Source organism: Streptomyces sp. NPDC037401, assembly GCF_055602345.1.
The window spans coordinates 1-97,689 of the sequence record NZ_JBVJWO010000031.1 but is presented as its reverse complement, the minus strand read 5'-3'; the positions used below and the strand labels follow the sequence as shown (position 1 = coordinate 97,689).

The window sequence follows — 97,689 nt, the reverse complement described above, 5'->3', positions numbered from 1 at the left end:
CCCCCCCCCCCCCCCCCCCCCCCCCCCCCCCCCCCCCCCCCCCCCCCCCCCCCCCCCCCCCCCCCCCCCCCCCCCCCCCCCCCCCCCCCCCACCCTCTCTAGGCAGCGTTCCGGGCGCGCGTCACGACGCGTCGCGGACCGTACCGGTCAGCGACGGACCGGGCTGGAGCTGCCAGTTCCTGTCGTACATGCTCAGGCGGCCCGTGAGGGACTCCACGGGCTCGCGCAGCCGGTCGGTGGCGGTGGGTACGGTCAGGTCGGCGCTCAGCTTGCCGGGCGGGATGCTGACGTACAGGTTCGGCTCGTCCGTCACCTGGGAGATGGGCCGGGCCGGGGTGTGGCGGGGGCCGAAGTGCTCGTCCAGCCAGCGGGCGTCGACGTCCAGGGTGGACAGCTCCGCGCCCTGGGTGACCGGACGGAAGACGAACTCGCCCATGATCTCCGCGTCGGCGGCCTCGGACAGACCGATCCGCCAGGTGAGCGTCTTGCCCTCGACGACGTCGGCCGCGACCGGCGTCACCGTGATCTTGGGCATCGGGTCGTCGTCCTTCACGGTCACACCGCCCTGGGCCGAGCCCACTGCCGCGCCGCGCACGGCCTTCACGTAGATCACCCTGGCCGAGTCGTATCCGTAGCGGGTGTTGCCCTGGACGGGCACCGTCACGTCGATGTCACTGCTGCCGGCCCGCACGGTCACCACACGGGACGCGACCTGCTCGCCGCCGGGCTCCGGGACGAACAGCCGGACCTGTCCGCTGCCCTGGCCGGAGACGTTGACCGGCACGCGGTACGTCCGGGTGCCCGAGTCGCCTTCCTTGACGGTCAGCTGGCCGACGTCGACGCGGGGCAGTGCCGCAGGGCGGACGGCCGGGGTGCCGGGGCGCCAGCCCCAGGCGTCCATCAGCCACGCCCGTCCGGAGAGGCTGCGCGGGGTCAGTTCGAGGGCCTTGATCTTCTTGAGGTCGAGCCCGGCGCGGACCGCGGCGGTCAGCGGAACGCGGACCTCGCGCGCCCAGTAGGAGGCGGTGCGGTCGGACCCGGGCAGACCCTCGGGTCGTACCAGGCCGAGCTTCGCACGGCGCCCCGCGGCGTCGGTGACCGAGACGTCGAGCCGGGTGCCGGTGGTGTTGGGCGGGACGATCAGGCGCAGGGCGAGGGCGTCGGAGCCGGCGAGGGAGAACGGCTGCGCGGGGCTCAGCACGATGGGGTGGCCGGGCCGGTTCCACCTGAGCGCGACGGCGTCGCGGCCGGGCTCCGGGGAGGCCGCCCAGTAGGCGAAGTGCGGCGAGGATCCGCGCCCGTCGCCCGGCAGGCAGGCGACGGCCGGGTCGGGGTGGACCTGGGGGCACACCCGGCCGCCGGACACGGCGAGCCCGGCTCCCGGCAGGACGGCCGGGGTACGGTTCCCGCCGACGGCGTGGGTGAGCACCTGCGCGGGGCCCGCGGAGGGCGCGCGGCGGCCGGTGCCGTCGAGCAGCGGGCGCACCTTGTCGTCACCGGCGACGAACAGGCGGGCCGCCGCGGCGATGTAGGTGGCGCCGGCGGCCTGCTGCTGGGTGGCGGTCAGGCGGGTCTTCTTGCCCGGGTGGCACACCGGGTCCGGCTGCTCACCCGAGTAGAAGTCGTCGTCGGCCGGCGCCTTCGCCTGCCCCGGAGTCCACTCGCTGTTGAAGAAGTTGTGGTTCGCGCCGACCATGTACACCGCGCTCTGGAGCGCGGCGCCGCGGCCGATGCCCCGGGTGCCGTCGACGTAGATCTCGCCCTGGAGGTCGGACACGTCGCCGTCGCAGCCCGGCAGGATCGTCATGGAGGGAACGTCGGGGGCCGGGTTCTGGCCGAAGATGGTGGGGCCGATGAGCACGTTGCCGCGGATCTTCCAGCGCACCGGGCCGCGGTGGCCGTCCTGGGCGGCCGGCGGCGGGAGGAGGCTGTCGAGGGCGGCGCGGTTGACGCCCTCGCCGCCGCGGGAGTGGCCGACGAGCATCACGCGGGAGAGGTCGGCGGCTGCGGTGGCCCGCACGGCCGCGGGAGCGGCGGGGCGGTTCGCGGCCCAGTCGGCCCAGCGGGACAGGTGCAGCCGCACCAGGGAGGAGCGGGCCTGGGCGCCTCCGTCGTCCGCCTGCCAGTCCTGGCCGTTGATGCCGTTGGCGGAGATGGACAGGGTGACGTAGCCCTGGGAGGCCAGGAGCTTCTGCGTGCGCAGGTAGCCCTGGTGGCTGGGGATCGGCTTCATGCCGGCCTTGCAGGGCCAGTCGCCGGTCGCCTCGCCGCGGGTGTTGTAGCAGGTTCCGTGCCGGCCGTGCAGGAACAGGGCCACCGGGCGCTTGCCCGGGGCGCCGGCCGGGCCGACGACGGTGGCGCGCATCTCCACGGGCTCGGGGAAGCCGGGAAGCCGCACCGCCTTGAGGTCGTACTCGCCGGTGACGGCGCGGTAGCGGCCCGGCTTCCCGGGATCGACCTCGTTCACGGGCAGCGGGGCCTCGGGCTGCGCGGGGCGCTGCAGGAGCCCGCCGTTCGGGGCGGCGGCGGGTGCGGCCGCGTCCAGGCGGCGGCCCCCGGCCACCGCCCGGAGCTCGGTCGCGGAACCGATCCGCACGCCGTCGAGCTTCAGCCGGAAGGCACGTCCGTCCCGGTCGGCGACCGGCACGCCGAGCAGCCGGTCCCCGGCGTGGAACTCGACCCGCGCGTCGCCCATGGGCAGCGGGCGCGGCGCGGTCCAGACGAGCTGCCGGCCGGCCCCCGTGCCGGTGAACCGCCAGCCGTCCGGGAGTCCTTCGGAGCTGCCCGCCGGCCCGTTCGTCACGGGGCCGGCGGCAGGCTGGGCGTACGCGGGTACCGGCGACACCGCTGCCAGCGCGAGCACCGCCATGGCGGCGGTCACCACGCGTGTGACACGTATCAAGGTGGTCATCCTCATCGTCGATCATCGGTCTTGTTGCACCCCGGGGATTCCCGGGGTCTTCCCCGACCGGGAGGACGACAGCCGGTGCGGACGGGTTGCCTCCCCGACCGGACGGATTGCGGATCACGCACGCGGCCATTGCCGGAAAGATCCTGAGGGACGATCAGGCCGTACGGGCCCTGGGGGCCTGCGGGGCGGTCGGTGGGGCGGCCTGCGCCTCGCCGAGGATGCCCGCGAGCTCGCCGGGCCGCCCGGCGAGGCGGACGACCAGGTCGTGGAGGATGTCCGGGGTGTGGTTGCTGACGATCCGCCCGCTCCAGGTGTCGCAGAGGGCGGGCACGGTCAGCGCGGCGGCGTAGTGGAGGCCGGTGGCCTCGTAAGCGCTGCGCAGCGCGGCGAATCCGGCGGGGGTCGCCTCCGGCGCACCGAGGACGGTGACGGCGACGGTGTCCTCGAGTCCCAGCAGGGCATGGGCTTCGAGGAGTTGCTGCGAGCGCGGACAGCCGGTCGAGAGGTAGAGGCGGTAGCGGTGGGCCACCGGGTAGAAGCCGGTGCCTATGCGGCCCCGCAGGGGGGCCGGCGGGACGGCTGCGGGCACAAGGGTCTGCGGCATGACTCTCCTGGGCGTGGCGTGGCGGAGCCCTCGGGCGTCGCTGGGGACGCGAGCCCGGATGGGGGTGCGAGGGCGGGGAGACCGAGCCTGGGGTCAGCGGGCGCTGCCGAACGCACTGCACACGCGCAGGAGGTCGATGTGCAGGCGCCGGGTCAGCCACCAGCGGCGGCACGGGGTCGGCGACGCCGCACTCCCACCTGCCGCCCTGGCCAACGCCATCGCCATCGCCATCGGTCCCGTCCCGTCACTTCACGACCGTCCCAGGCAGTCTCGTGGCGGTGCGGACGGCCGTCAAGAAGGCGGCGGCGGGCGTCCGTTGGGTGAGACGACGCTGCTCACGGCCGCCGCGGCGCCCGCCGGACCCGGCCGGATTCCGCGCTCGGAATCCCTTGCGATCCCTCGGAATCCCTCGGAATCCCTCGGAACCTCTCGGAACCTCTCGGAATCCTTTCCCCCGCATGTGTTTTGTGTACGCCGGATGAAATCTCCGCAGCACTGCACGCGCACCGATATCCGGCCCGTTGACAGCCCTTCCGGCCGGTGTCCGACCTGCGCCGCAGAAAACGACGTCGGCGGCCCCTTCCGTCTCGTTCGGCGCCTGCTTTCCGCCTCCCCGGATCACCGAAGCCGCCGGAGTGTCCTTGTCCGGACCGCTCGTCGCCACCCCGCCGTCGCCACCGCCCGGTGCCCCCGGCCCGGCTGCCGCAGGCCGTCCGCGACCGCGGGGACCGCGAAGGGCCGGCTGGTCGCGATGGCCGGGGAGCGGCTGCGCCCGCCCGGCTGGACCGAGATCAGCGCCGTGTGCACCCGTCCGGGCCACCGGGGCCGGGGGCTGGCCACCCGGCTGGTACGGGCCGTCGCCGCGGGCATCCGGGAGCGCGGCGACGTGCTTTTCCTGCACACCGCCGCCTGGAACACCGGCGCGATCCGGCTCTACGAGTCCTTCGGGTTCAGCGTGCGCCGGCGGCCGTCCTTCACGGCGGCCGGGCGCCGGGAACACCGGGCAATATTACTGCCAAATTCCCTTAATGCTGCGGTCATTGTACGGCTCCGGAACCCGGCGTAGCGTTCCGGGGAAGGGCGCGAATTCGCGGGGTCCGGGCGGGCCCGGATTCTCTCCCCCCTTTTCCGTACGGCCGATCAGGAAGGCGTATTCCGACGTGTCCGCTTCCTCTCCTTCCCCACGGCTGCACCTCGCCGTCGCACTCGACGGCGCGGGCCGGCACCCGGCCGCCTGGCGCGAACCCGGCGCCCGGCCGGCGGAGCTGTTCACCGCGCGGTACTGGGCCGACGCCGTCGCGGAGGCGGAGGCCGGCCTGCTCGACTTCGTCACCCTCGAGGACGGCCTGGTCCTCCAGTCGTCCGCGGCCGAGGGGCCCGACGGGCGTACGGACCGGGTGCGCGGGCGGCTGGACGCGGTGCTCACCGCCGCCCGCGTCGCCCCGCTCACCCGGCACATCGGGCTGGTCCCGGCCGTGACCGCCACCCACACCGAGCCGTTCCACATCTCCAAGGCCGTCGCCACGCTCGACTACGTCAGCCGCGGCCGCGCCGGACTGCGGATCCAGGTGTCCGGACGGCCGGACGAGGCACGGAACTTCGGCCGTCGCACCGCGCCCTTCGAGGACGGGGAGTTGTACGAGGAGGCCGCCGACCACGTCGAGGTGATCCGGCGGCTGTGGGACAGCTGGGAGGACGATGCGGAGATCCGCGATGTGACCACCGGCCGGTTCGTCGACCGCGACAAGCTGCACCACATCGACTTCGCGGGCCGCCACTTCCGGGTCCGGGGCCCGTCGATCACGCCGCGCCCGCCCCAGGGGCAGCCGGTCGTCAGCGCCGCCGTCGGGGCGCAGGGCCCCGCGCACGGGCTGATCACCCGGTCCGCCGACGTCGGGTACCTCGCCCCGCGCGACGCGGAGGGCGCCCGTGCCCTCGCCGCCGCGGTGCGCGCCGCGCGAGCGGAGCGGGCGTCCGGCGGGCACGCGCCGGACGCCCTGCACCTCTTCGGGGACCTCGTGGTGTTCCTGGACGACGACGCCCCGGCCGCCGCCGCGCGCCGCGACCGCCTCGACTCACTCGATGCGACCGACGCACTCGATGCGACCGACGGGCGGCACGCGGAGGTCTTCGCCGGGACACCCGTGCAACTGGCCGACCTGCTCCAGGAGTGGCAGGCGGCCGGCCTGTCCGGCTTCCGGCTGCATCCGGGCGTACTGGCCCGGGACCTGCCCGCCGTCACGCGGAAGCTGGTGCCGGAGCTCCAGCGACGGGGCGTCTTCCGCCGGGCGTACGAGGCCGGCACCCTGCGCGGGCTGCTCGGCCTGTCACGTCCCGCGAGCCGGTACGGCTCACGGACCGCCGCCTGACCGGGCCTGAACCCCGCCCGGACGCCACCGCGGCCCGCGCACGGCCCGCGCACGGCCCGCCACGGCTCTCCCGCCCGCCGCCCGTCCCCGCCCCCGTCCCGGATCCGGAAGGACCACGATGAGCACCGAGCCGCTCAAGCAGATCCATCTCGCGGCCCACTTCCCCGGCGTCAACAACACCACGGTGTGGAGCGACCCGGCCGCCGGCAGCCACATCGACTTCGATTCGTTCGTCCACTTCGCGCGGACCGCGGAGCGCGCCAAGTTCGACTTCCTCTTCCTCGCCGAGGGACTGCGCCTGCGCGAACAGGGCGGACAGATCTACGACTTGGACGTGGTGGGCCGCCCCGACACCTTCACCGTGCTGGCCGCCCTGGCCGCCGTCACCGACCGGCTGGGCCTGACCGGCACCATCAACTCGACGTTCAACGAACCGTACGAAGTGGCCCGCCAGTTCGCGAGCCTGGACCACCTGTCCGACGGACGCGCCGCCTGGAACGTCGTCACTTCCTGGGACGCCTTCACCGGCGAGAACTTCCGCCGGGGCGGGTTCCTGCCGCGCGAGGAACGTTACTCGCGCGCACGGGAGTTCCTGGACACCGCCACCGGGCTCTTCGACTCCTGGGACGGCACGGAGATCGCCGCGGACGCCGCCTCGGGCGTCTTCCTGCACGACCCCGCGGCGGGCGCCTTCGCCCACCGGGGCAGGCACTTCGACATCGAGGGCCGCTTCAACGTGCCGCGCAGTCCGCAGGGCCGCCCGGTGATCTTCCAGGCGGGCGACTCCGAGGAGGGCCGGGAGTTCGCCGCCGCCTCGGCCGACGCGATCTTCAGCCGGTACGGCACCCTGGAGGCGGGCCGGGAGTTCTACGCCGACGTCAAGGGCCGGCTGGCCCGCCACGGCCGCCGCAGGGACCAGCTGCTGATCCTGCCCGCGGCGACGTTCGTGCTGGGCGACACCGACGCCGAGGCGCGCGAACTTGCCCACGAGGTCCGCCGCAGCCAGGTCAGCGGGCAGACCGCGATCAAGTACCTCGAGCACGTCTGGAACCGGGACCTGTCGGGCTACGACCCGGACGGCCCGCTGCCCGACGTCGACCCCGCGCCGGGTGAGAACACCGTCGCCCTGGGACGGGCGAGCGTACGGCAGTTCCGCGACCCGCTCGCCACCGCCCGGCAATGGCGCGAGCTGGCCCGGGCCAAGAACCTGTCGATCCGCGAGCTCGTCGTCGAGACCACCGGCGAGCCGACGTTCACCGGCTCCGCCGCCACGGTCGCCGCGTCCATCGACGGCCTGGTGCAGGCCGACGCCGCGGACGGCTTCATCCTCGTCCCGCACATCACTCCGGGCGGCCTCGACGTCTTCGCCGACACCGTCGTCCCCCTGCTGCAGGAGCGGGGCGTCTTCCGCAGCGAGTACGCCGGCACCACCCTGCGCGACCACCTCGGGCTCGACGTACCCGCGGCGGCACCGGCCCGGCGGGCCGCCGCCTCGTAAGGGGAGATCGCCGCCCCCGCCCGCCCGCTCCCCGATCTCCAAGGAGACCTGGCCATGTCCGGCATCCCGCTCGGGGTCCTCGACCTCGTCCCGATCTCGTCCGGCTCCACCGCCGCCGACGCACTCCACCACAGCATCGACCTCGCGCGGGAGACGGAACGGCTCGGCTACGCCCGCTACTGGTTCGCCGAGCACCACCTGAACCCCGGGGTCGCCGGGACCTCCCCGGCGGTCGTCCTGGCCCTGACGGCCTCGGCGACCAGCACGATCCGCATCGGCTCCGGCGCCGTCCAGCTCGGGCACCGCACCGCGCTGTCCACGGTGGAGGAGTTCGGCCTGATCGACGCGCTGCATCCGGGACGGCTGGACCTCGGGCTCGGGCGGTCGGCGGGCCGACCGCTGCAGCCGGGCGCGGACGCGCCGCCGCCCTTCGAGGGGTACGCGCCCAACGGGCTCCGCATCCCGCGGCGCTTCTCCTTCGAGCACCTGCTCGGCCACCCGCGGGTCGCGCTCCAGCAGCGGCTGCTGAACCTGCCGGGTGCCCGGCCGCCGGACTACGGCGAGCAGGTCGACGACGTCCTCGCGCTGCTGCGGGGCGAGTACCGCTCCCCGGAGGGCGTCGAGGCGCACGCGGTCCCCGGCGAGGGGGCCGACGTACAGGTGTGGATCCTCGGCAGCAGCGGCGGACGGAGCGCCGAGACGGCCGGGCGCAACGGGCTGCGGTTCGCGGCGAACTACCACGTCAGCCCGGCGTCCGTGCTGGAGGCCGCCGAGGGCTACCGGGCCGCTTTCAAGCCGTCCGCCGAGCTGGACCGGCCGTACCTGACCGTCTCCGCCGACGTGGTGGTGGCCGAGGACGACGCGAGCGCCCGCGAACTGGCCGCCGGGTACGGGCCGTGGGTGCGCAGCATCCGCAGCGGCGAGGGGGCCGTGCCGTTCCCCAGCCCTGCCGAGGCGCGTGCGCTGCCGTGGACCGACGCGGACCGGGAGCTGGTCGCCGACCGCGTGGAATCCCAGTTCGCCGGCTCCGCGCGGACGGTGGCGGACCACCTGGAGCGGCTCCGGGAGGCCACCGGGGCCGACGAGCTGCTGATCACCACCATCACGCACGACCACGCGGACCGGGTCCGCTCGTACCGGCTGCTGGCCGAGGAGTGGGCGCGCCGCTGAGACGGCCGGGAGACCGGGGCCCCTGGGGTCCGGGGGGACGACGGGGCGCCGGGACAGCGGGGCGCGGGGACGGCAGGGCCAGAAGGGTCGGCAGGGTCAGCGGGCTCCGGCGGAGGGGGACGGGCGGCGGCGGAGGCTGCCGCGGACGAAGGCCGCCTGGCCGACGTGCTGGAGGTCGTCGGCCAGGATGCTGACCAGGCGGACCCCCAGGGTGACCGGCGGGTCCCAGGCCGGGTCGACCACCCGTTCCAGGTCGGCCGCGGTCAGGCTGCGCAGGAAGGCCGTGGTCTGTTCGTGGACGGCGTCCAGGTACTCCAGCAGCAGGTCCCCGGAGGTGACCCGGACCCGGCCGGCCTCCCGGGCGGTGTGGCCGTAGCCGGTCGATCCCGCGGGGAGCGGCAGGGCGAAGCGGTCGTCCCAGCCCTGGGCGTGCCAGACCTGTTCGCGGCCCGCCGGGCCGGCGACCTGGGCGTCCTGGACCCGGGCCAGGTGCCAGACCAGCCAGGCGACCGAATTGGCCTCCGGGTCGGTGCGGGCGTTGAGCTCGTCCGCCGACAGTCCCCGCACCGCCTCGTGCGCCTCCTCCCGGACGCGCCCGAACCCGTCGGCCAGTACCTCCACAGCCTTCATCCGCGATCCTCCGCTCGGTCCGACACCGCGGTTCCCCATCCAAGCCCGGCTGCGGCCCGGTGCCCGGCGCCGACACGCGGGGCCGGGGCGGGCGTGACCGGCCGGGGCGGGCGTGACCGGCCAGGGCGGGCGTGACCGGCCGGGGCGGGTCCGGCGGTTCAGAGCAGGCCGTGGTCGCGTGCGTAGATCGCGGCCTGCGTCCGGTCGCGCAGGCCGAGCCTGCCGAGGATCCGCGAGATGTGGTTCTTCACCGTGCCCTCGCTCAGGAAGAGGCGCGCGGCGATCTCGCGGTTCGTGGCGCCGCGCGCGACCAGCTTCAGCACCTCCGCCTCCCGGGCGCTCAGCGTGCCGCCGCTCTGGCCTGCGGGACGGTCGAGTGCGGCGACCAGCCGGGCCGCGGCGGCCGGGTCGAGCTGGGTGACCCCGGCGTGGGACAGCCTTACGGCGTCGGCCAGTTCGGCGGAGGGCAGGTCCTTGAGCAGGTACCCGCTCGCGCCCGCGCGCAGTGCCCGGACGACGTACTCCTCGTCGTCGAAGGTCGTGAGCATCACGACGCGGCAGTCGGGGGACCGCCTGCGCACCTCGGCGACGGCCTCGACGCCGTCCATGCCGGGCATCCGTACGTCCATCAGGACGACGTCCGGCGCGAGGGCGAGGGTCTGGGCCACGGCGTCGCGGCCGTCGGCCGCGGTGCCCACGACCTCGATGCCGGCCTGGATGCCCAGGAGGGAGGCGATGCCCTCGCGGATGAGCTGCTGGTCGTCGACGACCAGGACCCGTACGGGCGGCGGGCCGCCGGTCACGTGCCGCTCCGCGGTCCGGGAAGGGTGACGGTCAGGCGGGTGCCCGCGCCGCGCCCGGTGTCGACGTCCACCAGGCCGCCGGCGGACTCGACCCGCTCCCGCATGCCGCGCAGCCCGAAGCCCTCGCCGCCGGGGGTGAACCCGCGCCCGTCGTCGGCCACGGTGAGCCGGGCCCGGGCCGGGTCCAGCTCGACGGCGACTTCGATACGGGTGGCCCCGGCGTGCCGGCGGGCATTGGTGATGCCCTCCTGCGCGGCGCGGTACAGCGCGGTCAGGACGGCCTCGCCGTGACCGCTCTCCTCCCCCGTAACGTGCAATGTCACATCACCGTGTCCCGTCACGAGCCCGTCGAGGGCGGGTCGCAGCCGGAACGGCTCGTCCCGCAGCGCCCGTACGGACGTCCTGACGTCGGCCAGCGCCTGCCGGGCCGAGCGCCTGGCGTCCTCCACCGCGCGCCGCGCCGCTTCCGGGTCCCGCTCCCGGAAGGCCTCGGCCTTCTCCAACTGCACCACGATCGCGGTGAGATGGTGGCCGAGGCCGTCGTGGATGTCCCGGGCCACGCGGTTGCGCTCGGCGGCCGCCGACAGCCGCGCCACCTGCCCGTGCGACTCCTCCAGCCGTACCCGCACCCGCCGTTCCCCGACGGCCACGGCCGCCACCGACAGCGTCAGCACCAGCCCGACCGCGAACATGAGCAGGTCGGAGAGCCGCTCGAGATCGGCGTACCAGCGCGGGGTGGTGAGCGCGGCGAGCCCCGCGCAGCAGACGGCGAGGACGAGGGCGGCCGTCCGCCCGAAGGCGAAGTAAGCCGTGAACGGCACGAGGACGAACAGCACCCGCGACAGGCCGGATCCGTCGGTGGCGGCAACGGCCGCGAACAGCGCGAGGCGCAGGCACATCAGTGCGGCCGCGGGCCGCAGCGGGGTCCGCCCGGGAAAGCGGCGGTACTCGGCCGCGTCGAGCGCGAAGAGCAGGGCGATGGCGAGGACGAAGAGCGGCAGGTGCCCCTCCCCGAGCCCCGAGGCGGCGGCGTACCAGCCGGCGACCAGCACCGCTCCGTAGAGGAGCGGTGCTGTCCAGGGGGCCGGGCGGGAGGAGTACACCCGCATCACGGTAGTGGGCATGTCACCGGGCGGACCCGTGCTTCGGCCAGACCGCCAGCGAGAGCCGGACCAGGGAGGCGGCGGCGAGGACGTGGACGGCGCCGGTCCACGGGCTGTCGGGCAGCGGGGCCGCCACCGCGAGCGCGGTCAGGCAGATCCCGTACCCCCAGGCGGGCAGCCGGGGGAAGACTCCGGCGCGCACCATGGACGCGCTGAACAGGACGGTGCCGAGGACGAAGACGCACGCGCTGCCCAGCACGGCGGCCCGGCTCGGCGCGGGCAGGACCGGGTCGTCGAGGAAGAAGACGACGAGGTTCAGGGCGAAGCCGACGCCGGTGAACAGGCCGAGGCCGAGGAGGTTCACCGCATAGGCGACGGCGCCGAGCCGTCCGGCGGCGGCGCTGTGGTGGAAGTACAGGGCCGTGACGGCAGGTGCGCCGAAGGCCGCGCCGAGCCCGAGCACGAAGCTGGTGGCCGCCGTCTCCCCGGTGAACGCCTCGACGACCCCGGGCACGCCGAGGGAGAGCGCCAGGACGACGCCGCAGACCGCGCCGAAGCGCAGCAGCCAGGCCGGGGGCGGCGGGGTGGCGGACGGGGTCCCGGCGCGGGACCGGGCAGAGGTGGTGGACATGGGTGCGACTCCTGGTCGGCCGGGTGAGGGGGACGACCAGACCGTACGAACGGCGGGGCCCGGCCCATCAGTGCCGGGCGGCCACACCGCGGCCGGAGGTCATGTGCCGCGTCCGGCCGGAGGTCATGTGCCCGCCCGGCCTGCCGGTCCCGCCGCACCCACGGCAACCGGTCCGCGCAGGCGCGGGGCCGCCGTCAGGCCGGGCTGCCGGGTCCCGCGGAGCCCTGGGAGGCGAGTACGCCCCGCAGCCGCTGCATCCCGCGGCGCGCGTGGCTCTTGACGGTGCCGAGGGGCAGACCGGTCCGTTCGGCGATCTGGACCTGTGTGAGGTCGCCGTAGAAGGCCATGGCCAGCACCTCGCGCTGCACCGGGGGCAGCTTCGCCAGTTCGCCGGAGACGACCAGCCGGTTCAGTACGGCGTCGGTGTGCCCGCCCACTCCCTCCGCCGCCCCCGGGGGCGGCAGGGCGGCACCTGCCGCCGCGACCAGGGCCAGGCGCCGGGTACGGGCCGAGAGGGCGTCGGCGGTCTTGCGCCGGGTGATGCCGACCAGCCAGCCCGCGAGGGGGCCCCGCTCGGGCCGGTAGCCCTCGCGCCCCCGCCAGGCAGCCAGGAACACCTGCTGGGTGACGTCCTCCGCCTCGCGCGGATCGCCGAGGGTGCGGGCGGCGAGGGTGTGCACGAGCCGGCCCCAGCGCAGGTAGGCCGCGGCCAGGCACTGCTCTTCGCCGCGTACGAGCCCGGCCGCGAGCTCGTCGTCCGCGAGCTCCGCGGGAACGAGGGCGTCCGGGGCGGGGGCTCCCGTGACCGTGGCGTCTGCGACGGGGGGGTCCGTGACGGGCGCGGTCATGGCGACTGCTCCTTCCGCCGTACCGGACCGGCCGGTAGCGGCTCCCCCAGCGTCCGGCGCACCCCACGCGGCGCTCAACTCGCATCGGTTGTGCGTCGTATCGTGGAGGCATGAGCGAACCGCAGCCCGGCCTCACGACCGGGGCGGTCGCGCGCCGGCTGGGCGTCTCTCCCACGACCCTGCGCTCCTGGGACCGGCGTTACGGCATCGGCCCGGCCGCCCGGGAGGACGGCAGGCACCGGCGCTGGGCCCCCGGGGACATCGCCGTGCTGGAGGAGATGTGCCGGCTGACCGCCACCGGCGTCCCGCCCGGGGAGGCGGCCCGGGCCGCGGGCGGCCGTACCGCGCCGGCCGGCCGCCCCGCCACCGCCGCCCGCCACAGCGGCGCGGGCGGCGGCCTGCCCCTCGGCACCGTGCGGGAGGAGTGCCGGGGCCTGGCCCGCGCGGCCGTACGGCTCGACGCACCGGCTCTGGACGCCATGCTCGGCTCCCTGGTCGCGGACCACGGCCTGGTGACCGCCTGGGAGGAGGTGATGGCTCCGACGCTGCGGGCCGTGGGACGCAAGTGGGAGTCGTCGGGCGACCGGTACGTCGAGGTGGAGCACCTGCTGTCCTGGCACGTGTCGACGGCGCTGCGCGGCGTCCCGCGCGCGGCCGGGACGCCGGGAGCGGCCGCTGCGGCTCCCGCCCCCGCCGGTACGCCCGCGGTGCTGCTCGCCTGTGTGCCCGGCGAGCAGCACACCCTCCCGCTTGAGGCACTCGCCGCCGGGCTCGGCGAACGGGCCCTGCCCACCCGGATGTTCGGCGCCGCCGTACCGGCCGGGGCGCTGGAACAGGCCGTGCGGCGGACCGGTCCCGCGGCGGTCGTGCTGTGGTCCCAGGCCCGCGCGACCGCCGACCATCCGCTGGCCCGCCGGATCGCCGCCGGCGCCTGGGGCGTCAGGGGCGCGCGGAGCCGCCCGGTGCTGCTGCTCGCCGGTCCCGGCTGGGCGGGCCCGGCCCCGCGGCCCGGGATGCTGCGCCCGGGAGGCCTCCGGGAGGCGCTGACGACCCTCGGCGGGCTGTACGGGCCGGCCTCCGGCAGCCTCAGTCCCGGCCCCGGGCGTGCTTGAAGCGGGCGAGGCCGTCGGACAGTTCGACCACCGGGTGCGGGTAGGCGTACCGCTCCCGCTCCGCGCCCTTCAGCTTCCACGGCTCGTGGACGGCCGACACCGGGATGTCGGCGAGTTCCGGGACCCAGCGCCGTACGTACGCGCCGTACGGGTCGAAGCGCCTGCCCTGGAGCACCGGGTTGAGGACTCGGTTCGGGCGGGTGTCGGTGCCGGTGCCCGCCACCCACTGCCAGTTGAGCTGGTTCTCGGCGACGTCTCCGTCGACGAGGAGGTCGAGGAAGTGCCGGGCGCCGGCGCGCCAGTCGATGTACAGCGTCTTGGTGAGGAACGACGCGGTGAGCAGGCGGCCCCGGTTGTGCATCCAGCCCTCGTGGGCGAGCTGGCGCATGGCGGCGTCCACCACGGGGTAGCCGGTGCGGCCTTCCTTCCACGCCCACAGGTCGTGCTCGGCGGCGGGCCCGGTGCGCCAGCGGTCCTGCCGGGGCCGGTAGTCCTCGGTGGCGGCCCCGGGCCGGGCGGCGAGCACCTGCTGGTGGAAGTCCCGCCAGCACAGCTGCCGTACGAACGCCTCGGCTCCCGCCCCGCCCCGGTACCGCGCCCGGTGGACGGCCTCGGTGGCGGACACCGCTCCGAAGTGCAGGTACGGCGACAGCCGCGAGGTGACGTCGCCCGGCAGGTCGTCGTGGCGGTCCTCGTACCCGTCGGCCTGCCGGGCGAGCCAGCCGCCGAGCCGCTTGCGGCCCTCGCTCTCGCCGCCCTGCGCCAGCCCCTCGGAGACGGACGGGACCTCGGCGCGGGAGGGGATCTCCGCGGAGCCGATGCCGCGGGGCACGCGGACCGTGCGCGGCGCGGCGAGCGGGGTCCGCAGCGCCTGCTGCGACCAGCGCCGGAAGTACGGGGTGAACACGGCGAAGTGGTCGGAGCCCTGCGGGGTGACGGCGCCCGGCGGCAGGGCGGTGGCCACCCCTTCGTGGACGTAGAGGCGGCGGCCCCCGGCTTCGAGCGCGTGGCGCAGCCTCTCCTCCCGGGCGCGGGCGAAGGCGGTGTACCCAGCCGCCATGTGCACCTCGTCGGCGTCGGCCTCCCGGACCACGGCGCACACCTCGGCGACGGGGTCCCCGGCGCGCACCACGAGGCGGCCGCCGCGCTCGCGCAGGCCGGAGTCGAGGTCGCGCAGGCAGTCCGCGAGGAAGGCGAGCCGGTTGGGCGCGGCGAAGCCGGCCTTCTCCACAGCCGGGTCGCGGACGAAGAGCGGGACGGCCTCGCCCCGCCGGCCGAGTGCGGCGCGCAGCGGCGGGTGGTCGTGGAGCCGGAGATCCGAGGTGAACAGGACGACCGGGACGGTCATGGCACAACTCCTGGCGGTCGGCACCGGGGCGGTGGGAACGGGTGCGGGTCGGGCGTGTGCCCGCTGTTTCGCCCCGGGGGCCTCCGGCGGATGCGGATGCGGCGCAGGCGCCTCGGGGACACGGGCCCCGCGCGGACGTCCCCCGCAGGTGCAGGCCCCGCGCAGGCGCGCCGGGCGGCTGCGGGAGCCGCCGGGGCGCGCCCGCGGACGGCGTGCAGGCGGGCACCGGCCGGACCCCGCCGGGACGCGACCGGACAGGACCGCCGGCTCCGGGGCGGGCGGGCTCCCCGGCGCCGCGGGACCTCCCGCTCACGGCGCAGGGCCCTCGCCCTGCGCGGCCGCCCCTCCGCCGGGGGCCGCGGCCTCCCCGGCGGCGGTCTCCGCCGCACGGGCGATGTTGCGGGCCATGCCGCCGAACACCGCGGCGTGGAACGGCGAGACGCTCCACCAGTACGCGTGCCCCAGCAGCCCCCGCGGGTGGAACAGCGCCCGTTGCCGGTACCGCGAGCGCCCGCCCCCGACGGGCTCGGCGCGCATCTCCAGCCACGCGAGGCCGGGCAGCCGCATCTCGGCGCGCAGCCGCAGCAGCCGCCCGCGCTCGATCTCCTCGACGCGCCAGAAGTCCAGCGACTCCCCCACGCGCAGCCGGTGCACGTCGCGCCGGCCGCGGCGCAGGCCCACGCCGCCGACGAGCCGGTCCAGCCAGCCGCGTACCGCCCAGGCGAACGGCATCGAGTACCAGCCGTTCTCGCCGCCGATGCCCTCGATCACCCGCCACAGCGCCTCGGGACCGGCGTCCACCTCGCGCTCCCGCAGGTCGGTGTAGAGGCTGCCGCCGGACCAGTCGGGGTCGGTGGGCAGCGGGTCGCTCGGCGCGCCGGGCACGGAGGCGGCGGACCAGCGGGTGGTGACCTGGGCGTCCCGGACCCGCTGGAGGGCCAGGGCCAGGGCCCGGTCGAAGGAGACCGGGGTCCCGGGCGGGTCCGGGACGTGGGCCGCGATGTCGTGCTCGGCGCAGACGACCTCGTGCCGCAGGGACTCGGCGAGCGGCCGGGCGATGGCCGGGGGCACCGGCGTGACCAGCCCGATCCAGAGGCTGGAGAGCCGCGGGGTGAGGACGGGCACGGGGATGATGACGCGCCGGGGCAGCCCGGCGACGGCCGCGTACCGGTGCATCATGTCGCGGTACGTCAGCACGTCGGGGCCGCCGATGTCGAAGGTCCGGCTGACCCCGGCCGGCATCCGGGCGCTGCCGACGAGGTAGCGCAGCACGTCCCGGACGGCGACGGGCTGGATGCGGGTGCGCACCCAGCTCGGGGTGACCATGACCGGCAGCCGCTCGGTGAGGTAGCGCAGCATCTCGAACGACGCGGAGCCGGAGCCGATGATGACGGCGGCGCGCAGCACGGTGGTGGGCACTCCGGAGTCGAGCAGGATCCGGCCGACCTCGGTGCGCGAGCGCAGGTGCGGGGAGAGTTCCCGTTCGGGTACGCCCCGCGGGGTGAGGCCGCCGAGGTAGACGATGCGGCGCACTCCCGCCGCCCTGGCCGCGTCGGCGAAGGTGCGGGCGGCCTCGCGGTCGGTGCGCTCGAAGTCCGCTCCGGCGCCCAGCGCGTGGACGAGGTAGTAGGCGACGTCGACGTCCTCCAGGGCCGCGCCGGCCGAGGCGGCGTCGGTGACGTCGCCGCGTACGACCTCGGCCTGGCCGGCCCAGGGGTGGTCGCGGAGCCGGTCCGGGGAGCGGGCCAGGCAGCGGACCCGGTGTCCGGCGGCCAGCAGCTCGGGGACCAGGCGGCCGCCGATGTAGCCGGTGGCCCCGGTGACCAGGCACCGCAGGCCGGGGAGGTCGTCGTCTCGTGCGTCCGTCATGGGCCGATCCCTTCCCGCGCCGCGTGGTGCACACCTCTCTTCCGCACGGGTGGCGGCGCCGGTGCACGCGCCGTCGGTGCAGGTCAGGGGTGCGGCGGGAGACGGGTGGGGGCCGTGTGCCCCCACCCGTCCGGCGGAACGCCGCGGTCAGCCGGCGTCGCGGACGGCCACGATGCCGTTGAAGACGCCGACGTACGCGGTGCCGTCGGGGCCGAGGGTGACCGGGGCCCAGTTGTTGTCGTACGCGGGGCCGGTACCGGTGAGCTTGCGCCAGCGGCGCTCACCGGTACGGAAGTCGACGGCCGTCAGGTACCAGGCGTCGATGCCCCAGAAGTTGGGCTCCTTCTCGTAGAAGTACAGGAGACCGTTGGCGGTGGAGAGCTTGGGGACGGTCGAGGGCGAGCGGACCGCGCTCTCCCAGACGGTGTCGCAGCCACTGCCGTCGGCGCGTACGTCGATCCGGCTGACGCCGCCGACGACGCTCTTGCCGAGCAGCAGGGTGGTGGGGTTCTCGTAGCCGTAGTTGTTCTCGACGACGAGGCTGTTGCCCCAGCTGATCAGGGAGTTGTCGGTGGTCGAGGCCCCGGAGCCGAAGACGGGGACCTTGCAGACCAGGCGCTCGCCGGCCGGCACACCGGGCGCGCGGCGGTAGACGAGGACGTTCATCCGGTCGTCGGCGTTGTCGGTGATGGCGACGTAGTCTTCGCCGAAGAGGTCGGGGGTGGTGCCCGAACCCTGGTTCACCGAGCCCGGCTTGGTGCCCGTGCCGCGGTCGTACGTCTCGCGCCACTGGATCTGCGGGGTGCCGTCGGCGGCGGCGCGGAAGCCGTAGAGGGCGTGGTCGGAGACGATCGACACCCCGTCCTCGGCCACCGAGAAGGAGTTCTGGATCTCCTCGCCCGCCAGCCGGACCGAGCGGATCCGGCCCGTGTCCGGGTCGACCGTGCCGACCCTGCCCTGGCGGGTGATCCACCAGATCCGGCCGTCCCAGTCGGGCATCACCGAGGTGACGGGGTCACAGGTGCCGCTGGGCCACAGGTTGGTCCAGCTGACGCAGTCGTGGGGCACCTGCGGGGTGAGGTCCCAGTCGTCCTCGACCGTGAACTTCCAGCTGCCGTCCGGGTTCTGGGAGTGCGCCAGGCGCAGGATGTGCTGCCGCGAGTCGGCGAGCACGGCCCGGTCCTGGTGGTCGAGGTAGAAGTACGCGCCTCCGGAGGTGTCCTTGAAGATCTTCGAGAAGTCGGTAGATCAAGGGCCAGGATTCGCCTGACCTGCAAGGGGCGTGGCCTCGCGCCCCTGAGTGGGAAAAGACTGGGAAACCGAAGCTGGGGCTCCCTGCAGCAACTCCCAACGCTCCTGCAGTGTCTTAATGATGGCCCTCTCCATGGCCACTGTCACGCTGCTGTAGACGCCCTCAACGCCTGGCACTTCGTGCCCCATCCGCGACTCGACCGCGAACTTGCTGTGCCCGTCTTCGTCCAGCCAGGCCTTGTGGCCATGCCGCATGAGGTATAGCCGCCTGCCCTTGAACGAAGGCACCGCCTTCATCGCCGGCCTCGCGAAACGCCCGAGTCGTTCAGGCGTCCCATCGGCGATCAGCCGCCAGTAGGCGTAGTCGAAGTTCACGGCGGCCAGCGATCCTCCCTCGATGGCGGGGAACACCCAATGCCTGTCGTGGCTGGCGAGGAGCTCCTCAAGCATGTCGCCGAGGAACGGAGGGATGACCAGCGTGCGGGAGCTGGCGTACTTCGGAGGGAAGAACTGGAGCTTGCTGTCAGCGTACTGAACTTGGCGTTCAACACGAATGGCCTGCATGACGTCCTGACCCTTGCCGTAGCGCTCCATGTCTTCTGCGTACCGCTCCGCCTCCTCAGCATCGGGTCGCGGATCAGAGGCCGGCCAGTTGGGGTAGCAGTAGTCGCGCGTGAGACCAAACAGTTCGGCGGGGCGCATGCCGGTCATGGCCATCGTCCAGATGAACACGTACCCGGAGTAGCCGAATAGCGTCTTCGCGTTGCGGGCCAGCTGCTCGACCGCCTCAGGCAGCATGTCCTTCTTGCGCTCCTTCGGCTTCTTGACGAACTTGCCGCGCCGCTTGGTGCGCTCAACTGGTGAGGTTTTGATGAGCCGCGGCACTGCGTCGTCCAAGATCATGCCCAGAACCATCATGACCTGCCGGGCGGACCTCTCGCCGAGGACGCCGTGGAGGTGCTTGCGGAACGCCCGGTAGGCAAGGACGTCGATGTCCGCTACAGACTTGCGCTTGAAGTAGGGACGGATGTGCGTCTCCACCGCGGAGCGGTAGCCCTTCTCCGTCAGATGCGCGTGGTTCATGGCGGCCAGCCAGCTGTCCAGCCAGTCGGTCATCAGCGTCGAGCCGTCACGGTTGCTGACCTGTACGCCGTGGCGGATGTCGTGCGTCTGGTCCAAGCCGTGGCGGTAGGCGGCCTCTTCGTCGGTGAACCCGCCTTTGGACTCGAAGCGCTTGCGCCCATTCTCGTGATAGGCGCCCGTCCACCACTTCACGCGGCAGGTTCCGCCGCGCCACTCCGTGTACACGTCGAGGGCCCTTTTGGCCATGTTGTGTCCCCTTGATGTGCCGGCCGCCGCGGTGCCTGGCAGCCCCACACTGCCGAGGCTCCACGGCGTGCTCCATGCGGCAGGGCCTAGGCGCCGAGAGGGCAGCCGCGGCAGCTGTCGCAGTTACCGCCAAGCCGGTGAACCAACTCCCGCATCACGGACTTTGCCGCAGGGCGGGCCTGTTCCTGGCCTGGTACTACGCAGACGATCCCAGTGTCGGAGAGAACAGCCTCACCGCGGAAGGTGGGGCCGTAGTCGACTATGAGCGCGCCAGTGTGAAGCATGGCTCCCCCTAGTGTCAGGGACGGTGCGGGAGCCTCGGAGGACGTGATCCGACTCTGCCACGTGTGGTGGAAATGCGAACCACTTCAGCAGAAAGTGAACGATGTTTTTCTGCGTGTAGCCGTGACCCCAGGGATGGTTGTACGACCATCGGCTGAGTTTAAAGATCAGATGAGCCCTGCAGCGCGAAGATCCTGCACCGCGCGCTCGCTCAACGCCCGAATCTCCTCCGACGTGAGTCCGTCCGTCGTGGCGATTGCGGCGAGCTTGATCACATCGCGGACTTCGGCGTCATGCACCTCGGGCGGTAGCTCGGAGATGGCAGTGCCCGGCTCCGCCTGCGAGGGATCCACAGACACCGGCTCGCCACCCGCGAGGATGGCTAGACAGCTCCCAGGAGCCCAGTGGAGCAGCCCGTCGATCTTGACGTAGTTCGTCTCGCGGATCGCCAAGGCATTCTCAACTCGCTGCCAGGTCTTCTTGGACGTGCCGCCGGCTTTGGCGTTCGCGTCGTTCAAGGCAACGCCGAGGTTCTTGCGGCGACTGCGTGCCGCAGCGGCGAGACGTTCAAGGTCACTGGGTGCCATGGCCCCATCTTGGCAGGACTGGCCGGGACCAGCCAGGACTGGCCCCCATTTTGGCTTCAAGTCGACCCTAAATTTCCGCAGGTCAGGGGTATGCCGGGGTGCCTTGATGTCCTCTCATGCGCACTCAAGGGGTATCTATGGGTAGACAGCAGGGGTGTCAGTGGGTAGCTTTTAGGCATGCACCAAGCCCCAACCACCTTCGAGGTGGCGGCAGTGGCCATGCGCAGGAAGCGCATGCAAAGAGGGATCTCCATAGCGCACCTCGCTGAACAGGTCGGCTGCAGTGCCAGCTACCTGCGAAAGCTCGAAGGCGGATCTCGCCGTCGTGTGGGCCCGGAGATCTACATCCCTCTCCGCACCGCGCTTGACGCAACAGACGACGACCTGCTCGCAAATCGCGAGAGGTAACAGAAAGGAGGACCGGTGGCTAGCAATCGGTCGCCGAACGCCAAGGTTCCGACGAAGCCGCAGGATCTCGACGCGCCGTTCTTCAACGCCGCTGAAGTGGCCTGGCTGCTGGATGTCAGCGTCAAGACGGTCTACCGCCGTGTTGCCCAGGGCTATCCCTGCAGCCGCAGGGGGACGGGGCCCATCAACGTCAGCCGGGCGGACCTGCAGCGCTGGTACGAGCTCGACCGCGTGCAGCCGATTCGGCCGCCGCGGCGCACCAGCCGTAAGTCGCTCGCCCCCGTCGCCGCTTAGCGGCTATGCGGCCCCGACCGCCGGCTTCTGGCAGGTCGCCGAACAGTCGAGGCCTACCGCGATCCACCCCTCACCTGCAGCTACCGCAGAGAGAAGAGGACCCCGATGGAACCCATCATGCCCGACCCCGACCACATCGTCCCCGACGCTTTCGACCGCATCACGTGCGGCCTCCCCGTCCTGACGCCCTTCGCAACGCTGTTCGCCGAGGCGGAGGAACTGCTGCTGGCGACCCGCCCGGAGGGCTTCGAGGTCGAGGAGATCGGTCTCCTGGCTTTCGAGGAGCTGCCGGTTGCGGAGCGGGATGCGGCGATGCGTGAGCTGGTCTACACGTACTGGTCGGCGCGTCAGTCTGACCGTGAGGCCCTTGCCCGCTACGAGGCGACCGGGGGCCAGCGATGAACGCCTCCGACCGCGAGCTGCTGTCCGCGCTGCTGGAGTACGACCGGGCGCCGCGCCTCCACGAACTGCACCTCGATGACTGCGAGGACGACAAGTGCCGCCGCTGCGAGCCGCGGGCCATCGCCGAGCACGAGGCGTACATCGCTCACCTGATCAACCCGACGGCCGAGGACTGGCAGCGCCTGGACGCGAACCGCGTGAAGGCGGGCGCGGGCGACACCGCCGAGCTGCGACACACGGTCCTCGACCTCGACGTCGACAGCCGCTGCCCGTTCACCGGCGCCTACCGCTACCCGTGCCCGCCCACTGGAGGCAAGTCGTGAAGTGCGGCGAACCGAATCCCGAGTCCACCTACCAGGAGTGCCAGCTCGAGCTGCGCCACTCTGGTGATCACGAGTACTTCAGCACTCGCTGGCCGCGCCCCGTACCCGCCGCCCCGGACTGGGACATCGAGGACATGACACTGGCCGGCGCCCGCAGCCTGGATCGCAGCCGCGAGTGGGACCTGAACGAACGCGAGTTCTTCATCGCCTTCGAGGTGACCAACACCTACGTCATCGCGGTGAGCGCCGAGACCGAGGATGCCGCGCTCCGCCGGTACGAGGACTACTGCGACCTTCCGGACTTCAGTCGTGAGCAGGCGATCGACGGGGGCATCGAAGTGCGGCGGCCGACCGTGCACGAGCGCGCGGAGACGATCAGCGAGCCGATCGGCCCGAAGATCGCGTGCCCGGATTGCGGTCGCCTGTCGCTCCACCCGCGGTGGATGCACAACCCGTACCGCAGGTGCCACGGCCCGATTCAGTGGCGCGAGGGGTACCGCGGGCGGCTCTACCGCGAGTTCGTCGAGACGCCGGTCTACAGCGCGCTGACGGCGGTGGCGTCGTGAACGCGGCGGACGCGCAGGCTGCGCGCAACGAGGCCGTGCAGGCGGCGCTGAACGCCGAGGACCTCTGGTACCAGGAGGCGTTCGGCCCGATCGACACCTGGTCCGAGGCGGTGCAGTCGAGCTACCGCGTCGACCTGTACCTGGCTCGCCGGCGAGCGACCGGCTGGGCGCCTGATCCGAACTTCGCGGACAGCCTGCGGGCCGGTTACGTCGAGTCGTTCGAGGCGTTCGGCACCCGCACCGACTTGAAGGCGGTGGCCCAGTGACCGCCCGTCTGAAGTCGCCCGCTGCCCGTGTCGCGCTGGTCCGCCACAAGTCCCGCGCCCACCGCGGCGCCGCGGTGCTGGCGGCCTCGGCGACGGTGCGTGCCGAGCTGGAGCAGGGCCAGGCCCGGCTGCTCGCCCTGCGTGCCGAGATCGCCGCCGTGTTGGCGGGTGTCCGGTGACCGGCCGCCGTATCGCCGCCTGGGACGCCGCCCTGTTCGTCGGATCTCTCGCCCTCCTGCGGTGGGCGCACATCACCTGGAGGAAGCCGTGAGCTACACCACCTATCGCTTCGAGCGCGTCCCGCTGACCGCGACGAAGTCCGTGCCGTGCGAGGCGTGTGGAAAGAAGGTCCGCCGTCAGCGCACGTTCGAGCAGACGCGCAACCCGTTCAACAAGAACGCGGACGGCACCGTCAAGGACTACGCCGACATCTACCGCGAGCTTGAGGCGGAGGCCGCGACCTGGAGGGCCGAGTCCGAGATCCACAGCAAGTGCGCCGAGGCGGGTGACTCCGATGGTCGCTGACAACCGCCTCGACGACCCTCTCGCCGAGATCAAGCTGATGCGCAGCGCGATGCACGCCGAACATGAGCTGGGTTCCCATTTGCACCAGGTCTTCGGCGGCTGGGCAGAGTGCGCGCCGTGCGAGAAGGCCAACGACGAGTGCGACAGCGTCTTCGCCTGCGACCAGTACAAGGCGTGGCAGCGGGAAGCCGAGGCCGGGCAGCGCTCCCGGGCCGAGCTGGCCGTCGGTCAGCTGCTGGCCGAGGTCGCCGAGCTCCGCACGCAGCTGGCCACGGCCGAACGGCAGGCGAAGGAGCTCGAGGACCGGTACGTCGGCAAGGAGCCCACCGTCGCCGAGGAGATGTCGTTCCTCAGCCGCTGCGTGGATGCCGTGCTCGACCTGTGCGATGCGGAAGAGAAGGGCGCTGCCCGGTGGGAGCAGCCGCTGCCCGTGCCGGAGTGGGTGGCCAAGATCCGTGCGGCCGCGGAGGGGAACCTCGCGGTCGGGGATCCGGACGACGTGCCGGGGGTCCCGGCATGAGCGGCCTGATCATCGGCGCGGTCCTCGGTATCGCCGCCCTCGCCCTCATCCTCGCCGACACCCGGAAGCACCGGTGACCGCCACCCGCGGGGAAGGCAGCCGCCCGGCCAACGCCACCCCGCCGGCCCGCCCGATACGCGTCATGCCGCTGGGGCAGGCGCCCCTCCGCGGCCGCAAGGCCGCCTGATACCGGCCCGCCGCCGCGGATGACACGAGACCGATGCGGCGGGTCCCCAATCCACCCGACCGGCCGTCGAGCAGCCGCTCCGGCCAGGACCCAGCCCCACCTCCCCTACGCCAGGGGCTGGGTCCCCCCATCCCTGAACCAGGAGCAGCCATGATCAGCCCCGCGACCGCGCAGCACGTTCTGTACCACTACAGCCGGTCCGGCGGCATGGAGCCCGGCACGTTCACCCGGCATCTCATCGCCGCCATCGCGCACGCCGACTACCAGGAGTTCAGCCGGCTCGCCACGCTCTACCCCGAGTTCGCCACCGCCATCGAGATCGCCAAGCACGACCTGCACGGCATCACCAAGCTGCAGATGGTCGCGGCTGGCCGGGAGGCGGCGTGAACTGCGCCCGATGCGGCGACGAGAACGGCCCGTTCGTCCCGACCCGTAAGGGCCCGCTCTGCGAGGACTGCTTCGAGGAGCTGTCCGAGTGACCGCCGACGCCATCGAGCCCGGCCTGTACGACATCCCGGCCGAGCTGTATCACCGGGATCCCATCCCCGGCGGCAGCCTCTCCGCCTCCGGTGCGAAGGTCCTCGCGGACTGCCCGGCCCGGTTCAAGTGGCAGCTCGACAACCCGCAACCCCATAAGCCCGCCTTCGAGTTCGGAACCGCGGCCCACACGGTGATCCTCGGCGACGGGCCCGAGCTGGTCGTCGTCGAAGCGGAGATCTGGAACACGAAGGACATCAAGGCCGAGGTCGCAGCGATCCGGGAGGCCGGCGGGATACCGCTCAAGCCCGCCGACTACCTGCGGATCTGCGACATGGCCGAAGCACTCGTCGCCCATCCCGAGGCGTCGGAGATCTTCACCCCGGGCAGCGGTGTCGCCGAGCAGTCGGTCTTCTGGCCCGACGGCCCGATGTGGTGGCGCAGCCGCTACGACTGGCTCCGGCCCGACCTGCTCGCCGACTACAAGACGACCCGGTCCGTGCACCCGGACTACCTCAGCAAGGCCATCCACGAGCTCGGCTACCACATCCAAGAGCACATCTACCGGCGCGGCGCCATCGAACTCGGACTCCTGCCCGAAGGGGCTGGCCTCAAGTTCGTCTGCCAGGAGAAACAGCCGCCCTACCTGGTGACCGTCGCCGAGCTCGACCCGATGGCCCGCTACGTCGGTGCCCAGCTGACCAACCTCGCCGCGAGCCGCTACCTGTACGGCCGCGAGACCGGCCACTGGCCCGCCTATGACGAGCACTCCACCGTCATCTCCCTGCCGCCCTACATCGAGCGCCAGTACGCCTAGGAGCGTCCATGTCCCAGCTCCCCCCGCCCGTCCGCACCGCCCGTCCGCAGCCGCAGTCCGCCGAACCCGGCTTCGCCTTCCGCCCTGCGAGCAAGGCTGGCCGCAAGGCCCGCCTCTCCATCCAAGGCATGTCGGGATCAGGCAAGACCTGGACTGGCCTCGGCATCGCCCACGGCCTCTCCGAGGGCAAGCGCTTCGCCGTCATCGACACCGAGAAGGGCGCCGCCAGCCTGTACGCCGGCATCGGCGGCATCCAGTTCGACACCCTCGCCATGGACCGCTACGACCCCCGCGACCTGGAGAAGGCCATCGCCGCCGCAGGCCAGGCCGGATACCCGACGATCTTCATCGACAGCCTCAGCCATTTCTGGACCGGCACCGACGGCACCCTCGACCAGGTCGAGAAGGCCAAGGGCAAGTACGGCGGCAACGCCTTCGCCGGCTGGAAGGACGGCACGCCGATCCAGAACGACATGGTCGCCGCACTCCTGTCGTACCCCGGTCACGTCGTCGCCTCGATGCGCTCCTACACCGAGTGGGTTCTGGAGGAGAACGAGCGCGGCAAGCGGGAGCCCAAGCGGGTCGGCACGCGGCCCGAGCAGCGTAAGGGCATCGAGTACGAGTTCGACATTGCCGTGGCGATGGACATCGATAACCGGCTCGAGGTGCTGAAGTCCCGCTGCCCCGCGCTCAACCGGAAGGTCATCGAGCGCCCCAATGGAGCACGCGACATCGCCGGCCCGCTCCTGGCCTGGCTGAACGCCGAGCCCGAGCCCGCCCAGCAGTAGCCCCACCGGGCGGGCCGCAGGCAAGGCGGCCCGCCCACCCCAGACATACCCCGCAAGCGAGAGGACCACCGCCATGACCCGTCGTCTCTCTGTCGCCGAACGCCACGCCTCCGCCGAGAAAGACCTCCTCCTCGAGGAGATAGCCCAGCAGTCCCACTGGAGCCAGTTCCTCGTCGAGCAGGCCGTCTTCGCCGTCCTCCGCGCCCGGGGAGCCGCATCCGCGAACGACGTCCGCGACCTGCTGCCTGAGCTCGGGCACGGCTTCCTCGGTGCCGCCATCAACGCAATGCGGCGGGGCGGTCTGATCCAGCACACCGGCCAGGTCGTCCCGTCGACGCTCGAGTCCACCCACGGGCACCGGATCGCCGTCTGGGAGCTCACGCCGAAGGGCAAGGCCGTCGCCGCCAAGCGGGCCGCGGCGCTGAGGGGGCGGGCCGCATGAGCGCCTTCGTCTGCCTGTGGATCAGCCTCGCCGCCTGGCTCGCCCTCGGCCTCATCCTCGCCGCCTGGTGGGCCTGGCACCGCGACCGCGAAAAGCGGGCCGCGGCCACCGCCCAGCTCGACGACCTCGACCTCGAGGCAGGCCAGCAGGCCAGGGCCTCACGCGACCCGGACGCCGCCAAGGCCGCCCGCGAACAGCTCCTCGCCGAGGCCGCCGCCCACTCTCCCCGCCAGCGCAGTCAGGAGGACCACCGATGAGCACCGCCATCCGCCAGGCACGCCAGCCGGGCACGCGCCACGATCACGGCGACGTCCGCCGCTACCGCCAGGGATGCAGCTGTCGTCCATGCACCGATGCGGCAACCGCCGAGGCAAAGAAGTGGGAATACCTGCGCAGCATCGGCCGGTCCTCCCTCGTCCCCTCCGGCAGGGTCATCGCCCGCATCTGGGCCCTCCGCGCCGCCGGCATGACCGACAAGCAGATCAACGAGCAGGCCGGACTCGGCCCCAGCCACGTCTACCAAATCATCCGCACCAAGTCGCCGATCAGGCACTACACAGCCGCCGCCATCCTCGCAATCCCCCTCCCCGAGCCGACGAGCCAGCCAACCCGTAACGGTGCCCGCGTATCCAGCCTCGGAACCCTGCGCCGCCTCGAAGCCCTCACCGCCGACGGCTGGACCGCTAGGCCTCTCGAGCAGCACATGGGCACGGGCGACGGCTACATCGCCTACCTGCTCCGCGAACGCCCCGAAACCGTCCGTCTCTTCACCGCAGCCTCGGTACGGAAACTCTGTGACGAGCTTGCAGGTCAGGAGCCCTGGGGCAACGCCAGCGCCATCACCAGTGCGCGACGCCGCGGTGTACGGAACGGCTGGGTAGGCACCGCCTACTGGGACGGCGACGACTACGACGACCCCGACTTCGAGCCTGCCGTTGCAAACGGCCCCCGATACATGGCACACGGCGAGAACTGCGTCGAGCTCGAGCGGCAGGGCTACACCCGCGTGCAGATCGCCGAACGCCTCGGCATCACCCGCGACGGACTGCAGCGCGCCCTCGACCTGTACCGGCAGAAGACGAGGGCGGCGGCATGAGCGACGAGCCCCGCCGGGCGATCACCCCGCCGCCGTACCCGCGGACCACGCCCGGGTTCTGCGAGACCGGCAACCCCTGGTGTCAGAAGCCCGCCCGGCTCTACGCCGCCGGCTGGCGCTGCGACCAGCACCGACCCAGCAGCCGCCGGTTCGACGACGAGCTGGCCCCGCCAGCCGCCGCCTAGACCACCACCCGCACCAGCCAGAGAGAAGACGTCGGATGCCCTGGTTCAAGATCGACGACTCGGCGCACTCCCACCCGAAGTTCATTCGGGCCGGGAACGCTGCCCTCGGTCTGTGGCTGAGGTGCGGCGCGTACTCGGCACAGCACCTCCTCGAGGGGCGCGTCCCGAAGTCCATCGTGAAGGCATTCGGGACGCCCGCTCAGGTCAAGAAGCTGATCGAGGCAGGCCTCTGGCACGGCCCCGACCACGACTGCCCCCGCTGCCCTCAGCCGGCCTCCGGCGACTACCTGATGCACGACTTTTTCGAGGGCGGCAGGAACTCCACCAAGGCTCAGGTCGAGGCCGCCCGGAAGGGCGCCGCGGACCGCCAGGCGAAGTCCCGAGCGAGGGGTGCCGATGCGAAACGCATCGCAAACGGCGCGCGGAATGAAACGTTCCGCGACTCAAACGGCGCGCAATCTGAACCCCACTTTCAGGGTTCCGCCGCAGGTCAGGCGGGTCTGTCACAGCGTGACGCTATGGAGGGTGTCACGCCTAGCCATGCCATGCCTTTTAAAAGCCTGCAGGCAGGACGGCCCGAAGGTGTCCCGCAGCAGGGCGTACAGACGCCGGACTGGGCTCAGCCGCTGATCGACAAACTCGCCAGCAAGGGCATCCGCGTCAGCTGGGCGCGACTCAGCAACTTCCAGTTGCTCGCCATCCAGCAGCTGATCAACAAGCGCGGAGTCGACAGCCTCGTAGACACCGCAGTCAGCCGCTGGAATCCGCGCGATCCGATCAAGTTCGCCAGCCTGCTCCTCACGATCTGGTTGGAGTACCCCGACCCCTCCCCCGGCAGCCAGCAGCGCTCCGGCCCGCCGGTTGACCTGCCGGCCTGGTGCAAGGACCCCGACTGCGACGAGATCAGCCGCACCCGCGAGACCGAAGACGACCACGGACTCCGGCGCCTCACCCCCTGCCCCGCATGCCACCCCTCCCGACAAGGACACGCAGCATGACCGAAGCCGCCTGGGACGACGTCCTCGAAGTGCCGCCCCCGCACAACGCCGAAGCCGAGCAGGCCGTCCTCGGCGCCATGCTCCTCGACCGCACCACCATCGAGCCGATCGCCGACACCCTCGCCGGACCGCAGGACTTCTGGGCACCGCGGCACGAGACGATCTACCGCACGATCCTCGACCTGTACGGCGCCACCCGCGACCCGAAGATCGACCCGATCACCGTCGCTGCCGCGCTTCTCGCCAGTGGTGAGCTCGCCAAGGTCGGCGGCGCGCCGTACCTCCACAGCCTGGTCCACGCCGTACCGTCCGCGGCCAACGGCGAGTACTACGCCGGCCTCGTCCGCGAACAGGCCCAGCTGCGCACCGTCCTGACAGCCACCCGCCGCGCTACCCAGCGCGTCCTTGCCGCCGCCAGCACCGCCGCCAACATCGTCGACGAGGCCATGGCCGAACTGCAGGCCGCCGCGACGGGGAAAGCGCCCGCCGACGTCCGGCTCGCCGTGTCCGAACGGTGGATGGGATTCCTCGACGAGCTCGAAGCCGGCGCCGACCCCAACGCCCTCGACACCCCGTGGCCCGACCTGAATGACGTCGTCGAACTCAAGCCCGGCCAGCTCGTCACCGTCGGCGCCGCGACCGGCGGAGGCAAGTCGCTGTTCGGCATGAACCTGGCCGCGCACGTCGCCCTCACCCGCGGCAGGCCCGTCCTCGTCGCCAGCATGGAGATGGGCGGCAGCGAGCTGATGGCCCGCCTCACCTCCGCCGAAGCCGGCGTCCCGCTGGACAGGCTGATCCGCCGCAAGCTCGACGACAACGACTGGGCGAAGATTTTCAAAGCGGCGCCCGCCATGCAGAACGCGGCGAACTTCATCCTCGACGACTCCGCGAACCTCACCCTCGGAAAGATCCGGGCCCGCATGCGGTGGATGGCCTCACGTGGCACCCCGCCCGCCATGGTCGTCGCCGACTACCTCCAGCTCATGACGCCGGAGAACTCGAAGTCGAACGCCACCCGCGCCAACGAGGTAGCCGAACTGTCCCGCGGCTTGAAGCTCCTCGCGATGGAGTTCGAGATCCCCGTCGTCGCCCTCGCCCAGTTCAACCGCAACGCCGCCGGCCGCCAGCCCGTCGTCACCGACTTCAAGGACTCGTCGGCGATCGAGCAGGACTCCAACGTGATCGTCCTGCTGCACCGCCCCCTCGCCGAAGACGGCTCCGACACCGGACCCCGCGCCGGCGAGATCGACCTCATCGTCGCCAAGAACCGCAACGGCGCCGCCGGCCGAACCGTCGCCCTCACCTTCCAAGGGCACTACGCCCGCCTGCGCTCCATGGGACGGATGTGATCAGCATGGCCATCACCGCGATCGAGACCTACTACTCCGGACACCTGTTCCGCTCCCGCCTCGAAGCCCGCTGGGCAACCGTCTTCAACGACCTCGGCATCCGTTGGGAGTACGAACCCCAGGGCTTCCTCGTCGGCGACCAGCAGCGCCCCTACCTCCCCGACTTCCACCTCCCCGACCTCGGATGGTGGGTCGAGGTAAAGGGAACCGGCGAACGCCTGGACATGACCCTCCTCGCCGATGCCGTGCACCCCACTAAGGGCATCGGCGCACACGGCGGGACAACCGGCCTGCTGATCCTCGGTCCGATTCCCGACACATGCGGCGCCACCCCGCTCCACTTCAGCGTCACCCGGTCCTCCAACTGCGGGCAGCTGCACCGCTGCGATGACGACTGCGACTACCCGCCGCCGCTTTACGGCTTGGACTACTTCCTCGCCATCGACGACCTGGCCAGCCTCGGCACCGACCTGACGACGATCCGGCCGAGCGACCTGGAGGCGTGGCGCAAGTGGGGCGCCTACCCCATCCCGTACTGCAGGCCGAGCCGCACAGTCCCCAGCGGCGACCTCACTCGGGCGCTCCTTGACCCTCGGGTCCCGGCAGGGCCGCACCTCGAAGCGGCCTACACCCTTGGCCGCACTGCCCGATTCGAGCACGGAGCGCGAGCCGCGTGACCGCCGCGCACGCCGTCGCCACCGACGTCTGCCCCACCTGCCAGACCGCACCCGGCACCCCCTGCCACAACGACGGCAGGCCCGTCGACACCCACCCCGCCCGCATCGCACTCACCCAGGAGGAGATCGCATGACCGAGACCACGCCCAAGCCGCTCGAGGTCGCCCAGCTCGAGCAGGCGGGATGCCGCACCTGGCACCTCACCGCCCGAAACATCAGCCGCGTCGACCACGACATCGACAGCTACGGCGTGTTCGCCAAGGGCTACTACGCCGCCGGCGACGACGGCCGCCTCGAATGCATCGGCCTCCGCATCGGCAACCGCCCCGGCCACGTCATCGCGTTCTACGGCGACTGGATCATCCGGCACCCCGACGGCCGGTTCACCGTCCACGCGGTCGACGAGGAGACGGCGGCATGACCCGAGGAGCAGGCCGAAGCCGCGGCTACCGACCCCAGGACTCCGAACTCCGCCCCGGCAAAACCGTCGTCCCCTTCGGCGAGCGCACGACGATCTGCATTCCGTGCCAGCGCCACGAGCACCAAGCGTGCTGGGCGTACACCGCAGCCCTCGGAATCGGCGGTGAGAGCGGATGCCCCTGCGGCTGCCACGTCCCCCTCGACGAGCCGGAGATGACCGACGAGGCCATCGACGACATGGCCACCCACGGAACGCTCGCCGACTACGTCAAGTTCCGGAAGGCCTGGGCGCTCGGCTCCGGCCCCATCCACTTCGAGGAACCGTGCCGCCGCTGCACCGCCCTCAACGCGGCCCGCACCGGGATCCAGACCGAGCTGCCGATCGGACCGGGCAGGTGACCGCCCTCGACCGGCTCCTCGCCGAGCAGTGGCCCGACGGCACCTTCGGCGGCAGCCGACCCCAGCCCGAACCCCGGCCACTGCCCGAATCGCCCCACACCCGGGCCGACGAACAAGCCCGACACCGCGCCGAACTCCTCACCGACCTCCGCACTCGAAAGGCACGCCGATGACCACCGCCGCCCTGCCCGCCACCATCGCCGACTACTGGGACCTCTACCGTCCCCGCTACACCCGCCCCGACCGGCCGGCGTTCACCTGGACCGGCATCCCCGGCCACGGCCCCGGCCTCGAGCTCCTCGACTGGCCCACCACCGCACTCGACCTCGGGCCCGGCGAAGGCGAGAACGCCGCCGCCCTCGCCGAGACCGGCACCGAGGTCACCGCCGTCGACCTGTCACCCACCCAAACCCGCCGAGCCGCCCGCCTCTGGGCCGACATCACCAACGCCCGGTTCATCACCGCCGACGCCTGCACCTACCTCGCCGAGACCGACCAGCACTGGGACGCGATCTACTCCACGTGGGGCGCCGCCTGGTACACCGACCCGGCCGAACTCCTGCCCCTCGTCCGGCGGCATGTTCGCCCCGGCGGCGTGTTCGCCTTCTCCCACCGCGAGCCGGCAGCCGGCGAGTGGGGTGCCCAGCGGATGGCCGGCCGGTGGCTCGAGGGCCGCGACGACCTGACCGTCCGCCGCTGGCAGCACACCGCCGGCCAGTGGGCCGACCTCCTCGAGCGGGTCGGGTTCAGCCGGGTCCAGGTGCAGCACATCCCGTACCCGGACCCCGAAACGCTCCGGTGCCTGCTCGTCATCGCGACCGCCTGACAGCACGACGCCCACTCCGGGCGGACACCGGAGCGGGCACCCCCAGCATCCCAGACGAAGGAGAACCGTGATGGCCGTCCGCATTCAGCGCCGCCGCACCAAGGGCTGGCGCAAGCCCGACAACACCGTGATCGTCAGCCGACCCAGTCGATACGGCAACCCCTTCACCATCCAGGACGCCATCGACGCCGGGCTCGGTGACCCCCGCCGCGCCGCGGTCGTCAACTTCGCCGAGTGGCTGCGCGTCGGAACGGCGGGCAGCTGGTACAGCCCGACGTACCGGATCGGCCGCCAGATCTTCGACCGCAGCCGAATCCTGGCCGGGCTGCCGGACCTTCGCGGCCGGGACCTCGCCTGCACCTGCCCCCTGCCCGAGGACGGCCGGCCGGACGTCTGCCACGCGGCGGTGCTGATCGCCCTCGCCAACTCCGACGCCGACCCCGATGACATCCTTCGCGAGTACACGGCCAGGCTGTACGGCGGCGAGTCGTGACCGCGCCCGCCCGGCCGCAGCTGACCGAGCTTGAGTCCCAGGTCCTCGGCCGCATCGCCAACGGCGAATCCCACGCCCAGATCGGCGAACAGCTCGGCTACTCGCCGACGGGCATCGAGACCATCGCCGTCCGCGTCTTCCGGAAGCTTGGCGCCCGCAAGGCGCCGCAAGCCGTCCTTCTCGCCTGCCGGGCCGGTCTCCTCGACGGCAAGCCTCGCCGCCATGGCGATCACGCCGGGTACGCGGCGCACGTCTACCGCGGCGAGGACCCGAAGGACTGCCCGCACGGCTGCTGGGAGGGCGAGTTGGCGTACCAGGCGGAGCGGCGAGCGGCACGGAAGCTACCCGCGAGTTAACTCCCTGGGCCTCCCGACCCCCCTCCTAAGGCAATCACCTTCACCCACGCCATCCGGGCCGCACAGCACGGCCCCACCCGACGGGAAACCCCAAAGATGACCCACACCCAAGACCCCCGCCCCGCCACCGCCATAGTCCACGCCGCATGCGGCAGCTGGTGGACCGGCCCCACCCGCAGCCACTGCGCTGGCTGCTGCCGCACCTTCAGCGGCGAGACCGCCGCCGACCGCCACCGCATCGGCACCTTCGGCCGCGACCGCCGCTGCACCGACCCCGCCACCGTCGGACTCGTCCCCGTCGACAAGCCCTACGGCCAGCTCTGGCAGAACCCCGCCCCCGACGGGCCCGCCTGGTTCACCACCGGCAGCTAGCCCCGTACAGCCACCCGCCGCCACACCGACACCCGAAAGGCCCGACATGACCTACCCCCAGCTCCTCACCCCGACAGAAAAGCTCGCCGAGGGCAAGCATCAGCTCAACATCCCGAAGATCGTCTGCCTCTGCGGCAGCACCCGGTTCATGACCGAGATGGACGAAGCCGACCTCAACCTCACCGCCGACGGCCACATCGTCGTCATGCCCGGCTGCGACATGAAGTCCCCGCACCCGCGCTGGGCTGACCCCGCCGAAGCCGAGGAGCTCAAGGTCCGCCTCGACGACCTGCACCGCGCCAAGATCCGGCTCGCTGACGAAGTCCTCGTCGTCGGCGACTACATCGGCACCAGCACCCGGGCGGAGATCGCCTACGCCCGCAGCCTCGGCAAGCCGGTCCGTTTCACCCACCCCGAGGTCGACCCGTCCGCCTGACCCCCGCCCCGGCCGGCCCGTCGCCCCGCGGGCCGGCCACCCCAACACCACACCGGAGGAACCCCGATGACCCTGCCCGAGCCCACCGTCCGCGTCACCCACTACGAGGTTTCGATCCTCCCCGAGACCGACATCAACCACGGCGTCTTCGCGATCACCGTCGAGTGCCGCGGCGAAGACAGGTGGGCAGTCACCCGCCTCGGGTCCTGCCTCAGCGACGACGGCATCTGGGCCCAAGGAGTCAAGCCCTACGACCGCGGCGACGACTGGCTGAACGCCCACCGCTTCGACCTCGACACCGCCCTCAAGCTGGCCCGCGAGGCTGCCCCGCACGTCACCGTCAACGGGCACAGCGTGGCCGACGCATGGCGCCGCACCCAGAGCGCGGGGGCCGGACAGTGACCGCCGCCGACGAACTGCGCGGCTGCGACGCCCGTCCGATCCACGGGACCGCGCGCTGCGATCTCCCCGAGGGCCACGAGGGCCGCCACTCCGCTCCCTTGGCCATCGGTGGCCGCCTCGCCTTCGCTGAGGATCACCGGCACCCGTGGGAGCGGCCGTGACCACCCCGTACCGGATCTTGGTCACCGGGTCGCGGACCTGGCTCGACCACGACGTGATCTACAACGCCCTCGACGCGATCCTCTTTGCCCGACCCGACGGCCGCGACGTGCAGCTCGTCGTCGGTGACTGCCGCGGTGCCGACCGGATCGCCTACCAGTGGGCCGTCACCGCCATGGTCCCGACCGAAGTCCACCGCGCCGACTGGGACGCCCACGGCAAGGCCGCCGGCCCGATCCGCAACGCCGCCATGGTCGCCGCCGGGGCCGACATCTGCCTCGCGTTCAGCCGCAACGACTCCCGAGGCACCGCCCACACCGTCCGCCTCGCCCGCCGGGCAGGCATCCCCGTCACCGAGAGGACCCTGCCGTGAGAAAGCCGGACGGGAGCGGCTACTACACGACCACAGACATCCACCAGGCCAGCCGCTTCTCCTGGCGGTGGACAGTGGAGCTCAGACAGCCCTGGCCGAGCCTGACTCTGGAGCTCGACTGGGATCGCGGCTACTGCTTCACCGAGCGGCGCGCCCGGAAGCGGGCTGCCCGAGTCGAGCGGCGAATGCGCCGCGCGGCGGCGAGTTGGATCTCCATCGAGACCCGAGCCGACGGCAGCACGACGTGACCGCGACGCAGCTGCCCCTGTGGACGCCGGAGCCCTGCCACGGCGGGGCCCCGGCGCCCGGCCCGGCAGCCCCAGCCCCAGACGTCCGCAACCTCGCCCGCCTCGCCGACGACGACCTCGCCACCCTCTACCACCAACTCACCGGCACCCTCACCAACGCCCCCTGGCCCGACACCAGCCACACCCGCGCCAACACCGCCACCGACCTCGGCTACGTCGAACGCGAGCTGCAACGCCGCGGCATGTGGTGGACGCACCAGCCGTCCAGCCCGCCCCCGGCCCGAGAACCCGCCGTCGACCGGGACTGGACCGACGACGAGCTCGCCGAATGGCTCCACGACCACCGGACCCGCATTGCATCCGACGCCGGACGACCCGCCAGCAGACCCACCTGGCGCGGCCTCCGACCCGTCACCGACCTGATCGCACCCGAGGAGTACCTGTGACCGAGACACCCGCCACCCCAGTCCGCCCCGCCTGCGCCGACACCCCGCCCTGCCCGTGCGGCGCCCCCGCAGACTGCGGCCCCGCCTGCACCCAGCAGCACACCTACGGCCCCGACTGCGCCGCCCTGTGCGCCGCCTGGGACCCGCGCACCGGAATGCGGGAACGGTACGCGGCAGCGTTCTACGAGAAGTGCAACCCCGGCATGCGCTGGCAGGACGCCCACCCCAACGACCGCCTCTGCTACGGATCCGACGCCGACGCCGCCCTCAACGTCCGCGACCACGAACTCACCAACGCACGCCGCATCTGGCGCCAACAGCACACCGAACTGGTCGAGCAGTACCGGGCCGAAAAGGAACGCGCCGAACGGATCGAACGCTCCGCCGGCCGCCTGCAGCGCCGCATGGACGACGCCCGCCACTGGGCCCGCCAGCACCTGCCCGCAGACCAGCTGACCGAACTACTCCGCGCCCTCCGCGGCGACCTGCCCGCCTAACCCGCCCCGCCCCGTACCGCCCGCACGAGGAGCCCGACCGTGACCGACGCCATCGCCAGCTGCGAAATCTGCCGCGCGCCCGCAACCGTCCGCGTACACCCCGGCTGCCAAGAACGACTCGCCGGCAACCTGGCCTCCCTGCCCGACCTCTACCGGCAGCTCGAAGTGCACCTCACCCCAAGCCGGCGAGGCGACAGCGGCCGGTCCGGCAGCCGCACCGCACCCCTCCCCGTCAACGAGCGCGTCCTCGATCTCCGGGCCCGCGGCGGCATCGAAGGCGTCGTCACCACCTGGGAGCGAGACGTCCGCGAAACCCTCGGCTGGGAGCCGCCCCCGTTCCGCGGCGACGTCCAGCAGACCGTCGACGGCGCGACCGTGTTCCTGCAGGCCCAGCTGTTGTGGATCTGCGACGCCCACCCTGCCGTGTACGAACTTGCGCAGGACGTCCGCCGGCTCGCCGCCGAATGCTCCGCGATCATCGGCGGCGGACCCGCCCCCCGTCGCATAGCGGTCGCCTGCCCCTGCGGAGGCACCATGCGCGTCACCATCGACACCCCCGGCGCCCGCTGCCCCGGCTGCAGCCAGCAGTACGGGCACGCTGAAGTGCTGCAACTGCCGCTCGCGCAACGAGCCGCAGCATGAACGAAGGCCCCGCCCACCGTTGTGGTGGGCGGGGCCTTCCGGCATGTGCACTGCTCTGATCTGGGCTTAACTGTAGGAGCTACTCTGCTACAGATAAGTCTTCGGGAGGAGAGCAGTGCCGCGAGCACCCAAGGGGCAGCCGCCCCGCTACAAGCAGATCGCCGACGACCTGCGCAACAAGATCGAACGCAAGGTCTACACCCCGGGCGAGAAGCTCCCTTCCGAGGCCGAGCTTATGGCGGAGTACGACGCAGCCCGCCTCACCATCCGCCACGCGATCTCGATTCTCGCTACCGAAGGGCTCACCGAAGCGCGCCAAGGCAAGGGCGTCTACGTCCTCGCCGGCCAGTGGCAACCCATCGTGCGCAACGCCCTCAAGCGCTTGTCCTCTGAGCAGTGGGGCCAGGGCAAGTCGATGTGGGACGTCGACATCGACGACCGCGATCTCGAAGCCACCGACGTCAGGATGGAGCAGGTCGAGGCCAGCCCGGATGCGGCACGAGCGCTTGGCCTCAAGCCCGGCGCCCTCGTCTTCACGCGCGCCCGGCGCTATCTCGTCGATCACGTTCCTGTCATGCGCGCTACATCGATGATCCCAGAGGATCTGGCCCGCGGTACTGCGATCACCCGCATCGATACTGGGCCCGGCGGCATCTATGCCCGCCTTGCCGAGGGTGGCCATGGTCCCGTTCGCTTCCGAGAGGAAGTCCGATGCCGGATGCCACGCGCTGACGAGATGGCTGACCTGTCTATCGCAGCCACCGCTCCTGTGGTCGAGTTGACGCGGTACGCCTACGACACGCGCGACCGTGTCGTAGAGGTGAACCGGATGGTTCTGGACGCGTCTAGGTTCCTGCTCGTCTACGACTTCCCGGCCTGACCTGCGTTGGCAGCGCCCCCGCCGACCTAGGCGGGGGCTTTTTGGTGGCCTATTTCCAGCCACGCCTGTACAGATGACTATGCAGGTACAGATAAGTCTGCTTCTATAGACCACATGAACCCCCAGCCCTCTGGAGGTCCCCAGGACCCCACACCCTCCCGCGACTTCCTGACCAGCCAGCAGGTTGCCGACCGCTTGAACGTCAGTCGCAGCACCGTCCTCCGCCTCGCCACCGCAGGCCACTTCCCGGGAGCCATCTGGACCGGCGTCGGACAGATCCGCCGCCGCGGACTCCGCATCCCCGAAGCCGCCGTCGCCGCACACATCGCCGCCAGCCTGATCCCGTCGAACGAGGAGACCCGATGACCACGGCCACCCCCACCCAGCCCACCCCGGCCCGGCGCCTGATCGCCGCCCTCCGGGAGTCCATCGCCCGCCGGGCCCTGATCCGGCACCACGCCTCCCCGGATGTCCGCATCCTCCGGGTCGTCCTGTCCGGCGGCACCCTGACCGTCGCCTCGGACGACGACCGGTACGGCGTCGGTGTCGACGTGTACCGGCTGCCGTCCGCCCACGACACCGACCTCGACCAGGACGACCCGGTCACCCTGTGCGCCTGGCAGTCGGTCGCCGAGTTCGGCGGGTCCGGGCTGGACGACGCGGACGCCCTGATGGCGCGTGGGCTGGCGGTCGCCGCCGAATACCGCCGGTCCGCCGCACCGCCGGCCGCCTGATGGCCGCCTCCCGCGGTGTCGCCGACGAACCGGCAACCCCCGCCGCCTGCGCCCGTGACTACCAGCAGGCCCAGCAGCAGCGCGCCGAAGCCCAGACCGACGCCGGCGTCCAGCTCGCCCAGGCCTGCATGGCCCAGCCCCACACCCAGCGCTGACCCCACCCTCCCGCCTGACCAACGAGGAGCACCGTCATGCCCAAGATTCGAATCCGCTGGGAGCAGCCTGGCGACCGTGCCGCGATGGCGCGCCAGATCCGTCGGGCCCGGGCGCAGGCCCTTCGCCTGACCGACGACGGCGGAGGGCTGTCGACCCCCGAAGCCCTCGTGGCCGAGGAGACGGCAGATCAGATGGTCCACGAGTTCCGCAGGATCTTCGGCGTCGACCACTGGAACGCCTGATCCCCCCATCCCGCCCGCCACTGAACATCGAGGAGCACCTTCATGTCTGTCACCGTCCATGACGCCGTCGCCCGAATCCACGCTGGCACGATCGCCGATTACCTGCTGGCCGCCCTTGATGGCGACCGCGCCACCATGCGCGACATCCGTGACCGGGCCTCCCGCCTCGACGCCCTGCACGGCGGAGACCTCGCCGACCAGCTCGACGCACTCCGCACCAGCCAGGCTGCGTGATGGGCAGCCCGTGGCGGGACGCCCGCACCATCACCGACGTCGGTCAGGTCATGGCCCGCTGGCTCACCGGCGAAGTCCGCGGCTGGTCCGGCCACGACGATGGCGTCGATGACGAGACCCGCCCTCTGCTTCCGACCCTGGTCGCCCTGAACCGGGCCGGGTTCGTGACCACGAATAGCCAGCCCGGGTACGCGGGGGCCGGCTACGACGGGGCCCACTGGCGGCAGAAGGCTTGGGTCGAGGGCGTCATCGACGACCGCAGCCCCCTCCTCGACCGCGTCGTGCGGACCGCGCAGGCTGCCGGGCTGACCGTGCTCCGCGGCAACCGGCACTCGGGAGTCACGCCGCTCACCGATCGGAACGGCGAGCTGACCGCGGCCATCTCCGGGAAGCTCCCGCGGAACTACCTCGCCCGCCAGTGGTCCTGCCTCGGCCGTCATGCCGTCCGGGAACTCCGCGACCACGGCGCCGCCATCAACATCATCGACCCGACCTGGGGCCGCGACGACCGGCTCTGGCCCGCACTCGCCCACGCAATCCGCTGAACCGACCCGAGGAGACACCCATGTCCCGCGAGAACAACGACTGGCACTGGACCTGCGGCAGCTGCCACAGCGACAACCGCGAGGCCGACCACCCCCACCGCTGCCCGTGCGGCTCCCCCCGCCGAGACGGCGGCAGCAGCTGGAAGGACCTTTCATCGAAGCGCTGACTGCAAGAAGGCCGCCGCCAAGCTCGACTCCGCCGCAGCCGCACTGCATGACGCAGGCAAGAAAGTCGCCGGGGAGAAGGGTGGCCGCGTCGGGGATGCCATCGCCGCCGCAGCCCTTGGCGGGCTGCGCGCCCGATGCAACACCGCCTGCACCCGCACCGACTGCAACCACGCCTGACCGGTAGCCCTTGCCGCAGGTCCCGCACCTGCGGCCTGGAGATCCGGCCAGCCCCATCACCCCACCCACTCCACACGAAGGGCAGCTTTGCCATGCCGTGGATCTTCACCGTCACCAGCCGCACCGGCGCCCCCATCAATCCGATCACCGGCGCCCCGACCGACAGCATCAACGTCTGGACGGCGGATGACCTGCAGCGCCGGATCGCCGTCGCCAAGGCAGACCCCCGCGACATCGACTACACGGTCACGCCGTTCACGCTCGGAATTGGAGGCTGATCATGGGCTACTCAATCTCGCACGGCGGCAGCCCGAACGGCCAGTACTCCACCCTGATGATCGAGAACATCGGCGCCCAGCTCCAACTCGCTCTCAGCCGCTACGACTGGATGCGGGTCAAGCCGATCTTCGGCACCCACCTGCGGGACTACCCGCAGCTCCGGCCGGGGCTGGCCGCCCGAGTCGGCGACATCCTCCTCAAGGCCGCCGCCAGCCCCCGCACATCACCGGACTGGCGCCCCCACATCAAGGTCATCGGTCAGTCTGCCCTCCGCGCCGCCCAGGCGGGCGACAAGTGGGTGTGGTCGTGAACGCCGGCTGGCTGGCCGGGGCCCACCGCCTCCGCCTTCTGCTGATCTTCGCCGGTCTGGCGTGGCTCTTCGGGATCGTCCCGCCGCCCGGCACCCGGGTCCTGCTTGCCGCGCTCGCCATCGGCGCGTTCCTCCTCGACGCCCTGCTCGACGACCAGCAGCTCCGCCGCATCACCGGCAAGATCCCCACCGCCCGCTTCAGCAAAGCCGCGTAACCCCTACAGCACGAAAGGACAGGACCGTGAGCAGCGAATACCGCTCGTGGGAAGAGCGCGAGGCGTCGGCCGCCAAGATGCGCGCCGAAGCCGCCCGGATCGAAGCCGAGGCCACCGCCCTGGCGAACAGCGCGCCGATCGCCGCGGCCAGGGCTGCCACCGAAGAGCTCAATGAGACGGTCAAGCAGGCCCGCGCCCACAAGCAGCTCGCCGCGATCCAGGCAGAAGCCAAGGACGTGAAGTCGGAGCGGGCCGAGAAGCGCCGCGAAGCTCGCCTCGACAAGGGCGTCGCCTTCAAGCGCCTCGTCACCGCGCTCGTGGTCGCCGGGCTCCTGGCATCCCTGCCCTCGCTGATCGCCTACTTCCTCGGCCTCCGCGCCGAGGGCAAGCCGGACACCGGGCCCGCCCTTTATCTGCTGCCCGTGCCGTTCTTCCTGGAGCTCCTTGCTTGGACCAGCGTCAAGGGCACGCAGTGGGCGGTACGCCGGGGCTTCGCCCGCTGGCCGTTCTGGATCCTCACGCTCGGCCTCGCCGGGTTCGCCGGATTCATCAACGGCACCAAGGGCGCCGAGATGTTCGGCCCGGTCGCCGGCTGGGCACTCGCGTCCACGTCGATCTTCGGGCCGGTGCTGTGGGAAGTGCGCGAGTTCATCGAGGCGCGCACCGCGGGCGACAGTCGTTCAGCTGCTGAACGGGCGGCGGCCAAGGCTGCAGCGAAGGCGGAAGCAAAGGCCGCGGCCGCCGCAGCCAAGGAGATCACTGCGCAGGACGCCGAACGCGAGGACTGGTTCCCCGAGGAGTACGCCGAGTACCGCCGCATCATGATCGCCTTCCCGCTCGGCGAGATGAAGCGTGACGAGGCGTGGGCCCGCGCGTGGGCGAACCTGCACGCCCTCCCGCTCGCGGTCACCGCTGGCACCCTCGCCGGGCAGGCCGACGCCCGCGACGCCATCCGGGAGGTCATGAGTCGGGCCGACCTCACGGCTGAGTCAGCTGCGGTCGACCGTCTCCTCGAAGACCTCTTTCCCCACGCCCCGAGGGGAGACGACGACCCCGGCGCCACCCCTGCGAAGCGCGGCCCGAAGCGTCCACCTGAGAGCCCTACAGCCCTTGGGGGGCTTGGCAAGCAGCCTTCCGGCCGCGCGCCCCGCAGGGACGCCACGGAGCCCCTCACGCAGGCCGACCTCGACAAGGCGCGGGGCCTCTTGAACCTCGTCGGCAAGGACAGGTTCTCCGCGCCTGAGATCGCCAAGCTCCTGGGTCGTAGTCACGTGTACGCCCGCCGGATCCGCGACGCCGTCACCGAGCAGCAGGAAGGAGAGACCCGATGACGACCGCCGCCGAACGCCACCCGCGCCTGTCCGTCGTACCCCCCATGCCGGCCTCCCCGCCCGCTCCGATCGAGGGCGTCATCATCCCTGCGGAGAAGGCGCCGGCCGCGCTCCGGTCCGACAGCGTCCTGGCCCGTGCCGCCGACCACGTCACGCACCACCGCGGCTACCTGCCGATCGCCTGGCGCGGGTACCAGCGCGTCGGCGCGGCGATGGCCGACCGGTACCACGACGACTGGCCCCTGATGATCGACACACTCCGCGCCGAGCTCGCCACCGCCGGCGTCGAGCGACAGGCCGAGCTCAACGAGATCAAGAAGCGGCACCGTCGCGCCTACCTCCGTCACCGCCTCACCTACGCCGCCCAGACCGGTGGCTGGGTGGTCGCGGGCGGAACCGGCATCGGCGTCGGCACCACATTTGGCGGGACCCTAGTCCCCATCGTGACCGCCCTCGGCGCCTACCTGTGGGGCATCCGGCACGGCGTCCGCGACGACCAGACGCCCACCGCAGCCGAGTCGCCTACGACGACCGAGCTGCCCACCCGCGCGGCATCCGGCGAAACCCTCGGCAGCGCCGACCTCATCACCGCCCTCCTCAAGGCTGGCATCATCACCGAAGCCCAGCGCGCCGAGACCAGGATCCTCGGCGGGATCCGACCCGATGGGCCCGGCTGGGCCGCCACCATCGAGCTGCCCGAGGGCATGCCCGCCATCAACGCCACCTCCAAGGTCGCCAACCTCGCCGGCGCCCTGCGGAAGAAGGCGCTGCAGCTCGAGTTCAAGCCCGACCCGTCCGAGACCGCGCACGAGGGCATGGCCCGTCTGTGGGTCGCCAACGCCGCCAACCCGCTCGCCGGCCCGAAGGTGCCCAGCAAGCTGATCGACGCGGACCGTTGGCACTTCTGGCGCGACGGGATCCCCCTCGGCGGCGACGCCCGCCAGGCCCGCCAGGCCCTCAACCTGATCTGGTCGTCCATCCTCATCGGCGGCCTTCAGGACTACGGCAAGACCTATCTCGCCCGCCTCATCGCCGCCGCCGCCGCGCTCGACCCGACCGTCCGCATCATCGTGATCACCGGCAAGAAGGGCCCCGACTGGGCGCCCCTCAAGGCGATTGCCCACCGCTACATCGACGGCTCTGACCCCGACACGATCCGCCAGATCTTCGCGCTCATGACCTCGACGATCGAGGAGATGCAGCAGCGCGGCACCGAGATCGAGCGGCTCTTCGAGCAGGAGCCGCACCGCGTCCCCGAAGGGAAGATCACGCCCGAGCTGGCCGCGGACGGCATGGGCCCCGTGCTTCTCATTGTCGAGGAGCTGCAGGAACTCCTCGACGGCGCCGCCGTCACCAAGATGGCCCTGCCCGACGACGACTCCGACAACCCCCGCATGGTGTCCGCCAAGGGACCCCTCGTCGACATCTTCGCCCGCTTCAACCGGTTCACCCGCTACGTCCTCGGCATGGGCATGTACATCACCCAGCGCCCCGACGCCGAGAGCGTCCCGACCGAACTCCGCGAGGTCTGCGTCAAGCGAGCCTGCTTCCGCACCAAGAGCCCCGAGAGCTCCAAGATGATCCTCGGCGAACTGGCCGTGAAGGCCGGCGCCTCCCCGCACGCGCTCCTCGAAAGCTCCAAAGGTGTGTTCGTCCTCGACGAAGGCGCCGAGGATGGCTACCGCACCCTCCGCGGGGACGTGATCGACCTGCCTGACTTCCAGAAGATCTGCGAGCGCGGACGCCAGCTGCGGATCGAGGCCAGCACCCTGACCGGCGACGCCGCCCGACGAGAGGAGCGGGCCCAGCTGGCAGCCAAGTACCGGGCGTTGATCGTCCTGTGCCTGCAGGTCATGGACGACCTCGGCCGCGACGCTGCCCAGCTCGACGAGCTAGCCGCCGCGGCAGGCATGGAGTCGGAACCCCTGGCCGACGGCCTGCGCGCCGCCGGAGTCATCCGTCCCGACAAGGTCGCCATCGCCGGGAAGCGTGTCCGCGGCTACGACCGAGCCTGCCTCGAAGCCGCCCTGAAGGGCCTCAAGTAGCCCGGACACCCCCCGGACACGACCCAGTTCATCCTGATATGCACCCCGGGCAGGGGGTGGGCAGCACCCGGACACCCGCTCCCTCCGCCCGGTCGGCACCCATCGCCCGTCCGGGGGACAAACCACCGCAAACCATAGCTTCACCCACCCCGCAAACCATTACAAACCAACCACTGAAGGAGAACGCCATGGGCAAGAAGTGGGCCTCCACCAACGTCGGCGCCAAGGCCTTCCGACGGGAACTGAAGCTCGGCCGCCCCTACTACGTCCTCAAGGAGTGCGCGCAGCCCTGGGGCAACGAATTCGTCTGGGACACCTACGTCTTCACCGAGAAGCACTGGATCACCGGCGACCCGATGAGCGGCACCATGTCGCACGTCGCCCTCCTGTCGACCTACGGCACCGTCTACGAAGACAAGCCCGCTGGCTACCGCGGCCTCAACGAGAAGCCGGCCGAGCTCCACTACCCCGACCCGCAGGTCGCCGCCGACGCCGAGAAGGGCAGCCGCCTCGCACGCCTGATCCGCCGATGACCACCGCCACCCGCACCGCGGCACCGGCGACCGCGGTCCGCCTCACCCTCGACGAGCGGCTCACCCTCACCAGCCTCGCCATGGACGACCAGCTCGCGTCCGCCTCGGCCGACATGCTCGTCCGTACCGCACCGATCGACATCCCCGACGTGCCCGCCGGCCCGCCGATCCTCCCCGCCCCGAACCCGGTCGCCGCCCTCCTGCACCGCGCCATCACCCGCCTGCAGACCGCCGGCTGGTCCCGCACCACCGCGATCAGCGGCACCGGGACTGTCTGCCCGCTGTGGGCCATCCACCTCGAGGCCGACAGCGAGACGGAGGAGGGGCAGGCGCGGACCCTGCTGCTCGAGGCCATCCGCCAGGAGTGCCCGCACGTCGTCAGCGTCCCGCACTGGAATGCTGCACAGGCCAGCCCCGCCCAGCCGATCCGCATGCTCACCCTCGCCGCCAAAACCGCCGCCACCCACGGCATCTGACCGGAGCCCGCCATGCCCGACCCCGCCTGCACCTGCCGCTCAGACCCCCACCACCGGACCATCAAGTGCGACACCTGCAAGACCAAGCAGCAGCAACAGCCCCGCTAGCCCTCGCGGCCCTGGCCCTCACCGGCCGGGGCCGCCGGCGTTCGCACCGCACGCGCCACCCAGCCACGACCCGGCGTCGCCGACGGGCGCATCGTCTGCACCGCCCCCAGCACCGCACACAGCCGGTCCAGCTCACGCTGACACTCCTCGAACGTCGACCCGCGCACCATGTACGAAACGCCCATGACGGAAGTCTGGCGCACTGGTCATCCCTTGACCCGCCGATCACGCATATGTCATCTTGAGTTCGGCGGTACACGTATGCCCGCCGCCGCACAAGCCCCCTGTCACCCCGGGGGCTTTTCGCATGTCTGGGGGCAACGTGATCGAGCTGCCGTCCCTGTACTCCGACGATCTCGTCTACGCACACGAAGCCACCGCCGCGACCGGCGTTCCTATCGCCGTGATCAGGCAGTGGGCCACACGCGGCAAGATCCGCCGCTTCAAGGGCGGCGGGCGTTTCTCCGGGCAGGGCCACCTGGCCAAGACGATGTATGCGCTTCCCGAGGTCGAAGAGCTCGCAGCCACGTACAAGCCGGCACCACAGCGGCGACCCAAAGCCGCCTGACCAGAGGAGGCCGCCGCCGTGGCCAACATCGTCTTCAACGTGGCCCTCTCGAGGGTCGCCTACTACGCATCCCTCCCCGCCGCGAACGACGCACTGGTCATGGTGCCTCTCGAATCCTCCGGCCTCGCCGCGGACGCCACCATGCGGGACTACGACACCCTCGCCGACCTCCTCGCCGGCGCCAGCAACGAGCAGACGACCGTGGGCCGCAAGACGCTCGCAAGCGTGACGGTGACGGTCAACGACACTGCGGACAGGGTCGAGGTCGACTGTGCGGACGTCACCTGGACCGCGCCCACAGGGAACGCGGTCGGGGCCGTCGTCGTCTGCTACGACCCAGACGCCACTGGCGGCACCGACGCCGACCTCGTGCCCCTCACCAAGCACGACTTGACTTGGAGTCCGGACGGCAACAACTTCACCTTGACCGTGAGCGACCTCTATCGGGCCAGCTCGACCGCGTAGCGGGAGGTCGTCGTGGCGAGCTTCACCGACGACTTCAACCGGGCCAACTCGACGGACCTGGGCGCCGGCTGGGTCGAGGTGTCCGGCGACTGGTCGATCGTCTCCAACCAGCTCAGCCCCGGCGCGGCAGGCGGCACGATCATCCTGCGCGCCGCTGGGGCGATGGCGGGCAACGACCACTACGCGCAGGTCACGATCGCCGCCACCACGGCGGCCAGCCAGGGCGTGTGGTGCCGAGGCAACAGCAACATCAGCAACGGCTACCTGTGGCGCAACGACGGCACCAGCTGGACGCTGTTCAGCGTCGTAGGCGGCTCGTTCACCTCGATCGGGTCCTACGCAGCCGCGGCAGCGCCGGGAGACGTCGCCAAGGTCCAGGCCGTCGGCAGCACGATCAAGGCGTTCGTGAACGGGACCGAACGCGTCTCCGTCACCGACACCGGCGTGACCACCGGCACCTCCGTTGGCATCCGATCCGAGTCCACGGGCTCGCTCCGGTACGACGACTTCGCCGCCGCCGACATCACCGCCGGAGCAGCCCTCGGCACCGCAGGCGAGTCCGACGACGCGCAGGGCCTCACCGGCAGCAAGGCGGCCACGCTCGCCACGGCGACGGCCTCCGAGACGACCCAGGCCCTGGTCGGCGCCAAGACGGCCACCCTCGGCCCCGCCCTGGAGACGGGCACCGCACAGGCCCCGGCCGGAGCCAAGGCCACGCAGCTGGCAACGGCAGCGGAGACCGACACCGCGCAGCCCCTCGGGGTCGCAACGAGCCAGGCGCTCGGCACGGCCGGAGCTGGCGAGGAAGCCCGGCCGCTGACGGGGGGCAAGAGCGGCACCCTCGGCACGGCCGTAGAGATCAGCACCGCGAGGCCGCTCACAGGGACGGGAGAGACAATGCCCTTCCCCGTCGGAGCCGAGACGATCACGATCACCGGCAGCTTCACCATCCCGGCCGGCGGCGGAGGGCGCTCCGGCAAGATCGCCTTCCGGCCCACAGCCGTCCTCGTCGATGCCACCCACCACACCATCTACACCGGCGCCGGAGCGGCCAGCCTCTCCGCCGGCGACTTCAGCATCGAGCTCCTCAAGAACGGCACCAGCGACGTCCTTCCGACCGGCTGGCTGTGGCAGGTCGACGAGCAGCCCACCAGCGGCGAGCGGCGCATCTACTACATCGACCTGTCCGAGGTCACCGGCCCCACCGTGGACCTGTCAACCCTCGCACCCGTCTCCGCGCCCGACGGCACCGGCCAGAGCCTGCCCCCAACCGGGCCCGCCGGCGGAGCGCTCACCGGGTCGTACCCCAACCCGCAGTTGTCCACGGCCGTGATCGAAAGCTTCGACCCGGCCGGCGCGGCAGCAGCAGCGCAGGCAGCGGCAGCAGCCGACGCCACCACCAAGGTTGCGGCACACGAGGCGGACACCACCAGCGTCCACGGCATCGCCAACACGGCCTTGCTGGAGACCGCCACAGGTGCACAGGCCAAAGCGGACGCCGCCCAGTCGGCTGCCGCTAGCGCCCTCGCAGCCCACGCGGGCGACACCACAGACGTACACGGGATCACCGACACTGCGGCACTGGAAACGCAGGCCGGCGCCCAGTCCAAGGCCACCACCGCACAGGCCGCGGCCACGTCGGCCGCTGCCGCAGACGCCACCAGCAAGGTCAGCGCCCACTCGGTGGCCACGGACCCGCACGGCGACCGCGCCTGGGCCGACGCCAAGTTCGCCACCCAGACCACCGTCAACACCATCGACGGATTCCTCAACAACTGCCTCACCCGCGTCACTGCCATCGAGCAGGGCAGCGCATTCCTCGCCGGCCTGAACAGCACCGGCACGACCCGGGTCATCAACACCGAACTCCGCGTCGAGGGCAGCGGCGGGAGCATCCGGCACCGCCTCGACGGAGCTGGCAATGCGGTCGGATTCCACGGGGCCACGCCGGTCACTCAGCAGACTGTCACCGGCTCCCGCGCCGACGGCACCGCGCTGACGAGCCTGTTGTCCGCGCTCGGAGCCACCGGGCTCATCGCGAACAGCTCCACCGTCGGACAGTACGGGCCGCTCCCCAGCGACCAGGGCCTGATCGCCTGGACGGGCGATCCCAACGACGCCGGCCACGTCACTGCGCAGAGCAGCGGCGGCGTCGCCGGTCGGATCACCCTGGTTCGCATCGCGATCCGGGAGCAGATCACCTGGTCGAACATCTGGCTAGGCCTGAGCGGCATCGACGCCGGCGCCAGCCTCTCGAACTGCTACCTCGGCGTGTACAACGCGTCCGGCACCCTCATGGGCGCCACGGCCGACATCTCCTCGTCGCTCATGACCGGGGCGACGGCGAAAGCGCTGCCGCTGGTCACGCCCTTCACCGCGCCTGCCGGCTTCTACTTCATTGCCATGCTGCTCAACGGCACGTGGACGACGAACTCGCTGCACTTCAAAGCGACGGGCGCGGGCATCTCGGTCAACGCCAACCTGACCGCGCCGAACCTGCGCTACTCGAACATGCTCAGCGCCCAGACATCGCTGCCCAGCTCGCTCACGCTGACCTCGCAGACCACCACGATCATCAACACCGGCTGGGCGTCGCAGTGGTACGGAGTCTCGTGAACAAGGAGGTGCCCGTGGACGACCTCCTCATGATCGTGCCCACGCGCGGCCGGCCCGACAGCGTCCCCGCCATCCTCGACTGCTGGAGACAGACCGGCGCCACCGCCGACCTGCTCTTCGCCATCGACGACGACGACCCCATGCTGCCCGGCTACCGCGAGCACATGGAGAACATCAACGACCCGCACATCCGCTGGCGGATCGGGCCTCGCCTGCGGATGTGCGGCACCCTCAACGCCGCCGCCGTCGAAGAGGCCCCCCGCTACCGGTTCCTGGCGTTCATGGGCGACGATCACCGGCCCCGGACGCCCGGCTGGGACGAACGGTTCCGGATCTGCATGTCCAGCGGCCCCGGCATCGTCTACGGCAACGATCTTCTCCAGGGCGAGATCATGGCCACTGCGGTCGCCATGACCAGCGACATTGTGCAGACCCTCGGCTACATGGCGCCGCCCGCGCTCATCCACCTGTGCCTCGACCTCGTCTGGATGGACTGGGGCCGCGGCATGGAACGGATCACCTACCTCGGCGACGTGATCATCGAGCACATGCACCCCGCGAACGGCAAGGCCGACGTCGATGCCGGCTACATCGAGTGCAACAGCAGCGAGGTGTCCACGGCCGACGCGACCACCTACTACGGCTACCGCGACAACGGCGGCCTCCAGGCCGACCTGGAGAAGCTGCGGGCCCTGGTTGAGGAGGCGGCATGAGCATCGACACCGTCATTGAGGCGTGGAACGAAGCCGACCCGGCCGCGATCCACCCGACCCGAAGCCTCAGCGAGGACGCCTACCGCGAGTCCGGTCAGGTACAGGCCGAACTGCTGGCCTCCGTCCTTCCGCAGGACTGTCGGGTCGTGGACTTCGGCTGCGGCGACGGCCGCGTCGCGATTCCCCTGGCCTCCCTCGGGTACGACGTCACCGGCGCCGACGGATCCCAGGCCATGCTCGACCGGCTTGCGGACCGGGCGCCCGACATAGCGACCATCCTGACCGACGGCACCGACCTGGCTGGCAAGCTCGCCAAGAAGGCCGACGCCGTCGTGTCCCTCGCGGTGCTCATTCATCACAGCTACGAGTCCGCCGAGCGCATCATCACCGGCCTCCGGGCCGCGGTCCGCGTCAACGGCCTGCTGATCCTCGACTGGCCCGTCTCTGACGACCCCCACGAGGGCGGCGGCTGGATCAACGTCACGACGTGGTCGCGCGAGCAGCAGGACGCCCTGTGCGCCCGCATCGGGCTTAAGCGCCTCGACAGCGACCTGCCCTGGCCTGTCTTCCGTGCGGTGAAGGCGGCCAGCTGATGCGCGTCCTCCTCACCGGCGCCGCCGGCTTCGTCGGCCGCCACCTGCACCAGGCCCTGTCCGAGCGCGGCTACCAGGTCTCCGCGATCGATCTGCGGCCGACGCCCGCCGTCCTGAAGCGCGACGCCCTCGACCACTTCCGCACCAGCGACGCCCGCTTCGACCTCGCCATCCACTGTGCCGCCATCGTTGGCGGCCGCGCCAGCATCGACGGCAGCCCTCTCGGCGTCGCCACGAACCTCGCGCTGGACGCCTGGTACATGCGATGGCTGGTCCGCTCCAAGACCCCGCGGGCCGTGTACTTCTCCAGCTCCGCCGCCTATCCGGTCGCGCTGCAGCAGCCCGGCAAGATCCGGCGCCTCGTTGAGACCGACATCGACTACGAGCAGCCCGGACGGCCCGACGCCACCTACGGCCTCGCCAAGCTCGCCGGCGAGCAGCTCTGCCAGTACGCGGCCACTGAAGGCGTGCGCATGACCGTCCTGCGGCCGTTCTCCGGATACGGCGAAGACCAGGACGAGACCTACCCGTTCCCCGCGTTCATCCAGCGGGCGAAGCAGCGGCAGGACCCGTTCGAGATCTGGGGCGACGGCAGCTCCACCCGCGACTGGATCCACATCGACGACCTCGTCGGCGCCACCCTCGCGGCCATCGAGCAGGAAGTCGCGGGCCCCGTGAACCTCGGTACCGGCAAGGCGACCTCGTTCGACGAATTGGCAGGACAGGTCACTGCGGCGGTCGGCTACCAGCCTGAGTTGAAGCACCTGCCGACCGCACCGCACGGCGTCCACAACCGCGTCTGCGACCCGTCCCGGATGCTCGACTTCTACACGCCCACCGTCACCCTCGAAGAGGGCATCAGGCGGGCATTCGCCGACTGACAGAGGAGGCCAGCGCCATGGCCATCGTCGAACTCCACGTTCACGATCCGCTACTGCCCGAGCTGGATTCTCTCTGGGATCTGATAGACGGCGTCGAGGTGGGCCGAAGGCGGAGCCAGTTTGTCGATGACGTAACCATCATCGACGTAGCCATGAAGACCGCGCCGTCGCACGCCACGCTCATGGAGGTCGTTCTTCAACGAGTCGATGGCGACGTGCGGATTCTCAGTCTCGTGTACTTCGACGAAGGCGGCCACGCCATCGAGACGGTTGCGAGTCAGGGACAGCCGTGAGCGGCGGATGGAAGGGGTCGGATCGCAAGGCCCGACTGCCGTCCGGCTGGTCAAAGATCCGGGCCCAGATCCTGGCTAGGGATCCGATCTGCAAGATCTGTGATGTGCGGCCTTCCCGGTTCTGCGACCACATCAAAGCGAAGGCCGATCTCAACGGGCCCGCCGATCTTCAAGGTGTCTGCGGCCCCTGCCACGATCAGAAGTCCAGCGCCGAGGGGAACGCCGCCCAGCGCGCGAACCCTCAGCCCGGACGAACCCGCCCTGATGAACCCCACCCTGGACGGAGGTGACCATGACCCTGGCCATCTGGCCTGGCTGGCGCCTCGCTATCCGCATAGAACGCAGCAAGCCGAAGCGCTGTCGCTTCACCCTGCAGACTGCGGGCGGCCCCATGCGATGCATCTTCGATGCTGGTCACCCAGCTCACGGGCACAACCTCAGCAGCAAATTGGCGGCCGCCCCCGTCGCTTCCCCTGGCCTCCTCGCAAGCAGGCGTAGGTGAACCCGTGCCCCGCTACCTGATCACCCACCCCAAGGGCCAGGCCGGCGACGACATCCTCGTCTCCGACCCACACCTCACACTCACCCTGCAGGACGGATGGGCAGTGCTCGCCGACCAACACGGACCATGCGTCGCAGTGCCGGCCCACGCGGGAGCCGCCATCACACGGGTCGACGGCGACCCCGACGGCGAGGGGTGATGGACGTCGCCCATGTACGGCAGCGCGTGCAGGCCATCGCCGACGCGGCACCGGACTTCGAACGTCAGCACGGACTCGAAGACGATCTCCTCGTTGACGTGCTCACCATGATCAGCCAGCAGTCAGCCGACGTCGGCTCCCGGGCCTTGGCCAACGCCGCACTCGCCGCCCGGAAGATCGACTTCAAGCGGGTCAAGTCCTGACCACCTGGGGGGCTACCCCCGCCGACCCGTTCTCCCGGATCGGGGCCGTATAGCACCTGGAATCCTGTACGGGTTTCCTAGGCCCCTGACCTGCGTAAACATGCTGAGCGATCAAGGGATGCCCTGGTGGTGGACCGCGCCGCTCACCCTCTAACCGCCCTTCCTGTGCGCCCCGGTGGCGTGCGTCAGACCCTGGAGGTCGCCGTGGGCACTCGTGGTCCCGTCCCCAAGCGTTCCGAGGAACGCCGCCGCCGCAACGCCGACGACGGCCCCGGCCTGGTCCAGGCTCCCGGCGGTCCGCCGGCGGACCTGCCCGACCTGCCCGACCCCGATCCGCTGTGGCATCCGATCGCCACCGAGTGGTACCTCTCGCTCCGTGACTCTGGTCAGGCCGCCTTCTACCAGCCGTCCGACTGGGCGATGGCCCGGTATGCGGCGGAGCTCATGTCCCGCGGCCTGATGTCAGACCGACCGCCGAACGGCCAGTACGTCGCCGCCCTCAACTCGGTGATGGCCTCGCTGCTGACGACCGAAGGGGACCGGCGCCGGGCCCGCATCGAGCTGGAGCGGAAGCCGACGGTGCAGGCCGTGCCCGCTTCGGTCACCGCGATGGCCGACTATCGCACGTCGCTCGGTGGCTGACGACGAGGTCCCCGAGGTCGTCACCCCATTCACGATCGGCCCGAGCTGGCAGCGGGGGCCGGACGGCAAGTTCGTCCTCCCGGAGTACACGCTGGGCTGGCATGCTCTCGCCTGGACGGCCACCTATCTCCAGCACTACGTCGGCAAGCCCTGGCGGTACACGCCGGAGCAGGCGCGGCTGACGCTGTGGTGGTACGCCATGGACCCGGCCACGAATCGGTTCCTCTGGCGTGACGGCGTGATCCAGCGCCTGAAGGGCTGGGGCAAGGACCCGCTGATCGCCACCTGGTCGGCGTTCGAGTTCGTCGGCCCGTGCCGCTTCGGTCAGATTGCGGAAGAGGGCAATGACTGGGGCGTCCCTCCGGGGCAGCCACTCGGCCAGCAGCATCCTGCGGCCTGGGTGCAGATCGCCGCGGTGTCGCAGGACCAGACGCGGAACACCATGACGCTGTTCCCGTCGATCCTGACGAAGCGGGCGATCGAGGAGTACCGGATCGACCTCGGCAAAGAGATCATCTACGCCGACAAGGGCCGGGCCCGTATCGAAGCGGTCACCAGCTCGCCCCGCGCACTCGAAGGGGGCCGGCCGACGGCCGTGAATCTCGGAGAGACGCACCACTGGCTGGAGTCGAACCAGGGCCACGAGATGGCGGCCGTGATCGAGCGCAACGCCACCAAATCCGCAGATGGGCAATCCCGCACGCTGGCGAACACCAACGCCTATGAGCCCGGTGAGGACAGTGTCGCCGAGCGCACGCGTGAAGCCTTTGAGTCCGCAGAAGCCGGCCGGGCCGTCGACGTCGGGCTGTTCTACGACAGCCTGGAGGCTCCTGCTGAGGCGAAGTTGTCCGAGGAGTGGATCGAGCCGACGCTCCGCGCGGTGCGAGGAGACTCGGTCTGGCTGGACATCGAGCGCCTGAAAGCGTCGATCCTCGACGTCCGCAACCCGCCCAGCCGGTCGCGCCGGTTCTGGTTCAACCAGATCACCGCCTCCGAGGACGCCTACCTGGCGCCCTACGAGTGGAACGCCTGCCCCCACGACGGGATCGAGCTGCACGCCGGCGACGAGATCGTCATGTTCTTCGACGGCTCGAAGTCCGATGACGCCACTGGCCTTGTGGCCTGCCGCCTGTCCGACGGGCACCTGCACACGCTTGGCGTGTGGCAGCGGCCGCCGAACTGGCCGGACGGGACGCCCTGGCGGGTGCCGCGCGAGGAGGTCGACGGCGTCGTGGACCTGACCTTCGCCACGTACAAGCCCCTCGCGTTCTTCGCTGACGCCGGCTCGGGCTTCGACGAGGCGGACGGCGAGCGGTACTGGGACGGCTACATCGACGCCTGGGCCCAGAGGTACGGCAAGCGGCTCAAGCTGAAGGCGGTCGCCTCCGGGCACGGGCAGCACGCGGTCATGTGGGACATGCGCGATGCGCGCCGGCAGCAGGTGTTCACCGAGGCTGTCGATCGCTTCTACCGGGACGTCCTGGAGCGGCAGCTCACCCACGACGGCCACAAGGTTCTGCGGCAGCACGTCGCCAACGCCCGCCGGCGCACGAACCGGTGGGGCTACACGATCGGCAAGGAGCATCGCGAGTCGTCCCGCAAGGTCGACCTCGCGGTGTGCGCGATCGGCGCACGGATGCTGCGCCGGATGGTCATGAACTCGACGGCTTGGACGAAGCGGTCCACCGCACGCGGCAAGGGAAGGGTGGTGGTCCTGCGGTGACGACTCCCACGCTGCCCCTGCTGTCGCTGTCGGACGACGAGCAGCAGCTGTTCACGATGCTGCGGTCCGACCTGCTGTCCCAGCGCATCAAGCTGCAGCTGCTCGACGCCTACTTCAACGGCGAGCAGCTGGTCCGCGACCTGGGCATCTCGATTCCGCCGCAACTCAAGGGCCTGCACACGATCATCGGGTGGCCACGCATTGGGGTCGAGGCACTCGAGCAGCGCCTCGACCTCGAAGCGTTCCGCTGGGGGGACGGGGCAGACGCCTCCGATCTGATGGCGATAGCCGAGGCCAACGACTGGTTCGACGAGGCGACTCTCGGCCACCTGGACGCCCTCACCTACGGCCGGGAGTACATCGCGGCCGGCACCCGGGACGGCAACGATGAGCTGCCATTGGTGACGTTCGAGTCGCCACTGGACATGACGCTCGCCTGGGATGCGCGCCTTCGCGCCGGAAAGGCGGCGTTGCGTGAGTGCCAGGGGGACCGGTTCGACTTCGGACTCGCACCGGACGAGCGACTGGCGACCCTGTACCTCCCCAACGAGACGATCTACGCGGTCGAGGCGGACCGCGGCTGGCAGGTAATTGACCGCGACGAACACAAGCTGGGCGAGCTGCCCGTGCTGCGCATGGCGAACAGGCAGCGCACGGCGGACCGGGTCGGCCGGTCGGAAATCACGCCCGAGGTCATGTCCATCACGGATGCCGCTTGCCGGCGCTTGGTGGGCATTGAGGTGCAGGCGGAGTTCTTCGGGGCTCCGGCCCGTTACATCCTCGGTGCCTCCGAGTCTGCCTTTCAGGACGCGGAGGGTAACGCCAAGTCGGCCTGGGAGACGTACATCGGACGCGTTCTGGCTCTGGAGCGCGACGAGGACGGGAACGTCCCCGAGGTCGGCCAGTTCATGGCTCACGACCCGTCCGGCCAGACGAAGATCATCGACCTGTACGCCCGAATCATGGCGACGCAGCTCGGTTTGCCGCCGCACATGCTCGGCTACACCAGCGACAACCCTGCCTCGGCGGACGCAATTCGGTCCGCCGAGGCGATGCTGGTGAAGAAGGCTGAGCGCCGCATCCGCAGGTTCGGCGCAGCTCACCGCGGAGCGATGCGCCTCGCCCTGTGGCTGCGCGACGGTAAGCCGCCGGCCCCGGAGCGGCGCATCGAGACCGTGTGGCGCAACCCGGCCACGCCGACGATCGCCGCCCAGACTGACGCTGCGGTCAAGATGGTCCAGGCGGGCATCCTGCCGGCCGACGGCGACGTCGTGCTGGAGATGGCGGGGCTCACTGAGGACCAGCGGCAGCGCGTCGCGGCGGAACGCCGGCGCGCGCAGGGTCGCCAGGCTCTCGAAAGGCTGACCCAGCTCGCCACCGACGAGGCTGGCCAGGAGTCGGAGGTTGACGATGGCGACCCCAGTCTCTGACGGGGGCCGGCCCGCGGCCGCCCAGCGCCGTGCCCAGCGAGGTCTGTCCCGGCTGTTCGTGCGGGACATGCGCGGATTGCGGCGGATCATCATTCCGTCGCGCCTTGAAGCCACTGTGCCGGACTGGATCGTCGCCGTCCGGGCGCTCATCGAGCAGTATGGCGACGCTTCCGCCTCCCTGGCTGCCGACTACTACGAAGCCGAGCGCGTTGCGGCCGCCGTGACGGGCCGCTTCACCGTTCCCCTGGCGCCGCCGCCGTCAGCCGAGCAGGTGGAGAACAGTCTGCGCTGGGCGACCAAGGACATCTGGGATCGCGACCCGGACGACCCTGCGACGACGGAGGCGCAGCGCGAGCCGCTGGAAGTCCGGCTTGAGCAGGCAGAGAAGAAGGCCGAAGGGGTCGCCCAGAAGTTGGTGACCGATCAGGGTCGCGGCACCGTTCAGGAGGCGGTGCGGCAGGATCGGCAGGCCACCGCCTGGGCCAGGGCAGCGGCGCTCGGCGCGTGCGCGTTCTGCAAGCTCGCGGCAACGCGCGGCGCCGTGTACAAGCAGGACACCGCAGATTTCCGGGCTCACGACGGCTGCCATTGCGGCGTGGTCCCGGTGTTCAAGGGGCAGCGGTTCGAGCTGTCCGACCATGCACGCGAGTGGGAGCGGCTGTACCGCGAGTTCGCGGCGCCCCACTCGGGCGATCAGCTTCGCCGGTTCCGGCGGGCTCTCGCCGATCACGGGCATCTGCCCGCCCTGTAATCCCTGGCCGCCCTGGAGGTGGCTTCATCTCAGCCCCTGGAGGGCCGTTTCACCATGCCTGAGAACGAGGAGACCGAGCAGGTCGTCGAGGAGCCGCAGGAGCCCGAGGCCGCCCCGGAGGCGGAGGGCACCGATGAGGAACCCTTCGACCGGGCGCGAGCGGAAGCTAAGATCCGCAAGGCCAACAGCGAGGCGAAGAGCCTTCGGGAGCGCCTGAAGCTTCTCGAGCCCCTCGCCGCCAAGGCGCGGGAGCTTGAAGACGCACAGAAGTCCGAAGCGGAGCGGCTCACCGAGCAGCTGACCGCCGAGCGGGAGCGGGCCGCGAAGGCCACTCGCACGGCCGTCGCCTCGAAGGTCGAGGCACTGGCCCGTGACTTCGCCGACCCGGAGGACGCGGTCGGCTCGCTGGACCTCACCGCATTCGTCGACGACGACGGCGTCATCGACACCGACGCCATCAAGGATGCGCTCGCCGATCTCCTCAAGCGCAAGCCGCACTGGGCCCGCCCCGACGAGGGCGGCCCCCGCCGCCCCGCACCGGACCGGACCCAGGGTTCCTCGGGCAACGGCAACAGATCCCCCTCCGATCCGGCGGAAGTGTTCGCCGGACTCATGGAACAGGCCCTGAAGGGCCGCTGAGAGAGGTAGCCCTCCATGGTTGCAACGAACCCGATCAAGCTGAGTGACGTCAACGCGACGTTCCTCCCGCCCACGCTGACCGGCCCCATCTTCGAGAAGTCGGTCGAGCAGAGCGCGGTCATGAGCCTCGCCCGCCGTGTCCCGCTGTCGATGTCCGCGAACACGGCCGTGCCGGTGCCGCTGGACGTTCCGACCGCGGACTGGGTCGAGCAGGCCGGCCGCAAGCCGCTCGGTACGGGCGGCGTCGACATCAAGACGATGACCGGCAAGAAGATCGCCGTCCTCATCCCGGTCGCGATGGAGGTCGTGCAGTCCAACGCCGCCGGCCTGTGGACGCAGCTCCAGTCCGATCTGCCGACCGCGTTCTCCCGAGCGTTCGACCGTGCGGCGATCCACGGCAAGACGATGAAGGGCGCCACCGGCCCCTTCGCCGACTACCTCGCCGAGACGACCAAGTCCGTCACGATCGGCACCGCGTCGCAGGCCACCGGCGGCATCTACAAGGACATCGTCAACGGCATGCGGGAGGTCGTCACCGACGACTGGGACTACACCGGCACCGTCGCCGACCACCGCCTCCAGCTGGACCTGCTCGGCGCGACTGACACCACCGGCCGCCCCATCTTCGTCGAGACCCGGGAGCCGGGGATGGGCATGGCGGTCGCCGGCTCGCTGGTCGGAAACCCTCTGGCGTACTCCCGCGCGGTGTCCGGCAAGCTCCGTCGCCAGTCCGGCACCGTCGACACCGGCCTGCGCGCCATCGGCGGCGACTGGTCGCAGACCGCCTACGGCGTCGGCATGGACATCACCGTCAAGATCAGCCGCGAGGCGACGTACATCGACGAGGACGGCGGCGTGCACTCTGCGTTCCAGGAGAACCTCGTTCTCCTGCTCGCGGAGGCCTACTACGGCTTCGTCCTCGGTGACGTCGAGGCCTTCGTGAAGTACCTGGCGGCAGGCGGCTCCTCCTGATGCCGGGCGTGGGGGGTGGCCGGGCGCCGATGCGGGTCGTCGCCCGGCTGCACGGCTACCCGCCGCGCCACAATGCTGGAGCCGAGTGGATGGTCCACTCTCAGCTCCGGGCGCTCGTCGAGCGCGGGCACGACGTGTCGGTCTGGCTGTCCCGCTACACCGACGACAAGGCCGACTACGAACTTGACGGCGTCCAGGTCGTGCCCCTGCAGTCCCGGCTCGACGCCGCCTCGGCGATCCGACGGGCGGACGTCGTCATCTCCCACTTGGAGAACGTCCCGTCGGCCGGCGCGCTGGCCCGCGGCTACGGCAAGCCGTTGGCAGTGGTCTGCCACAACACCCACCGGCAGAGCTTCCGGGAGATGGCCGGGGGCTGCGACCTCGCGGTCTACAACTCCCAGTGGATGAAGCGCGAGGCCGAGCTGTTCTTCGCCGAGTACCCCAAGGGCGTCCGACCGGGGTCCGAGGTGATCGTCAGGCCGCCCGTCTTCGCCGACGAGTACCGAACCAAACCCGGACGCAAAGTGACGCTGATCAACCTCAACGCCGAGAAGGGTGGCGCGCTGTTCGGGAAGCTCGCCAGGCGCATGTCGGACATCGAGTTCCTCGCAGTCCGCGGCGCCTACGGGGAGCAGATCATCCCCGAGCTCCCGAACGTCGAGCTGGTCGAGCACCTGTGCGGCCACGAGATGCGGGACGCCGTGTACGCGAAGACGAAGATCCTTCTGATGCCGTCGTCCTACGAGTCGTGGGGCCGCGCCGGCGTCGAAGCCTTGGCCTCCGGCATCCCGGTCATCGCACACCCCACCCCTGGCCTGTGCGAATCGCTCGGCGAGGCCGGGGTGTTCATCGACCTGCACGACACCGACGGCTACGAGATGGCGATCCGCAAGCTACTCACCTCTCGCACCGAATACGGGCTCGTCGCGAAGCGGGCCAAGGCCAGGTCCGCAGAGCTGGACCCGGCGCCCGACCTGGCCGCCTGGTGCGAGGCCGTGGAAGCCCTCACCTAGGAGGCAGAGATGGCATTCACTGCCCCCACGGCCGAGCAACTGGGCCTGTATCTAGGGTTGCCGGAGATCGACGGGGACAGGGCAGACCTGCTCATCGAGCAGGCGGTCGCCCTGTGTCAGTCGGTGGTCAAGCCGCTCCCGGATGAAGCAACCGCAGTCGTCCTGTCGGTTGCTGGCCGGGCTTACGTCAATCCGCAGCAGGTGTCCTACGAGACGATCGGCCCCATGTCCGTGCAGCGCCCGCAGGGAAGTGGCGGCCTGTATCTGACGAAGGCCGACAAGGCGGCTCTGAAGTCGCTGGCCGGCCGGGGCGGTGCGTTCACCGTTGACCCGACGCCCACGACGGCCGACCCGTCACCGACGTGGCCGGTAGTCAGCGAGTACGGGCCGGGCCTGGTGTACGAACCTGGCTGGGGGTGGGTGTAGTGCCTGCCCCCTATGCCTATGGCGAGACGGTGGTGCGACTGCGTCGCGGCGTGTCTCCCGGTAGGGACCCGCGAGGGCAGCCGCTCCCTGGAGTACTGACTGAGACACTGATCGCGGGGTGCGTTGTCGTCCCGCGGCAGGAGTCCCCGCAGGTGGGTGGTGACGAGCAGCAGGCCAGGGACACCGTCATCGTGGGCTGGACGGTGTACGCACCGCCTGGCAGTGATTTCGTCACCACCGACCAGGTCCGCATCCGCGGTGAGATCTGCGAGATCACCGGCCAGCCCGGCGACTGGGGTCGCAATCCGTTCACCGGACTGGCCGGCCCAATCCAGTTCGCCGCCGACCGGGTCACCGGCTAGCGGTACGCGCCTGCTCAACGGCCGCGATCAGTTTCGCTGCCGCGTCGCTGGATGACCTGGGTAGCGACAGGCTGTGCGGGTCGTCATGCGGAGGCCGGCCACCTCCGAACAGACCCTTCGACTCCTCAGCCGGGGCGCTCCCCGGTAGGACGAACTGCAGGTAGCCGTGGAATGCCCACGTGCCGGGCTTGAACCGGGTGCCGGTGACGTCCGCTGCCCGGATCCGGTACTGGCGAGGCTGTTCGCCGAGCCTTTGCTTGGTGATCGTGACCCACTCTCCATCGAAGTTGATGCTGCCCTGCACGCCCTTGACGTCCATGCGACCCCCTGTAGGTGAGGAGGCGAGGGTATGGCCGCGAAGTTCCGCATGTCCCGGAAAGGCGTGGGGCAGCTCCTCCGGTCGCCGATGGTGCGGGCGGAGATGATACGGCGCGCCGAGGTCGTCAAGGGGGTCGCCGAAGCCATCGCCCCCGTCGGCGGGCTAAACGACCCGCACGCAGGCCGCTACAAGTCGTCGTTCTACGTGACCAGTACGGACCGCGGCGGCCGCCGCAGAGACCGAGCCGTGGCTGTGGTCGGCAATAGGGCGTACTACGCGCGCTGGGTCGAGTACGGCACCGAGAAGGTCCCGGCGCACCACGTGCTGTTGCGTGCCGCCGTGGCAGGGGGTCGCTGATGGCCGCCGTTGGCTCGGTCGACGTCGAACTCCTCGTCATCCAATGGCTGCAGGCGCAGCTGGGGTCCGGGACGGTGGTCCGCGATGAGGTCGACAACAACCTCCTGGGCGAGCTGCCGACCGTACAGGTGCAGCGGCTGCCTGCTGGTGACGATGACGGGTTCCGCGTGGATCGGGCGCTCGTCGATGTCGACGTCTATGCGGCGACCCGCGGTGCCGCCGTGGCTCTGGCCAGCCAAATCCGCGGACTGCTCCTCGCCGTCCTTCCCGGGTCGTCGACCGGCGGCGCTGTGGTGGGCCGCGTGTCCACGCTCTCCGCCCCAGGAGCTCGCCCCTACGAGAACACAGCGCTCCGCCGTGTCGGAGCGACCTACGAGATCTACAGTCACCCGGTCTCCTGACCGGTTTCGGGACCGCGCCGGACCCAACCCGACCCCGTCCGCTGGCGGGGTCTTCGCATGTAGGAGACCCACACCATGGTCAACATCACCCGAGCCGCGGACCTCACTCAGATCGGCGCCAACGGCGGCGGCTGGGTCGCGGACGTCGGCACCGCCGCTCCCGCCGGCCCCCTCACCCAGCCCGCTGCGGCATGGAAGCCGCTCGGCTGTATCAGCGACGACGGCCTCGTCCAGGGGTTCGACGAGGAAAGCCAGGAGTTCACCCCCTGGGGCCTGACATCGCCTATCCGCACCCAGATCACCAAGAGCCTGCGCACGTTCAAGCTCACCGCCTGGGAGACATCGCGCGTCACGGTGCAGTCGCTGCAGTACCGCGTCCCTGTCGACGACCTCACCCCTGCCAGCGGCCTCACCAGCTTCGCCGAGACCGCCTCCCCGACGCCGGACCGCAGGGCGTTTTGGTTCGTCGTCTTCGATGGCGCCAACACCAGCCGCGGGTTCTACGTCCCCGAGGGCGAGATCTCCGACCGGGCCGACGTCACTCACAAGCAGGACTCGATGGCGGGCTTCGAGTGGACGATCACCGCCTACCCGGACGCCGCCGGCAACACGGTCTACCACGCGGACATCGTGCCGGTGACCCCCGCCTACACGGGCTCCTGACCCCTCGATCGGGCGGGCGGGCCGTCACCTGGCGCGGTCCCGGCCCGCCCGCCTCCACCCCCTTCTGTGACCGCGCCCTGATGAAAGGACCGCGCCGTGACCACTAAGGAAGTCCCGCCCGCAGAGGCGCAGGAGATCGAGGCCGCCGACGACGGCTACCTCACCATCCCTATGGCCGGGTACGACGGCGTCAGCAAGGACGTCCGCGTACTGCCCGCCACGCGCTGGCGCTCGTCCGCCCTGCGGGCTCTGAACCGGGGCGACATGGACGCCTTCATGGAGCTCGTGCTCCACGAGGACGACTACGACATCTACGAGGAGCTGGACCCCGACACGGAGAAGATCGGGGCGTTCGCACAGAAGGTCGGCGAGGAGTCCGGGGAGGCCCTGGGGAAATCCAGTGGACCGCGGGGATCCTCGAGGACCACGCGGAGGCGGTAGAAGCCGACCTACTGGACCGCGGCTTCGACGTCCTCGACGTGCACCGCGGCACCATGTCCTGGCGCCGCCTCCGCGTCATCATCCAGCACCTGCCGCCCGAGTCGCACACCATGACCGCACTGCGCAACGAGACGGCGGAAGAGGAACTCGCCGAACAGGCTGACCAAGGTGAACCCGAGCGTGGCCGCTGGTCGCAGCTCGAGCAGCTGGTCGCGTCCACTGCGGATGCCGTCAGGCGCGTCGAGTACGTCCTGACGTGCGCGAACGTCGAAAAGCGAGACCGCCCGCCAGCGCCGGAGCCCATCGCCCGACCTGGCGCAAAGGCCCGCCGGAGCAGGGCGGAAATTACCGACGAGGGCGCCGAGGTCCTCTTCAAGCTGATCAACGGGGGCGCGGCCTGACGCGCGCAGGGAGGAGATTCCTGTGGCGATCTCAGTCGGGTCTGTCGAAGTCGACATCGTCCCCAACACGCGGAACATCTACCCGCGACTGCGGACCGCCCTGGAGCCGGCAGCCACCCGCGCGGGCGAGGATGCCGGTCGGGCCGCAGGGCGTTCCTTCGGGCCCGCCATGCAGGCCCAGGTCGGCGCCATCGGCACGTCCATCGGCGAACAGATCGGCCGGCAGATCTCGTCCCGGATCACTGCCACCGTGCGGGACTCCCTGCGCGAAGGCGTGGTCCAGGGCGGCCGGACGGCGCGCGCGGCCGCCGCGCGGCAGGGCGACGAGGCCGGCGGAGCATTCAGCCGCAGCCTCAAGACCCGCCTCGAGGCCGCATTCCGCAGCCTCCCCAAGATTGAGATCGACGCGAGCACCTCCGAGGCCGACGCCGACCTGCAGGCCCTGCGCGTGCGCATGGAGACCCTCGCGTCGCAGCGCATCGGCATCGACATCGACGCCGAAGCCGCGAAAGCCGAGATCCGGCTGATCGAGGCCGAGCTCCAGCGCCTGGGCTCCAGCCACCCGAACGTGCAGGTCCGCGCAGACACGGCCGCGGCACGCACGCAACTGGCCGCGGTGCGGGCCGAGATTGATGCGGTCGACGGCAAACGCGCCCGCATCGACGTCGACACCTCCGGCGCCGTCTCGGCGGTCCTGCAGCTGGCCGTCGCGCTGGGCGGCCTGGCAGCCATCCCCGCCATCCCCGTCATCGCCGCTGGCGTCGGGGCGATCGGGTCGGCCGCCATCGCTGCGGCGGCTGGTGTGGGTGCCCTGGCGGCCGCCGCGGTCCCCGCGATCCTCGGAATCGGCAGCGCCCTGCAAGCCCAGAAGGCCGCCCAGGACGCGACCGCCACATCCACGCTTCGGGGTGCACAGACGGCCGACCAGGGCGCGTCCCGAGCACTGCAGCTCGCTGGCGCCCAGCAGGCTCTGGCGGCTGCCCACCGCAATGCCGCGCGGCAGATCAGCGGCGCCGAGCAGGCTGTGGCTGACGCTGTACGCTCCTCGGCCGACGCGAACCGGCAGGCCGCCGAGCAGGTGAAGGCCGCGCGCCAGTCTCTCGCGGACACGGTGCAGCAGGCCGCGGACCGACAGGAGGCCGCCGCCGATGCAGTCGTCCGGGCGGAGGAGTCTCTCGCGGACGCCCAGCGGCAGGCCCGGCAGGCTCAGCAGGATCTGACGCAGGCACGCAAGGACGCCGCTCTGGAACTGGCCGAGCTGGGGGACCGGCTTACCAACTCCCAGCTCTCCGAGCGCGATGCAGTCCTGTCGGTCGAGGAGGCCAGGGCCCGACTCGCGGCCGTCCAGGCCAAGGGCGGCAGGGCGTCGCTGGTCGAGCAGCAGCGGGCACAGCTGGCCTACGACCAGGCCGTTCAGCGACTGAAGGAGCAGAGGGAAGAGACGGCTCGGCTGGCTGCCGAGAAGAAGGCCGCGGACAAGGCCGGCGTCGATGGCTCCGACACGGTGAAGGACGCCCAGGAGCGGATCGCGGAGGCCGAGCGGAAGGTCGCCGAGGAGCAGAAGAACCTGGGTAAGGCCGGCAAGGAGGCAGCGGACCAGCAGATCGCTAACCAGCGGGCCATCGCTGAGGCGCAGCAGAAGGTTGCCGAGGCCTCTCGGAACGTAGCCCGCACTCAGGAGGACGGGGCGCGCTCGGTGCAGCGCGCCCAGGAATCCTTGGTGGCCGCGCAGCAGTCGGCTGCGGATTCCATCGCCTCCGCGCAGCGTCAGATCGCCTCCGCGTCGCAGTCTGCGGCCGGGGGCGTCGATCAGGCTGCCCTGGCGCAGGCGAAGTACCAGGCTGCGCTGGACAAGCTGACCCCGTCGGCGCGCGGTACGTTCAACGCCTTCACCTCCCTGAAGACGGCGTTCATCGCCTGGTCGGAGTCGTTGCAGCCGACGATCATGCCCATCTTCACGAGGGCGCTGGAGGGCATGAAGAACAGCCTGCCCGGCCTGACTCCCTTCGTGCTGGCAGCGGCGTCAGCAATCAAGACGCTGCAGGATCGGGTCTCCAAGGGCTTCGACTCGCCGTGGTGGAACCAGTTCCGCGACGAACTCTCAGGCGCGGTCGAGCCGGCCATCGTCGGCCTCGGTGTGTCCTTCGGCCGGATCTTCAAAGGCATGGCCGGCATCATCGACGCCTTCCTGCCCCATATGGACTCGATCTCCGCGCGCATGCAGACCATCACCGGGAGGTTCGCCACCTGGGGCACCAGCCTCAAGGGCACCGCGAAGTTCGAAGGCTTCCTGGCCTACTCGTCCCAGCAGGGCCCGATCCTGGCTGAGGCGATCGGCGCCATCACCAACGGCTTCTACCAGCTCGCCAAGGCCTCCGCGCCGCTCTCAGGACCGGTCCTCACGGCGCTCGGTGCGGTCGCCGCAGCCATCGCTTCTGTGGCGGAGACCCTGCCGTGGCTCATCCAGCTGTTCTATGCAGCGTGGATCGCGACGAAACTGTGGACGCTGTCGCTGATCATCTTCAACGCGGTGATGGCCGCGAACCCGATCACGCTCATCATCACGGGCATCGTCGCCCTCGTCGCGGCGGTGATCTACGCCTACAAGCACTGGGGATGGTTCCGCGAAGCCGTGCAGGCCGCCTGGGCGGGAATCCAGACGGGCGCCCGTTACGTCTGGGCGATTCTGCAACCGATCCTCGCCGGCATCTGGACCGCCTTGAAGGCGGTCGGCGCGGCAGCTATGTGGTTGTGGACCAACGCCATTGGGCCTGCCTTCAGGTTCATATGGACAGCCGCCAAGCTTCTCTTCACGATCGCCGCAGTCCTGGTGATCGGCCCGCTCGTGCTGCTGTTCAAGGCGCTCGGGGCGACGGCGATGTGGTTGTGGAAGGAGGCCATCCGACCTGCGTTCTCCTTCATCGGCGACTTCGCGATCTGGCTCTGGCAGACCGCAATCCGCCCGCAGTTCCTGCTGTTCAAGGCCGGGCTGGAGCTGATCGGCAAGGTCGCGAAGTGGCTGTGGGAAAACGCGATTCGCCCTGCGTTTCGCGCGATCGGCGAGGTCGTCAAATGGCTGTGGATGTTCATCAAGCCGATCTTCGACATGATCGCCGCAGGCGCGAAGTGGTTGTGGGAGAAGGGCATCAAACCCGCCTTCGACGCCATCAAGAAGGGTGTCGGGCTCGTCAAGGACGCCTTCGCGGCGGCCCGGGACGGCATCGGCACGGTCTGGGAGAAGATCAAGGACCTGACGCGGGCCCCCATCAAGTGGGTCATCGACATTGTGTACAACAAGGGAATCCGAGGCCTCTGGAAGGCCGCATCCACCGTGCTTCCGATCAAGGAGCTGCCGGCGTTCAAGTTCGCCCAAGGCGGCTCCGTCTTCGGTCCCGGCACTGCGACCTCCGACTCCATCCCCGCACTGCTCTCGAACGGCGAGCACGTCTGGACCGCGCGCGAGGTCCAAGGTGTCGGCGGCCACGCAGCGATGGAGACCATGCGCCGACAGGCCGCCCGCAACGCCTTTGCAAAGGGCGGCCCCGTCGGCGCCCACGGAGGCCCTGGCGACTGGTTCGGCGGCGCCCTCGACAAGCTCGGCAGCGCCATCGGATCGGCGAAGGACTGGATCCTCGGAGGGGTGTACAAGGCGGCGAAACTCGCCTCGGCGCCCATCCGCGCCCTCATCAAGAACATCCCGGGCACCGACAACGGATTCGGATCACTGGTGCGGGCGGTGCCGACATCGCTCCTCAACGCTGGCCTGAACGCCATCAAGGGCGACGAGGACAAGGCGCTGTCCACGGGCGGGAGCTGGCTCTCACCGGTCTCGGCGCCCTACGGCACGCGCTTCGGCGTCGCCGGCGGCATGTGGTCCTCTGGCCGGCACACCGGCCTCGACTTCCCGGCCGCAGTCGGCAAAGCCGTCACCGCTGTGGCCACCGGTCAGGTTGCCGCAGCCAAATCGGGCGGACCCTACGGCAATCACATCCTGCTCAATCACGGCGGCGGGCTGCAGTCCCTGTACGCCCACCTCTCAAAGATGGTCGCCACCAGCGGCGCTGTCACCGCGGGCCAGCTGATCGGACGAGTCGGAGCCACCGGCAATGTCACCGGCCCGCACCTGCACCTCGAAGCGCGCCTCAACGGCGTCCCCGTCGACCCGATGGCGTACCTCGAAAGCGGCGGGCCTCCCGCCGTCGGCGGGGCAGGCGTGGCGCGGTGGACGCCCACCGTGCTGCGGGCGCTCAGCATGCTGGGCCAGCCGGCCTCCCACCTCGGCGTCACGCTGCGGCGCATGCAGCAGGAATCCGGCGGAGACCCGAACATCGTCAACCGCTGGGACAGCAACTGGCAGGCCGGACACCCCTCCGTCGGCCTGATGCAGGTAATCGGGCCGACGTTCCGGCAGTACGCGGGCCAGTTCCGTAACACCGGACCCTTCTCCTACGGGGTCTCAACGTCGCCCCTGCCGAACGTGTTCGCCTCGATGCGGTACGCCCTCGCCCGCTACGGCAGCCTGCCCGCCGCCTACGGGCGCCCGGGAGGCTACGACTCGGGCGGCTACCTGCAGCCCGGTCTGAACTTGGCCTACAACGGCACAGGTCGGCCCGAGCCCGTGTTCACAACGCAGCAGGCGAACGCCCTGATGCGACTGGCCACCGCCCCAGCTGGGGGCGGATTCACCCCAGGGCAGGAGGTGACGCTCGTGGTCCAGGACGGCCCGACCCTGCGGGCCTACGTCGACAGCAGGGCCGACAGCCGGGTCAACGCCAGCAAGCAGCAAGCGCTCGCCGTCATGCGCGCCGGACGAAGGGGGTGACCGCATGGCCATCCCCGGGAACAAGCTCGCCAGCGCAACAGAGTCGATGGACCCATCCATCTCCGGCTGGACCGCCGAGCTCAACTGCGCCATCAGCCAGGGGACGGGGGGCCGTAATGGCGACAAGACCCTGCGTCTTACTTCGACGGCTTCAGGAGAGATGCGGGCCAGGACCGCGTCCATGTACAGCGTTGTCGCAGGTCAGGAGTATCAGGCGTTTGCCGACGCATCGGGCGCGACGGTGCCCGAGCGGATCGGGATTCGCTGGTTTCAGGGGGGTTTCCCGGTCGAGATCTCGGTCACGTGGTCGCTGACCACCGCCACTGCGTCATCGTCGTGGCACCGGATCTCCGTCTCTGGTGTCGCTCCTGCCGGGGCCGGCTTCGCCCAGGTGGTGTTTTCCTCCACCCCGGCCGCGGGAAGCGTGATCAGCGCATTCGAGAATGCGTACCTCGGAAGCCCTTTCCGTACTATGGGCAATCTGCTGTCCGCGGATGCCGAGAACACTGAGCACGCCACCCTGAAGTGGGCGGCCGAGTCGAACTGCTCGCTTGCCCGGCAGGCGCCGATGGTGCAGTGGCCGGTCGACGACTACTACTCCGGCGGCCACGTCCTGGCCATGACCGTCACGGCCAACGGCAACGCAGCCATCAAGACCACCGAAAAGCCGTCCGCAACCGCGGGCACCGAGTACATCGGCTACGCCTACCTCAACCCGCCCACCGCTGGCTCCACCACCTGGGTCGAGCTGCGCTTCTACAACGCCGCGGACTCCCAGCTGTCCGCGACCCGGGCGAATCTCGCGGCGCCCGGCACTGGCTACTATCAGCAGCGCGTCTCCGCTGTCGCCCCCGCCAGCACGTCCTACGCCGTGCTCGCCGCCGGGATCACCTCCGGCACCGCCGCGCAGGTCGTCCGTGTCGACCGGGCCGTCATCGCCGCAGCACCCGTCATCCGCGAGGGCTCCGTCCTGCCCTACGCCGACGCGAGCTTCGAGAGGGACCAGGGCTCCTGGACGGTCATCAGCGGCGTGGCGACCCTGGCCCGGTCCACGCCGTGGGGGACGTACTCCACCGACGGCGGCTACGCCCTCACCGTGTCCTCGGCGACCGCCACCACCTCTGTCATCCGGTCCGCGAAGTACGCGATGGGCGCCGCTGGCGGGCAATCCCACCAGCTGCAGTTCACTGCGAACGTCACCGCGGGTGGCTGGACGATGAACCGGTCGGTGCGCTGGTACGACGCCTCCAACAACGACCTCGGGCTCACCTCGTCCGGATCGGCAGCAGCGCCGACACCGAACTGGTGGACGCTCAGCAATTTCGTCACCGCACCGGCCAACGCGACGCAGGCCGCGGTGGAGCTCTCCCTCACCGCCACCGCCGGGTCCTCCGCGCTGCGGCTGGACCAGGTCGCCCTGCTGCTCGCGTACCCGACCATCGACGCTGTCGGCGACGACGGCAGCGCATCCATCACCCTGACTCTGCGGGAGCTGACCCTCGGCTACGGCCTGAGCGTCTGGCGCGTGCTGTCCGACGGGTCCCGCACCCTCGTCCGTGGGCCGACCGGCCTGATCTCCGGGGACACCATCACCGCTGACGTCGCCGTCATCGAGGACTACGAAGCCCCTCTCGGCGTACCCGTTTCCTACTACGTCGAGATCCTCGAGCCCGGCGAGACGGTGCCAGAGTCCCGCACCAGCGTCTCTGTGACCCTCGATCCCGGCGACTCGAACTGGGGCTGGCTGAAGGACCCGGGGAGGCCTCAGCGCAACGCGAGGGTGCTGATCGCGCGGGCACCGGCGTGGCAGCGGCCGGTCCAGCAGGCCGAATACCGGGTCCGTGGGCGCCGGAACTCGGTCGTCCTCTCCGACGTCCGCGGCGGTCTTGAGGGGGATCTGTCCGTTTTCACGGAGACCGACGAAGAGCGTGAAGCTCTTCATCTGCTCCTCGATCCCGGGTCCGTCCTGCTGTGGCAGGCGGCGCCTGGCCTCGGGGTGAGCGACATGTACGTCACCGTCGCCGCCGTCGCAGAGGAGCGTGGGGGCGGGATCGCCAGCGACTCCTGGCGCACCTGGTCCCTGCCGCTCAAGCAGGTGGACATGCCTGTCACCGTCGGCGTCGCCGGATCCGCCGGCCGTACCTGGCAGGACGTCCTGTCCGAGAACGCCACCTGGGCCGACGTCCTCGCGCGCTACGCCACCTGGGAGGACGTGTTCCTCAACCGTCCGATCGGAGGCTGAGCTTGTACGCGGTTTCCGATCGATTCCTGGCGGCCATCACCGAGCCCCACATCGTCGTCACCGAGATCATCCTGTTCCGGCCTGACGGCACGGTCGAGACGCTGGAGCACACAGGCGGCAGCGTCAGCGTGGACCGTAAGTCCGCCAGCCGGCGGACTTGCAGCGTCACCCTGCCCACCCCGTCCCTGATCCCCAGAACGCCCGTCGACCAGCTGGCCACCTACGGGGCACGGCTGCGGATCTCCAGAGGGATCCAGTACGGCGACAGCGACACAGAACTCGTCCCCCTCGGTGTCTTTCGCCTGGACGAGGTCGGAGGCGACGCCGACGAGGGGCCGGTCACCCTGTCCGGCAAAAGCCTCGAGTGTGTCATCGCCGATGACCGGTTCACCGCCCCCTACCGGGCGACCGGCACCGCAGTCGGCGCCATCACCGCCCTGATCACGCGCTCCCTCCCAGACGCCGAAATCGTCTCCACCGCCGCCGACGCGGCGATCGGCCCCCGCACGTGGGACATCGAAGGCGACCCGTGGGCGGCAATCCTCGAGCTGGGGACGGCGATCGGGGCAGAGGTGTACTGCGACGCCGACGGCGCTTTCCGTATCGCCGAGCTACCTGACCTGCTGGCCGTCGACCCCGTCTGGACGATCGCCGCCGGAGAGGGGGGCGCCTACGTCAGCGCCGACCGCGGCATGAGTCTCGACGGCGTCTACAACGGCGTCCTGGCTCGCGGCGAGAACACGGAGTCCGGGGTCGCGCCAGTGTCGGCGCTGGTCACAGACACGGACCCGACCAGCCCCACCTACTGGGACGGCCCCTTCGGGCACCGCCCCGCCTTCTACAGCTCGGCGACCCTGATCAACAGCGGGCAGTGCACGTCCGCAGCCACGCTACGCCTGCGGTCGGCGAAGGCCCCGAACGCCTCGGCGGACATCAGCGCCCTGCCCAATCCGGCGGTCGAGCCCGGCGACGTCGTCCGCGTGCACTACCCCGACGGCACCAAGGAACTCCACCAGGTCGCCTCCGTCTCCGTCCCGCTCGAGCCGGGCGGGGACTTCGTGGTGCACACCATCGCCGCGAAGGAGGACGCGTGAATATCGACGCTGCACTTGCTGACGCCTTCCTGGCGCAGGCGGCGAAGGAGGGCGCGGCCACCCCCGCCGTCCGCGGCGCCGACTGGCGACTCGCCACCGTGGCCACCGTGGGATCCAGTGGCACGGTCACGACGACCGACGACATCGTCGCCCGCCGTACCGAGCACTATCTCGACCCGGCGGCCAGCGACTTGATCGTCATCAGTCAGTCCAGCTCGGGGAACTGGCTGGCACTCGGGCGACTCGGCGCTGGCACTGGATCCGCGTGGACCACCTGGACGCCGACCTGGTCAGCCACCGGCACCGCCCCCGCGCTCGGGAACGGCGCCCTAGACGGTCAGGTGACGCTACGCGGCGACGAGTGCCATGTCGTCGTCAACCTCGTCATGGGCAGCACGACGACCTACGGCACGGGCCAATACCGCTTCCTGATGCCGTACACGGCAGCCAGCCTGCCGCACGCCTCAATGCACTGGACGGGCTCCGCGATCGGCACAGACCCGGGCGGCGGTTACTACGCGGGCTCATGCCGCCTCTTCGGAGGCAGCGACTACCTCATGGTCATCAGCCCGACGACCGCCACCGGCTCCACGCCCTCGGAATGGAACCCGACAAGACCGTTCACCTGGGCTAACGGCGACAGCCTCGGCCTCGACATCACCTACCGCATCGCCTAGGAGGCCGCATGCCCACCACGGATGCCTATGGGCAGAGCGTCTCCATCGCCGCCCTCACCGACGCCCCGAACGCCGAGACGCTGGCCTACAACATCGTCAACAGCCTCACCGCCCGGTCGGTGATGCGATTCTCCACCGCATCCGCTCGCAACGCGGCTCTGCCCTCACCGACCGCCGGCATGGTCGCCTTCCTCACGACCGAGAAGCTCTTCACCGGCTACGACGGCACGGCTTGGGTCGTCCTCGCAGCTGGAACGTCGGCTTGGACCACGCCGACCCTGGCCGGCGGCTACTCCGGTGACGGCAACTCGAACGGCACACCGCAGTACCGGATCGTGAACCTGTTCGGCGAGCAGTACGCAATGTGGCGGGGCGGCGTCAACATCCCCTACACCGGCAGCACGATCGGCAACACCGGCCTGATCCTCAACGCGGCACTTCCTGCGGCGGCGCGCCCGACGAGCCTGCGCACGGTCACCGCCGCCTGCTCCGCAGCGACGTCGTCCAGCCTCAGCCTCAAGGTCGACTTCCAAACGGACGGCCACGTCAAGATCGTCGGCACTGGGTCGGGCGTCACGCCCCCCTGGATCAGCCTCAACGGCATCACCTACTCCCTGTAAGAGGAGCCCCAATGGCCATGTTCCCCACCCTCGAGCAGGGCGGACCCGCCTACCGCATCCAGCTCTGGAGCCCCAACGTCGGCGGCCTCGCGTTCGTCATCGGCTGCCCAGAATCGCCCGACGTCACCGGGCCCGCCTTCGACGCCCGCCTGTGGGACTTCGCCGCCGACTTCGACGTCAGCATCACCGGCCTCACGAAGTACGCCACCAACGGCGCCGAGCTCGAAATGCCGAACCCCTGATGGCCGCGCCGCTCACCGCCGACGCCTTCCTCGCCGCCCTGAGGGCCGAAGGCGTCCGCGTTCAGGAACACCCTGGCTGGCGCACCCACAACCGCACAGCACCCCCCGGCCGCCCTTGGGGACCAGTACACGGCGTCATGGTCCACCACACCGTGTCTGCCGGGTCCGCGAGCACGGTACGGATCTGCCGCGATGGGTACGCCGGCCTGCCGGGCCCGCTCTGCCAGGGCGTCATCACCAAGGACGGGGTGTTCCACCTCATCGGCTACGGCCGCTGCAACCACGCCGGCGGCGGCGACCCGGACGTACTGGCCGCCGTGCAGGACGAGAACTACGACGTGCGCCCACCTGTCCCGAACGTCGGGAACGTCGACGGCATCGACGGCAACGCCCGCTTCTACGGGTGGGAATGCGAGAACCTCGGCGACGGCAAGGACCCCTGGCCTGACGCCCAGCTCGACACCATCGAGCGCGCCTCGGCCGCGGTATGCCGCGCCCACGGCTGGTCCGCCAAGTCCGTCATCGGGCACAAGGAATGGTCTGACGACAAGTCCGACCCCGCCGGCTTCACCATGCCCTGGATGCGCGGCCGTATAGCAGCGCGCCTCGCCGGCAGCACCACACCCCCGGAGGAAGACATGGCCACACCCGCCGAGATCGCCGCAGCCGTCTGGAACCACACCGAGCCGAACCCCGTGGCCGGCGGCGCTCCGGTCCGCATGGGCGCCGTCCAGCGGTACATGGACTACGTCCATGGCAAGCAGACCGCCGCCATCGAGGCCGTCCCCGCCGCCGTACTCACGCCTGAGCAGATCGCCAGCGTCGCCACTCAGGCCGCCACCCAGGTCGCCGGCTCCGCGGCCCTGGTCGAGGCCATCGCCGAGAAGGTCGCCGCCAAGCTGGCCGCCCGCCTCGCCCAGTAGCCCCACCTCACAGAACGGGACCCACCCATGGAACTCCTCCCCACCGGCGAGACCGTCATCAAGACGGCCTTGACCTACGCCCGCGACCTCGTCGAGCGCGTCATCACCACCTTCCTGCAGGCGTTCATCGGCGCACTGGTCGTCACCCAGCCCCTCGACCTGAGCATGTGGCGCACGGCCGCCCTCGCTGGCGTGGCCGCCGCGGTCGCTCTCCTCAAGGGCCTCGTCGCGCGGATCGTAAGCGTCACCAACAGCGCCTCCCTCGCCAAGGGGGTGTAATGCTCCGCCGTGCGGCCAGCCGACTCGCTCGACGTCTCGGCCGCCGCGGCGCGATCCTCTCCTCCTACGGAATCGTCTGGTGCCTCTATGGCTTCGGACAGCTGGTGACACCCCAGCCGGACCAGCGAGGCCTCAAGCTCGCGCTGTCCGCCTTCCCCCTCGACGCCTGGGGGTGGCTGTGGATCGCCGCCGGCATCATCGCAATCGTGTGCGCGTGGGCTCCGCCGGGCCGCGACGCTGCAGGATTCGTCGCCCTGGTACTCATCGTCGTGCCGTGGATGACGACCTACCTGGCCGCCTGGATCGCAGGGAACGCTCCCCGCGGCTGGGTGGCGGCAGCGATCTGGATGCTCATCTGCATCCCGGTCTTGGTCGTGGCGGGATGGCCCGAGGCTCCCCGCCGTAAGAGAGCGGAAGCCCCGTATGAACGCTGACTCATGGATCCAGGTCGGCGCGGCCACGGCCGCAACCGTGGCCGCCGCCTTCGCTGGCCGCTCCGCGCGCCGCTCCAAGCGGCAGGAGAACCGCGACGACTTCACGGCGATCAGCGAGCAGCAGGGCAAGGCCATCGAGCGCCTGGAGAAGAGGATTGCTCTCCGTGAGGCGGAGGCGGAGGCCCAGCGGGAGCGGCTCGCCGAGAACGATGAGGCCGTTGCATGGCTTGTGGTGCGGATCCGCGACCTGGTGGGCGCCATCAGGAAGACCGGAGGGGAGCCCCCCACACCCAGGCCGATGTCCGCCAGGGCGGCCCGAGTCCTTCACCGCAGCGACGTGTAGGGGAGGTCCGGTGACACGCACCGACCCGCGGCCTGTGCGCCGTCGCCCGCCCGGCGCGGACATGCAGACGCTCGTCGACCTGGGCCTTGCCGACGAGCAGCGCAGGCCCCCGCCCGACCCGCCGCCGGGACCGACGCCGGAGGAGACGAAGGCCGCGGAGCTCGACGCCGCGCTCGTCGAGGCTGGCATCGTGAAGGGCTCCAGGGACGGCGAGGCCGTGGCGGCACTCTCCAAGCTGTCAGCCGAGACCGTGCAGACCGTACTGAAGTGGGTCAAGCACGAGAAGCCGACCAAACCGACGCCATCGGAGAAGTGACGACGCCCCCACCGCCGAAGCGGTGGGGGCGTTTTCGTGTGTCCTGGCCCGCGATAACCCCCATACAACTGGGCCCTGTTGGGTAGACGTACCCCAGATAAGATGCCATATCGGCGCCCAGAATTGGTACACTTGAGTATGTCTCAGAGTCTTCGTAGCGATCAGTCTGAGTACGACCCGATTGAGTCGGGCGAGTTCGCCTGGTGCTTCTCCCACGGACGCCTGCACCGCTTCGGTGGACCTGAAGGACCGTGGTGCACCGCGCACTGGACACCACTGTCCGGGCGGACAGAAGCAGAGGCGCTCCTCGACAAGACCGCCCGCTTTGGCGAGGCGCAGTTCATCGACAGCTTGACGGGCGAACAGCAACTCGCTCTCATCGACAACCACCGTGAGCGCCGGGCGGATGCCCAGTGACCGATCTCGTCGTACACCAGGGCGCCACCCCCGCCGTCTACGACCCGGCGACCCTCGCCGTCCTCGCCGCCATGGAACAAGCCGCCGAGGAACACCTCGACGCCATCCGCCCCGAGAACACAAAGCGCGGCTACGCCAACGACTGGCGGCTGTGGGAGGAGTTCCACGCCTGGCTCGCCGAACGCACCGGCCACCAACTTCCCCTCACCGCCGTCACCAAGGGCACCCTCGTCGGCTTCGTTGTCTGGCTCGACACCGTCAAGCTCGCGGCGCCGAACTCCATCGACCGCAGGATCACCGGAGTCACCGTCACCGCCCGCAAGGAACACGGCGTCGAAGTCCCCAAGGCCGCCACCGTCGCAGCACGGGAAGCCCTCAAGCCGCTCAAGGCCGACCCCGACCGCATGGCCCGCGGCCGAGGCAAAGCACCCGCCGCCACCCTCGCCCAACTCCAGCAGATGGCCGACGCCGCCCCCGCCAGCCTCACCGGACTCCGCGACCGCGCGCTCTGGCTCATGGCGTTCGGCATGGCAGGCCGGTCCGCCGAAGTCGCAGCCCTTCGCGCCGACGGCATCACGCTCGTCAGCGAAGGACTCGACGTTCAGGTCCCGTCGGTCAAGGCCCGTCCCGCCCGCAAGGTGCGGGTCGCCTACGGCACCAACCCCGACACGTGCCCCGTCCGAGCCTGGCTCACTTGGAAGGCCGCCGCCGGAATCACGGCGGGCCCTGCCTTCCTGCCCATCAGCGTCCACGGGCAGCTCGGCACCACCGGCATGTCGGCCGCCGCCTGCCGGGATATCATCGCCCGCAGCGCCGAACGGGCAGGGATCACCGTCCGCCTCACCGGCCACTCCATGCGGTCCGGATTCATCACCACCGCCCGCAAGGCCGGCAAGCGCGAAGAGAAGATCCGCGCTCAGTCCGGCCACGCCGCCAACAGCCCGGTGTTCTGGGGCTACATCCAGGAAGCCGACGCCTGGACGGACGCCGCGTCCGAGGGCATCGGGCTCTGACAGCTACGACGAAGCCCCACCCGCGCGGGTGGGGCCGAGGTCGTCGATGAGCTTGCGGCGGACCGTCTCGAACAGGTCCGAGCCGGGCAGCGCGAGAGGCTGCCCGGTCGACTGGATGGGAAGGCGTGCGGTCATTCGTCGTCGCAGTCGCAGTTGTCGGCCTTCTGCTGACAGTTCCAGCAGCGGGGGCAGTCGCAGCCACACGCGCAATCGGCGTGCTCGGGTCCGGCGCCGTGGCAGTAGCAGCTGTTCTCGCCGCAGGGCTGGTTGGCATTGTAGTCGCTCACAGGAAAGTCCTCCGTCAGGGGTTGGCTCGGCGGCGTGCTTGCCGCTGGGTGCAGTAGTGCTCGGGCGAAGCGGTAGGGGTTTCGGTGTGCATGAGGTACCCGCAGGCGCCGCACCGAACGTATCCGGTGAGGCGCCACAGCTCGTCGGCGTCCAGGCCGTCCGGTTCGAGCGCCAGGAAGGCGGCGCGGTTCTTGATGGCCGCCACGCGGATCAGCGGGCGATGGCAAGGTAGGCGAGCGGGTTGACGCCCACGCCGTCCCCGTCGGAGGCGATCAGCCACTCGTCGAAGAGGTCGTCGCCGAGACGCTCGTTCAGCTCGTCCATGATCCAGCCCCGTACCAGGGCGAGTTCCCGGGTGGCGGGCTTGCCCTCGGTGGCCATCCAGGCGAGACACAGGGCCTCGTCGGTGAGCTTGGCGGCCATCGTGGCAACGGCGGTCTGACCTTGCTCGCGAACCGTGGTGTTCATTTCCGTCTCCCCTGCTCGCCGCTTGTTTGTGTACCTACAGAATGCTCTCGCGGCGCCCTCTTGTCAAGTTCCCCCCCGCAGATGGATGCTAGTTTCTGTACCCACATCTTCGAGGGGGAGACATGGCCCGACCTGCCACAGGCAAGACGCCGCTCCGGAACATCCGCGTACCCGACGACCTGTGGCAGGCGGCGAAGAAGGAGGCTGCCGCCGAAGGGCGCAGCCTCACTGACGTCATCCTCGGAGACCTGCATCGCTACGTAACTCGCCGGCGGCGCGAGCGAGGGGTTGCGGACGGGCCGCCAGAGACCTCAAATCCTGGCGCTTAAGGGAACGTTATGCGCTGGGTTGCGTCGAGGTCCGACGTGAGGCAGGCCACGCACCGTTCGGTACCCGCCAGGGTCTCGGCGGGCGCAGAGTGAGAACCCTCAAGAGCGCGACGATTGGAGTCTTCATGCAGTGCACCTACCCGGCCGATGGCGGCTGCACCAACGAGCGAGCGCCTGGCAGTGTCTACTGCTCCGACCACCCGCTCGATGACCTGAACTTCCACCTGCACGACCTGCGCGAAGGGGTCACCTGCCCGCGCTGCGGGGGCGACATCGGCGAGGGGTTCATGACGCACGAGTGCCCGCCCGCCTGACGCCTGTCGGCGCCCCGTGCCACACTGGCAGTGAGCCCCTGATACGGGCAGGCGTGCCAGGCGCTTGATCGGCGTCTGCGCGGGGCGGGCCGCGCGAACCCGTGCGCCCGGGAGGGGCGTAAAGTCCCGGCCCGCCACCATCGTCGTGAAGCCCCCGCCCGTGATGGGCGGGGGCTTTTCGCTGTCCGAACTCGCGTTGTCATATGCCTTCCGCCACCCCGGCCTGCGGGTTTACGGTGGCGCGACCGGGCCCCGCCGGGCCGGCGTCCCTCCCGGACCTCCCCCTCGGGAGGGCCGTCGCGCGTGCGGGTTACTCGGCAGCCGGCGGGTAGGCAATCCGCAGACCGGGCACCTCCTGCGCGACCCGTGCGACCACAGCCCGGTTCCAGGACGCTGGAAAGTCCACGTCGGACTGCGCGGCGTGGTACTCGGCATCGGTGCGGTAGACCAGGACACCCGGATCAGGCATGTCGAGCAGCGTCTGAACGATGCCGCCGACAAACTCCCCAGTGCGCGCTTCGAGGTCTTCCATCGCCAGCCGCACACCATCGGGGATGGGGTACTTGCCCTGTTCCCAGTGCCGCACGGTGCGGGGGGACACGCCGAGGTGGCCAGCGAGCCAGTCCCCGGTGAGGCCGAGGTATTCGCGGATCACCTTGAACTCGGCGTCGGTCATGCGCTCGTCTTCGGGCATGCCGGGCGGGTCGGTGTAGTCAGACATGGCGGCCTTTCATGGGTGCGCCCCGGCGCGGTGGCCGGGGCGGTGGGAGCGCGCGGGTTAAGCGTGTTCGACGGTGGCGATGTATGCGTTGTCCACGGCGGTCCAGGTGCCGGTGACGCGCCAGCCGGCTGCGGCCATGAGGTCTTCGGCTTCGCTCTGGGCGTCGTCGATGTTGCCGTCTTCGGCGTTGATGCTGGTGATGGCGTGAAGGAGGAGGTCGCCCTGGGAGGCCCAGTTGCTGTCGTCCTCGGGGTCGCCGCCGATGAGTCGGTCTTCGATGACGGAGACGTCGATGCAGCCGGTGTCGAGGGCGGTGGGGTCGTTGACGAGCCAGGCGGTGAAGTGGGTGGCGGTCATGGCCGGGTCCTTCCGGTCTGGTCTGGGGCTGTTCCCCTGACCTGATGACACCACTATAGCTTCCTAAAATAGGAAGCGTCAAGGGTGTGGTCAGTCCAGCACCCCGAGCGCGATGTCAGGCCGGCAGTGCTGGCACGCCTCGACGTCCGCGAGGGCCTGCCGCGCCTGCTGCTCGGCCACGGGGTGGATGCGCTTCCCCTTCATGTGGCAGTCGCCGCGGTGCACGAGCAGCGGCCGACCCGACAGGTCCCGCTCGAGCAGCCAGTCCGGTGCGGGAAGCGGGGGCCGCCGGACTCGCATCGCTACTTCGTGGGCTTCGGCCTGGGCGATCTGCTGGCGGACGCGGTCGAGGCTGACCGTGAGCCACGTCTCCAGGGTGCGGAGGCGGGGCAAATCCGGAGGCAGGTCGTACATGTGTTCGAGTCTACGCCCGCGGCGGCCCGGCAGTGTCAGTGGTGGGGGCTAGCGTGGACACATCACATCCACCGATTGCATGGCTGCGCGCGGTGGCTCTCGGTTCCGCCCCGTCGGACCCCGCCCCAGGGGACAGCGCCCGACGGGGCGGAGCACTGTCAGCCCTCCGGATGCCGCACGATCTTCTTCACTGCCATCTCGACGTCGACCCGGTTCAGCTGCTGCTCGGCCGCGTACTCGGTGATCGCCGTCTGTACCGCGGCGACCGTCTCGATGGTCTGCTCGCCGGCCTGGATCTCCGCCCACGCGGCACGCTCGAGCTCGATCAGATGGTCGGGAATGTCGATAGCCATCCCACGATCCTAGGCCGCCGACCGCGCGCGTTCCGCCTCGAGCAGCCGCGCCCACTCCACCACCAGGCGCGCGTACCGGTCCCGGTCGACGGGCCGCCGCTCCCGGGCCGCACGCCGGACCAGGTCCGTCAGCTCTGCACTCACCACCGCAGCAGTCCGGCTCATGCCGCGAGTCTAGGCCGGGCCACCGACAGCGGGAGTCAGTCCAGAGGGAGCGCCTGATGCGCGGCCACGATCGCGTCGATGCGCCGGGCGAGGTCGAAGTCGGCAGCGGTCAGGACGTAGCCGGCGTCGTGCGTGGTGATCGTCGCCCGCAGGTGGTCCATCCGCAGGTCAAGGTCGGCGTGGTGCTGGACCCGACGCGACCGGTCCGCGATCGTCACGATGGCCGCCACCGCCGCGTGATACCGGATCGGATAGGCGCGGGTGATCACATCCCCCCGCCGCTCCCAGCCCGGCAAGCCGGCCAGCTCCCGCTCGATCTCCTCGCCAGACAGCGGCTCAGGCACGCCCATCGTCAGCTCCCCTCCGTCACGGGCGCCAGGATCTCGGCGAGGTCCCGGCCCACCGGCGCATCCTGCCACGGTCGCATCGCCCGCTCTAGCGCGCCCAGTTCGCGGGCCATGCGTGCCGAGCGGGTCTCGACTGCGATGGTCGCCGCCTCACGGGCAATCTCCACCGCGTGATCCGGTTCCCGCGCCGCGGCGACAGCGGCAGCATGTCGGGCGAGGTACACGCCCCGGTCCCGCCGCGCAGTCCCCGGCACCGCGGCCAGAACCTGAGTCCACAGGCTGTCGGCCTCGCGGCCCAGACCGAGCCGGCCGTAGCAGGTGGCGCGCTGCACCTCGAGGTAGCCGGGCGTCCGCCGGCAGGCGTTGCCCCACGGCAGGTCGTCGTCGACGCGGTGCAGCAGGCCGCCCGCGGTGTCGATGAGCCGGTCGACCGCGGCCCGGTCCCCGGTGAGGCTGGCACCGTGGGCCTGCTGCTGCATCGCCATGATCCGCACTTTCGGGACGATGCGGTCCGCGTCGTCGAGGGCGGCCTCACACAGGTCGATAACGCCATGCCCGTCACCGAGGTCCGTCCGGACCTGCGCCAAGTTCACCAGGCTGTAGCCGATCAGGTGCGGGTCCCGCGACCGGGCGGCGATCTCCTGCGTTATGCCCCGCCAGAACGCCGCGGCGGCCAGGTCGCCGGCGTCCTGGTACAGCCAGCCGACCAGCGCCGCATAGGCCGCACCGACCCTCAGCAGGCCGCGCCGAGTCTCACCGGCCGCCGACCGGACCAACTTGTCGATCAGCTGGTACTGGGCCGACACGGTGCCGATCAAATCGTGCGGGCCGAGCAGCATGTCCGCCCGGTAGTGCCCCTCGAGCTGCTGCTGAAAATAGTCGATCAGCGCGGGGTCCACGTGCTGCGTGGCGGTCGGGCCGGGCACGAGTGCTGCCGCGGTCACCGACACGAAAGCGCGACGTCTCACGTCATCCTCTTGGTGTGCCTCGGGGCGGATCCATCCGGCGGGCGCCGGGAATCCCAGGTCCTCGGGCCACCGGCCGAGCGCGTCGTGCAGCACCATCGCCGTCTCCTCCGACGGCCAGCGCCGGTCATCCGCACGGCCCTCCCAGCGGCGCCATGTCCGCGCGGACACGGTGAAGTGCGGGTCGCCGAGGAACCGCCGGCCGTGCTGCTCGAGCGCGGCGGCGGCAGCCTCCATCGTTCGCCAGCCGGCCCGCAGCCGCGCGGCACGAAGAGCGTCGTTGCGGGGGCCCATGAGGCCAGTCTGAGGGGTCATCGCGCCTACCTGGAGCCGTGGCCGACACGTGGCCATGCATGGCCACAGCGTGGCCTATCTGCCGATCCGCGTGGCCACACATCATCTACCCATGAGCACCCAGCGCGCCGCCGATACCGCCGAGCAGGCCCTGACCGATGCGCAGTGGCGCGGCCGGGACTGCGTGCACTGCGGCATCACCCTCGGGCCCGGCGGAGCCATCACGCTCGGGCAGCGCCTGTCCTGGCGTGACGGCTACGAGATCTCGTGGATCCCCCGCGCATGCCCGCCCCACGGCGTGCTCCCCTGGCCCCCGTCCCCCTCGTCACGGCGGTAACGAGGGGGACGGGAACTATTGTCTGGCTGATTTGCGTCCACGAATCGGGGGCACACGACAGGAGTGAACCCGCCGTAAGTCCTGGCCAAGGCTTGCCGGTTGGTCACAGATTCGCACTTCCCGTGCGCACTGCGTCGACCTAGATGCGGTGGGCACCCTTCCCTACCTGTCATATGCCAGGCAGGATGGGGGTATCGGTCGCCTGGCCGAAACCCTGCTCCTGGGTGGCCTCGCGTCAGGGCAGGAGTTCCCTCACGTGACACCGAAGGACGGCTGCGATGCTGAGTAGCTGACTGAGCCGAGGGTCGGTCGTCCCGCCCTCAATCCGCTGATACGTGTTCCGCGAGATGCCGGCCCGCAGGAAGACCTTTTCCTGCGTCAGGTTGGCGTCGAGTCGCCTGGCGACGATCCGTCTGCCGACGCGCTCGGCATAGCTGGGCGGCGACGGTCTCGCCGCCTCTCGCGCCTGCTGTGGATCCCGGTCGTGCACCCACAAACGCTGCGGGTTTCATGATCATAAGTCAGCCCCAGGTGCGGGGCCATATGTGATCTTGCTGAATAACTGGCGGATCACCTAGGAGTTCAGCCAGTCAGGTCCCACCCCTGGCTGCGCTGAGGGGCCACCCGCGAAAGCGCAGCACGTCATGCGTGCCTGCCCGCAGATGGCCCCGCCGGACGTCCGTCGTCGACGGACGGGCGTCCGGTCCGACGAGTGAACCTCACAACAGCGCTGCTGTACGAGGCACTCGTTGGTCAAGATGCCGGGCCCGGATCTGTCATCGCCTCGGAGGGCGAAGATCCGGGCCCGGTCCTACGTGGGGTCTGGAGTGGGGGAAATGGGAAACAAGTGGGAGATGATCATGGGTTCTCGTGTCTACTCATGTCCCCTCGTGTCCACCGCTAAAGCAAGGCCTGCAGGTGAAAGGCCTGGTCAAACAGAGTGGCGCAGCTCAGAGGCGTGTCGATTTGATCAACCTGAAGATCTTCGAGAAGTCCAGGGAGGTGATCGCCTCGACGGTCGAGGACCGCTGCGGGAGCTGGTGCTCGGCGAGCGTGTCGAGGGAGCGCGGGTCGAGCAGTTTGACCTTGAAACCGGAGAAGGTTCCGCACACGGTGACGAGGCGGCCGCCGGAGTCGAAGGTCGCGGTGGCGCATTCGCCGCCGACGGCAGCGATCTTCTGGCTGGTCACCTGGGGGTCCCTGCCGAGCGGGCCGGACCAGGGGGAGGTGGCGCTGCCGGCGGCGTCGGAGTGCATGCCGCTGCGGCCGTTGGGCGCGAGGTACGGGTGCTGCGGCGGGGCCTCGCCGGGCAGCGGCGCGGCGACCGCGGGGCTGCCGGCGTAGTCGGTCACCAGGCGGTGGCCGGGGGCCTTGGGGATCTCCGCGGCCTGCGCCGGGAGGACCCCGTACAACGCCGCCGCTGCGGCGAGCGCCGGGGCCACCGCGCAGTTCAGCGTTCTTCGGAACATCCGGATCTTCCTCCATTGCATACGGGATCGCGCCGCCGCCAGACGCTAGATCTCGTTGCCTGAGGAGTCCATATCGGAGCCGGATGATTCACGAACGCGCAACAGTCCCTCAGGGCTTGAGGGTGCCGACCACGTTCGCCGTGGCCGCGAGGCCGTTGTGGATGGTCGTGGCCATGCTGCTGCCGGCCAGGTAGAAGCCGAGCAGCATGCAGACGAGGGCATGGGTGAACTTGAGCCCTCCGCTACGGATGAAGACCACCGCGAGGATCAGGAGCAGCAGGACCACGGAGATGGAAACGGCCATCAAAACCTCCTACGCCGCACGGACCGCGCACGACTGCGGCATTCGGGCGCCATCGTGGCGCAGCGCGGAGGCCTTTCAGGCGAACGACGTGTCCGCCGTCCGGGTTGTTGACGCAGGGTGACGGGAAGTCAGCCGGCGCGGCCCGCGGGTGCGGTGAGGCCGGACCAGTGCACGGTCCGGTCGCACCAGCGCTCCAGGAGGACCTTGTCGTGCCCGACCGCCAGCAGTCCGGCGCCGGTTTCGGCGCGGTACTCCTCGACGACTCCGACCAGGGCTGCGGCGGTGGAGGCGTCGAGCATGGCGGTCATCTCGTCGCAGACGAGCCAGCGCGGGCGCAGCAGCAGGGCCCTTGCCAGGCAGGCCCGTTGCAGCTGGCCGTCGCTGACTTCGTGCGGGCGGCGGGCGAGCAGGTCCGCTCCGAGGCCGACCCGTGCGGCCAGCTCTCCCACTGCGGACCCGGCTTCGGAGCGGCGGCCGGTGGCGCGCAGCGGCTCGGCGATCAGGTCGCGCAGCCGCAGGCGCGGGTCGGCCGCGAGCCGGGGCTGCTGGAACACCACGCCGACGGCGGTGCGTTGGGCCCTCGGGGCGCGGTGGCGCCAGGCGGTGACGGGGGTGCCGTCGAGGACGAGGGTGCCGCGGTCGGGGCGGTGCAGCAGGGCGGCGACCCTCGCGAGCGTGGACTTGCCGCAGCCGCTCGGGCCGAGCAGTCCGGTGGCCTTGCCCGGAGTCAGCGTGAGGCTCACGTCGTGGAAGACCGGTGCGCCCCGGCGGTAACCGGCGGTGATCGAGGTCAGCTCAAGCACGGGAGGGCTCCGGTACGGGGTGCTGGGCGGGGTGGTGGCAGGCGATCCCGTCCGCGAAGCCGGGGCGTACGGCGCAGGAGTCGTCCGCGGCGGGGCAGCGGGCGGCGAAGGCGCAGCCGGGCGGGAGCGCACCCAGCTCGGGCGGGGTGCCGGGCAGCGGGGTGAACTCCCGCTCGGGCAGGGCGGCGAGCAGGCCGCGGGCGTAGGGGTGGCGGGGGCCGGGGTCGCCGAAGAAGGCGTCGGCGGGGGCCAGTTCGACGATGCGGCCCGCGTACATGACGGCAACGGTGTCGGCGATGCGCGCGGCGGCCGCCAGGTCGTGCGTGATCATCAGCAGGGCGCGGCCGTCGCGGGTGTGGGCGCGCAGCTCGTCGACGGTGCGGTGGACGAGGTCGCGGTCGAGTCCGGTGGTGGGCTCGTCGGCCAGGAGCAGCGGGGCGTCGCCGACCAGGGCGAGGGCGGTGGCGGCCCGCTGGGCGAGGCCGCCGGACAGTTCGTGGGGGTACCCGTCGAGGTGGGTACCGGGGAAGGCGGCGCGGGCCGCCGCGGCTTCGGCGGCGGCGCGCAGGCCTGCCCGGGGGGTGGCGGTCAGGGCGCGGACGGTCTCTTCGAGCTGGGAGCGCACGGTCCGCACCGGGGTGAGGTGGGCGGCCGGGCTCTGCGGGACGAGGCCGATGCGGCGGCCCCGTACGGTGCGGGCGAGGGTGCGCTCGTCGGCCGCGAGCAGGTCGAGGCCGTCGGCGAGCAGGGCGGAGCCGGCGGTCTCGGCGTTGCCGGGGAGGAGTCCGAGGAGCGCGGAGGCGAGGACGGACTTGCCGCAGCCGCTCTCGCCGACGAGCGCGAGGCACTCGCCGGGGGCGAGGTCGAAGCGGGCGTCGGTCACGGCTTCCACGGGGCGGCCGCCGCGCATCCGGAAGCGCACGGAGAGCCCCTGCACGCGCAACACTGCACGGTCACATGTCACCACTGCACCGTCATGTGTCACAGGGTCAGCTCCGAACGGGTCCGGGGGTTGAGGCGCTCGCGCCAGGCTCCGGCCAGGCCGGCGATCGCGAGGGTCGGGACGATCAGGAAGAGTCCGGGGAAGAGGGTGGGCCACCAGTCGCCGGCGAGCAGCGATCCGCGGGCGCCCTGGACGAGCGTGCCGAGGCTCGCCTCGTGGGCGGGCAGCCCGAGGCCGAGGAAGGACAGCGCCGACTCGTGCCACATGGCGTGCGGGATCATCAGCACGGCCGCGAGCCCGGCCTGCGGCAGCACGCCCGGGACCAGGTGCCGTACCGCGATCCGCAGTCGCGAGGCGCCGCCGGACACCGCCGCGTCCACGAACGGCCGTGCGCGCAGCGACAGCACCTCGGCGCGGACGATCCGGGCGGTGGACAGCCAGTGGGTCAGGGCCACCGAGACCACCACCGGCCACACCCCGGGCCGGAACATCGCCACGACGAAGAGGCCCAGCAGCAGGTGCGGGACGGAGGAGAAGGCGTCGACGACCCGCATCAGCAGCCGGTCGGTCCAGCCGCCCAGTGCGCCCGCCGCCGCGCCCACGGCGGTGCCGATGACGGTGGCGACGAGGGCCGCGACGACCCCGACGAGCAGGGAGACCCGCAGCCCGTACACGCAGCGCAGCTGCAGGTCGCGGCCCACGTCGTCGGTGCCGAAGGGGTGCGACCAGGACGGCGGGAGGAGCTTCGACGCGAGATCGACGGCCTGCTGGTCGAGCTGGACGAGCGGGGGGACGAGCAGCACGGCGAGGACCATCGCCGCGACCAGCAGCGCCGAGGTGCGCACCCGCAGGGTGCGGGCGGACCGGCCGGCGCGGCCGCGGGTGCGCCAGGCGAGGTCAGCCATCGAAGCCCACCCGCGGGTCGGCCAGCCCGTACAGCAGGTCGGAGAGCAGATTGCCGGCGAGGACGGCCGCGGTGGCGAGCACGGTCAGCGCGGCGAGCAGCGGGAAGTCCACGGAGGTGGCGGCCTGCACGGTCGCGGCCGCGATGCCGGGCCAGCTGAACACCGTCTCCACCAGCAGGGCGCCGGTGATCAGTTCGGGGACGCGGGATCCGACGAGGGTCAGCACGGGGAGCATGCCGGAGCGCAGGGCGTGCCCGAGCAGCACGGTGTGCTCCCCCAGGCCCCGCGCCCTGGCTCCGCGCACCGGGTCCTCGGCCAGCGCGTCCGCCACGCCCTGGCGTACGTACAGGTAGAACCACGGCAGCTGGGAGATGCCGAGCACCAGGGCGGGCAGGACCAGGTGGCGTGCGACCTGGCCGGAGGTGACGGTGTCGGAGCCGGCATCGGTGAGCCCGCCCGCGGGCAGGACGCCGAGCCGGACGGAGAACAGCCAGACGGCGAGCAGCCCCAGCCAGAAGGCGGGCGCGGCTTCGAGGGTGTACGCGGCCGAGGTCGCGGCCCGGTCGAGCAGCCGGCCGGGACGGCGGGCCGCGAGCACGCCGAGGGCGGTGCCGAGCAGGACGGCGGTCAGGAAGGCGGCGCCGACGAGCAGCACGGACCAGCCGAGGCGCTCGGTGACGACCTGGGCGACGGGCTGGCGCATGACGGTCGAGGTGCCGAAGTCACCGGCGGAGGCGGCGGTGAGCCAGTCCCACCAGCGGGCCGTGAACGGCCGGTCGGCGCCGAGGTTGGCGCGCAGCTGGTCGAGGTGTTCCCCGGAGGCGGTCAGTCCGGCGGTGCCGGCGTAGGCCTTGACGGGGTCGAAGGGCGACAGGGCCGCGACCGCGAACACCCCGAAGGTGACGGCGAGCAGGACGGGCGCGGCGAACAGGGTCCGCCGCCCCGCCATGCGGGCCATCGGCCCCCAGGGGAGGCGGGGGCGGCGGGCAGTGCCGGAGGTCACTTCTTCGGCTGCCACGTCTCGACGTTCCACCACGGGCCGGAGCCGAGTCCGTGGTCGTGCGGTTCGACCTGGGTGGTCAGACCCTGCCACTTGTCGCCGACGACGTAGAGGTGGTCGATGTGGGTGAGGAAGGTGTAGCCGGGGTTCCCGGCCAGCTCGCGCTGGACGGTGTCGTACGCGGCCTTGCGGGTGGCGTGGTCGCCGCTCTTGCGGGCGGCGTCGAGGGCCTTGTCCACGGCGGGGTTGTCGTACCAGGCCATGTTGTTGAAGCCGTCGCCGCCGAGGGTGGACTTGAGCAGCAGGTACTGGTCGAAGTCGGGGTCGGCGGGCGAGCCGCCGCCGGCGAGGACCGCCTCGGTCTTCATCCGGGGTTCGATGACCTCCCAGGTGCCGGCCTCGGTCTTGATCTCGATGCCGGCCTTCTTGGCGTCCGAGGCGTAGGCGAGGGCGTGGTCCTGGCGGAGCTTGTCGCCGGAGGTGTACCAGAGGGGGAAGGAGGCGCGGACGCCGTTCCTGGCGCGGATGCCGTCGGCGCCGGGCCGCCAGCCGGCCGCGTCGAGGATCCTGCGGGCCTTGTCGAGGTCGTGGGTGCGCTCCGTGCCGGGCGTGAACCACGGGCTGTCGGTCGGGACCGGGCCGTAGGCGGGCTTGCCGGCGCCTTCGAGTATCCGGTCGACCATGGCCGTGCGGTCGACGGCGGCGTCGAGGGCACGCCGTACGGCGATGTCACCGGTGACCTTGTTGTGCGTCGGCAGGGTCACCGTGCGGTAGTCGAATGACTTCGCGGTGTACGTGGTGCGGCCCTTCTCCTGCGCGAAGCCCTCGGCGAGGTTCGGCGGCAGGATGGCGCCGTCGAGCTCGCCTGAGCGCAGCCGGGTGGCGCGTACGTCGTCGTCCTTGACGACGGCCATGGTGAAGTTCTTCACCGCGGGCGCGCCGCCCCAGTAACGGGGGTTGGCCTTGAAGCTGAGCTTCTCGCCCCTGGACCAGCCGGTCAGGACGTAGGGGCCGGTGCCGACCGGCCTGGTGGTGAAGTCTCCGCTGTTGACGTCCTGCCTGCCCGCGATGTGCTCGGGGGCGATGGGCAGCACGGTCCGCTCCGCGAAGGGCGCGTAGGGGTACTTGAGGGTGAAGACGACGCCGTCCGCGCCCCGCTGCTCGACGCTCTTGACGGCGTCCAGTTCCGTCTTCGAGGCGTTGTTCGTCTTCGGGTCGAGGATCGTCCGGTAGGTGAAGACGACGTCCTTCGCCGTGAAGGGCGCGCCGTCGCTGAACGTGACACCCCGGCGGAGCTTGTACGTGTACGTGAGCCCGTCGGCGGAGACGCGGGGCAGCTCGACGGCGAGTGCGGGCCGCAGCTTCATCTGCGCGTCGTGCGCGAGCAGCCCGTCGAAGATCTTGGAGTTGCCGTCCTTGCCGTAGCCCAGGAGCGGGCTGAGGCTTTCGGGTTCGGTCGCGATCCCGACCACTGCGGAGTCCGCGGCCCCGGCTGCCGCCGCACCGCTCCCCCCGGGGCTGGAACAGGCCGCAGCGCTCGCGATGAGTGCGGCGGCCAGGATGATCGCGGCCGGTCCCCGTGCCGATCGAGCCGTCATTGCTGTGCATACCCCTAGTGGTGCGCGTACTGCTCGTACTGCTTGCCGATCAAAAGCTCTTGCGAATCACTCGCAATTAAACAGTACGTAATGGTCACGCACCGACACAGTCCGGTCAGGGCGGACAGCTGCGGCAGGAGTCTTGATGACGCGCCGCGTGACGTGTCATATATGTCTAGACCTTTGACGTGAGCCCATCAGGACCGGACGTGACCGGACCGAAGCGAGGGGAGGGACCGTGCGCCGAACCGCGGGCCCGGCCGTGCTGCTCTGCGGCGTGCTGACCGGCTGCACCGGCCCGGCCCCGGACACCCAGAGCCCGCCCGCACCCTCGGGGCTGACGGCGCACGCGGGCAGCTCCGGCTCCGTCCACGTGATGTGGGAGGAGGCCCCGGCAGCCGACGGCGTGACCGGCTACCAGGTCTTCCGCGGCGGGGTCCTCGTCCGCGAACTCCCCGGCGAGAAGCGGATGACGGACGTCACCGGACTCACTCCGCGGCAGGCCTACAGCTTCTCGGTCCGGGCCCGGGACGCGGCCGGCAACCTGTCCCCGCACAGCGCCGCGGTACGGGTGACCATGCCCGAGCCGGCCCCCGAGGACAACCGGCCGCCGGGCACCCCCGCCACCCTCTCCGGGCGCCCCGACGGAGCCCGCGCAGCCGTCCTGACCTGGTCCTCCGTCACCGACGACACCGCCGTCACGGCGTACGACGTCTACCAGGGCGGCGCCCGCATCCACACCGTGGACGGACGCACGACGAGCACCCGGGTCACCGGGCTGCGCCCCGACACCGTGTACACCTTCACCGTCCGGGCGCGCGACCGGGCCGACAACTCCTCCGCCGCCGGCCCCGCCGCCGACGTGACCACCCCGCCGGCCTCCGGCAGCGGCCCGGGCACGGCACCGGAGGGCTTCCGGGCCACGGCCGGCCCGGGCGGGATCGAACTGTCCTGGACCGCGCCCGACACCGGCGAGCCCGTCGACGAGTACCAGCTGTACGTCGACGGGCGGATGACGACGGTGATCCAGTGGGGCCGCGGCGCGGTCCCCGCCGGCCGCGCGGTCTACCGGCTGACGGTGGCCCAGCCCGCCGGAACCGTATGGCGGCTGAAACTGCGGGCCCGGCTGCCCGATGGCAACTGGGGATCATTCTCGGCGGAACGATCGGTCACCCTCGCAGGATAGGCGTCGCTTCCACTGACACTTCAGTGACTATTCGACCAACAATGATCAGGAGGCCTTGCCCACCGAGGTCCCTGAGACAGAATCTGTCGCTGTGTTGGGGAATCTGCCGTCGGAGACGGCAAGCTTTGTGGGGCGCAATGCCGAACTCGACCGTCTGCACGGCCTGCTGCGGCGCCACCGCCTGATCACCCTCACCGGAGTCGGCGGCGTGGGCAAGTCGCGGCTCGCCCTCCGGGCCGCCCGCCGCTCCCGCCGCGCCTACCCCGACGGCGTCTGGTGGGTGGACCTCTCCCCGCTGCGCGACCCCGGCCTCCTCTCGGCGACCGTCGGCCACGCCCTCGGCCTCGCGGAGCAGTCCCTGCTCTCCTCCGACGAGCAGCTGTGCGCCTGGGCCACCGACAAGGAACTCCTGCTGGTGCTCGACACCTGCGAGCACCTGGTCGACGTCTGCCGCCACCTGGTGGGCGAGCTGCTCCAGTCCTCCCCCGGGCTGACCGTCGTCGCCACCAGCCGCCAGCCGCTCGGCTGCCACGGCGAACGGGTCACCGAGGTGCGCCCGCTGCCCGCCGAGGGCACGGACAACGACGCCCTCACCCTCCTGCGGGACCGGGCCACGTCCGCCACCCCGCAGGCCGCCGCCGCCTTCGCCGACCCCCGCCGCGCCGCCACCGCCGCCGAACTGTGCCGCCGCCTCGACGGGCTGCCCCTGGCCATCGAGCTCGCCGGGGCCAGGCTGCGGCTGTGGAGCCTCGAACAGGTGGCCCAGCGGCTCGGGACGCGGTTCGAGGTGCTGTCCGACACCAAGGCCGCGCGGCTGCCCCGGCACCAGACGATGCGCACCGCGATCGGCTGGAGCCACGAGCTGTGCGAGCCGCTGGAGCGGCTGCTGTGGGCGCGCCTGTCGGTCTTCGCCGGGGACTTCACCCTGGCCGCTGCCCGCGCCGTGTGCGCGGGCGGCCCGCTGCCCGGCGACCGCGTGGAGCGGGTGCTCGCCGGCCTGGTCGGCAAGTCCGTGGTGCGCCGCACCGTCGAGGGCGCACGCGAGCGGTACCGCATGCTCGACACGATCCGCGAGTACGGCCGCACCTGGCTCGCGGAGCTCGGCGAGGAACACCGGACGGCCGACCGGCACGCCCACTGGTTCGCGGCGCTCGCCCGCGAGGCGGACGCGGGCTGGCTGGGCCCGGACCAGGTGGGCTGGTACCAGCGGATGAGCGCCGACCACAGCGAGCTGCGGACCGCGCTGGAGCACCTGCTGCGCACCGACCCCGCGGTGGCCCTGGAGATGGCCGGGGCCCTGTGGTTCTGGTGGTTCTGCTGCGGACACGCGCGCGAGGGCCGCGGCTTCCTGGAGCGGGCGCTCGATGCGGTCGCGGACCCCGGGCCCGTCCGCGTGCGGGCGCTGTGGGCCCTCGGACTGACCGCGCTCACCCAGGGCGACCAGCCCGCCGTCCTGGAGCGGGGCCGGGAGAGCATGCGCGCGGCGGCCGCGCTCGGGGATCCCGAGCTGGAGCTGCGCGCCCGGTACGTGGCCGCCGCGGCGGCGCTGCTGCCCGGCGATCCGGTGGCGGCACTGGAGCTGGCGGGCGCCGCGGCCCGCGCGGAGCCGGTGGCCCGGGGCGCCCGCGAGGACGGAGCCGGCTGGCTGCTGTGCGGCCTGGCCGCCTCGTACGCCCTGTGCAACCTCGGACGGCACGAGGAGGCCATCGAGGAGGCGACGGTGCTGCGGGACGCCTGCGCCCGGCAGGGCGAGACCTGGCTGCGGTCCTTCGGCGACTACATCCTGGCGATGGCGGCCCTGGGCGCGGGACGGCCCGGAGAAGCGGACCGGCACGCACGCGCGATGCTCTCGGGCAAGCGGCTGCTGCACGACAGCTTCGGCATGGCCCTGGGCCTGGACCTGCTGGCGGCGGCCGTCGCGGCGCAGGGCGACGGGGAGCTGGCCGCACGGCTGCTCGGCACGGGGCACACCCTGTGGCGCTCGGTCGGCGAGCCGCAGCTGGGCGCGCCCTCGCTCGCCGCCGTACGGGACGCGGGCGAGCGCCAGGCGCGGCAGGCCATCGGGGACGAGGCCTACGAGAAGGCGTTCGCGGGCGGTGCGGCGCAGCCCCTGAAGCTGTGACCGCGCGTGCCGTCGGCACCCCTCCGGTACCCGCCGGAGCAGCGGGTACCGGAGGGGTGCCCCGGGCGGCTCCCGTCAGTACGGCAGCGGTCTGCCCGACGGGGTGCGCAGGTCGAGGTCGCGTGGGGCGGGCTTGGGAGTCGGCTTGCGGATCTGAATGCGGCGCAGGGTCATCGGACCTCCTCGGCTCACACGGTGACCGGTCGGCGGGACTGGACGGTGCGGCCGTCGGGGAGCAGTTCCCCCGTGTCGTCGAAGACGACCACGCCGTTGCACAGCAGGCTCCAGCCTTGTTCCGGGTGGAAGGCCACGGTGCGGGCGGCGTCACGGTCGGCGCTGTCGGCAGGCGGGCAAGGGGGCTGGTGAGTACACATGGCGCACCTCCTCATCGGTGGAGGCGCAGGGCCGGTGGTCATTGCGGTCGTGCCGCCATCCACGTGGCGGGAAGTATTACTGATCACGCTGCCCGGAGGGAACCCGTTTTATTGCTGCATCTCACGGACCGGGCGGGCGTTTTACGCTCTGTAGGTGGCCTTTATCCGAATCGTGCGCGGCACGCCCCTTCCCGCACCGGCGGCGTGGCTGCTGCTGACCGACTGGGAGCGGCACGGCGCCCAGGTCCCGTTCACCCGGACCGTCGTCGAGAACGCACCGCCGGGCGGGGTCGGCACGCTGTTCACCGCCCGGACCGGGATCGGTCGGTTCGGCTTCGACGATCCGATGGAAGTGGTCGCCTGGCGGGCCCCGGCGAACGGCACCGGCGGCCACTGCCGGCTGGAGAAGCGGGGCCGCACTGTCACGGGCTGGGCCGAGATCGAGGTGCGGCCGGCGGCGACGGGCGGCAGCGAGGTCGTGTGGCTGGAGGACCTGCGGCTGCGCGGGGTCCCGGGGTACCTGGACGCACAACTGGCGATGGCCGGCCGGGCGCTCTTCGGCAGAGCGCTCGACCGGCTGCTGCGCCCACCGGCTAGCGGATCGGCATCCCGGAGATCGTCCGGGCGATGACCAGCCGCTGGATCTCGCTCGTGCCCTCGAAGATCGTGTAGATGGCGCTGTCCCGGTGCATGCGCTCCACCGGGTACTCCCGGGTGAAGCCGTTGCCGCCGAGGATCTGCACGGCCTGCGCGGTGACCTTCTTGGCCACCTCGCTGGCGAAGAGCTTGGACATGGAGCCCTCGGCGGAGGTGAAGGGCTTGCCGGCCACGGCCATCCAGGAGGCCCGCCAGACCAGCAGCCGGGCCGCGTCGATCTGGGTGCGCATGTCGGCGAGCTGGAAGGCGACGCCCTGGTTGTCGATGATCGGGCGGCCGAACTGCGTGCGGGTGCGGGCGTAGTCGAGGGCGATCTCGTACGCCGCGCGGGCGGTGCCGACCGCCATGGCGCCGACGGCCGGGCGGGAGGCCTCGAAGGTCGCCATCGCGGCGTTCTTCACGCGCTCGCCGCCGCCGTTCGCGGCCCGCTCGCGGGCGCGGGCGAGCCGCTCGTCCAGCTTCTCCTTGCCGCCGAGCAGGCAGGAGCCGGGGACGCGGACGTCCTCGAGGACCACCTCGGCGGTGTGCGAGGCGCGGATGCCGTGCTTCTTGAACTTCTGGCCCTGGGACAGCCCGGGGGTGGCCGGCGGGATGATGAAGGAGGCGTGGCCCTTGGAGCCGAGCTCGGGGTCGACGACCGCGACGACGATGTGGACGTTGGCGATGCCGCCGTTGGTGGCCCACGTCTTGGTGCCGTTGATCACCCACTCGTCCTTGGTCTGGTCGTACACGGCGCGGGTGCGCATCGCGCCGACGTCCGAGCCCGCGTCCGGCTCGGAGGAGCAGAAGGCGGCGACCTTGACGTCGTTCTGGTCGCCGTACATCTGCGGGATCCAGGTGCCGATCTGCTCCTCGGTGCCGTTGGCGACGACGCCGATGGCCGCGAGGCCGGTGCCGACGATCGACAGGGCGATGCCCGCGTCGCCCCAGAACAGCTCCTCCATGGCCACCGGTATGCCGAGGCCGGTGGGGTCGAAGAACTGCTGGGCGTAGAAGTCGAGGGAGTAGATGCCGACCTTGGCGGCCTCCTGGATGACGGGCCAGGGAGTCTCCTCGCGCTCGTCCCATTCCGCGGCCGCGGGGCGGATCACATCGGCGGCGAAGCCGTGGACCCAGTCCCGGACCTGCTTCTGGTCGTCGTTGAGCTCCATGGTGAACTCCGCCATGTCCCCTCCAAGAAGTACGTTACCTAGGGTAACCTCAGCAAGGGTCACAGTGTGTTACCCGCCAGTAGACAATGTCAACGCCACCGTCGGTTCGATCGCCCTGAGGTGCGGGGTGTTACGTTGCGTGGGCGTCACGGACATCGCACGGGCGGGGAGAAGACACGTCATGGAGACCACTCAGCAGGACGGCCAGCAGGCAGCGGCCGCGAGACGGCGGCGGGAGCTGCTCGAAGCCGCCGACCGGGTCGTGCTCCGCGACGGCCCGCAGGCCTCCATGAACGCCATCGCGGCGGAGGCCGGGATCACCAAGCCGATCCTCTACCGGCACTTCGGCGACAAGGCGGGGCTCTACCAGGCCCTCGCCGTCCGTCACACCGACGCCCTGCTGGACTCGCTGCGGGCCGCGCTCGACGCGCCGGCCGAGCGCCGCCGCCGGGTGGAGGCCACCCTCGACACGTACCTCGCGGCCATCGAGGCGCGGCCGCAGGTCTACCGCTTCCTGATGCACCCGGCCGAGGACCCGCACTCCGCGGAGCGCGGCTTCGACGTCGGCCTGCACTCGGCGCCGCTGCTGCGCCGGCTCGGCGAGGAGCTCGCCAAGGTCATCGCGGAGCGCGTCGACCTGGGCCCGGGCAGCGAGGAGCTGGCCCGCGTCTGGGGCCACGGGATCGTCGGCATGATGCACGCGGCCGGTGACTGGTGGCTGGGCGAGCGGCCGTGCGGACGCGACCGGCTGGTCGCCGCGCTCACGGACCTGCTGTGGGGGCGCCTGGCCACCGCGGGCAACCGCGCCGACGGCCCCGGGTTCTAGGCAGTACGCCCGATCGGCGGCGGTCGGCGGCGCGGCACGGCGCGTCAGGCGCCCCAGGGCGCCTTGCGGATCGCCCGCCGCAGCCGCCGGGCGCGCAGCCCGGTGACGCGGTCGGCGTAGACCGTCCCGTCGAGGTGGTCGCACTCGTGCTGGAGGCAGCGGGCGAAGAACCCGGTGCCGGTGATGCGCACCGGGGTGTTGTCCGCGGTCACGCCCTCGACCACGGCGCGGTCGTGCCGGGCCGTGCCGGCCTCCAGTCCGGGCAGGGACAGGCAGCCCTCGGGTCCCAGGATCTCGATGCCGTCGGCCTCGACCAGCCGCGGGTTCACGATGTGGCCGACGTGGCGGACGTCGTCGTCGTCCGGGCAGTCGTAGACGAACACCCGCTGGCCGACGCCGATCTGGTTGGCGGCGAGGCCGACGCCCTCCGCGGCGTACATCGTCGCGAACATGTCCTCGATCAGCCGGGCGAGGCCGGGACCGAACTCGGTGACCTCCGCGCAGGGGGCATGGAGCACCGGATCGCCCAGCAGGCTCATGGTGCGGACGAGACCGGAACTGCCGGGGATGGGGCGCTGTCGCATGGGCGTAAGGGTACGTCGGGCGAAGATATGGGAGATCCCGAGCGGGATCGGAGAAGGATCACAGACCGGCCGGCGGCACGACAGCGGCGCCGCGGTCAGGGGCCTGGCCGGTTCTGGATAGGCTGAGCCCGGACCGACGCAAGGAGGAACAGGGACGATGGCAGGCAACACGGAGCCGCTTTCGCCGCGCGCCAAGCTGGCGGTGACGGCGGGCAAGGCCGCGGCGGCGGTGTCGCGGGCCGCGGGGCGCGGAAGTGGATCGGTGATCGGCGGCAAGGTCGCCCTCAAGCTGGATCCCGATCTGCTGGGACGTTTGGCACAGCACCTCGATGTTGTCCTGGTTTCGGCGACGAACGGCAAGACGACGACGACCCGGCTGATCGCGGAGGCCCTGCGGGCCAGCGGTCCGGTGGTCTCGAACGCGCTCGGCGCGAACATGCCCGCGGGCATCACCTCGGCGCTGGCGGGCGGCTCGGACGCCAAGTACGGCGTCATCGAGGTCGACGAGAAGTACCTCGCCGGGGTGGCCCGGGACGTGACGCCGAAGGCGATCGCGCTCCTGAACCTCTCCCGCGACCAGCTGGACCGCGCCGCCGAGACCCGGATGCTCGCGGAGAAGTGGCGGGAGGGCCTGGCGGGCTCGAAGGCGGTCGTGATCGCGAACTGCGACGACCCGCTGATCGTGTGGTCGGCCTCCTCCTCACAGAACGTCGTCTGGGTGGCGGCCGGGCAGGAGTGGAAGGACGACGCCTGGTCGTGCCCCTCCTGCGGCGGCGTCATGCAGCGCCCGGGAGACGACTGGTTCTGCGGCGAGTGCGGCTTCCGCCGTCCGACGCCCAGCTGGGTGCTCAGCGGCGACCACGTGCTCGACCCGCACGGCTCGGCCTGGCCGATCCACCTCCAGCTGCCCGGCCGCGCCAACAAGGCCAACGCCGCCACCTCCGCCGCGGTCGCCGCGGTCTTCGGGGTGCCGCCGCAGGTCGCGCTGGAGCGCATGTACCAGGTGCAGGCGGTCGCCGGCCGCTACGACGTCGTGAACTTCCAGGGCCGTGAGCTGCGCCTGCTACTCGCGAAGAACCCGGCAGGCTGGCTCGAAACGTTTTCCCTGATCGACCCGGCGCCGGCGCCGGTGATCCTCTCGGTCAACGCCCGCGGCGCGGACGGCACCGACACCTCCTGGCTGTGGGACGTGGACTACCCGCGCCTCGCCGGCCACCCGATCTTCGTGATCGGCGACCGCCGCCTGGACCTCGCGGTCCGCCTGGAGGTCGCGGGCCTGGACTTCCGGGTGTGCGAGACGCTCGACGAGGCCGTGCAGCTCGCGCCGCCCGGCCAGATCGAGCTGATCGCCAACTACACCGCCTTCCAGGACGTGCGCCGCCGCGTCGGCAACTGACACACCAGATAGGACGAATGCGAATGAGCGACAACAGCCTGCGTCTGGTGTGGGTCTACCCGGACCTGCTGAGCACGTACGGAGACCAGGGCAACGCCCTGGTCGTGGAGCGCCGGGCCCGCCAGCGCGGCCTGGACGTGCAGCGCGTGGACGTGCGCAGCGACCAGCCGATCCCCACCTCCGGCGACATCTACCTGATCGGCGGCGGCGAGGACCGGCCGCAGCGGCTGGCCGCGGAGCGCCTGCTGCGCGACGGCGGTCTGGAGCGGGCGGTCTCCAACGGAGCCATCGTCTTCTCCGTCTGCGCCGGCTACCAGATCCTCGGCCAGGAGTTCGTGAACGACCAGGGCCAGCGCCAGGAGGGCCTCGGCCTGCTGGACGTGGTGACCGTGCGCGGCGAGGGCGAGCGGTGCGTCGGCGACGTGCTCGCGGACATCGACCCGCAGCTCGGCCTGCCGCAGCTGACGGGCTTCGAGAACCACCAGGGCGTGACGCACCTCGGACCGACGGCGAAGCCGTTCGCCCGGGTCCGCCTGGGCCGGGGCAACGGCACCGGCGACGGCACCGAAGGCGCGTACAACGACACCGTGTTCGGCACGTACATGCACGGCCCGGTGATGGCCCGCAACCCGCTGATCGCGGACCACCTGCTGAAGCTGGCCCTCGACGTGAACGCGCTGCCGCCGGCGGACGACCGCTGGTACGACGCGCTGCGCGCCGAGCGCATCGCGGCGGCCACGCAGCCCGCGTAACACGCTCCGCGGGTGGGGGGGGGGGGGGGGGGGGGGGGGGGGGGGGGGGGGGGGGGGGGGGGGGGGGGGGGGGGGGGGGGGGGGGGGGGGGGGGGGGGGGGGGGG

130 protein-coding genes and 3 pseudogenes are annotated in these 97,689 nt (G+C 71.2%); 97 read left to right on the top strand and 36 right to left on the bottom strand.

Translation table 11 applies throughout. The features are described from left to right. Positions 1 to 121: 121 nt before the first annotated feature. Entirely contained in the window at positions 122 to 2,911 is a 2,790-nt protein-coding gene (locus ACZ7H1_RS28395) for an alpha/beta hydrolase (RefSeq protein WP_470790634.1), read from the bottom strand. A 154-nt stretch (positions 2,912 to 3,065) separates the two neighbouring features. Continuing rightward, positions 3,066 to 3,515 carry a hypothetical protein gene (locus tag ACZ7H1_RS28390; protein ID WP_470790633.1) on the bottom strand — a complete coding sequence of 150 codons (450 nt, stop codon included), beginning with the start codon at positions 3,513 to 3,515 and terminating at the stop codon, positions 3,066 to 3,068. Between the two features lie 733 nt (positions 3,516 to 4,248). On the opposite strand from ACZ7H1_RS28390, the pseudogene ACZ7H1_RS28385 reads away from it, so the two are divergent. The 4 genes and pseudogenes from ACZ7H1_RS28385 to ACZ7H1_RS28370 all read left to right on the top strand — a co-directional run. Next, a pseudogene (locus ACZ7H1_RS28385) lies at positions 4,249 to 4,544 on the top strand (GNAT family N-acetyltransferase); the annotation flags it as partial. A gap of 131 nt (positions 4,545 to 4,675) precedes the next feature. Further along, on the top strand, positions 4,676 to 5,884 hold the full coding sequence (locus ACZ7H1_RS28380) for an LLM class flavin-dependent oxidoreductase (RefSeq protein ID WP_470790632.1): 1,209 nt from the start codon (positions 4,676 to 4,678) through the stop codon (positions 5,882 to 5,884). Positions 5,885 to 6,002: 118 nt separating this feature from the next. After that, on the top strand, positions 6,003 to 7,382 hold the full coding sequence (locus tag ACZ7H1_RS28375; protein WP_470790631.1) for an NtaA/DmoA family FMN-dependent monooxygenase: 1,380 nt from the start codon (positions 6,003 to 6,005) through the stop codon (positions 7,380 to 7,382). A gap of 54 nt (positions 7,383 to 7,436) precedes the next feature. Further along, positions 7,437 to 8,552, top strand: a complete 1,116-nt coding sequence (locus ACZ7H1_RS28370) for an LLM class flavin-dependent oxidoreductase (RefSeq protein WP_470790630.1) — start codon at positions 7,437 to 7,439, stop codon at positions 8,550 to 8,552. Positions 8,553 to 8,648: 96 nt separating this feature from the next. Here the strand turns inward: ACZ7H1_RS28370 and ACZ7H1_RS28365 are convergent, their stop codons facing one another. The 5 genes from ACZ7H1_RS28365 to ACZ7H1_RS28345 all read right to left on the bottom strand — a co-directional run bounded on the left by ACZ7H1_RS28365 (position 8,649) and on the right by ACZ7H1_RS28345 (position 12,567). Then, positions 8,649 to 9,182: a mycothiol transferase gene (locus ACZ7H1_RS28365; protein WP_470790629.1), complete on the bottom strand. Its 534-nt coding sequence runs from the start codon at positions 9,180 to 9,182 to the stop codon at positions 8,649 to 8,651. Between the two features lie 158 nt (positions 9,183 to 9,340). Beyond that, positions 9,341 to 9,985, bottom strand: a complete 645-nt coding sequence (locus ACZ7H1_RS28360) for a response regulator (protein ID WP_470790628.1) — start codon at positions 9,983 to 9,985, stop codon at positions 9,341 to 9,343. Next, the gene (locus tag ACZ7H1_RS28355; RefSeq protein WP_470790627.1) at positions 9,982 to 11,109 is read right to left on the bottom strand and encodes a sensor histidine kinase; all 1,128 of its coding nucleotides are present in this window, start codon (positions 11,107 to 11,109) and stop codon (positions 9,982 to 9,984) included. The genes ACZ7H1_RS28360 and ACZ7H1_RS28355 overlap by 4 nt, the downstream gene beginning before the upstream one ends. A gap of 1 nt (position 11,110) precedes the next feature. Then, positions 11,111 to 11,719, bottom strand: a complete 609-nt coding sequence (locus ACZ7H1_RS28350; RefSeq protein WP_470790626.1) for a hypothetical protein — start codon at positions 11,717 to 11,719, stop codon at positions 11,111 to 11,113. 194 nt (positions 11,720 to 11,913) lie between these two features. Beyond that, complete coding sequence (locus ACZ7H1_RS28345; RefSeq protein ID WP_470790625.1) at positions 11,914 to 12,567, bottom strand: sigma-70 family RNA polymerase sigma factor; 654 nt, start codon at positions 12,565 to 12,567, stop codon at positions 11,914 to 11,916. Positions 12,568 to 12,677: 110 nt separating this feature from the next. Here ACZ7H1_RS28345 and ACZ7H1_RS28340 point away from each other — a divergent pair, with 110 nt between their 5' ends. Further along, complete coding sequence (locus ACZ7H1_RS28340; RefSeq protein WP_470790624.1) at positions 12,678 to 13,679, top strand: MerR family transcriptional regulator; 1,002 nt, start codon at positions 12,678 to 12,680, stop codon at positions 13,677 to 13,679. Here the strand turns inward: ACZ7H1_RS28340 and ACZ7H1_RS28335 are convergent. The 5 genes and pseudogenes from ACZ7H1_RS28335 to ACZ7H1_RS28315 form a co-directional block, all read right to left on the bottom strand. Then, positions 13,654 to 15,027: a cryptochrome/photolyase family protein gene (locus ACZ7H1_RS28335; protein ID WP_470790623.1), complete on the bottom strand. Its 1,374-nt coding sequence runs from the start codon at positions 15,025 to 15,027 to the stop codon at positions 13,654 to 13,656. The two genes, ACZ7H1_RS28340 and ACZ7H1_RS28335, sit on opposite strands and share 26 nt — an antisense overlap. Positions 15,028 to 15,336: 309 nt before the next feature. Continuing rightward, positions 15,337 to 16,896, bottom strand: a complete 1,560-nt coding sequence (locus tag ACZ7H1_RS28330; RefSeq protein WP_470790622.1) for an SDR family oxidoreductase — start codon at positions 16,894 to 16,896, stop codon at positions 15,337 to 15,339. A 147-nt stretch (positions 16,897 to 17,043) separates the two neighbouring features. Continuing rightward, positions 17,044 to 18,138 (bottom strand): annotated as a pseudogene (locus ACZ7H1_RS28325) (hypothetical protein); the annotation flags it as partial. Positions 18,139 to 18,144: 6 nt separating this feature from the next. Then, positions 18,145 to 19,476 carry an integrase gene (locus ACZ7H1_RS28320; protein ID WP_470790621.1) on the bottom strand — a complete coding sequence of 444 codons (1,332 nt, stop codon included), beginning with the start codon at positions 19,474 to 19,476 and terminating at the stop codon, positions 18,145 to 18,147. A 449-nt stretch (positions 19,477 to 19,925) separates the two neighbouring features. Then, positions 19,926 to 20,345, bottom strand: coding sequence for a hypothetical protein (locus tag ACZ7H1_RS28315; RefSeq protein ID WP_470790620.1), 420 nt, complete (start codon positions 20,343 to 20,345; stop codon positions 19,926 to 19,928). Positions 20,346 to 20,522: 177 nt separating this feature from the next. On the opposite strand from ACZ7H1_RS28315, the gene ACZ7H1_RS28310 reads away from it, so the two are divergent. The 48 genes from ACZ7H1_RS28310 to ACZ7H1_RS28075 all read left to right on the top strand — a co-directional run bounded on the left by ACZ7H1_RS28310 (position 20,523) and on the right by ACZ7H1_RS28075 (position 45,059). Next, on the top strand, positions 20,523 to 20,753 hold the full coding sequence (locus ACZ7H1_RS28310) for a helix-turn-helix domain-containing protein (protein ID WP_470790619.1): 231 nt from the start codon (positions 20,523 to 20,525) through the stop codon (positions 20,751 to 20,753). 15 nt (positions 20,754 to 20,768) lie between these two features. After that, a complete protein-coding gene (locus ACZ7H1_RS28305; RefSeq protein WP_470790618.1) occupies positions 20,769 to 21,047 on the top strand; it encodes a helix-turn-helix domain-containing protein in 279 nt (92 codons plus the stop codon). A 105-nt stretch (positions 21,048 to 21,152) separates the two neighbouring features. After that, complete coding sequence (locus ACZ7H1_RS28300; RefSeq protein ID WP_470790617.1) at positions 21,153 to 21,449, top strand: hypothetical protein; 297 nt, start codon at positions 21,153 to 21,155, stop codon at positions 21,447 to 21,449. After that, entirely contained in the window at positions 21,446 to 21,772 is a 327-nt protein-coding gene (locus tag ACZ7H1_RS28295; RefSeq protein WP_470790616.1) for a hypothetical protein, read from the top strand. Before ACZ7H1_RS28300 ends, ACZ7H1_RS28295 begins: the two co-directional genes overlap by 4 nt. Then, positions 21,769 to 22,338 (top strand): hypothetical protein, encoded by a 570-nt coding sequence (locus ACZ7H1_RS28290; RefSeq protein ID WP_470790615.1) that lies wholly within the window; start codon positions 21,769 to 21,771, stop codon positions 22,336 to 22,338. Before ACZ7H1_RS28295 ends, ACZ7H1_RS28290 begins: the two co-directional genes overlap by 4 nt. Continuing rightward, on the top strand, positions 22,335 to 22,604 hold the full coding sequence (locus ACZ7H1_RS28285) for a hypothetical protein (protein WP_470790614.1): 270 nt from the start codon (positions 22,335 to 22,337) through the stop codon (positions 22,602 to 22,604). The genes ACZ7H1_RS28290 and ACZ7H1_RS28285 overlap by 4 nt, the downstream gene beginning before the upstream one ends. Then, complete coding sequence (locus ACZ7H1_RS28280; RefSeq protein WP_470790613.1) at positions 22,601 to 22,783, top strand: hypothetical protein; 183 nt, start codon at positions 22,601 to 22,603, stop codon at positions 22,781 to 22,783. The genes ACZ7H1_RS28285 and ACZ7H1_RS28280 overlap by 4 nt, the downstream gene beginning before the upstream one ends. 88 nt (positions 22,784 to 22,871) lie before the next feature. Then, on the top strand, positions 22,872 to 23,129 hold the full coding sequence (locus ACZ7H1_RS28275) for a hypothetical protein (protein ID WP_470790612.1): 258 nt from the start codon (positions 22,872 to 22,874) through the stop codon (positions 23,127 to 23,129). Continuing rightward, positions 23,119 to 23,649, top strand: coding sequence for a hypothetical protein (locus ACZ7H1_RS28270; RefSeq protein WP_470790611.1), 531 nt, complete (start codon positions 23,119 to 23,121; stop codon positions 23,647 to 23,649). Before ACZ7H1_RS28275 ends, ACZ7H1_RS28270 begins: the two co-directional genes overlap by 11 nt. 337 nt (positions 23,650 to 23,986) lie before the next feature. Continuing rightward, entirely contained in the window at positions 23,987 to 24,223 is a 237-nt protein-coding gene (locus tag ACZ7H1_RS28265) for a hypothetical protein (RefSeq protein ID WP_470790610.1), read from the top strand. 88 nt (positions 24,224 to 24,311) lie between these two features. Continuing rightward, entirely contained in the window at positions 24,312 to 25,130 is an 819-nt protein-coding gene (locus ACZ7H1_RS28260) for a PD-(D/E)XK nuclease-like domain-containing protein (protein WP_470790609.1), read from the top strand. 8 nt (positions 25,131 to 25,138) lie between these two features. After that, positions 25,139 to 25,918, top strand: coding sequence for an ATP-binding protein (locus ACZ7H1_RS28255; protein WP_470790608.1), 780 nt, complete (start codon positions 25,139 to 25,141; stop codon positions 25,916 to 25,918). A 73-nt stretch (positions 25,919 to 25,991) separates the two neighbouring features. Next, the gene (locus tag ACZ7H1_RS28250; RefSeq protein WP_470790607.1) at positions 25,992 to 26,360 is read left to right on the top strand and encodes a hypothetical protein; all 369 of its coding nucleotides are present in this window, start codon (positions 25,992 to 25,994) and stop codon (positions 26,358 to 26,360) included. Further along, positions 26,357 to 26,617, top strand: a complete 261-nt coding sequence (locus ACZ7H1_RS28245; RefSeq protein ID WP_470790606.1) for a hypothetical protein — start codon at positions 26,357 to 26,359, stop codon at positions 26,615 to 26,617. The genes ACZ7H1_RS28250 and ACZ7H1_RS28245 overlap by 4 nt, the downstream gene beginning before the upstream one ends. Next, on the top strand, positions 26,614 to 27,456 hold the full coding sequence (locus ACZ7H1_RS28240; protein WP_470790605.1) for a hypothetical protein: 843 nt from the start codon (positions 26,614 to 26,616) through the stop codon (positions 27,454 to 27,456). Before ACZ7H1_RS28245 ends, ACZ7H1_RS28240 begins: the two co-directional genes overlap by 4 nt. Then, positions 27,453 to 27,641, top strand: a complete 189-nt coding sequence (locus ACZ7H1_RS28235; RefSeq protein WP_470790604.1) for a hypothetical protein — start codon at positions 27,453 to 27,455, stop codon at positions 27,639 to 27,641. Before ACZ7H1_RS28240 ends, ACZ7H1_RS28235 begins: the two co-directional genes overlap by 4 nt. Positions 27,642 to 27,676: 35 nt before the next feature. Further along, complete coding sequence (locus ACZ7H1_RS28230; protein ID WP_470790603.1) at positions 27,677 to 28,639, top strand: hypothetical protein; 963 nt, start codon at positions 27,677 to 27,679, stop codon at positions 28,637 to 28,639. Continuing rightward, positions 28,636 to 29,988, top strand: coding sequence for a replicative DNA helicase (locus tag ACZ7H1_RS28225; RefSeq protein WP_470790602.1), 1,353 nt, complete (start codon positions 28,636 to 28,638; stop codon positions 29,986 to 29,988). Before ACZ7H1_RS28230 ends, ACZ7H1_RS28225 begins: the two co-directional genes overlap by 4 nt. A 5-nt stretch (positions 29,989 to 29,993) precedes the next feature. Then, a complete protein-coding gene (locus tag ACZ7H1_RS28220) occupies positions 29,994 to 30,665 on the top strand; it encodes a PDDEXK family nuclease (RefSeq protein WP_470790601.1) in 672 nt (223 codons plus the stop codon). Next, entirely contained in the window at positions 30,662 to 30,799 is a 138-nt protein-coding gene (locus ACZ7H1_RS28215) for a zinc finger domain-containing protein (protein ID WP_470790600.1), read from the top strand. The genes ACZ7H1_RS28220 and ACZ7H1_RS28215 overlap by 4 nt, the downstream gene beginning before the upstream one ends. Beyond that, positions 30,796 to 31,086, top strand: coding sequence for a hypothetical protein (locus tag ACZ7H1_RS28210; protein ID WP_470790599.1), 291 nt, complete (start codon positions 30,796 to 30,798; stop codon positions 31,084 to 31,086). The genes ACZ7H1_RS28215 and ACZ7H1_RS28210 overlap by 4 nt, the downstream gene beginning before the upstream one ends. Then, positions 31,083 to 31,484 (top strand): hypothetical protein, encoded by a 402-nt coding sequence (locus ACZ7H1_RS28205; RefSeq protein WP_470790598.1) that lies wholly within the window; start codon positions 31,083 to 31,085, stop codon positions 31,482 to 31,484. Before ACZ7H1_RS28210 ends, ACZ7H1_RS28205 begins: the two co-directional genes overlap by 4 nt. A 169-nt stretch (positions 31,485 to 31,653) precedes the next feature. Continuing rightward, positions 31,654 to 32,310, top strand: coding sequence for a class I SAM-dependent methyltransferase (locus ACZ7H1_RS28200; protein ID WP_470790597.1), 657 nt, complete (start codon positions 31,654 to 31,656; stop codon positions 32,308 to 32,310). Positions 32,311 to 32,380: 70 nt separating this feature from the next. After that, positions 32,381 to 32,803, top strand: a complete 423-nt coding sequence (locus ACZ7H1_RS28195) for a DUF4326 domain-containing protein (RefSeq protein ID WP_470790596.1) — start codon at positions 32,381 to 32,383, stop codon at positions 32,801 to 32,803. Then, positions 32,800 to 33,159, top strand: coding sequence for a response regulator transcription factor (locus ACZ7H1_RS28190; protein WP_470790595.1), 360 nt, complete (start codon positions 32,800 to 32,802; stop codon positions 33,157 to 33,159). The genes ACZ7H1_RS28195 and ACZ7H1_RS28190 overlap by 4 nt, the downstream gene beginning before the upstream one ends. Before the next feature lie 96 nt (positions 33,160 to 33,255). After that, entirely contained in the window at positions 33,256 to 33,531 is a 276-nt protein-coding gene (locus tag ACZ7H1_RS28185; RefSeq protein WP_470790594.1) for an FDXHR family putative zinc-binding protein, read from the top strand. Positions 33,532 to 33,577: 46 nt separating this feature from the next. Continuing rightward, entirely contained in the window at positions 33,578 to 33,967 is a 390-nt protein-coding gene (locus ACZ7H1_RS28180) for a hypothetical protein (protein WP_470790593.1), read from the top strand. 66 nt (positions 33,968 to 34,033) lie between these two features. After that, the gene (locus tag ACZ7H1_RS28175; protein ID WP_470790592.1) at positions 34,034 to 34,369 is read left to right on the top strand and encodes a hypothetical protein; all 336 of its coding nucleotides are present in this window, start codon (positions 34,034 to 34,036) and stop codon (positions 34,367 to 34,369) included. Positions 34,370 to 34,526: 157 nt separating this feature from the next. Next, positions 34,527 to 34,901 (top strand): DUF2493 domain-containing protein, encoded by a 375-nt coding sequence (locus ACZ7H1_RS28170; protein ID WP_470790591.1) that lies wholly within the window; start codon positions 34,527 to 34,529, stop codon positions 34,899 to 34,901. Beyond that, positions 34,898 to 35,149: a hypothetical protein gene (locus ACZ7H1_RS28165; RefSeq protein WP_470790590.1), complete on the top strand. Its 252-nt coding sequence runs from the start codon at positions 34,898 to 34,900 to the stop codon at positions 35,147 to 35,149. The genes ACZ7H1_RS28170 and ACZ7H1_RS28165 overlap by 4 nt, the downstream gene beginning before the upstream one ends. Then, the gene (locus ACZ7H1_RS28160) at positions 35,146 to 35,595 is read left to right on the top strand and encodes a hypothetical protein (RefSeq protein ID WP_470790589.1); all 450 of its coding nucleotides are present in this window, start codon (positions 35,146 to 35,148) and stop codon (positions 35,593 to 35,595) included. The genes ACZ7H1_RS28165 and ACZ7H1_RS28160 overlap by 4 nt, the downstream gene beginning before the upstream one ends. Beyond that, positions 35,592 to 36,092, top strand: coding sequence for a hypothetical protein (locus ACZ7H1_RS28155; RefSeq protein WP_470790588.1), 501 nt, complete (start codon positions 35,592 to 35,594; stop codon positions 36,090 to 36,092). The genes ACZ7H1_RS28160 and ACZ7H1_RS28155 overlap by 4 nt, the downstream gene beginning before the upstream one ends. Before the next feature lie 39 nt (positions 36,093 to 36,131). After that, a complete protein-coding gene (locus ACZ7H1_RS28150) occupies positions 36,132 to 36,734 on the top strand; it encodes a hypothetical protein (RefSeq protein ID WP_470790587.1) in 603 nt (200 codons plus the stop codon). Between the two features lie 115 nt (positions 36,735 to 36,849). Then, positions 36,850 to 37,614 (top strand): GntR family transcriptional regulator, encoded by a 765-nt coding sequence (locus ACZ7H1_RS28145; protein WP_470790586.1) that lies wholly within the window; start codon positions 36,850 to 36,852, stop codon positions 37,612 to 37,614. A gap of 114 nt (positions 37,615 to 37,728) precedes the next feature. Next, the gene (locus ACZ7H1_RS28140) at positions 37,729 to 37,980 is read left to right on the top strand and encodes a helix-turn-helix domain-containing protein (RefSeq protein WP_470790585.1); all 252 of its coding nucleotides are present in this window, start codon (positions 37,729 to 37,731) and stop codon (positions 37,978 to 37,980) included. Continuing rightward, positions 37,977 to 38,348, top strand: coding sequence for a hypothetical protein (locus ACZ7H1_RS28135; RefSeq protein WP_470790584.1), 372 nt, complete (start codon positions 37,977 to 37,979; stop codon positions 38,346 to 38,348). Before ACZ7H1_RS28140 ends, ACZ7H1_RS28135 begins: the two co-directional genes overlap by 4 nt. Further along, entirely contained in the window at positions 38,348 to 38,503 is a 156-nt protein-coding gene (locus ACZ7H1_RS28130; protein ID WP_470790583.1) for a hypothetical protein, read from the top strand. Before ACZ7H1_RS28135 ends, ACZ7H1_RS28130 begins: the two co-directional genes overlap by 1 nt. A 36-nt stretch (positions 38,504 to 38,539) precedes the next feature. Continuing rightward, entirely contained in the window at positions 38,540 to 38,746 is a 207-nt protein-coding gene (locus ACZ7H1_RS28125; RefSeq protein ID WP_470790582.1) for a hypothetical protein, read from the top strand. A gap of 42 nt (positions 38,747 to 38,788) precedes the next feature. Next, on the top strand, positions 38,789 to 38,980 hold the full coding sequence (locus ACZ7H1_RS28120) for a hypothetical protein (RefSeq protein ID WP_470790581.1): 192 nt from the start codon (positions 38,789 to 38,791) through the stop codon (positions 38,978 to 38,980). Next, entirely contained in the window at positions 38,980 to 39,525 is a 546-nt protein-coding gene (locus ACZ7H1_RS28115) for a DUF6919 domain-containing protein (protein WP_470790638.1), read from the top strand. Before ACZ7H1_RS28120 ends, ACZ7H1_RS28115 begins: the two co-directional genes overlap by 1 nt. A gap of 20 nt (positions 39,526 to 39,545) precedes the next feature. After that, positions 39,546 to 39,692: a hypothetical protein gene (locus ACZ7H1_RS28110; RefSeq protein ID WP_470790580.1), complete on the top strand. Its 147-nt coding sequence runs from the start codon at positions 39,546 to 39,548 to the stop codon at positions 39,690 to 39,692. 270 nt (positions 39,693 to 39,962) lie between these two features. Then, a complete protein-coding gene (locus tag ACZ7H1_RS28105) occupies positions 39,963 to 40,148 on the top strand; it encodes a hypothetical protein (protein ID WP_470790579.1) in 186 nt (61 codons plus the stop codon). Between the two features lie 2 nt (positions 40,149 to 40,150). After that, complete coding sequence (locus ACZ7H1_RS28100; RefSeq protein WP_470790578.1) at positions 40,151 to 40,459, top strand: DUF7739 domain-containing protein; 309 nt, start codon at positions 40,151 to 40,153, stop codon at positions 40,457 to 40,459. Further along, positions 40,456 to 40,674, top strand: a complete 219-nt coding sequence (locus ACZ7H1_RS28095) for a hypothetical protein (protein ID WP_470790577.1) — start codon at positions 40,456 to 40,458, stop codon at positions 40,672 to 40,674. Before ACZ7H1_RS28100 ends, ACZ7H1_RS28095 begins: the two co-directional genes overlap by 4 nt. Before the next feature lie 26 nt (positions 40,675 to 40,700). Next, positions 40,701 to 42,005, top strand: coding sequence for a hypothetical protein (locus ACZ7H1_RS28090; protein WP_470790576.1), 1,305 nt, complete (start codon positions 40,701 to 40,703; stop codon positions 42,003 to 42,005). Next, positions 42,002 to 44,050: a hypothetical protein gene (locus ACZ7H1_RS28085; protein ID WP_470790575.1), complete on the top strand. Its 2,049-nt coding sequence runs from the start codon at positions 42,002 to 42,004 to the stop codon at positions 44,048 to 44,050. Before ACZ7H1_RS28090 ends, ACZ7H1_RS28085 begins: the two co-directional genes overlap by 4 nt. 188 nt (positions 44,051 to 44,238) lie before the next feature. Further along, positions 44,239 to 44,583: a hypothetical protein gene (locus ACZ7H1_RS28080; protein WP_470790574.1), complete on the top strand. Its 345-nt coding sequence runs from the start codon at positions 44,239 to 44,241 to the stop codon at positions 44,581 to 44,583. Next, entirely contained in the window at positions 44,580 to 45,059 is a 480-nt protein-coding gene (locus ACZ7H1_RS28075) for a DUF6197 family protein (RefSeq protein ID WP_470790573.1), read from the top strand. The genes ACZ7H1_RS28080 and ACZ7H1_RS28075 overlap by 4 nt, the downstream gene beginning before the upstream one ends. A gap of 104 nt (positions 45,060 to 45,163) precedes the next feature. Here the strand turns inward: ACZ7H1_RS28075 and ACZ7H1_RS28070 are convergent, their stop codons facing one another. Continuing rightward, a complete protein-coding gene (locus ACZ7H1_RS28070; RefSeq protein ID WP_470790572.1) occupies positions 45,164 to 45,370 on the bottom strand; it encodes a hypothetical protein in 207 nt (68 codons plus the stop codon). Between the two features lie 104 nt (positions 45,371 to 45,474). On the opposite strand from ACZ7H1_RS28070, the gene ACZ7H1_RS28065 reads away from it, so the two are divergent. From ACZ7H1_RS28065 to ACZ7H1_RS27980, 18 genes are all read left to right on the top strand, one after another. Further along, positions 45,475 to 45,735, top strand: coding sequence for a hypothetical protein (locus ACZ7H1_RS28065; protein WP_470790571.1), 261 nt, complete (start codon positions 45,475 to 45,477; stop codon positions 45,733 to 45,735). 18 nt (positions 45,736 to 45,753) lie between these two features. Beyond that, a complete protein-coding gene (locus ACZ7H1_RS28060; protein WP_470790570.1) occupies positions 45,754 to 46,200 on the top strand; it encodes a hypothetical protein in 447 nt (148 codons plus the stop codon). 12 nt (positions 46,201 to 46,212) lie between these two features. Further along, positions 46,213 to 48,816, top strand: a complete 2,604-nt coding sequence (locus tag ACZ7H1_RS28055) for a hypothetical protein (protein WP_470790569.1) — start codon at positions 46,213 to 46,215, stop codon at positions 48,814 to 48,816. A 14-nt stretch (positions 48,817 to 48,830) separates the two neighbouring features. Continuing rightward, positions 48,831 to 49,529, top strand: coding sequence for a glycosyltransferase family 2 protein (locus ACZ7H1_RS28050; protein ID WP_470790568.1), 699 nt, complete (start codon positions 48,831 to 48,833; stop codon positions 49,527 to 49,529). Further along, the gene (locus ACZ7H1_RS28045) at positions 49,526 to 50,122 is read left to right on the top strand and encodes a class I SAM-dependent methyltransferase (protein WP_470790567.1); all 597 of its coding nucleotides are present in this window, start codon (positions 49,526 to 49,528) and stop codon (positions 50,120 to 50,122) included. The genes ACZ7H1_RS28050 and ACZ7H1_RS28045 overlap by 4 nt, the downstream gene beginning before the upstream one ends. Continuing rightward, on the top strand, positions 50,122 to 51,003 hold the full coding sequence (locus tag ACZ7H1_RS28040) for an NAD-dependent epimerase/dehydratase family protein (protein WP_470790566.1): 882 nt from the start codon (positions 50,122 to 50,124) through the stop codon (positions 51,001 to 51,003). Before ACZ7H1_RS28045 ends, ACZ7H1_RS28040 begins: the two co-directional genes overlap by 1 nt. A gap of 17 nt (positions 51,004 to 51,020) precedes the next feature. Then, positions 51,021 to 51,296 carry a hypothetical protein gene (locus ACZ7H1_RS28035; protein ID WP_470790565.1) on the top strand — a complete coding sequence of 92 codons (276 nt, stop codon included), beginning with the start codon at positions 51,021 to 51,023 and terminating at the stop codon, positions 51,294 to 51,296. Positions 51,297 to 51,802: 506 nt separating this feature from the next. Continuing rightward, positions 51,803 to 51,997 (top strand): hypothetical protein, encoded by a 195-nt coding sequence (locus ACZ7H1_RS28030; RefSeq protein ID WP_470790564.1) that lies wholly within the window; start codon positions 51,803 to 51,805, stop codon positions 51,995 to 51,997. Beyond that, on the top strand, positions 51,997 to 52,200 hold the full coding sequence (locus ACZ7H1_RS28025) for a hypothetical protein (RefSeq protein ID WP_470790563.1): 204 nt from the start codon (positions 51,997 to 51,999) through the stop codon (positions 52,198 to 52,200). Before ACZ7H1_RS28030 ends, ACZ7H1_RS28025 begins: the two co-directional genes overlap by 1 nt. 204 nt (positions 52,201 to 52,404) lie before the next feature. Further along, a complete protein-coding gene (locus tag ACZ7H1_RS28020; protein WP_470790562.1) occupies positions 52,405 to 52,842 on the top strand; it encodes a phage terminase small subunit in 438 nt (145 codons plus the stop codon). After that, a complete protein-coding gene (locus tag ACZ7H1_RS28015) occupies positions 52,835 to 54,565 on the top strand; it encodes a terminase (protein WP_470790561.1) in 1,731 nt (576 codons plus the stop codon). Before ACZ7H1_RS28020 ends, ACZ7H1_RS28015 begins: the two co-directional genes overlap by 8 nt. Continuing rightward, positions 54,562 to 55,995 (top strand): phage portal protein, encoded by a 1,434-nt coding sequence (locus tag ACZ7H1_RS28010; RefSeq protein ID WP_470790560.1) that lies wholly within the window; start codon positions 54,562 to 54,564, stop codon positions 55,993 to 55,995. Before ACZ7H1_RS28015 ends, ACZ7H1_RS28010 begins: the two co-directional genes overlap by 4 nt. Continuing rightward, complete coding sequence (locus ACZ7H1_RS28005) at positions 55,976 to 56,746, top strand: VG15 protein (protein ID WP_470790637.1); 771 nt, start codon at positions 55,976 to 55,978, stop codon at positions 56,744 to 56,746. The genes ACZ7H1_RS28010 and ACZ7H1_RS28005 overlap by 20 nt, the downstream gene beginning before the upstream one ends. A 54-nt stretch (positions 56,747 to 56,800) precedes the next feature. Further along, on the top strand, positions 56,801 to 57,385 hold the full coding sequence (locus ACZ7H1_RS28000; protein ID WP_470790559.1) for a hypothetical protein: 585 nt from the start codon (positions 56,801 to 56,803) through the stop codon (positions 57,383 to 57,385). A 15-nt stretch (positions 57,386 to 57,400) separates the two neighbouring features. Then, complete coding sequence (locus tag ACZ7H1_RS27995; protein WP_470790558.1) at positions 57,401 to 58,357, top strand: phage major capsid protein; 957 nt, start codon at positions 57,401 to 57,403, stop codon at positions 58,355 to 58,357. A 29-nt stretch (positions 58,358 to 58,386) separates the two neighbouring features. Then, positions 58,387 to 59,370: a glycosyltransferase family 4 protein gene (locus ACZ7H1_RS27990; RefSeq protein ID WP_470790557.1), complete on the top strand. Its 984-nt coding sequence runs from the start codon at positions 58,387 to 58,389 to the stop codon at positions 59,368 to 59,370. A 9-nt stretch (positions 59,371 to 59,379) separates the two neighbouring features. Continuing rightward, a complete protein-coding gene (locus tag ACZ7H1_RS27985) occupies positions 59,380 to 59,796 on the top strand; it encodes a hypothetical protein (RefSeq protein WP_470790556.1) in 417 nt (138 codons plus the stop codon). 152 nt (positions 59,797 to 59,948) lie between these two features. After that, the gene (locus tag ACZ7H1_RS27980; RefSeq protein ID WP_470790555.1) at positions 59,949 to 60,158 is read left to right on the top strand and encodes a hypothetical protein; all 210 of its coding nucleotides are present in this window, start codon (positions 59,949 to 59,951) and stop codon (positions 60,156 to 60,158) included. Here ACZ7H1_RS27980 and ACZ7H1_RS27975 read toward each other — a convergent pair. Beyond that, the gene (locus ACZ7H1_RS27975; RefSeq protein ID WP_470790554.1) at positions 60,148 to 60,477 is read right to left on the bottom strand and encodes a DUF4429 domain-containing protein; all 330 of its coding nucleotides are present in this window, start codon (positions 60,475 to 60,477) and stop codon (positions 60,148 to 60,150) included. The two genes, ACZ7H1_RS27980 and ACZ7H1_RS27975, sit on opposite strands and share 11 nt — an antisense overlap. Before the next feature lie 30 nt (positions 60,478 to 60,507). Here ACZ7H1_RS27975 and ACZ7H1_RS27970 point away from each other — a divergent pair, with 30 nt between their 5' ends. The 18 genes from ACZ7H1_RS27970 to ACZ7H1_RS27885 all read left to right on the top strand — a co-directional run bounded on the left by ACZ7H1_RS27970 (position 60,508) and on the right by ACZ7H1_RS27885 (position 76,162). Next, on the top strand, positions 60,508 to 60,834 hold the full coding sequence (locus tag ACZ7H1_RS27970) for an HK97 gp10 family phage protein (protein ID WP_470790553.1): 327 nt from the start codon (positions 60,508 to 60,510) through the stop codon (positions 60,832 to 60,834). Then, positions 60,834 to 61,235, top strand: coding sequence for a phage tail termination protein (locus ACZ7H1_RS27965; RefSeq protein WP_470790552.1), 402 nt, complete (start codon positions 60,834 to 60,836; stop codon positions 61,233 to 61,235). The genes ACZ7H1_RS27970 and ACZ7H1_RS27965 overlap by 1 nt, the downstream gene beginning before the upstream one ends. A 75-nt stretch (positions 61,236 to 61,310) precedes the next feature. Then, entirely contained in the window at positions 61,311 to 61,898 is a 588-nt protein-coding gene (locus tag ACZ7H1_RS27960; protein WP_470790551.1) for a phage tail tube protein, read from the top strand. A 96-nt stretch (positions 61,899 to 61,994) separates the two neighbouring features. Further along, positions 61,995 to 62,339, top strand: a complete 345-nt coding sequence (locus ACZ7H1_RS27955; RefSeq protein ID WP_470790550.1) for a hypothetical protein — start codon at positions 61,995 to 61,997, stop codon at positions 62,337 to 62,339. A 53-nt stretch (positions 62,340 to 62,392) separates the two neighbouring features. Beyond that, positions 62,393 to 62,740, top strand: coding sequence for a hypothetical protein (locus tag ACZ7H1_RS27950; protein WP_470790549.1), 348 nt, complete (start codon positions 62,393 to 62,395; stop codon positions 62,738 to 62,740). 22 nt (positions 62,741 to 62,762) lie between these two features. Further along, positions 62,763 to 67,562 carry a peptidoglycan DD-metalloendopeptidase family protein gene (locus tag ACZ7H1_RS27945; RefSeq protein WP_470790548.1) on the top strand — a complete coding sequence of 1,600 codons (4,800 nt, stop codon included), beginning with the start codon at positions 62,763 to 62,765 and terminating at the stop codon, positions 67,560 to 67,562. A gap of 472 nt (positions 67,563 to 68,034) precedes the next feature. Further along, the gene (locus tag ACZ7H1_RS27940) at positions 68,035 to 69,804 is read left to right on the top strand and encodes a hypothetical protein (RefSeq protein WP_470790547.1); all 1,770 of its coding nucleotides are present in this window, start codon (positions 68,035 to 68,037) and stop codon (positions 69,802 to 69,804) included. 2 nt (positions 69,805 to 69,806) lie between these two features. Beyond that, complete coding sequence (locus ACZ7H1_RS27935) at positions 69,807 to 70,898, top strand: DUF5047 domain-containing protein (RefSeq protein WP_470790546.1); 1,092 nt, start codon at positions 69,807 to 69,809, stop codon at positions 70,896 to 70,898. Then, positions 70,895 to 71,575, top strand: coding sequence for a hypothetical protein (locus tag ACZ7H1_RS27930; RefSeq protein ID WP_470790545.1), 681 nt, complete (start codon positions 70,895 to 70,897; stop codon positions 71,573 to 71,575). Before ACZ7H1_RS27935 ends, ACZ7H1_RS27930 begins: the two co-directional genes overlap by 4 nt. Before the next feature lie 8 nt (positions 71,576 to 71,583). Further along, on the top strand, positions 71,584 to 72,195 hold the full coding sequence (locus ACZ7H1_RS27925) for a hypothetical protein (protein WP_470790544.1): 612 nt from the start codon (positions 71,584 to 71,586) through the stop codon (positions 72,193 to 72,195). A gap of 11 nt (positions 72,196 to 72,206) precedes the next feature. Continuing rightward, the gene (locus ACZ7H1_RS27920) at positions 72,207 to 72,437 is read left to right on the top strand and encodes a hypothetical protein (RefSeq protein WP_470790543.1); all 231 of its coding nucleotides are present in this window, start codon (positions 72,207 to 72,209) and stop codon (positions 72,435 to 72,437) included. A gap of 152 nt (positions 72,438 to 72,589) precedes the next feature. Beyond that, positions 72,590 to 73,360, top strand: a complete 771-nt coding sequence (locus tag ACZ7H1_RS27915; protein ID WP_470790542.1) for a peptidoglycan recognition protein family protein — start codon at positions 72,590 to 72,592, stop codon at positions 73,358 to 73,360. A gap of 27 nt (positions 73,361 to 73,387) precedes the next feature. Then, a complete protein-coding gene (locus ACZ7H1_RS27910) occupies positions 73,388 to 73,639 on the top strand; it encodes a hypothetical protein (protein ID WP_470790541.1) in 252 nt (83 codons plus the stop codon). Beyond that, complete coding sequence (locus tag ACZ7H1_RS27905; protein ID WP_470790540.1) at positions 73,639 to 74,073, top strand: hypothetical protein; 435 nt, start codon at positions 73,639 to 73,641, stop codon at positions 74,071 to 74,073. Before ACZ7H1_RS27910 ends, ACZ7H1_RS27905 begins: the two co-directional genes overlap by 1 nt. Then, a complete protein-coding gene (locus tag ACZ7H1_RS27900; protein ID WP_470790539.1) occupies positions 74,063 to 74,416 on the top strand; it encodes a hypothetical protein in 354 nt (117 codons plus the stop codon). Before ACZ7H1_RS27905 ends, ACZ7H1_RS27900 begins: the two co-directional genes overlap by 11 nt. 10 nt (positions 74,417 to 74,426) lie before the next feature. Continuing rightward, positions 74,427 to 74,732, top strand: a complete 306-nt coding sequence (locus tag ACZ7H1_RS27895) for a hypothetical protein (RefSeq protein WP_470790538.1) — start codon at positions 74,427 to 74,429, stop codon at positions 74,730 to 74,732. 138 nt (positions 74,733 to 74,870) lie between these two features. After that, positions 74,871 to 75,149 (top strand): hypothetical protein, encoded by a 279-nt coding sequence (locus ACZ7H1_RS27890; RefSeq protein ID WP_470790537.1) that lies wholly within the window; start codon positions 74,871 to 74,873, stop codon positions 75,147 to 75,149. Beyond that, the gene (locus tag ACZ7H1_RS27885; protein WP_470790536.1) at positions 75,146 to 76,162 is read left to right on the top strand and encodes a site-specific integrase; all 1,017 of its coding nucleotides are present in this window, start codon (positions 75,146 to 75,148) and stop codon (positions 76,160 to 76,162) included. Before ACZ7H1_RS27890 ends, ACZ7H1_RS27885 begins: the two co-directional genes overlap by 4 nt. Positions 76,163 to 76,165: 3 nt before the next feature. Here ACZ7H1_RS27885 and ACZ7H1_RS27880 read toward each other — a convergent pair whose 3' ends face one another. Genes ACZ7H1_RS27880 through ACZ7H1_RS27865 form a run of 4 tightly spaced genes read right to left on the bottom strand, consistent with a single transcriptional unit; the run spans position 76,166 to position 76,918 of the window. Continuing rightward, complete coding sequence (locus ACZ7H1_RS27880) at positions 76,166 to 76,297, bottom strand: hypothetical protein (protein ID WP_470790535.1); 132 nt, start codon at positions 76,295 to 76,297, stop codon at positions 76,166 to 76,168. Further along, entirely contained in the window at positions 76,294 to 76,449 is a 156-nt protein-coding gene (locus ACZ7H1_RS27875) for a hypothetical protein (RefSeq protein WP_470790534.1), read from the bottom strand. The genes ACZ7H1_RS27880 and ACZ7H1_RS27875 overlap by 4 nt, the downstream gene beginning before the upstream one ends. A 14-nt stretch (positions 76,450 to 76,463) precedes the next feature. Then, a complete protein-coding gene (locus ACZ7H1_RS27870) occupies positions 76,464 to 76,655 on the bottom strand; it encodes a hypothetical protein (RefSeq protein ID WP_470790533.1) in 192 nt (63 codons plus the stop codon). 5 nt (positions 76,656 to 76,660) lie between these two features. After that, entirely contained in the window at positions 76,661 to 76,918 is a 258-nt protein-coding gene (locus tag ACZ7H1_RS27865; RefSeq protein WP_470790532.1) for a hypothetical protein, read from the bottom strand. A 454-nt stretch (positions 76,919 to 77,372) separates the two neighbouring features. Between ACZ7H1_RS27865 and ACZ7H1_RS27860 the strand changes: the two genes are divergently transcribed. Then, positions 77,373 to 77,561, top strand: a complete 189-nt coding sequence (locus ACZ7H1_RS27860) for a hypothetical protein (RefSeq protein ID WP_470790531.1) — start codon at positions 77,373 to 77,375, stop codon at positions 77,559 to 77,561. 310 nt (positions 77,562 to 77,871) lie between these two features. Here ACZ7H1_RS27860 and ACZ7H1_RS27855 read toward each other — a convergent pair whose 3' ends face one another. The 7 genes from ACZ7H1_RS27855 to ACZ7H1_RS27825 all read right to left on the bottom strand — a co-directional run bounded on the left by ACZ7H1_RS27855 (position 77,872) and on the right by ACZ7H1_RS27825 (position 81,177). Beyond that, entirely contained in the window at positions 77,872 to 78,282 is a 411-nt protein-coding gene (locus ACZ7H1_RS27855; RefSeq protein WP_470790530.1) for a helix-turn-helix domain-containing protein, read from the bottom strand. A 57-nt stretch (positions 78,283 to 78,339) separates the two neighbouring features. Next, positions 78,340 to 78,639: a hypothetical protein gene (locus ACZ7H1_RS27850; protein WP_470790529.1), complete on the bottom strand. Its 300-nt coding sequence runs from the start codon at positions 78,637 to 78,639 to the stop codon at positions 78,340 to 78,342. Between the two features lie 90 nt (positions 78,640 to 78,729). Beyond that, positions 78,730 to 79,053, bottom strand: coding sequence for a DUF6233 domain-containing protein (locus ACZ7H1_RS27845; RefSeq protein WP_470790528.1), 324 nt, complete (start codon positions 79,051 to 79,053; stop codon positions 78,730 to 78,732). Positions 79,054 to 79,211: 158 nt separating this feature from the next. Continuing rightward, the gene (locus ACZ7H1_RS27840; RefSeq protein ID WP_470790527.1) at positions 79,212 to 79,406 is read right to left on the bottom strand and encodes a hypothetical protein; all 195 of its coding nucleotides are present in this window, start codon (positions 79,404 to 79,406) and stop codon (positions 79,212 to 79,214) included. A 9-nt stretch (positions 79,407 to 79,415) separates the two neighbouring features. After that, positions 79,416 to 79,571: a hypothetical protein gene (locus ACZ7H1_RS27835; RefSeq protein ID WP_470790526.1), complete on the bottom strand. Its 156-nt coding sequence runs from the start codon at positions 79,569 to 79,571 to the stop codon at positions 79,416 to 79,418. Between the two features lie 35 nt (positions 79,572 to 79,606). Further along, the gene (locus tag ACZ7H1_RS27830; protein WP_470790525.1) at positions 79,607 to 79,921 is read right to left on the bottom strand and encodes a 4a-hydroxytetrahydrobiopterin dehydratase; all 315 of its coding nucleotides are present in this window, start codon (positions 79,919 to 79,921) and stop codon (positions 79,607 to 79,609) included. Positions 79,922 to 79,923: 2 nt separating this feature from the next. Next, on the bottom strand, positions 79,924 to 81,177 hold the full coding sequence (locus ACZ7H1_RS27825; protein ID WP_470790524.1) for a Twin-arginine translocation pathway signal: 1,254 nt from the start codon (positions 81,175 to 81,177) through the stop codon (positions 79,924 to 79,926). 112 nt (positions 81,178 to 81,289) lie between these two features. On the opposite strand from ACZ7H1_RS27825, the gene ACZ7H1_RS27820 reads away from it, so the two are divergent. Beyond that, positions 81,290 to 81,514: a hypothetical protein gene (locus tag ACZ7H1_RS27820; RefSeq protein WP_470790523.1), complete on the top strand. Its 225-nt coding sequence runs from the start codon at positions 81,290 to 81,292 to the stop codon at positions 81,512 to 81,514. 235 nt (positions 81,515 to 81,749) lie between these two features. On the opposite strand, the gene ACZ7H1_RS27815 is transcribed toward ACZ7H1_RS27820, so the two are convergent. The 8 genes and pseudogenes from ACZ7H1_RS27815 to ACZ7H1_RS27780 all read right to left on the bottom strand — a co-directional run bounded on the left by ACZ7H1_RS27815 (position 81,750) and on the right by ACZ7H1_RS27780 (position 88,536). Next, positions 81,750 to 82,004 carry a helix-turn-helix domain-containing protein gene (locus ACZ7H1_RS27815; RefSeq protein ID WP_470790522.1) on the bottom strand — a complete coding sequence of 85 codons (255 nt, stop codon included), beginning with the start codon at positions 82,002 to 82,004 and terminating at the stop codon, positions 81,750 to 81,752. Between the two features lie 484 nt (positions 82,005 to 82,488). Next, positions 82,489 to 82,983: pseudogene (locus ACZ7H1_RS27810) on the bottom strand (hypothetical protein); the annotation flags it as partial. Between the two features lie 109 nt (positions 82,984 to 83,092). Next, entirely contained in the window at positions 83,093 to 83,287 is a 195-nt protein-coding gene (locus ACZ7H1_RS27805; protein WP_470790521.1) for a hypothetical protein, read from the bottom strand. A 128-nt stretch (positions 83,288 to 83,415) separates the two neighbouring features. Continuing rightward, positions 83,416 to 84,090, bottom strand: coding sequence for an ABC transporter ATP-binding protein (locus ACZ7H1_RS27800; protein WP_470790520.1), 675 nt, complete (start codon positions 84,088 to 84,090; stop codon positions 83,416 to 83,418). Further along, a complete protein-coding gene (locus ACZ7H1_RS27795) occupies positions 84,083 to 85,120 on the bottom strand; it encodes an ABC transporter ATP-binding protein (protein WP_470790636.1) in 1,038 nt (345 codons plus the stop codon). The genes ACZ7H1_RS27800 and ACZ7H1_RS27795 overlap by 8 nt, the downstream gene beginning before the upstream one ends. Next, positions 85,072 to 85,938, bottom strand: a complete 867-nt coding sequence (locus tag ACZ7H1_RS27790; protein WP_470790519.1) for an ABC transporter permease — start codon at positions 85,936 to 85,938, stop codon at positions 85,072 to 85,074. Before ACZ7H1_RS27790 ends, ACZ7H1_RS27795 begins: the two co-directional genes overlap by 49 nt. Then, positions 85,931 to 86,896 carry an ABC transporter permease gene (locus ACZ7H1_RS27785; RefSeq protein WP_470790635.1) on the bottom strand — a complete coding sequence of 322 codons (966 nt, stop codon included), beginning with the start codon at positions 86,894 to 86,896 and terminating at the stop codon, positions 85,931 to 85,933. Before ACZ7H1_RS27785 ends, ACZ7H1_RS27790 begins: the two co-directional genes overlap by 8 nt. Positions 86,897 to 86,937: 41 nt before the next feature. Further along, the gene (locus ACZ7H1_RS27780) at positions 86,938 to 88,536 is read right to left on the bottom strand and encodes an ABC transporter substrate-binding protein (protein ID WP_470790518.1); all 1,599 of its coding nucleotides are present in this window, start codon (positions 88,534 to 88,536) and stop codon (positions 86,938 to 86,940) included. Positions 88,537 to 88,774: 238 nt separating this feature from the next. On the opposite strand from ACZ7H1_RS27780, the gene ACZ7H1_RS27775 reads away from it, so the two are divergent. Beyond that, the gene (locus ACZ7H1_RS27775; protein ID WP_470790517.1) at positions 88,775 to 89,722 is read left to right on the top strand and encodes a fibronectin type III domain-containing protein; all 948 of its coding nucleotides are present in this window, start codon (positions 88,775 to 88,777) and stop codon (positions 89,720 to 89,722) included. A gap of 127 nt (positions 89,723 to 89,849) precedes the next feature. Beyond that, on the top strand, positions 89,850 to 91,844 hold the full coding sequence (locus tag ACZ7H1_RS27770; protein ID WP_470790516.1) for an ATP-binding protein: 1,995 nt from the start codon (positions 89,850 to 89,852) through the stop codon (positions 91,842 to 91,844). 188 nt (positions 91,845 to 92,032) lie between these two features. Here ACZ7H1_RS27770 and ACZ7H1_RS27765 read toward each other — a convergent pair whose 3' ends face one another. Then, the gene (locus tag ACZ7H1_RS27765; protein ID WP_470790515.1) at positions 92,033 to 92,218 is read right to left on the bottom strand and encodes a DUF5999 family protein; all 186 of its coding nucleotides are present in this window, start codon (positions 92,216 to 92,218) and stop codon (positions 92,033 to 92,035) included. A 154-nt stretch (positions 92,219 to 92,372) separates the two neighbouring features. Between ACZ7H1_RS27765 and ACZ7H1_RS27760 the strand changes: the two genes are divergently transcribed. Then, positions 92,373 to 92,849, top strand: coding sequence for an SRPBCC family protein (locus ACZ7H1_RS27760; protein ID WP_470790514.1), 477 nt, complete (start codon positions 92,373 to 92,375; stop codon positions 92,847 to 92,849). Here the strand turns inward: ACZ7H1_RS27760 and ACZ7H1_RS27755 are convergent. After that, a complete protein-coding gene (locus ACZ7H1_RS27755) occupies positions 92,812 to 94,041 on the bottom strand; it encodes an acyl-CoA dehydrogenase family protein (RefSeq protein WP_470790513.1) in 1,230 nt (409 codons plus the stop codon). The two genes, ACZ7H1_RS27760 and ACZ7H1_RS27755, sit on opposite strands and share 38 nt — an antisense overlap. Positions 94,042 to 94,207: 166 nt before the next feature. Between ACZ7H1_RS27755 and ACZ7H1_RS27750 the strand changes: the two genes are divergently transcribed. After that, positions 94,208 to 94,852, top strand: coding sequence for a TetR/AcrR family transcriptional regulator (locus ACZ7H1_RS27750; protein WP_470790512.1), 645 nt, complete (start codon positions 94,208 to 94,210; stop codon positions 94,850 to 94,852). Positions 94,853 to 94,896: 44 nt separating this feature from the next. Here ACZ7H1_RS27750 and def read toward each other — a convergent pair whose 3' ends face one another. Beyond that, complete coding sequence (def, locus tag ACZ7H1_RS27745) at positions 94,897 to 95,436, bottom strand: peptide deformylase (RefSeq protein ID WP_470790511.1); 540 nt, start codon at positions 95,434 to 95,436, stop codon at positions 94,897 to 94,899. 157 nt (positions 95,437 to 95,593) lie between these two features. Between def and ACZ7H1_RS27740 the strand changes: the two genes are divergently transcribed. Then, positions 95,594 to 96,832 carry a MurT ligase domain-containing protein gene (locus tag ACZ7H1_RS27740; protein WP_470790510.1) on the top strand — a complete coding sequence of 413 codons (1,239 nt, stop codon included), beginning with the start codon at positions 95,594 to 95,596 and terminating at the stop codon, positions 96,830 to 96,832. 23 nt (positions 96,833 to 96,855) lie between these two features. Continuing rightward, positions 96,856 to 97,584 (top strand): type 1 glutamine amidotransferase, encoded by a 729-nt coding sequence (locus ACZ7H1_RS27735; RefSeq protein ID WP_470790509.1) that lies wholly within the window; start codon positions 96,856 to 96,858, stop codon positions 97,582 to 97,584. The last annotated feature ends 105 nt before the right edge of the window (positions 97,585 to 97,689 follow it).

What these genes read in the sequence shown, in the direction of transcription:
- ACZ7H1_RS28395 (WP_470790634.1), bottom strand. Translation starts at nt 2,911, where the DNA reads ATGACCACCTTGATACGTGTCACACGCGTGGTGACCGCCGCCATGGCG.
- ACZ7H1_RS28390 (WP_470790633.1), bottom strand. Translation starts at nt 3,515, where the DNA reads ATGCCGCAGACCCTTGTGCCCGCAGCCGTCCCGCCGGCCCCCCTGCGG.
- ACZ7H1_RS28375 (WP_470790631.1), top strand. Translation starts at nt 6,003, where the DNA reads ATGAGCACCGAGCCGCTCAAGCAGATCCATCTCGCGGCCCACTTCCCC.
- ACZ7H1_RS28370 (WP_470790630.1), top strand. Translation starts at nt 7,437, where the DNA reads ATGTCCGGCATCCCGCTCGGGGTCCTCGACCTCGTCCCGATCTCGTCC.
- ACZ7H1_RS28365 (WP_470790629.1), bottom strand. Translation starts at nt 9,182, where the DNA reads ATGAAGGCTGTGGAGGTACTGGCCGACGGGTTCGGGCGCGTCCGGGAG.
- ACZ7H1_RS28355 (WP_470790627.1), bottom strand. Translation starts at nt 11,109, where the DNA reads ATGCCCACTACCGTGATGCGGGTGTACTCCTCCCGCCCGGCCCCCTGG.
- ACZ7H1_RS28350 (WP_470790626.1), bottom strand. Translation starts at nt 11,719, where the DNA reads ATGTCCACCACCTCTGCCCGGTCCCGCGCCGGGACCCCGTCCGCCACC.
- ACZ7H1_RS28345 (WP_470790625.1), bottom strand. Translation starts at nt 12,567, where the DNA reads ATGACCGCGCCCGTCACGGACCCCCCCGTCGCAGACGCCACGGTCACG.
- ACZ7H1_RS28340 (WP_470790624.1), top strand. Translation starts at nt 12,678, where the DNA reads ATGAGCGAACCGCAGCCCGGCCTCACGACCGGGGCGGTCGCGCGCCGG.
- ACZ7H1_RS28335 (WP_470790623.1), bottom strand. Translation starts at nt 15,027, where the DNA reads ATGACCGTCCCGGTCGTCCTGTTCACCTCGGATCTCCGGCTCCACGAC.
- ACZ7H1_RS28330 (WP_470790622.1), bottom strand. Translation starts at nt 16,896, where the DNA reads ATGACGGACGCACGAGACGACGACCTCCCCGGCCTGCGGTGCCTGGTC.
- ACZ7H1_RS28320 (WP_470790621.1), bottom strand. Translation starts at nt 19,476, where the DNA reads ATGGCCAAAAGGGCCCTCGACGTGTACACGGAGTGGCGCGGCGGAACC.
- ACZ7H1_RS28315 (WP_470790620.1), bottom strand. Translation starts at nt 20,345, where the DNA reads ATGGCACCCAGTGACCTTGAACGTCTCGCCGCTGCGGCACGCAGTCGC.
- ACZ7H1_RS28310 (WP_470790619.1), top strand. Translation starts at nt 20,523, where the DNA reads ATGCACCAAGCCCCAACCACCTTCGAGGTGGCGGCAGTGGCCATGCGC.
- ACZ7H1_RS28300 (WP_470790617.1), top strand. Translation starts at nt 21,153, where the DNA reads ATGGAACCCATCATGCCCGACCCCGACCACATCGTCCCCGACGCTTTC.
- ACZ7H1_RS28295 (WP_470790616.1), top strand. Translation starts at nt 21,446, where the DNA reads ATGAACGCCTCCGACCGCGAGCTGCTGTCCGCGCTGCTGGAGTACGAC.
- ACZ7H1_RS28270 (WP_470790611.1), top strand. Translation starts at nt 23,119, where the DNA reads ATGGTCGCTGACAACCGCCTCGACGACCCTCTCGCCGAGATCAAGCTG.
- ACZ7H1_RS28265 (WP_470790610.1), top strand. Translation starts at nt 23,987, where the DNA reads ATGATCAGCCCCGCGACCGCGCAGCACGTTCTGTACCACTACAGCCGG.
- ACZ7H1_RS28255 (WP_470790608.1), top strand. Translation starts at nt 25,139, where the DNA reads ATGTCCCAGCTCCCCCCGCCCGTCCGCACCGCCCGTCCGCAGCCGCAG.
- ACZ7H1_RS28250 (WP_470790607.1), top strand. Translation starts at nt 25,992, where the DNA reads ATGACCCGTCGTCTCTCTGTCGCCGAACGCCACGCCTCCGCCGAGAAA.
- ACZ7H1_RS28245 (WP_470790606.1), top strand. Translation starts at nt 26,357, where the DNA reads ATGAGCGCCTTCGTCTGCCTGTGGATCAGCCTCGCCGCCTGGCTCGCC.
- ACZ7H1_RS28240 (WP_470790605.1), top strand. Translation starts at nt 26,614, where the DNA reads ATGAGCACCGCCATCCGCCAGGCACGCCAGCCGGGCACGCGCCACGAT.
- ACZ7H1_RS28235 (WP_470790604.1), top strand. Translation starts at nt 27,453, where the DNA reads ATGAGCGACGAGCCCCGCCGGGCGATCACCCCGCCGCCGTACCCGCGG.
- ACZ7H1_RS28230 (WP_470790603.1), top strand. Translation starts at nt 27,677, where the DNA reads ATGCCCTGGTTCAAGATCGACGACTCGGCGCACTCCCACCCGAAGTTC.
- ACZ7H1_RS28225 (WP_470790602.1), top strand. Translation starts at nt 28,636, where the DNA reads ATGACCGAAGCCGCCTGGGACGACGTCCTCGAAGTGCCGCCCCCGCAC.
- ACZ7H1_RS28220 (WP_470790601.1), top strand. Translation starts at nt 29,994, where the DNA reads ATGGCCATCACCGCGATCGAGACCTACTACTCCGGACACCTGTTCCGC.
- ACZ7H1_RS28210 (WP_470790599.1), top strand. Translation starts at nt 30,796, where the DNA reads ATGACCGAGACCACGCCCAAGCCGCTCGAGGTCGCCCAGCTCGAGCAG.
- ACZ7H1_RS28205 (WP_470790598.1), top strand. Translation starts at nt 31,083, where the DNA reads ATGACCCGAGGAGCAGGCCGAAGCCGCGGCTACCGACCCCAGGACTCC.
- ACZ7H1_RS28200 (WP_470790597.1), top strand. Translation starts at nt 31,654, where the DNA reads ATGACCACCGCCGCCCTGCCCGCCACCATCGCCGACTACTGGGACCTC.
- ACZ7H1_RS28195 (WP_470790596.1), top strand. Translation starts at nt 32,381, where the DNA reads ATGGCCGTCCGCATTCAGCGCCGCCGCACCAAGGGCTGGCGCAAGCCC.
- ACZ7H1_RS28185 (WP_470790594.1), top strand. Translation starts at nt 33,256, where the DNA reads ATGACCCACACCCAAGACCCCCGCCCCGCCACCGCCATAGTCCACGCC.
- ACZ7H1_RS28180 (WP_470790593.1), top strand. Translation starts at nt 33,578, where the DNA reads ATGACCTACCCCCAGCTCCTCACCCCGACAGAAAAGCTCGCCGAGGGC.
- ACZ7H1_RS28175 (WP_470790592.1), top strand. Translation starts at nt 34,034, where the DNA reads ATGACCCTGCCCGAGCCCACCGTCCGCGTCACCCACTACGAGGTTTCG.
- ACZ7H1_RS28140 (WP_470790585.1), top strand. Translation starts at nt 37,729, where the DNA reads ATGAACCCCCAGCCCTCTGGAGGTCCCCAGGACCCCACACCCTCCCGC.
- ACZ7H1_RS28135 (WP_470790584.1), top strand. Translation starts at nt 37,977, where the DNA reads ATGACCACGGCCACCCCCACCCAGCCCACCCCGGCCCGGCGCCTGATC.
- ACZ7H1_RS28130 (WP_470790583.1), top strand. Translation starts at nt 38,348, where the DNA reads ATGGCCGCCTCCCGCGGTGTCGCCGACGAACCGGCAACCCCCGCCGCC.
- ACZ7H1_RS28125 (WP_470790582.1), top strand. Translation starts at nt 38,540, where the DNA reads ATGCCCAAGATTCGAATCCGCTGGGAGCAGCCTGGCGACCGTGCCGCG.
- ACZ7H1_RS28120 (WP_470790581.1), top strand. Translation starts at nt 38,789, where the DNA reads ATGTCTGTCACCGTCCATGACGCCGTCGCCCGAATCCACGCTGGCACG.
- ACZ7H1_RS28115 (WP_470790638.1), top strand. Translation starts at nt 38,980, where the DNA reads ATGGGCAGCCCGTGGCGGGACGCCCGCACCATCACCGACGTCGGTCAG.
- ACZ7H1_RS28110 (WP_470790580.1), top strand. Translation starts at nt 39,546, where the DNA reads ATGTCCCGCGAGAACAACGACTGGCACTGGACCTGCGGCAGCTGCCAC.
- ACZ7H1_RS28105 (WP_470790579.1), top strand. Translation starts at nt 39,963, where the DNA reads ATGCCGTGGATCTTCACCGTCACCAGCCGCACCGGCGCCCCCATCAAT.
- ACZ7H1_RS28100 (WP_470790578.1), top strand. Translation starts at nt 40,151, where the DNA reads ATGGGCTACTCAATCTCGCACGGCGGCAGCCCGAACGGCCAGTACTCC.
- ACZ7H1_RS28085 (WP_470790575.1), top strand. Translation starts at nt 42,002, where the DNA reads ATGACGACCGCCGCCGAACGCCACCCGCGCCTGTCCGTCGTACCCCCC.
- ACZ7H1_RS28080 (WP_470790574.1), top strand. Translation starts at nt 44,239, where the DNA reads ATGGGCAAGAAGTGGGCCTCCACCAACGTCGGCGCCAAGGCCTTCCGA.
- ACZ7H1_RS28075 (WP_470790573.1), top strand. Translation starts at nt 44,580, where the DNA reads ATGACCACCGCCACCCGCACCGCGGCACCGGCGACCGCGGTCCGCCTC.
- ACZ7H1_RS28065 (WP_470790571.1), top strand. Translation starts at nt 45,475, where the DNA reads ATGTCTGGGGGCAACGTGATCGAGCTGCCGTCCCTGTACTCCGACGAT.
- ACZ7H1_RS28045 (WP_470790567.1), top strand. Translation starts at nt 49,526, where the DNA reads ATGAGCATCGACACCGTCATTGAGGCGTGGAACGAAGCCGACCCGGCC.
- ACZ7H1_RS28040 (WP_470790566.1), top strand. Translation starts at nt 50,122, where the DNA reads ATGCGCGTCCTCCTCACCGGCGCCGCCGGCTTCGTCGGCCGCCACCTG.
- ACZ7H1_RS28035 (WP_470790565.1), top strand. Translation starts at nt 51,021, where the DNA reads ATGGCCATCGTCGAACTCCACGTTCACGATCCGCTACTGCCCGAGCTG.
- ACZ7H1_RS28025 (WP_470790563.1), top strand. Translation starts at nt 51,997, where the DNA reads ATGGACGTCGCCCATGTACGGCAGCGCGTGCAGGCCATCGCCGACGCG.
- ACZ7H1_RS28005 (WP_470790637.1), top strand. Translation starts at nt 55,976, where the DNA reads ATGGCGACCCCAGTCTCTGACGGGGGCCGGCCCGCGGCCGCCCAGCGC.
- ACZ7H1_RS28000 (WP_470790559.1), top strand. Translation starts at nt 56,801, where the DNA reads ATGCCTGAGAACGAGGAGACCGAGCAGGTCGTCGAGGAGCCGCAGGAG.
- ACZ7H1_RS27995 (WP_470790558.1), top strand. Translation starts at nt 57,401, where the DNA reads ATGGTTGCAACGAACCCGATCAAGCTGAGTGACGTCAACGCGACGTTC.
- ACZ7H1_RS27990 (WP_470790557.1), top strand. Translation starts at nt 58,387, where the DNA reads ATGCGGGTCGTCGCCCGGCTGCACGGCTACCCGCCGCGCCACAATGCT.
- ACZ7H1_RS27985 (WP_470790556.1), top strand. Translation starts at nt 59,380, where the DNA reads ATGGCATTCACTGCCCCCACGGCCGAGCAACTGGGCCTGTATCTAGGG.
- ACZ7H1_RS27975 (WP_470790554.1), bottom strand. Translation starts at nt 60,477, where the DNA reads ATGGACGTCAAGGGCGTGCAGGGCAGCATCAACTTCGATGGAGAGTGG.
- ACZ7H1_RS27970 (WP_470790553.1), top strand. Translation starts at nt 60,508, where the DNA reads ATGGCCGCGAAGTTCCGCATGTCCCGGAAAGGCGTGGGGCAGCTCCTC.
- ACZ7H1_RS27965 (WP_470790552.1), top strand. Translation starts at nt 60,834, where the DNA reads ATGGCCGCCGTTGGCTCGGTCGACGTCGAACTCCTCGTCATCCAATGG.
- ACZ7H1_RS27960 (WP_470790551.1), top strand. Translation starts at nt 61,311, where the DNA reads ATGGTCAACATCACCCGAGCCGCGGACCTCACTCAGATCGGCGCCAAC.
- ACZ7H1_RS27950 (WP_470790549.1), top strand. Translation starts at nt 62,393, where the DNA reads ATGTCCTGGCGCCGCCTCCGCGTCATCATCCAGCACCTGCCGCCCGAG.
- ACZ7H1_RS27940 (WP_470790547.1), top strand. Translation starts at nt 68,035, where the DNA reads ATGGGCAATCTGCTGTCCGCGGATGCCGAGAACACTGAGCACGCCACC.
- ACZ7H1_RS27925 (WP_470790544.1), top strand. Translation starts at nt 71,584, where the DNA reads ATGCCCACCACGGATGCCTATGGGCAGAGCGTCTCCATCGCCGCCCTC.
- ACZ7H1_RS27920 (WP_470790543.1), top strand. Translation starts at nt 72,207, where the DNA reads ATGGCCATGTTCCCCACCCTCGAGCAGGGCGGACCCGCCTACCGCATC.
- ACZ7H1_RS27910 (WP_470790541.1), top strand. Translation starts at nt 73,388, where the DNA reads ATGGAACTCCTCCCCACCGGCGAGACCGTCATCAAGACGGCCTTGACC.
- ACZ7H1_RS27905 (WP_470790540.1), top strand. Translation starts at nt 73,639, where the DNA reads ATGCTCCGCCGTGCGGCCAGCCGACTCGCTCGACGTCTCGGCCGCCGC.
- ACZ7H1_RS27900 (WP_470790539.1), top strand. Translation starts at nt 74,063, where the DNA reads ATGAACGCTGACTCATGGATCCAGGTCGGCGCGGCCACGGCCGCAACC.
- ACZ7H1_RS27890 (WP_470790537.1), top strand. Translation starts at nt 74,871, where the DNA reads ATGTCTCAGAGTCTTCGTAGCGATCAGTCTGAGTACGACCCGATTGAG.
- ACZ7H1_RS27880 (WP_470790535.1), bottom strand. Translation starts at nt 76,297, where the DNA reads ATGACCGCACGCCTTCCCATCCAGTCGACCGGGCAGCCTCTCGCGCTG.
- ACZ7H1_RS27865 (WP_470790532.1), bottom strand. Translation starts at nt 76,918, where the DNA reads ATGAACACCACGGTTCGCGAGCAAGGTCAGACCGCCGTTGCCACGATG.
- ACZ7H1_RS27860 (WP_470790531.1), top strand. Translation starts at nt 77,373, where the DNA reads ATGCAGTGCACCTACCCGGCCGATGGCGGCTGCACCAACGAGCGAGCG.
- ACZ7H1_RS27855 (WP_470790530.1), bottom strand. Translation starts at nt 78,282, where the DNA reads ATGTCTGACTACACCGACCCGCCCGGCATGCCCGAAGACGAGCGCATG.
- ACZ7H1_RS27850 (WP_470790529.1), bottom strand. Translation starts at nt 78,639, where the DNA reads ATGACCGCCACCCACTTCACCGCCTGGCTCGTCAACGACCCCACCGCC.
- ACZ7H1_RS27845 (WP_470790528.1), bottom strand. Translation starts at nt 79,053, where the DNA reads ATGTACGACCTGCCTCCGGATTTGCCCCGCCTCCGCACCCTGGAGACG.
- ACZ7H1_RS27840 (WP_470790527.1), bottom strand. Translation starts at nt 79,406, where the DNA reads ATGGCTATCGACATTCCCGACCATCTGATCGAGCTCGAGCGTGCCGCG.
- ACZ7H1_RS27835 (WP_470790526.1), bottom strand. Translation starts at nt 79,571, where the DNA reads ATGAGCCGGACTGCTGCGGTGGTGAGTGCAGAGCTGACGGACCTGGTC.
- ACZ7H1_RS27830 (WP_470790525.1), bottom strand. Translation starts at nt 79,921, where the DNA reads ATGGGCGTGCCTGAGCCGCTGTCTGGCGAGGAGATCGAGCGGGAGCTG.
- ACZ7H1_RS27825 (WP_470790524.1), bottom strand. Translation starts at nt 81,177, where the DNA reads ATGGGCCCCCGCAACGACGCTCTTCGTGCCGCGCGGCTGCGGGCCGGC.
- ACZ7H1_RS27820 (WP_470790523.1), top strand. Translation starts at nt 81,290, where the DNA reads ATGAGCACCCAGCGCGCCGCCGATACCGCCGAGCAGGCCCTGACCGAT.
- ACZ7H1_RS27805 (WP_470790521.1), bottom strand. Translation starts at nt 83,287, where the DNA reads ATGGCCGTTTCCATCTCCGTGGTCCTGCTGCTCCTGATCCTCGCGGTG.
- ACZ7H1_RS27790 (WP_470790519.1), bottom strand. Translation starts at nt 85,938, where the DNA reads ATGGCTGACCTCGCCTGGCGCACCCGCGGCCGCGCCGGCCGGTCCGCC.
- ACZ7H1_RS27785 (WP_470790635.1), bottom strand. Translation starts at nt 86,896, where the DNA reads ATGGCCCGCATGGCGGGGCGGCGGACCCTGTTCGCCGCGCCCGTCCTG.
- ACZ7H1_RS27780 (WP_470790518.1), bottom strand. Translation starts at nt 88,536, where the DNA reads ATGACGGCTCGATCGGCACGGGGACCGGCCGCGATCATCCTGGCCGCC.
- ACZ7H1_RS27765 (WP_470790515.1), bottom strand. Translation starts at nt 92,218, where the DNA reads ATGTGTACTCACCAGCCCCCTTGCCCGCCTGCCGACAGCGCCGACCGT.
- ACZ7H1_RS27755 (WP_470790513.1), bottom strand. Translation starts at nt 94,041, where the DNA reads ATGGCGGAGTTCACCATGGAGCTCAACGACGACCAGAAGCAGGTCCGG.
- ACZ7H1_RS27750 (WP_470790512.1), top strand. Translation starts at nt 94,208, where the DNA reads ATGGAGACCACTCAGCAGGACGGCCAGCAGGCAGCGGCCGCGAGACGG.
- def (WP_470790511.1), bottom strand. Translation starts at nt 95,436, where the DNA reads ATGCGACAGCGCCCCATCCCCGGCAGTTCCGGTCTCGTCCGCACCATG.
- ACZ7H1_RS27740 (WP_470790510.1), top strand. Translation starts at nt 95,594, where the DNA reads ATGGCAGGCAACACGGAGCCGCTTTCGCCGCGCGCCAAGCTGGCGGTG.
- ACZ7H1_RS27735 (WP_470790509.1), top strand. Translation starts at nt 96,856, where the DNA reads ATGAGCGACAACAGCCTGCGTCTGGTGTGGGTCTACCCGGACCTGCTG.